This window comes from Pseudomonas sp. ICMP22404 (assembly GCF_006227205.1).
GTDB lineage: Bacteria > Pseudomonadota > Gammaproteobacteria > Pseudomonadales > Pseudomonadaceae > Aquipseudomonas.
In genome coordinates this window covers 285,157-400,499 of sequence record NZ_VCNG01000002.1, presented here as the reverse complement: position 1 = coordinate 400,499, position 115,343 = coordinate 285,157, and the positions used below count along the sequence as shown (strand labels likewise).

General features: G+C 59.8%; 101 protein-coding genes and 6 pseudogenes (1 of these 107 running past the window's edge). 52 read left to right on the top strand and 55 right to left on the bottom strand.

The window, feature by feature from the left end:
• The first annotated feature begins 154 nt into the window (after window positions 1-154).
• Window positions 155-1,423, top strand: a complete 1,269-nt coding sequence (locus tag FGE05_RS05590; RefSeq protein WP_139642253.1) for an MFS transporter — start codon at window positions 155-157, stop codon at window positions 1,421-1,423.
• Here FGE05_RS05590 and FGE05_RS05585 read toward each other — a convergent pair.
• Complete coding sequence (locus FGE05_RS05585; RefSeq protein WP_139642250.1) at window positions 1,392-2,132, bottom strand: SDR family oxidoreductase; 741 nt, start codon at window positions 2,130-2,132, stop codon at window positions 1,392-1,394. The genes FGE05_RS05590 and FGE05_RS05585 overlap by 32 nt on opposite strands.
• 99 nt (window positions 2,133-2,231) lie before the next feature.
• Between FGE05_RS05585 and FGE05_RS05580 the strand changes: the two genes are divergently transcribed.
• A complete protein-coding gene (locus FGE05_RS05580; RefSeq protein ID WP_139642247.1) occupies window positions 2,232-3,191 on the top strand; it encodes a LysR family transcriptional regulator in 960 nt (319 codons plus the stop codon).
• Window positions 3,192-3,252: 61 nt separating this feature from the next.
• Here FGE05_RS05580 and FGE05_RS05575 read toward each other — a convergent pair whose 3' ends face one another.
• On the bottom strand, window positions 3,253-3,909 hold the full coding sequence (locus FGE05_RS05575; protein ID WP_139642246.1) for an O-methyltransferase: 657 nt from the start codon (window positions 3,907-3,909) through the stop codon (window positions 3,253-3,255).
• Window positions 3,910-4,021: 112 nt separating this feature from the next.
• Between FGE05_RS05575 and FGE05_RS05570 the strand changes: the two genes are divergently transcribed.
• From FGE05_RS05570 to FGE05_RS05560, 3 genes are all read left to right on the top strand, one after another.
• On the top strand, window positions 4,022-4,696 hold the full coding sequence (locus FGE05_RS05570) for a TetR family transcriptional regulator (protein WP_139642244.1): 675 nt from the start codon (window positions 4,022-4,024) through the stop codon (window positions 4,694-4,696).
• Window positions 4,697-4,858: 162 nt separating this feature from the next.
• Entirely contained in the window at window positions 4,859-8,959 is a 4,101-nt protein-coding gene (locus tag FGE05_RS05565; RefSeq protein WP_139642242.1) for a CheR family methyltransferase, read from the top strand.
• Window positions 8,960-9,093: 134 nt separating this feature from the next.
• Window positions 9,094-10,374, top strand: a complete 1,281-nt coding sequence (locus tag FGE05_RS05560; protein ID WP_139642240.1) for a chloride channel protein — start codon at window positions 9,094-9,096, stop codon at window positions 10,372-10,374.
• A gap of 54 nt (window positions 10,375-10,428) precedes the next feature.
• On the opposite strand, the gene glcC is transcribed toward FGE05_RS05560, so the two are convergent.
• Window positions 10,429-11,196 (bottom strand): transcriptional regulator GlcC, encoded by a 768-nt coding sequence (gene glcC / locus FGE05_RS05555; protein ID WP_139642238.1) that lies wholly within the window; start codon window positions 11,194-11,196, stop codon window positions 10,429-10,431.
• Between the two features lie 234 nt (window positions 11,197-11,430).
• Here glcC and glcD point away from each other — a divergent pair, with 234 nt between their 5' ends.
• The 4 genes from glcD to FGE05_RS05535 are packed head-to-tail and all read left to right on the top strand — an operon-like array spanning window position 11,431 to window position 15,627.
• Window positions 11,431-12,930, top strand: coding sequence for a glycolate oxidase subunit GlcD (gene glcD / locus FGE05_RS05550; RefSeq protein ID WP_139642236.1), 1,500 nt, complete (start codon window positions 11,431-11,433; stop codon window positions 12,928-12,930).
• The gene (gene glcE, locus FGE05_RS05545) at window positions 12,930-13,991 is read left to right on the top strand and encodes a glycolate oxidase subunit GlcE (protein ID WP_139642234.1); all 1,062 of its coding nucleotides are present in this window, start codon (window positions 12,930-12,932) and stop codon (window positions 13,989-13,991) included. The genes glcD and glcE overlap by 1 nt, the downstream gene beginning before the upstream one ends.
• Window positions 13,992-13,994: 3 nt before the next feature.
• On the top strand, window positions 13,995-15,212 hold the full coding sequence (gene glcF, locus FGE05_RS05540) for a glycolate oxidase subunit GlcF (RefSeq protein WP_139642232.1): 1,218 nt from the start codon (window positions 13,995-13,997) through the stop codon (window positions 15,210-15,212).
• A 13-nt stretch (window positions 15,213-15,225) separates the two neighbouring features.
• Window positions 15,226-15,627, top strand: coding sequence for a heme-binding protein (locus FGE05_RS05535; RefSeq protein ID WP_024776341.1), 402 nt, complete (start codon window positions 15,226-15,228; stop codon window positions 15,625-15,627).
• 79 nt (window positions 15,628-15,706) lie between these two features.
• On the opposite strand, the gene FGE05_RS05530 is transcribed toward FGE05_RS05535, so the two are convergent.
• Window positions 15,707-16,471 carry an SDR family NAD(P)-dependent oxidoreductase gene (locus tag FGE05_RS05530; protein ID WP_139642230.1) on the bottom strand — a complete coding sequence of 255 codons (765 nt, stop codon included), beginning with the start codon at window positions 16,469-16,471 and terminating at the stop codon, window positions 15,707-15,709.
• Between the two features lie 190 nt (window positions 16,472-16,661).
• On the opposite strand from FGE05_RS05530, the gene FGE05_RS05525 reads away from it, so the two are divergent.
• Complete coding sequence (locus FGE05_RS05525) at window positions 16,662-17,567, top strand: LysR family transcriptional regulator (RefSeq protein WP_139642228.1); 906 nt, start codon at window positions 16,662-16,664, stop codon at window positions 17,565-17,567.
• 111 nt (window positions 17,568-17,678) lie between these two features.
• Window positions 17,679-18,560, top strand: a complete 882-nt coding sequence (locus tag FGE05_RS05520) for a helix-turn-helix domain-containing protein (protein ID WP_373682432.1) — start codon at window positions 17,679-17,681, stop codon at window positions 18,558-18,560.
• Window positions 18,561-18,636: 76 nt separating this feature from the next.
• Here the strand turns inward: FGE05_RS05520 and FGE05_RS05515 are convergent, their stop codons facing one another.
• Both FGE05_RS05515 and FGE05_RS05510 read right to left on the bottom strand, forming a co-directional pair.
• Window positions 18,637-19,560 carry an NADP-dependent oxidoreductase gene (locus FGE05_RS05515; RefSeq protein WP_139642226.1) on the bottom strand — a complete coding sequence of 308 codons (924 nt, stop codon included), beginning with the start codon at window positions 19,558-19,560 and terminating at the stop codon, window positions 18,637-18,639.
• Between the two features lie 49 nt (window positions 19,561-19,609).
• A complete protein-coding gene (locus FGE05_RS05510) occupies window positions 19,610-20,053 on the bottom strand; it encodes a DoxX family protein (protein ID WP_139642225.1) in 444 nt (147 codons plus the stop codon).
• A gap of 343 nt (window positions 20,054-20,396) precedes the next feature.
• On the opposite strand from FGE05_RS05510, the gene FGE05_RS05505 reads away from it, so the two are divergent.
• The gene (locus FGE05_RS05505) at window positions 20,397-20,873 is read left to right on the top strand and encodes a DoxX family protein (protein ID WP_139642223.1); all 477 of its coding nucleotides are present in this window, start codon (window positions 20,397-20,399) and stop codon (window positions 20,871-20,873) included.
• A gap of 326 nt (window positions 20,874-21,199) precedes the next feature.
• Window positions 21,200-21,508: a phage minor head protein gene (locus FGE05_RS30045; RefSeq protein ID WP_241802186.1), complete on the top strand. Its 309-nt coding sequence runs from the start codon at window positions 21,200-21,202 to the stop codon at window positions 21,506-21,508.
• Window positions 21,509-21,511: 3 nt separating this feature from the next.
• On the opposite strand, the gene FGE05_RS05495 is transcribed toward FGE05_RS30045, so the two are convergent.
• The 3 genes and pseudogenes from FGE05_RS05495 to FGE05_RS05485 form a co-directional block, all read right to left on the bottom strand.
• Entirely contained in the window at window positions 21,512-22,231 is a 720-nt protein-coding gene (locus tag FGE05_RS05495; protein ID WP_139642221.1) for a hypothetical protein, read from the bottom strand.
• A gap of 296 nt (window positions 22,232-22,527) precedes the next feature.
• Window positions 22,528-23,526 carry an Abi family protein gene (locus FGE05_RS05490; protein ID WP_257225594.1) on the bottom strand — a complete coding sequence of 333 codons (999 nt, stop codon included), beginning with the start codon at window positions 23,524-23,526 and terminating at the stop codon, window positions 22,528-22,530.
• 130 nt (window positions 23,527-23,656) lie between these two features.
• Window positions 23,657-23,807 (bottom strand): annotated as a pseudogene (locus tag FGE05_RS05485) (DUF3077 domain-containing protein); the annotation flags it as partial.
• Between the two features lie 531 nt (window positions 23,808-24,338).
• Here FGE05_RS05485 and FGE05_RS05480 point away from each other — a divergent pair.
• The gene (locus FGE05_RS05480) at window positions 24,339-24,692 is read left to right on the top strand and encodes a DUF6124 family protein (protein ID WP_139642215.1); all 354 of its coding nucleotides are present in this window, start codon (window positions 24,339-24,341) and stop codon (window positions 24,690-24,692) included.
• Window positions 24,693-24,985: 293 nt separating this feature from the next.
• The gene (locus FGE05_RS05475; RefSeq protein ID WP_139642213.1) at window positions 24,986-25,627 is read left to right on the top strand and encodes a LysE family translocator; all 642 of its coding nucleotides are present in this window, start codon (window positions 24,986-24,988) and stop codon (window positions 25,625-25,627) included.
• Between the two features lie 56 nt (window positions 25,628-25,683).
• Here FGE05_RS05475 and FGE05_RS05470 read toward each other — a convergent pair whose 3' ends face one another.
• Complete coding sequence (locus FGE05_RS05470; protein WP_139642212.1) at window positions 25,684-25,887, bottom strand: hypothetical protein; 204 nt, start codon at window positions 25,885-25,887, stop codon at window positions 25,684-25,686.
• 117 nt (window positions 25,888-26,004) lie between these two features.
• Between FGE05_RS05470 and FGE05_RS05465 the strand changes: the two genes are divergently transcribed.
• Window positions 26,005-26,706, top strand: coding sequence for a type 1 glutamine amidotransferase domain-containing protein (locus FGE05_RS05465; protein WP_139642209.1), 702 nt, complete (start codon window positions 26,005-26,007; stop codon window positions 26,704-26,706).
• Between the two features lie 74 nt (window positions 26,707-26,780).
• Entirely contained in the window at window positions 26,781-27,341 is a 561-nt protein-coding gene (locus tag FGE05_RS05460; RefSeq protein WP_139642207.1) for an OsmC family protein, read from the top strand.
• Between the two features lie 77 nt (window positions 27,342-27,418).
• On the opposite strand, the gene FGE05_RS05455 is transcribed toward FGE05_RS05460, so the two are convergent.
• The 6 genes from FGE05_RS05455 to FGE05_RS05430 all read right to left on the bottom strand — a co-directional run bounded on the left by FGE05_RS05455 (window position 27,419) and on the right by FGE05_RS05430 (window position 35,827).
• Window positions 27,419-28,693, bottom strand: coding sequence for an OmpP1/FadL family transporter (locus tag FGE05_RS05455; protein WP_139642205.1), 1,275 nt, complete (start codon window positions 28,691-28,693; stop codon window positions 27,419-27,421).
• Between the two features lie 67 nt (window positions 28,694-28,760).
• The gene (locus tag FGE05_RS05450; RefSeq protein ID WP_139642203.1) at window positions 28,761-29,540 is read right to left on the bottom strand and encodes a thioesterase family protein; all 780 of its coding nucleotides are present in this window, start codon (window positions 29,538-29,540) and stop codon (window positions 28,761-28,763) included.
• A 79-nt stretch (window positions 29,541-29,619) separates the two neighbouring features.
• Complete coding sequence (fabF, locus tag FGE05_RS05445; RefSeq protein WP_217510090.1) at window positions 29,620-30,912, bottom strand: beta-ketoacyl-ACP synthase II; 1,293 nt, start codon at window positions 30,910-30,912, stop codon at window positions 29,620-29,622.
• 27 nt (window positions 30,913-30,939) lie between these two features.
• Window positions 30,940-34,029 (bottom strand): efflux RND transporter permease subunit, encoded by a 3,090-nt coding sequence (locus FGE05_RS05440; RefSeq protein ID WP_139642201.1) that lies wholly within the window; start codon window positions 34,027-34,029, stop codon window positions 30,940-30,942.
• Window positions 34,026-35,129: an efflux RND transporter periplasmic adaptor subunit gene (locus FGE05_RS05435; protein WP_139642199.1), complete on the bottom strand. Its 1,104-nt coding sequence runs from the start codon at window positions 35,127-35,129 to the stop codon at window positions 34,026-34,028. The genes FGE05_RS05440 and FGE05_RS05435 overlap by 4 nt, the downstream gene beginning before the upstream one ends.
• A gap of 74 nt (window positions 35,130-35,203) precedes the next feature.
• Window positions 35,204-35,827: a TetR/AcrR family transcriptional regulator gene (locus FGE05_RS05430; RefSeq protein WP_139642197.1), complete on the bottom strand. Its 624-nt coding sequence runs from the start codon at window positions 35,825-35,827 to the stop codon at window positions 35,204-35,206.
• Window positions 35,828-35,919: 92 nt separating this feature from the next.
• Between FGE05_RS05430 and FGE05_RS05425 the strand changes: the two genes are divergently transcribed.
• Window positions 35,920-37,380, top strand: coding sequence for an efflux transporter outer membrane subunit (locus FGE05_RS05425; RefSeq protein WP_139642195.1), 1,461 nt, complete (start codon window positions 35,920-35,922; stop codon window positions 37,378-37,380).
• A 96-nt stretch (window positions 37,381-37,476) separates the two neighbouring features.
• On the opposite strand, the gene FGE05_RS05420 is transcribed toward FGE05_RS05425, so the two are convergent.
• The 3 genes from FGE05_RS05420 to FGE05_RS05410 form a co-directional block, all read right to left on the bottom strand.
• A complete protein-coding gene (locus FGE05_RS05420) occupies window positions 37,477-38,283 on the bottom strand; it encodes an oxidoreductase (RefSeq protein WP_139642193.1) in 807 nt (268 codons plus the stop codon).
• A 167-nt stretch (window positions 38,284-38,450) separates the two neighbouring features.
• Window positions 38,451-39,071, bottom strand: coding sequence for a TetR/AcrR family transcriptional regulator (locus FGE05_RS05415; protein ID WP_139642191.1), 621 nt, complete (start codon window positions 39,069-39,071; stop codon window positions 38,451-38,453).
• Window positions 39,072-39,217: 146 nt separating this feature from the next.
• A complete protein-coding gene (locus tag FGE05_RS05410) occupies window positions 39,218-39,613 on the bottom strand; it encodes a helix-turn-helix domain-containing protein (protein ID WP_241801903.1) in 396 nt (131 codons plus the stop codon).
• A 289-nt stretch (window positions 39,614-39,902) separates the two neighbouring features.
• Between FGE05_RS05410 and FGE05_RS05405 the strand changes: the two genes are divergently transcribed.
• The 5 genes from FGE05_RS05405 to FGE05_RS05385 all read left to right on the top strand — a co-directional run bounded on the left by FGE05_RS05405 (window position 39,903) and on the right by FGE05_RS05385 (window position 44,176).
• Window positions 39,903-40,631 carry an SDR family oxidoreductase gene (locus FGE05_RS05405; RefSeq protein ID WP_139642188.1) on the top strand — a complete coding sequence of 243 codons (729 nt, stop codon included), beginning with the start codon at window positions 39,903-39,905 and terminating at the stop codon, window positions 40,629-40,631.
• Window positions 40,632-40,765: 134 nt separating this feature from the next.
• On the top strand, window positions 40,766-41,467 hold the full coding sequence (locus FGE05_RS05400) for a hypothetical protein (RefSeq protein ID WP_139642186.1): 702 nt from the start codon (window positions 40,766-40,768) through the stop codon (window positions 41,465-41,467).
• A 102-nt stretch (window positions 41,468-41,569) separates the two neighbouring features.
• Window positions 41,570-42,475: a transcriptional regulator GcvA gene (gene gcvA / locus FGE05_RS05395; protein WP_139642184.1), complete on the top strand. Its 906-nt coding sequence runs from the start codon at window positions 41,570-41,572 to the stop codon at window positions 42,473-42,475.
• 75 nt (window positions 42,476-42,550) lie between these two features.
• Complete coding sequence (locus FGE05_RS05390) at window positions 42,551-43,378, top strand: DMT family transporter (protein WP_139642182.1); 828 nt, start codon at window positions 42,551-42,553, stop codon at window positions 43,376-43,378.
• A gap of 36 nt (window positions 43,379-43,414) precedes the next feature.
• On the top strand, window positions 43,415-44,176 hold the full coding sequence (locus tag FGE05_RS05385; protein WP_139642179.1) for an SDR family oxidoreductase: 762 nt from the start codon (window positions 43,415-43,417) through the stop codon (window positions 44,174-44,176).
• Between the two features lie 76 nt (window positions 44,177-44,252).
• On the opposite strand, the gene FGE05_RS05380 is transcribed toward FGE05_RS05385, so the two are convergent.
• Together FGE05_RS05380 and FGE05_RS05375 are read right to left on the bottom strand one after the other, a co-directional pair.
• The gene (locus tag FGE05_RS05380) at window positions 44,253-45,314 is read right to left on the bottom strand and encodes an HD domain-containing phosphohydrolase (RefSeq protein WP_139642178.1); all 1,062 of its coding nucleotides are present in this window, start codon (window positions 45,312-45,314) and stop codon (window positions 44,253-44,255) included.
• Complete coding sequence (locus FGE05_RS05375; RefSeq protein WP_257225592.1) at window positions 45,299-48,169, bottom strand: ATP-binding protein; 2,871 nt, start codon at window positions 48,167-48,169, stop codon at window positions 45,299-45,301. The genes FGE05_RS05380 and FGE05_RS05375 overlap by 16 nt, the downstream gene beginning before the upstream one ends.
• 267 nt (window positions 48,170-48,436) lie before the next feature.
• On the opposite strand from FGE05_RS05375, the gene FGE05_RS05370 reads away from it, so the two are divergent.
• On the top strand, window positions 48,437-51,433 hold the full coding sequence (locus FGE05_RS05370; protein ID WP_257225591.1) for a PAS domain S-box protein: 2,997 nt from the start codon (window positions 48,437-48,439) through the stop codon (window positions 51,431-51,433).
• Entirely contained in the window at window positions 51,430-52,059 is a 630-nt protein-coding gene (locus FGE05_RS05365) for a response regulator transcription factor (protein WP_139642172.1), read from the top strand. The genes FGE05_RS05370 and FGE05_RS05365 overlap by 4 nt, the downstream gene beginning before the upstream one ends.
• A gap of 19 nt (window positions 52,060-52,078) precedes the next feature.
• Here FGE05_RS05365 and FGE05_RS05360 read toward each other — a convergent pair whose 3' ends face one another.
• The 11 genes and pseudogenes from FGE05_RS05360 to FGE05_RS05315 form a co-directional block, all read right to left on the bottom strand.
• Window positions 52,079-52,588, bottom strand: coding sequence for a chemotaxis protein CheD (locus FGE05_RS05360; RefSeq protein WP_139642170.1), 510 nt, complete (start codon window positions 52,586-52,588; stop codon window positions 52,079-52,081).
• 1 nt (window position 52,589) lies between these two features.
• Complete coding sequence (locus FGE05_RS05355) at window positions 52,590-53,393, bottom strand: protein-glutamate O-methyltransferase CheR (RefSeq protein ID WP_139642168.1); 804 nt, start codon at window positions 53,391-53,393, stop codon at window positions 52,590-52,592.
• Window positions 53,390-53,914, bottom strand: coding sequence for a chemotaxis protein CheW (locus FGE05_RS05350; RefSeq protein ID WP_139642166.1), 525 nt, complete (start codon window positions 53,912-53,914; stop codon window positions 53,390-53,392). The genes FGE05_RS05355 and FGE05_RS05350 overlap by 4 nt, the downstream gene beginning before the upstream one ends.
• A 75-nt stretch (window positions 53,915-53,989) precedes the next feature.
• The gene (locus tag FGE05_RS05345) at window positions 53,990-54,502 is read right to left on the bottom strand and encodes a chemotaxis protein CheW (RefSeq protein WP_139642164.1); all 513 of its coding nucleotides are present in this window, start codon (window positions 54,500-54,502) and stop codon (window positions 53,990-53,992) included.
• A gap of 120 nt (window positions 54,503-54,622) precedes the next feature.
• Window positions 54,623-55,333: pseudogene (locus FGE05_RS30290) on the bottom strand (methyl-accepting chemotaxis protein); the annotation flags it as partial.
• A gap of 12 nt (window positions 55,334-55,345) precedes the next feature.
• Window positions 55,346-56,026 (bottom strand): annotated as a pseudogene (locus tag FGE05_RS30285) (HAMP domain-containing protein); the annotation flags it as partial.
• A gap of 891 nt (window positions 56,027-56,917) precedes the next feature.
• Window positions 56,918-59,047 (bottom strand): chemotaxis protein CheA, encoded by a 2,130-nt coding sequence (locus FGE05_RS05335; RefSeq protein WP_139642159.1) that lies wholly within the window; start codon window positions 59,045-59,047, stop codon window positions 56,918-56,920.
• 16 nt (window positions 59,048-59,063) lie between these two features.
• The gene (locus tag FGE05_RS05330; RefSeq protein WP_139642157.1) at window positions 59,064-59,381 is read right to left on the bottom strand and encodes a lipid asymmetry maintenance protein MlaB; all 318 of its coding nucleotides are present in this window, start codon (window positions 59,379-59,381) and stop codon (window positions 59,064-59,066) included.
• A gap of 31 nt (window positions 59,382-59,412) precedes the next feature.
• The gene (locus FGE05_RS05325) at window positions 59,413-59,781 is read right to left on the bottom strand and encodes a response regulator (RefSeq protein ID WP_139642155.1); all 369 of its coding nucleotides are present in this window, start codon (window positions 59,779-59,781) and stop codon (window positions 59,413-59,415) included.
• An 11-nt stretch (window positions 59,782-59,792) separates the two neighbouring features.
• Window positions 59,793-60,395: pseudogene (locus FGE05_RS30280) on the bottom strand (methyl-accepting chemotaxis protein); the annotation flags it as partial.
• 829 nt (window positions 60,396-61,224) lie between these two features.
• A complete protein-coding gene (locus tag FGE05_RS05315; RefSeq protein ID WP_139642153.1) occupies window positions 61,225-62,478 on the bottom strand; it encodes an HD-GYP domain-containing protein in 1,254 nt (417 codons plus the stop codon).
• A 305-nt stretch (window positions 62,479-62,783) separates the two neighbouring features.
• On the opposite strand from FGE05_RS05315, the pseudogene FGE05_RS30040 reads away from it, so the two are divergent.
• The 8 genes and pseudogenes from FGE05_RS30040 to FGE05_RS05275 form a co-directional block, all read left to right on the top strand.
• A pseudogene (locus FGE05_RS30040) lies at window positions 62,784-62,891 on the top strand (hypothetical protein); the annotation flags it as partial.
• Between the two features lie 244 nt (window positions 62,892-63,135).
• On the top strand, window positions 63,136-64,152 hold the full coding sequence (locus tag FGE05_RS05305) for an HlyD family secretion protein (RefSeq protein ID WP_373682430.1): 1,017 nt from the start codon (window positions 63,136-63,138) through the stop codon (window positions 64,150-64,152).
• Window positions 64,149-66,893 carry a ribosome-associated ATPase/putative transporter RbbA gene (gene rbbA / locus FGE05_RS05300; protein ID WP_139642147.1) on the top strand — a complete coding sequence of 915 codons (2,745 nt, stop codon included), beginning with the start codon at window positions 64,149-64,151 and terminating at the stop codon, window positions 66,891-66,893. Before FGE05_RS05305 ends, rbbA begins: the two co-directional genes overlap by 4 nt.
• A gap of 2 nt (window positions 66,894-66,895) precedes the next feature.
• Window positions 66,896-68,020: an ABC transporter permease gene (locus FGE05_RS05295; RefSeq protein WP_139642145.1), complete on the top strand. Its 1,125-nt coding sequence runs from the start codon at window positions 66,896-66,898 to the stop codon at window positions 68,018-68,020.
• Window positions 68,021-68,168: 148 nt separating this feature from the next.
• The gene (locus tag FGE05_RS05290; RefSeq protein ID WP_139642144.1) at window positions 68,169-68,816 is read left to right on the top strand and encodes a BON domain-containing protein; all 648 of its coding nucleotides are present in this window, start codon (window positions 68,169-68,171) and stop codon (window positions 68,814-68,816) included.
• A 159-nt stretch (window positions 68,817-68,975) separates the two neighbouring features.
• Window positions 68,976-69,728: a fumarate/nitrate reduction transcriptional regulator Fnr gene (gene fnr / locus FGE05_RS05285; protein ID WP_139642142.1), complete on the top strand. Its 753-nt coding sequence runs from the start codon at window positions 68,976-68,978 to the stop codon at window positions 69,726-69,728.
• Between the two features lie 130 nt (window positions 69,729-69,858).
• Window positions 69,859-71,352 carry an arginine-ornithine antiporter gene (arcD, locus tag FGE05_RS05280; RefSeq protein ID WP_139642140.1) on the top strand — a complete coding sequence of 498 codons (1,494 nt, stop codon included), beginning with the start codon at window positions 69,859-69,861 and terminating at the stop codon, window positions 71,350-71,352.
• An 87-nt stretch (window positions 71,353-71,439) separates the two neighbouring features.
• Entirely contained in the window at window positions 71,440-71,976 is a 537-nt protein-coding gene (locus FGE05_RS05275) for an Hsp20/alpha crystallin family protein (protein WP_139642137.1), read from the top strand.
• Between the two features lie 103 nt (window positions 71,977-72,079).
• Here the strand turns inward: FGE05_RS05275 and FGE05_RS05270 are convergent, their stop codons facing one another.
• From FGE05_RS05270 to FGE05_RS05260, 3 genes are all read right to left on the bottom strand, one after another.
• A complete protein-coding gene (locus tag FGE05_RS05270) occupies window positions 72,080-73,435 on the bottom strand; it encodes an MBL fold metallo-hydrolase RNA specificity domain-containing protein (RefSeq protein WP_139642135.1) in 1,356 nt (451 codons plus the stop codon).
• 100 nt (window positions 73,436-73,535) lie between these two features.
• Window positions 73,536-74,426 (bottom strand): universal stress protein, encoded by an 891-nt coding sequence (locus FGE05_RS05265; protein ID WP_139642133.1) that lies wholly within the window; start codon window positions 74,424-74,426, stop codon window positions 73,536-73,538.
• A gap of 67 nt (window positions 74,427-74,493) precedes the next feature.
• The gene (locus tag FGE05_RS05260; RefSeq protein WP_139642131.1) at window positions 74,494-76,866 is read right to left on the bottom strand and encodes a phosphoketolase; all 2,373 of its coding nucleotides are present in this window, start codon (window positions 76,864-76,866) and stop codon (window positions 74,494-74,496) included.
• A 194-nt stretch (window positions 76,867-77,060) separates the two neighbouring features.
• On the opposite strand from FGE05_RS05260, the gene FGE05_RS05255 reads away from it, so the two are divergent.
• Window positions 77,061-78,044: a zinc-dependent alcohol dehydrogenase family protein gene (locus tag FGE05_RS05255; RefSeq protein ID WP_139642130.1), complete on the top strand. Its 984-nt coding sequence runs from the start codon at window positions 77,061-77,063 to the stop codon at window positions 78,042-78,044.
• Here the strand turns inward: FGE05_RS05255 and FGE05_RS05250 are convergent.
• A complete protein-coding gene (locus FGE05_RS05250; RefSeq protein ID WP_139642128.1) occupies window positions 78,034-78,927 on the bottom strand; it encodes a universal stress protein in 894 nt (297 codons plus the stop codon). The genes FGE05_RS05255 and FGE05_RS05250 overlap by 11 nt on opposite strands.
• A 241-nt stretch (window positions 78,928-79,168) precedes the next feature.
• Between FGE05_RS05250 and FGE05_RS05245 the strand changes: the two genes are divergently transcribed.
• Entirely contained in the window at window positions 79,169-79,732 is a 564-nt protein-coding gene (locus FGE05_RS05245; RefSeq protein WP_139642126.1) for a GNAT family N-acetyltransferase, read from the top strand.
• 53 nt (window positions 79,733-79,785) lie between these two features.
• Here FGE05_RS05245 and FGE05_RS05240 read toward each other — a convergent pair whose 3' ends face one another.
• The 3 genes from FGE05_RS05240 to FGE05_RS05230 all read right to left on the bottom strand — a co-directional run bounded on the left by FGE05_RS05240 (window position 79,786) and on the right by FGE05_RS05230 (window position 82,287).
• A complete protein-coding gene (locus FGE05_RS05240) occupies window positions 79,786-80,697 on the bottom strand; it encodes a universal stress protein (RefSeq protein WP_139642124.1) in 912 nt (303 codons plus the stop codon).
• A 105-nt stretch (window positions 80,698-80,802) separates the two neighbouring features.
• A complete protein-coding gene (locus tag FGE05_RS05235) occupies window positions 80,803-82,050 on the bottom strand; it encodes a DUF4010 domain-containing protein (protein WP_139642523.1) in 1,248 nt (415 codons plus the stop codon).
• 33 nt (window positions 82,051-82,083) lie between these two features.
• Window positions 82,084-82,287 carry a hypothetical protein gene (locus FGE05_RS05230; protein ID WP_139642122.1) on the bottom strand — a complete coding sequence of 68 codons (204 nt, stop codon included), beginning with the start codon at window positions 82,285-82,287 and terminating at the stop codon, window positions 82,084-82,086.
• Window positions 82,288-82,531: 244 nt separating this feature from the next.
• Between FGE05_RS05230 and FGE05_RS05225 the strand changes: the two genes are divergently transcribed.
• Window positions 82,532-83,455, top strand: coding sequence for a universal stress protein (locus tag FGE05_RS05225; RefSeq protein ID WP_139642120.1), 924 nt, complete (start codon window positions 82,532-82,534; stop codon window positions 83,453-83,455).
• Between the two features lie 123 nt (window positions 83,456-83,578).
• On the opposite strand, the gene FGE05_RS05220 is transcribed toward FGE05_RS05225, so the two are convergent.
• The 9 genes from FGE05_RS05220 to FGE05_RS05180 all read right to left on the bottom strand — a co-directional run bounded on the left by FGE05_RS05220 (window position 83,579) and on the right by FGE05_RS05180 (window position 91,804).
• The gene (locus FGE05_RS05220; RefSeq protein ID WP_139642118.1) at window positions 83,579-84,988 is read right to left on the bottom strand and encodes an ATP-binding protein; all 1,410 of its coding nucleotides are present in this window, start codon (window positions 84,986-84,988) and stop codon (window positions 83,579-83,581) included.
• Window positions 84,985-85,647, bottom strand: coding sequence for a response regulator (locus FGE05_RS05215; RefSeq protein WP_139642116.1), 663 nt, complete (start codon window positions 85,645-85,647; stop codon window positions 84,985-84,987). The genes FGE05_RS05220 and FGE05_RS05215 overlap by 4 nt, the downstream gene beginning before the upstream one ends.
• A gap of 11 nt (window positions 85,648-85,658) precedes the next feature.
• Window positions 85,659-86,303 carry a tetratricopeptide repeat protein gene (locus FGE05_RS05210; RefSeq protein ID WP_139642114.1) on the bottom strand — a complete coding sequence of 215 codons (645 nt, stop codon included), beginning with the start codon at window positions 86,301-86,303 and terminating at the stop codon, window positions 85,659-85,661.
• A complete protein-coding gene (locus FGE05_RS05205) occupies window positions 86,300-87,109 on the bottom strand; it encodes an SDR family oxidoreductase (RefSeq protein ID WP_139642112.1) in 810 nt (269 codons plus the stop codon). Before FGE05_RS05205 ends, FGE05_RS05210 begins: the two co-directional genes overlap by 4 nt.
• Entirely contained in the window at window positions 87,096-87,770 is a 675-nt protein-coding gene (locus tag FGE05_RS05200) for a TenA family transcriptional regulator (protein WP_139642110.1), read from the bottom strand. The genes FGE05_RS05205 and FGE05_RS05200 overlap by 14 nt, the downstream gene beginning before the upstream one ends.
• Complete coding sequence (locus FGE05_RS05195) at window positions 87,767-89,248, bottom strand: AMP-binding protein (protein WP_139642108.1); 1,482 nt, start codon at window positions 89,246-89,248, stop codon at window positions 87,767-87,769. Before FGE05_RS05195 ends, FGE05_RS05200 begins: the two co-directional genes overlap by 4 nt.
• Window positions 89,238-89,915, bottom strand: a complete 678-nt coding sequence (locus tag FGE05_RS05190; protein ID WP_139642106.1) for a thermostable hemolysin — start codon at window positions 89,913-89,915, stop codon at window positions 89,238-89,240. Before FGE05_RS05190 ends, FGE05_RS05195 begins: the two co-directional genes overlap by 11 nt.
• A gap of 218 nt (window positions 89,916-90,133) precedes the next feature.
• A complete protein-coding gene (locus FGE05_RS05185) occupies window positions 90,134-90,589 on the bottom strand; it encodes a hypothetical protein (RefSeq protein ID WP_139642104.1) in 456 nt (151 codons plus the stop codon).
• Between the two features lie 336 nt (window positions 90,590-90,925).
• Window positions 90,926-91,804: a LysR family transcriptional regulator gene (locus tag FGE05_RS05180; RefSeq protein WP_139642102.1), complete on the bottom strand. Its 879-nt coding sequence runs from the start codon at window positions 91,802-91,804 to the stop codon at window positions 90,926-90,928.
• A gap of 180 nt (window positions 91,805-91,984) precedes the next feature.
• Between FGE05_RS05180 and FGE05_RS05175 the strand changes: the two genes are divergently transcribed.
• From FGE05_RS05175 to FGE05_RS05100, 16 genes are all read left to right on the top strand, one after another.
• On the top strand, window positions 91,985-93,115 hold the full coding sequence (locus tag FGE05_RS05175) for a serine hydrolase domain-containing protein (RefSeq protein WP_373682431.1): 1,131 nt from the start codon (window positions 91,985-91,987) through the stop codon (window positions 93,113-93,115).
• Between the two features lie 179 nt (window positions 93,116-93,294).
• On the top strand, window positions 93,295-94,443 hold the full coding sequence (locus FGE05_RS05170; protein WP_139642098.1) for an acyltransferase: 1,149 nt from the start codon (window positions 93,295-93,297) through the stop codon (window positions 94,441-94,443).
• 28 nt (window positions 94,444-94,471) lie between these two features.
• Window positions 94,472-95,638: an efflux RND transporter periplasmic adaptor subunit gene (locus tag FGE05_RS05165; RefSeq protein ID WP_139642096.1), complete on the top strand. Its 1,167-nt coding sequence runs from the start codon at window positions 94,472-94,474 to the stop codon at window positions 95,636-95,638.
• Window positions 95,638-98,811, top strand: coding sequence for an efflux RND transporter permease subunit (locus FGE05_RS05160; RefSeq protein ID WP_139642092.1), 3,174 nt, complete (start codon window positions 95,638-95,640; stop codon window positions 98,809-98,811). The genes FGE05_RS05165 and FGE05_RS05160 overlap by 1 nt, the downstream gene beginning before the upstream one ends.
• Before the next feature lie 78 nt (window positions 98,812-98,889).
• On the top strand, window positions 98,890-99,891 hold the full coding sequence (locus FGE05_RS05155; protein WP_139642090.1) for a zinc-dependent alcohol dehydrogenase family protein: 1,002 nt from the start codon (window positions 98,890-98,892) through the stop codon (window positions 99,889-99,891).
• Complete coding sequence (locus FGE05_RS05150; protein ID WP_139642088.1) at window positions 99,888-101,078, top strand: MFS transporter; 1,191 nt, start codon at window positions 99,888-99,890, stop codon at window positions 101,076-101,078. Before FGE05_RS05155 ends, FGE05_RS05150 begins: the two co-directional genes overlap by 4 nt.
• Window positions 101,079-101,096: 18 nt before the next feature.
• On the top strand, window positions 101,097-102,089 hold the full coding sequence (locus tag FGE05_RS05145) for a LysR family transcriptional regulator (RefSeq protein WP_257225598.1): 993 nt from the start codon (window positions 101,097-101,099) through the stop codon (window positions 102,087-102,089).
• A gap of 321 nt (window positions 102,090-102,410) precedes the next feature.
• Window positions 102,411-103,433, top strand: coding sequence for an aldolase catalytic domain-containing protein (locus FGE05_RS05140; RefSeq protein ID WP_139642086.1), 1,023 nt, complete (start codon window positions 102,411-102,413; stop codon window positions 103,431-103,433).
• Window positions 103,433-104,623, top strand: a complete 1,191-nt coding sequence (locus FGE05_RS05135) for an isocitrate/isopropylmalate dehydrogenase family protein (protein WP_139642084.1) — start codon at window positions 103,433-103,435, stop codon at window positions 104,621-104,623. The genes FGE05_RS05140 and FGE05_RS05135 overlap by 1 nt, the downstream gene beginning before the upstream one ends.
• Window positions 104,620-105,327 (top strand): RraA family protein, encoded by a 708-nt coding sequence (locus FGE05_RS05130; protein WP_139642082.1) that lies wholly within the window; start codon window positions 104,620-104,622, stop codon window positions 105,325-105,327. The genes FGE05_RS05135 and FGE05_RS05130 overlap by 4 nt, the downstream gene beginning before the upstream one ends.
• Window positions 105,328-105,367: 40 nt before the next feature.
• Window positions 105,368-106,537, top strand: a complete 1,170-nt coding sequence (locus tag FGE05_RS05125; protein ID WP_139642080.1) for an LLM class flavin-dependent oxidoreductase — start codon at window positions 105,368-105,370, stop codon at window positions 106,535-106,537.
• On the top strand, window positions 106,534-107,094 hold the full coding sequence (locus FGE05_RS05120) for a flavin reductase family protein (protein ID WP_139642078.1): 561 nt from the start codon (window positions 106,534-106,536) through the stop codon (window positions 107,092-107,094). The genes FGE05_RS05125 and FGE05_RS05120 overlap by 4 nt, the downstream gene beginning before the upstream one ends.
• A gap of 28 nt (window positions 107,095-107,122) precedes the next feature.
• A complete protein-coding gene (locus FGE05_RS05115) occupies window positions 107,123-107,491 on the top strand; it encodes an antibiotic biosynthesis monooxygenase (RefSeq protein ID WP_139642076.1) in 369 nt (122 codons plus the stop codon).
• A 60-nt stretch (window positions 107,492-107,551) separates the two neighbouring features.
• Window positions 107,552-108,541: a nitronate monooxygenase family protein gene (locus FGE05_RS05110; RefSeq protein WP_139642074.1), complete on the top strand. Its 990-nt coding sequence runs from the start codon at window positions 107,552-107,554 to the stop codon at window positions 108,539-108,541.
• Between the two features lie 18 nt (window positions 108,542-108,559).
• On the top strand, window positions 108,560-109,336 hold the full coding sequence (locus FGE05_RS05105; protein WP_139642072.1) for an alpha/beta hydrolase: 777 nt from the start codon (window positions 108,560-108,562) through the stop codon (window positions 109,334-109,336).
• Window positions 109,333-110,202: a DUF6282 family protein gene (locus tag FGE05_RS05100; protein ID WP_139642071.1), complete on the top strand. Its 870-nt coding sequence runs from the start codon at window positions 109,333-109,335 to the stop codon at window positions 110,200-110,202. Before FGE05_RS05105 ends, FGE05_RS05100 begins: the two co-directional genes overlap by 4 nt.
• Window positions 110,203-110,319: 117 nt before the next feature.
• Here the strand turns inward: FGE05_RS05100 and FGE05_RS05095 are convergent, their stop codons facing one another.
• The 7 genes and pseudogenes from FGE05_RS05095 to FGE05_RS05070 all read right to left on the bottom strand — a co-directional run.
• The gene (locus FGE05_RS05095; RefSeq protein ID WP_139642068.1) at window positions 110,320-111,231 is read right to left on the bottom strand and encodes a pyridoxal-phosphate dependent enzyme; all 912 of its coding nucleotides are present in this window, start codon (window positions 111,229-111,231) and stop codon (window positions 110,320-110,322) included.
• A gap of 283 nt (window positions 111,232-111,514) precedes the next feature.
• Window positions 111,515-111,643 (bottom strand): annotated as a pseudogene (locus tag FGE05_RS30035) (AraC family transcriptional regulator); the annotation flags it as partial.
• A gap of 53 nt (window positions 111,644-111,696) precedes the next feature.
• On the bottom strand, window positions 111,697-112,305 hold the full coding sequence (locus FGE05_RS05090) for an ANTAR domain-containing response regulator (RefSeq protein WP_139642066.1): 609 nt from the start codon (window positions 112,303-112,305) through the stop codon (window positions 111,697-111,699).
• A 4-nt stretch (window positions 112,306-112,309) separates the two neighbouring features.
• Window positions 112,310-113,461, bottom strand: coding sequence for a transporter substrate-binding domain-containing protein (locus FGE05_RS05085; protein ID WP_139642065.1), 1,152 nt, complete (start codon window positions 113,459-113,461; stop codon window positions 112,310-112,312).
• 9 nt (window positions 113,462-113,470) lie between these two features.
• Complete coding sequence (locus FGE05_RS05080) at window positions 113,471-114,472, bottom strand: asparaginase (protein ID WP_139642063.1); 1,002 nt, start codon at window positions 114,470-114,472, stop codon at window positions 113,471-113,473.
• Window positions 114,473-114,477: 5 nt separating this feature from the next.
• A complete protein-coding gene (locus FGE05_RS05075; RefSeq protein WP_139642061.1) occupies window positions 114,478-115,185 on the bottom strand; it encodes an ABC transporter ATP-binding protein in 708 nt (235 codons plus the stop codon).
• Window positions 115,182-115,343, bottom strand: the 3' end of a protein-coding gene (locus FGE05_RS05070; RefSeq protein WP_139642060.1) for an ATP-binding cassette domain-containing protein. 1,650 nt of this gene lie beyond the right edge of the window; only the last 162 of its 1,812 coding nucleotides appear in the window; its start codon lies beyond the right edge, outside the window; it ends in the stop codon at window positions 115,182-115,184. Before FGE05_RS05070 ends, FGE05_RS05075 begins: the two co-directional genes overlap by 4 nt.

The window sequence follows — 115,343 nt, the reverse complement described above, 5'->3', positions numbered from 1 at the left end:
GCACATAATCTGGGCTCCGTACGAAAAGTCTTGAGACGAAGGTCAGACTGTTTTCAACGCAGCATGAACGAGTATCAAAGCTATTCGTACAGAGCGTAGTGGCCTATATCCGATTAGCCACGTAGACCATTGAGGCCAACAAGGAGGAATGGCGATGAAACGCACGCGTTTTTTTGGAGAAACCGTACTGACCTGCACATTCATCCTGGCAATGATCGGTTGGGGAATCGGCTTTTATGGCCCGCCGATCTACATGCAATCGGTCATGGAGCGCACGGGTTGGCCCATCGCCCAGGTATCGACTGCCGTCACCTTGCACTTTCTCAGCGGCACGATCGTCATCGCCAATCTACCCAGGCTCTACGCACGCTTCGGCATTCCAACCATCACTCTGCTGGGCAGCATCGTCCTGGGTATCGGCGTGAACATCTGGGCCCAAGCCGACCAGCTCTGGGTGCTGTATGCCGGTGCCCTGTGCTCGGGTATCGGCTGGGTGACCTTGGGGGCCGCGGCCGTCAATACCCTGGTCGCGCCGTGGTACGTCAAGGAAAGGCCCAAGGCCCTGGGCAAAGCCTACAACGGCGCCAGCCTGGGCGGCGTGGTCTTTTCGCCCCTATGGGTATGGCTGATCGAGGGCTTTGGCTTTGCCACGGCAGCGCTGGTGATCAGCCTCGTGGCCGTGCTGCTCATCGGCATTTTCGCCTTCCTGGTCTTCAACAAAACCCCACAAAGCCTGGGACAGCATCCTGACAACGCCGAGCAGCCGGAACCCTTGATACCCGCCAGCAGTGCCGTTCCATGGACTGTCGTGCAGACCCTCAAGGTGGCCAATTTCCGCACATTGGCCACCGGCATGTCCCTGGGGTTGTTCGCCCAGATCGGTTTGATCGCCCACCTGTACTCGATCCTGGCGGGACGCCTGGGAGCCCATGACGCCTCACTTGCCATGGGCCTGGCCACCGCCAGTGCCATGGGCGGGCGCTACATCGCGGCGCGCCTGATGATCCAAGGCATCGACCGCAGGCTACTGGCGTGCCTGGGCTACGCCATCCAGATGCTGGGCACCTTGATGCTCCTCGGCCTGGACCTCCACCCGTCAGTGGCCTGGATGGCGGTGGTGCTGATCGGCTCAGGCATCGGCAACGCCACCTCCCTGCCGCCGTTGATCGCACAGACCGAGTTCAGCCGAGAACACACCGCCAGGGTCATCGCGCTGATGGTCGCGATCAGCCAGGCCACCTATGCCTTCGCCCCTGCATTCTTCGGCCTGGTGCGCACCGCCTTCAGCCACCCGGATCAAGCCATCATCGCCGTCGTGACAGGCGCCGTCGTCGTGCAGATACTCGCCATCCTGTCGTTCTACCGAGGGGTGTCCGTTCGTTCCTTCAAGATCAGACCAATCGAGCACCGCCATCAACGTTGAGCACGGCACCGTTCATGAACGTGTTGGTCATCAAGAACACCGTTGCAGCACCGGCTTCCTCCGCCGTACCAATGCGACGCAGCGGCAAGGTCTGCTCCAGGGAAGCCACGTAGGCGTCACGGCCTTCGCCCAACGCTTTGCTGAAGATCGGGGTGTCGATCGGGCCGGGCGACAGGGTGTTCACCCGAATCGGCGCCAACTCCAGGGCCAGGCCACGGGCCAGCGACTCCATGGCGGCCGATGCCGCCCCGATGACGGCAGTGCCATGGGCATTGGGTCGATCAGCGAGCGCACCCGAGATGAAGGTGATCGATCCCGCCTTGGACAACCTGTCACCCAGGATACGGATCGCATTGATGGACGCCCAGATACGCTCATCGAACGCCCGGCGCAGATGATCGACGTCGGCGGTCAGGATGCTTCCAGTGACGAACGTACCGGCGAGCAGCACCAGGTGATCGACTACCGGAATGTCCGCCAGCGCGGCCTCGACCGCCTCACGGCGGGTCACGTCGGCTCCGCGCCAGCCGTCCAAGCCGTGTTCCTTCGACGCCTGCTCGGCACGGGCCGCATCCGAGCCGATGACCAAGACCTTGGCCCCGGCGGCCTTCGCTTGTATCGCGGCGGCCAGGCCGATGCCCGATGTACCGCCGAAGATGACGACCGTACGGCCGGTGAGATTGGATGCAAGTGTTGGGGTGATGGTCATGTCGAGGCTCCAGTGAACGCCAGGATGGCGTGCGATGGAGTAAGCGTAAGGCTGTGATCGTAGATTGATAATTGGGGCGCAAGTCGCTTTACTAGTGCCATGAAGGCACAAATTGGTCTCGACCGTCTTACCGGACTCATCGCATTCGCGCGGGCCGCCTCCCTGGGCAGCTATACCGCTGCGGCGCGGGCGCTCTCGGTGTCCCCCTCCGCCGTCAGCAAGAGCGTGCAGCGGCTTGAGGAGCATTTCGGGCTGATGCTGTTCACCCGCACGACGCGCTCCCTGACCCTCACGCCTGAAGGGCGGGATCTTTACGAGCGTGCATTGCGCATTCTGCGAGAGGTCGAAGAAATCGATCAGGCTGCGGTCGCAACCCGCGCCGAGCCCTCAGGTGTCTTGAAAGTCACCGCCCCCCTCCCCATCGGCGTGAACATCCTGGCGCCTGCATTGCCCAGGTTTCGTGAGCAATACCCCAATCTGGCAATCGACTTGCGACTCGGCGATCAGTATTCCGACATCATCGAGCAAGGGATCGACGTGGCCGTTCGCGTGGGGAACCTCACCGATTCACGTCTGGTTTCGCGGCCCTTGGGGCCCCATCGAATCGGCGCGTTTGCGTCGCCCCAGTACCTGCAGCGAAAAGGTATACCGGCGACCATCGAGCATCTTGCGGAGCATGAGTGCGTGAACTTTCGCTACCAGAGCACCGGGCAGAGTCTGCGCTGGTCCTATCAGGCGGACGACAAACAACTTGAGTGGAGCCCCGACGCCGCATTCACCGTGGATGTCAGCGACGCGGTGGCGGCTATCATGGCGGCGGGCGGAGGCATCGGTATCACCCCGCACTACGTGGCTGCGCCCTATGTTCGCCGGGGAGAACTGATTCCAGTCCTCCCCCAGTTCACTGCGGAACGCTTCTCCATCACCGCCTTGTGGCCGGAAAGCCGACGCGGCAGTCCCAACGTAAAAGCCTTCATCGCCTTTCTGCTTGAGCTGTTCCCTGCAACGCCTGCCTGGGACGAGGCGGTGCATGAAGCGGCCGCAGCGAGGCTGGGTTGATCGGCCGTCGGGTTGGACAACCGACAGCCACCGATCCCGGCAGCCCCTCAAGAGGCCCGTATCATCCCAGACGCATCGACACTTCAATGTCATCGGCAAAAGGCACGGAGAGGTAGCCATTCTGCGGTGAACGCACGTAAGCCAGGTATTCAGGGCAGTAATCGGTATTGTCCGCCACCACCAGGGCGCCCGGCCGCAGGTGTTTTTCAACCAGGCTCAGCACGTCGCCATACAGCGACTTGGCGCCATCGAGCAGGAGCAGATCGACCGCTTCCGGGAGATCGCTGGCCAGGGTAACCAGCGCATCACCTTCGCGGATGTCCACCAGATCATCGACGGCGCCTTCAACGAAATGGCGACGCGCCAGGGCGATCTTCGAAGGCTCGAACTCACTGCCAACCAGCACGCCGCCGCCGTTGTCCCGCAACGCCGCAGCCAAGTGCAGGGTAGACAGGCCGAACGACGTGCCGAACTCGACAATGGCCCTGGCCTTTGCGCTGCGTGCGAGCATGTACAGCAGCTTGCCCGTGTCGCGGGAGACCGGCAGCCACAAGTCCTTGAGCATTCCGTACAGGTCGAGGTATTCGGTCTTGCTGCGCATCAGCCGCTCGCGCTCTTCACTCGGCACAGTGCTCAGCACCGGACTGGTGGCCGCGCTGGCCTGGGTGTAGAGGCGTTCGATCAGGGTCGCCAGAGGTTCAGTGGTCAAAGTAGTCATGATTGCTTTCCATCGATAGGGGACTAAGATGCGACTGATTCGTCGCATTTAAATGATGCGAGTGATTCGCCCCATTCGCTATTCGCGTTTCCCCACGACGACCGAGCCGCCCATGACCCAGCGCCAGACCGCCCGTATTTCCTCACGCAAGCAGCCACAGCAGGCACGCTCCACCGAGCTGGTGGCGGCGATTCTAGAGGCCGCTGTTCAGGTTTTGGCCAAGGAAGGCGCCGCTCGCTTCACCACCGCTCGCGTCGCGGAAAAGGCCGGCGTGAGCATCGGCTCGCTGTACCAGTACTTTCCCAACAAGGTCGCGATCCTGTTCCGGCTGCAGAGCGATGAGTGGCAACAGACCACCCAGATGCTGTGCCGGATTCTGGAAAACCTGGAGGAACCGCCCCTGGATCGCCTGCGCAACCTGGTGCATGCGTTCATTCGTTCCGAGTGCGAAGAAGCGCCGATGCGTGGCGCGCTGAACGACGCCGCACCGCTCTATCGCGACGCACCGCAAGCCCACGAAGTGCGCGCGACAGGCAAGCGGATCTTCGCCAATTTCATGCTCGAGTTGCTCCCCGACGTCAGCGAGCCTACTCGTTCGGCGGCCTGCGATCTGATCCTGACCACGCTCAGTTCCGTGGGCAAGGATTTTTCAGGAAGCCCACGGACCGACGCGCAAATCGCGACGTACGCCGATGGCATGGCGGACATGTTCAGCGCGTATGTTGTTACGCTCGATCAGCAAAAGCCTCCTCGGCAATCGGAGTCCGATAGCGCCGTTTTCGGATAACCGTTCGCTCAACGCGAATCGCTTCCAAAGACCTGCTTACCACATAGCGTACAATGGCGTTCTGGTGCAGCATTCCACCGCTTCGCCAATATTCGCCTGCCCCAGGCAAAAGTCCGATGTGTGTGCGCGGCGTCAGGTCGTCGCTTTATCAAGAGAAGCCCCATGACAACGCCATCACCGTTGAGTAAAACCGCCTCCCACCTTGAATTTGGCGTCGTCGGAATTGGCGCGTCTGCGGGCGGTTTGCAGGCGATCAAGCTGTTTTTCGAGAACATGCCCCAGGAAACCGGCATGGCCTTCGTGATCGTCCTGCACCTGTCGCCTGACCATCAAAGCATTGCCGACCAGATCATTCAGCAATCGACCAACATGCCGGTTGTGCAGGTCACCCAGACTGTACCCATTGAAAAGAACCACGTTTATGTCATTTCGCCAGCCCAGCAACTGGCGATGAACGATGGCTATCTGAATATCAGTCCCGTCGCCTCTACCCTCGATCGCCACTCCGCCATTGACCTGTTCTTCCGCGACCTTGCCAATGTTCACCGTGAGCGGGCCTTTTGCGTAGTGTTGTCGGGCAGCGGCTCGGACGGTGCCGTGGGGCTGTCGCGCATCAAGGAACAGGGCGGCGTCACCCTGGCGCAATCGCCGGAAGACGCCGAGTTCGACGGCATGCCCCGCGCCGCCATCGAAACACGCATGGTCGACCTGGTCTTGCCGGTAGTGGACATGCCGCAGAAAATCCTCGAACTGTGGCGTAATTCCCAAGCGATCACCCTTCCCAGCGCCATTGATCCTGGACTGGAAAATCACGCCGAACAGGAAGCTGTCGCCGCCGAGCACTATCTACACGAGATCCTGGCCTACCTGCGCAGCAGCACCGGTCACGACTTCAAGCACTATAAACGCGCCACGGTGCTTCGGCGGATCGAACGGCGGATGCAAGTCACCACCCAGCCCGATCTGGCGACCTATTCCCAGTACCTGCAAGGCAATCCAGAAGAGCCGAAGGCGCTGTTGGGGGACATGCTGATCGGCGTCACCAACTTTTTCCGCGACCGCGAGGCCTTCGAAGCGCTGGAGCGCGATGTGATACCGCAGCTGGTCGCCACCTTGACGCCGCCACGACCGGAACATGAAGAACTGCGTGTCTGGTCGGCGGGTTGCTCTACCGGGGAAGAGGTCTACAGCCTGGCGATGCTGCTCGACGACCAGCTGCAGGTAAAGGGCAGCAAAGCCAAGCTGCAACTGTTTGCCACGGACATCGACGAGCGTGCAATCAGCCTCGGGCGGGCCGGTCGTTACCCCCAGGCCATCGTCACCGATGTGCCGCCGACCCGCCTGCGCCAGTATTTCGTGAAGGAAGACGATCACTATCGAATTCGCAAGGAACTCCGAGAGAAGGTGTTGTTTGCCAAACACAGCCTGCTGGCGGATCCGCCGTTCTCGCAGATCGACCTGATCGTCTGCCGCAACCTGCTGATCTACCTGGATCGGGAAGTACAACGCGAAATCCTGCAGATGTTCCATTTCGCGCTTCGCCCCGGCGGTTTCCTGTTTCTCGGCACCTCCGAGAGCGCCGATGCCTGCCATGAACTGTTCAGCCCGGTGGACAAGCGCAACCGGATCTTCCGGGCCAAGAGCACCAGCCCCAACAGCCGGCGTGTTCCCACCATGCCTCGGGGTGGCTACACCCGCAGCAGCGGCCACTCGCTTCCCGAGCTGAAGAACCACGTGCAGCCCAAGCTGTCGTTCGCCGACATCCACCGGCGCGCCATCGAACGCGCCGCGCCGCCGAGCATGATCGTCGACACCAATGCCGACATCCTGCACATGAGTGAAGGCGCCGGGCGCTACCTGCGGCACGTCGGCGGCGAGTTGTCGCGCAACTTGCTGACGTTGATCCTGCCGGAGCTGCGCCTGGAAATCCGCACCGCACTGTTCCAGGTGCAACAGAGTGGTCTGGCGGTCAAGTCGCGGGACGTATCGATCAAGTATGAAGACCGGCATCTGCGGATCGACATGATCGTCCAACCCTACAGGGACGAGCAGTCGGACAGCGACTACCTGCTGGTGATCTTCGAGGAAAGTGACATCGACTCGGCGGAAGCGGCCATGGCCCAGGTGCAGACCGAAAGCCAGGTCCTGTCCAATCTCGAACGCGAGCTGCAACGCACCAAGCTGCACCTGCAAGACACGATCGAGCAGTCGGAGGTCTCCAACGAGGAGCTGAAAGCGTCCAACGAGGAAATGCAGGCCATCAACGAAGAGCTGCGCTCGGCTACCGAAGAGCTGGAAACCAGCAAGGAAGAGTTGCAGTCGATCAACGAGGAACTGCTGACGGTCAATTTCGAGCTCAAGACCAAAGTTGAAGAAACCGACAAGGTCAACGACTACCTGACCAACCTCATCGCCTCGACCGACATCGCCACGGTGTTTGTCGACCGGAGCATGCGCATCCGCTGGTTCACGCCCCGGGCCACGGAGATTTTCAACATGCTGCCGGTGGACACCGGTCGTTCACTGCTCGACATCACCCATCGCCTGGACTACACCGACCTGGCCGACGATGCGGCGCAAGTATTCGAATCACTGAACATGATCGAACGTGAAGTCAGCAGCATCAGTGACAAGCGTTGGTACATTGCCCGGTTGCTGCCGTATCGCTCCAGCGAAGACCATATCGACGGCACGGTGCTGACCTTCATCGACATCACCACCCGCCGCGCCGCCGAAGAGGAGTTGCGCCTGGGCGAAGAGCGCATGCGCCTGGTGGCGGAAAGCACCCATGACTACGCGATCATCATCCTCGACGAAGACGGCGTGATCACCCACTGGAACAAGGGTGCCGAGCTGATATTCGGCTATACCAAAGCGGAAGCTGAGGGCGCCTCCTACGAGTTCATTTTCTCCGAAGAGGATCGCGCCAAAGGTGCGCCGCAAGCTGAGCTGAAGACTGCCCGTACCCACGGTCGCGCCAAAGATGAACGCTGGCACCTGCGCAAGGACGGCAGCCTTTTCTATTGCAGCGGCGAGGTCACCCTGCTCAGCGGCGATCACCTGCAAGGCTACGTGAAGATCGCCCGCGACTTGACCGGGCACCAGCAGGAACACGAAAAACAGAGCCAGGAACTGAAACAGTCCCGCAATACCATTTCCCTGAAGGACGAGTTCTTTGCGGTCATGTCCCATGAGCTCAAGCATCCGCTGAACCTGATCCAGCTCAATGCCGAAATGCTGCGTCGCTTGCCGATCACTCGTACATCCAGTCCGGCGGCCAAAGCCGTGAACACCATCTGCGATGCGGTCAACAGCCAGGCACGCATCATTGACGACCTGCTGGATGTCGCCCGCGTACGCACCGGAAAACTCAAGCTGCAACCATCGCGAATCGACTTGACCGATGTGCTTCGCGACATCTACACCGTGGTGATCAACGCACAACACCAGACCCAGATCGACCTGCAATTGCCAGATGAACCGCTGGTCGTTTATGCCGATCCGATCCGGGTGGACCAGATCATCTGGAACCTGGTCAATAACGCGCTGAAATTCACCCCATCCATGGGACACATTCAACTGATCGCCCGTCGTCAGGATCAAATGGCGCGGATCGACATCAAGGACAATGGCATCGGTATTGCCGTGGAAAACCTCGAACACGTCTTCGACATGTTCGGCCAGGCGGAAAAACAACACGTTCACCATCAGCGCGAAGGCCTGGGCATTGGCCTGTCCCTGGTACGACAGCTGACCGAGGCTCAGCATGGAACCGTCCAGGTGACCTCGGCAGGACTCGGCGCCGGATGCACCTTCAGCGTCTGCCTGCCCCTGGCCGCCCCGCAGAGCGAAACCGTCCCGGTCGCGGCGATCGAATCGGCGACCGGCAAGCTCGATGGTTTGAACATCCTGCTGGTGGATGACTCGCCGGAAGTGCTGGAAACCATGAAGATGCTGCTGGAAATGGAAGACGCCCAGGTCCTGGCCTTTGACCAACCGCTGGAGGCGCTGAAGGCCGCGGAATCCCAACGTTTCGACCTGATCATTTCCGACCTGGGCATGCCGGTCATGAACGGCCATCAACTGATCAGCGCGCTGCGCCAACTACCGCTGGCGAAAAACGTCCCGGCCATCGCCCTCACCGGTTACGGCACCCATAGCGATGTTCAGAAATCCCATGCGGCAGGGTTCGATCAACACCTCGGCAAGCCGGTGTCCTATGACGCCCTGATCGAAACCATCGAAATGTTGCGGCGCTCGTGAGCGGGATCCGGCTTCCCTCATCGGCATGAGTACTCATTTACGGTTAGGCTTAGCGCAGCTCCCGAACGTTTTCTCAACTGGGGTCCACCTGAGTGATCAGACCATTCATCTTGCTACGTCGTCGATTTGCTTCCATGCGCTGGCGCACCCGCGTCACGTTGTGGGTGGCCGCTACCCTCGCCGGCTTGCTCGTCGTCATGTTCGCTCGCCTGGCCGACCTGGCTCTGGATCAATTCGCGCTGCAAACCGCTGAACGCCCCTGGCTACCGTTTATCTATACGCCTCTGATCGGCATGCTGGTGGTCGGGCTGACCAACCGCTTCTTGCCCGGTTGCCAGGGCAGCGGTATTCCCCAGGTGATCGCCGCTACCCGCTTGGCGCGTCAGGGTAAGCCCGTCAGCCAATTGGTGTCGTTAAAGATCGCCTTCGCCAAAATCGGCCTGGGCACCCTGGCCTTGACAGGTGGTTTCTCGGCCGGACGGGAGGGGCCATCAGTGCAGGTGGCGGCTTCAGTCATGCACTTCTTCCATCGCTACTTGCCCAACGCACGCATCATACGCAGTGAAGATCTGATTCTTGCCGGGGGCGCTGCCGGGATCGCGGCTGCGTTCAATACCCCGCTGGCGGGCATCGCCTTTGCCGTGGAGGAGTTGGGACGGCGCCTGGAGACACGTACCAGCGGGGTTTTGCTCAGCACCATTATTCTGTCCGGGATGGTGGCCATTGCCTTGCAGGGAAACTACAACTATTTCGGCCATTTCGGCGTGCAAGACGCCAGCATGGATATCATCCTGCCAGCGCTGCTGATTGCCGTTGGTTGCGGCCTGCTGGGTGGACTCTTCAGCCGCATGTTGTTATGGCCCCAGCGTTATCGGCACTCCCCGATCTGGCAGTGGCGGCATCAGCATCCGGTATGGTTCGCCGGCATCTGCGGACTGATTGTGGCGGTGCTCGGCATGCTCAGTGGCGGCATGTCATTTGGCAGCGGGTATGGCGTTACCAACCACGTCATTGCATCTGACATCGGCCTGCCGTGGCATGCCGCCCTGACCCGCTTCATTGCCACGGTGGTGACCTACTTTTCTGGTATCCCCGGCGGGATTTTTGCTCCCTGCCTGGCAGTGGGCGCAGCGATCGGCGCCAACATCTCAGATCTGTTCAACCTTGGCGTACAACCGGTCATTGCCCTGTGCATGGTGGGTTTTCTTGCCGCCGTGACCCAGTCGCCCATTACCTCAGCCATCATCGTCATGGAGATGATCGACAGTCATGGAATGGTTATCAGCCTTATGGGCGTTGCCCTTGTCGCCAAAGCCGTCAGCTCCCGGATGGGGCCCGAGCTGTATCAGCAAATGGCACGCGGTTTTGTGCAAACAGCGGAAAGTGCCTCCCCAGCGCAGAAGGCGGATCGGTGAAAACCCGCTCCGTCAGAATGAACAGGCGCAAGGACAAATGATCCAGGTGCCGCATCATGCCCACCCTTCAAGTCGCAACGTGGCACGCACCAGACGCTGCTCTTCGCTTTCGATTTCCTTGAGGTTGTCGCAGATGCTCTGGATATGCGCAACGGCGGCCTTGCGCGCCTGCTCGGGAAGGCGTCCGGTTACGGCGTTATAAAGCCGTGCATGTTGGCGATCGATTTGCCGCTTCTGCGGTGCGCGGTGATAGAGGTTGTTGACCGAGGCGAACACCGTGGTGAGCAGCAGGTCCGTCAGCGAGCGCAAGGTCTGCACCAGCACCGGGTTATGCGACGCCTCGCAGATTGCCAGGTGAAACGCATGATCGAGCCGGGCGTGTTCGGAGGGCTCCAATGCGCGGGTGTGGGCGTCGAGCAGCGCGTCGTAGCTGCGGGTGATCAGGACGAAATCGGCCTCCGTGCCGCGCAAGGCCGCCAACCGTGCGGACTCGCCTTCGAGCAGGCTGCGGACCTCGAACAGATCGTAAAGCGTGCGGGGCTGTGAGCTGAACAGGTGCATCAACGGTGACGCGGCACTGTTGCCCGACAGGTCGGCGACGAACGAGCCCTTGCCCTGCTCCGTCTTGATGATCCCGCGAGCACGCAACAGCTTCAGCCCTTCACGCAGCGCCGTGCGTGAAACACCGAGCTTTTCCGTCAGCCGACGCTCTGACGGCAACAACTGCCCCGTCTTGAGCACACCGTCCACGATCAGACGCTCGATGCGTTCGCACACCACATCGGCCACTTGCAGATTACGACGGGTCTGGGTGTCGTCCATTGCGCCTCCAACTGGTATGACCAGCTTAGCCATGGTGTTCAAGCCGACTTAGCACTTATCACAACTTGTTGTTTTTAAATGGTTTATTAAAAACAACAAGAAAATAGCCGGTCAAAAACTGGTTCGACCACCTCAACAAGGCATAGACAGTAGATCGCCTCGGACCAATGATGCAAGTCAGCTGCATGCGGAACCTGACCTCAAATAAAAACAACCGAGTGTCGCCGGCCGACTATGAACATTCTCTACGATGAACGCGTTGATGGTGCCCTGCCTGCCGTGGATAAAGCCACGCTGCTGCAGGCCTTGCAGGCGCGCTTGCCGGACCTTGAGATCCTGCACCAGCGCGAAGAACTCATGCCCTATGAATGCGACGGACTTTCCGCCTATCGCACCACGCCGCTGCTGGTGGTACTGCCCCGCCATCTCGACGAGGTTCGGGGCGTGCTGGCGCTGTGTCATGAACGGCAGGTTCCTGTCGTCACCCGGGGGGCCGGGACCGGTTTGTCCGGTGGTGCGCTGCCGTTGGAAAAAGGCGTTCTGCTGGTCATGGCACGCTTCAACAACATTTTGCACATCGACCCGGCCGCCCGTACCGCACGGGTCCAGCCCGGGGTGCGCAACCTGGCGATTTCCCAGGCGGCCGCGCCGTTTGGCTTGTACTACGCGCCGGATCCCTCCTCTCAGATTGCCTGTTCCATCGGCGGCAACGTCGCGGAAAATGCCGGTGGCGTGCATTGCCTCAAGTACGGTCTGACCGTACACAACCTGCTCAAGGTCGACATTCTCACCGTCGAGGGCGAACACCTGACCCTGGGCAGCGATGCGCTCGATTCGCCGGGCCTGGACCTGCTGGCGTTGTTCACTGGCTCCGAAGGCATGCTCGGGGTGATTACCGAGGTCACGGTCAAGCTGCTTCCCAAGCCGCAGACCGCGAAGGTGTTGCTGGCGGCGTTCGACTCGGTCGAAAAAGCCGGGCGCGCCGTGGGCGACATCATCGCCGCTGGCATCATTCCCGGTGGACTGGAAATGATGGACAACCTGGCCATCCGTGCCGCCGAAGACTTCATTCACGCCGGTTACCCGGTGGAAGCCGAAGCCATTCTGTTGTGCGAGCTCGATGGCGTTGAGGCCGACGTCCATGATGACTGCAACCGCGTGCGCCAGGTGTTGGAGCGGGCCGGCGCCACCGAAGTGCGCCAGGCCCGCGACGAGGCCGAACGCGTGCGTTTCTGGGCAGGGCGCAAGAATGCGTTTCCTGCCGTGGGCCGCCTTTCGCCGGATTATTACTGCATGGACGGGACCATCCCGCGTCGGGAGCTGCCCGGCGTATTGCACGCCATCGCCGCCTTGTCGGCCGAGTACGGCCTGCGGGTCGCCAACGTGTTTCATGCCGGCGACGGCAACATGCACCCGTTGATCCTGTTCGATGCCAACCAACCGGGCGAGCTCGATCGCGCCGAGGCCCTGGGGGGCAAGATCCTCGAACTGTGCGTGAAAGTCGGCGGCAGCATCACCGGCGAACACGGGGTGGGCCGCGAGAAAATCAACCAGATGTGCGCGCAATTCAACAGCGACGAATTGACCGTATTCCACGCCGTCAAAGCCGCCTTCGATCCGAGCGGCCTGCTCAACCCCGGCAAGAATATTCCGACGTTGCACCGCTGCGCCGAATTTGGCGCCATGCATGTGCACCTGGGGCAGTTGCCCTTCCCTGAGCTGGAGCGTTTCTGATGCACAGCACACACGATAGGGACGCCAGCGACGCGTTGCTGGAACAGGTCAACCAGGCGCTGAAGAACGCCACGCCGCTGTGGATCCACGGTGGCAACAGCAAAGCCTTCCTGGGGCGTTCGGTCACTGGGGAGCGCCTCGACACCCGGGTCCACCGGGGCATCGTCAGCTATGACCCGACGGAACTGGTGGTGACCGTGCGTTGCGGTACGCCCCTACGGGAACTGTCCGAGGTGCTGAGCGCCTCGCAGCAAATGCTGCCCTGCGAACCACCCTCCTTCGGCGACGACACGGTGGGCGGCATGATTGCCAGCGGACTCTCCGGCCCACGCCGCCCGTGGGCGGGTTCGGTGCGGGACTTCGTCCTCGGCACGCGGGTCATCACCGGCCAGGGCGAGCATCTGCGCTTCGGTGGCGAAGTCATGAAGAACGTCGCCGGTTACGACCTGTCGCGCCTGATGGCCGGCAGCTTCGGCACCCTTGGGGTGATCACCGACGTGTCGCTCAAAGTCCTGCCCAAACCTCGGCAAGCCTTGAGCATCAGCCTGGAAATGGACAGCGATCGCGCCTTGCTGCGTCTGGCGGAATGGGGCCAGCAACCGCTGCCGATCAGCGCCGCCTGCCACGATGGCCAACGCCTGCACCTGCGGCTCGAAGGCGGCGAAGGCTCGGTGGCGGCGGCCCATGACCGACTGGGCGGCGAGGTGTTGGACGCGTCGTATTGGGATGATCTGAACGTACATCGCTTGAGCTTCTTCGATGAAAATCTACCGCTGTGGCGCCTGTCCGTGCCACACAACACAGCGTGGCTGCCCTTGCCTGGCAGGCAACTGATCGACTGGGGCGGTGCCCAGCGCTGGCTCAAGTCCGGTGCCGAAGCCGCGTTCATTCGTCAGATCGTCGAAGGCGTTGGCGGTCATGTGACCTGTTACGACCACGGACTGATCGACAGTCCATTCCAACCGCTGCCTGACGCACTGATGCGCTACCACCGGAACCTGAAGCAACGGCTCGACCCACAGGGAATCTTCAACCCCGGTCGCCTCTACGCGGAGCTTTGAATCATGCAGACCACCTTGAGCGAAGAGGCCCGCCAACTGCCCCGCGCCGAAGAGGCCGAAAGCATCCTGCGCACCTGCGTGCATTGCGGCTTCTGCAATGCCACTTGCCCGACCTATCAGTTGCTCGGCGATGAACTGGATGGCCCCCGAGGGCGTATCTACCTGATCAAGCAAGTACTCGAAGGCAACCCGGTCACGGCGAAGACCCAGCAGCACCTGGATCGTTGCCTGTCGTGCCGCAACTGCGAAACCACCTGCCCCTCCGGGGTCGACTACCACAACCTGCTGGACATTGGCCGCGCCGTAGTCGATGCGGCGGTCGAACGGCCTCTCGGCCAGCGCCTGTTGCGCGAAGGGTTGCGAGCGGTCGTGCCCAATCCCGGCGTGTTCAAGGGACTGGTCAGCGGCGGCCGGGTGTTTCGGCCATGGCTGCCCGACACCCTGCGCGGCAAGTTACCTCGCCATGTCCCTGCCGCCAAACCGCGACCGGTGACCCGCCATGTCCGACAGGTGCTCATGCTCGAAGGCTGCGTACAACCGAGCCTGTCGCCCAATACCAACGCGGCCGCCGCCCGGGTCCTGGATCGATTGGGGATCAGTGTGACACCCGTTGCCGAAGCCGGCTGCTGCGGCGCCGTGGACTATCATCTGGACGCCCAGGCCGTGGGCCTGGATCGTGCGCGCCGCAACATCGATGCGTGGTGGCCGAACATCGAGAACGGTGCCGAGGCCATCGTGCAAACCGCCAGCGGTTGTGGCGCGTTCATCAAGGATTACGGGCACTTGCTCGGCAGCGACCCAATTTATGCCGAAAAGGCGAAAAAGGTCAGCGCCCTGGCCAAGGACCTGGTTGAAGTACTGCGCGAAGAGCCACTGGAAAAACTGAGCATCCACAGCGACCAGCGCCTGGCCTTCCACTGCCCCTGCACCTTGCAGCACGCGCAGAAACTGGGCGGCGCCGTTGAAGCGGTGCTGACGAAGCTGGGCTTCAACCTCACGCCGGTGCCCGACAGCCACTTGTGTTGCGGCTCGGCGGGCACCTATTCGATCACCCAGCCCGAACTGTCCCGGCAGCTGCGTGACAACAAACTCAACGCCCTGGAAAGCGGGCGCCCCGACGTGATTGTCACCGCCAATATCGGCTGTCAGACCCATCTCGACGGCGCGGGACGGACCCCGGTCCGGCACTGGATCGAGTGGGTCGAAGCCGCGCTGCCTTAAACCTGGAGCTCCCATGAAAAGCAAAGCCGTACTCGGCCAGAACGAAGTCAGCCGGATTCTCTCGGCCGCCCGCGATGAAGCGAACAGCAACCAGTGGGCCGTCGCCATCGTGATTGTCGATGATGGCGGTCACCCGCTGGCCCTGGAGCGCCTCGATGGCTGCGCGCCCATCGGTGCCTACATCGCCACCGAAAAAGCCCGCACCTCGGCCCTCGGCCGGCGCGAATCCAAAGGTTATGAAGAGATGGTCAACGGTGGACGCCAGGCCTTTTTGTCCGCGCCGCTGTTGACATCCCTGGAGGGTGGCGTCCCGATCATTGTCGACGGTCAGGTGATCGGCGCTGTGGGCGTGTCCGGGGTCAAGGCCGAGCAGGACGCCCAAGTCGCCAGAGCCGGCGCGCAATGCCTGAACTGAAGTGGACGGTAGCGTTCAAGCAAAAGCCCGATGCACTGCATCGGGCTTTTGCTTCACCGCAACGGTACCACCAGATTGATCAACCGGCAGTGACGGTCATGCCGCCGTCGGCCATGACCACCGAACCGACGATAAAGCTGGCGCGGTCCGAAGCGAGAAAAGCCACGACTTCGGCGATTTCCTCCGGTTGCGCGGCGCGACCGATGGGGGCGGCTTCTCCATGCTGGGCCAGGAAAGCCGGACCGTCATCGACCACATCGTTGAGGATGTTGGTCACCACATCGCCGACGCCGACGGCATTGACGCGAATGCCATGCCCGATCACTTCGAGCGCCAGTGTCCGGGTCAGTTGGGCCAACGCACCTTTCGATGCCGTGTAGGCGGCAATGGTCGGGAAGGCAAAATAGGAAGCATAGGATGCGATGTTGACGATGGCTCCGGCCTTGTTGGGCATCATGGCCTTGACCGCTTCGCGACAATGCAGGAAGGCCGCGGTGGCATTGACCGCCTGAATGCGCTCCCAGTCTTCGCGGGTCATGTCGATCACCAGTTTGTTGATGATGATCCCGGCGTTGTTGACCAGGATGTCCAGCCGGCCGAATTGCTCCACGGCCAATCCCACCGCGCGCTCGGCGGCGCCGTCCTCGGTGATGTCGGCCACCAGTGGCACCAGCCCGGGGCGCGCAAGTTCTTCGACGGCGGGGTTGCGGTCTTCGGCGACGACCTTGGCGCCACGGGCATGCAGCAGCAATGCGATCGCCTTGCCGATGCCACTGGCTGCGCCGGTGACCAGCGCGACTTTGCCTTCGACTTCGTTGGGTAGAGCGTGCTTGATAACAGTCATGATGTTCTCCTGCGTTGCGAGCCGAGGAGACATTCGCCGGCTCGGCGCCCCTGGGGCGCGGTCGTTATCGACGGCTTCACTGTCTCGCAACGGGGAACGCCGGGCTTTCGCAGGTTTGCCGAGGCTGTCGGGGTTTTGCGCTTGTGCGAAAAATCCGGATAACATCCATGAAACGTTCGAGCGATTAGCAATGATTTCAGACCCAGGCACGCCCACCCTCGACCAGCTCCGTGTATTCCTGACCGTGGTCGATGTCGGCAGCTTCGCCGGCGCGGCGCGCAAACTGCATCGGGCCACTTCCGTGGTGAGCTACTCGATCGCCAACCTGGAAATGCAGCTCGGCGTCAGCCTGTTCGACCGCAAGACCACCCGCAAACCCCAACTGACCGATGCCGGGCGCACCGTGCTGGCCGAAGCACGCACCATCTACAACGGCATCGACGGCCTGCGGGCCAAGGTTCGCGGGCTGCTGCACGGCCTTGAAGCCGAAGTGCACCTGGTACTCGACGTGATGCTGCCCAGTGAGCGGATGGTCGACGCGCTCAAGGCGTTTCGCGAACAGTTCCCGACCGTGTCGCTGCACTTGCATATCGAGGCCCTGGGCGGCGTGACGCAGCGGGTGTTCGACCGCATGGCCACGCTGGGGGTGAGCGGCCCGCTGACCAATAACCTCGACGGCATCGAGCGTATCGGCGTGGGCAAGGTGGCCTTGATACCGGTCGCTGCACCCGATCACCCATTGGCACAACCGGGGCCACATGCGCCGGGTACCGGGCGCTCCCACGTCCAATTGGTCCTCACTGACCGTTCCCGTCTGACCGAAGATCAAGAGTTCGCGGTGATCGGCACCCGTACCTGGCGATTGGCGGATCTGGGCGCCAAGCACATGTTGCTTCGCGAAGGCATCGGCTGGGGCAACATGCCCATCGACCGGGTGCGCGACGACCTGGCCAGCGGCCGACTGGTGCTTCTCGAACTGCCCGACTGCGCCGGCGGCGATTATGCCTTTGACGCCATCTACCGGACGGACATGCCACCCGGGCCCGCGACGCGCTGGTTGATCGAGCGCTTCAAGGCACAGGTAACCGACTTCTGAATAGTGGATAAGGCCAGACCTTGCGTTCACCCGCGAACAGTTCTGTACAAGGAGCCTCCTGTGCACCCGTCTGAATATGATGACCTGGCAGCCGGCGATACCCAACGCATCATGGCCGAAACCATGCCCCGCCACCTGCCGGGAACACCCCAGGCATTGCCATCACACCCGCACCTGCAGGATGTGGTAGTCCAGTTGTTCAGCCATCACAGCGTCATCGAGCCGATACGGGTACCCGCCGTCGTGGAACCGTTGCTGGTATTGGTCCTGGCAGGCAAGGCCAGGGTCGAGGAGCGCGCCCTCGACGGCGCATGGGCAGCCACCACCGTGGAGGCCGGCGACTTTTTCCTCACCAATACCCACGAACCCTATGAAATGCGTTGGCAAACCCTGGAGAGCGACACCTTCGAGGTGATGCACTTGTATCTCGACCTGTCGCTGATCGACCAGGCTGCCCGCGATCTTTTCGGCGAGCACTGCGCGTCCGTGAGTTTTCTGGACATCTCCGGCGCCCGGGATGAGCGGGTGCGCTTCATCCTCGAGCAGTTGCGCATCGAACTCATCGAAGAACGCCAGCCCAGCCCGCTGTTCGTTCATAGCCTGGCCGTGGCACTGGCCGTGCACTTGATCCGTCGTTACCCCGATCCACACGGCAACCAGAGACGCGGCAGCGCGCTGCAAGCGTATAAGTTGCGCCGTGTCCTGACGGCAATGAACGAGGGCCTGGCCGATGAGTTCAACCTGGCGCAACTGGCCCGGATCGCCGAATTGAGCGAGTACCACTTCAGCCGGGTATTCAAGCGCGCGACCGGATTGTCGCCCTCGCAGTACTTCATCCGCCTGCGGATGAGTCGCGCCCGGCACCTGTTGCTGGAAACCGACCGCAGTATCATCGACATCGGACTGGAGGTCGGTTATTCCAGCCCCAGCCATTTCTCCCAGGTGTTTCGTCGCGAGGTGGGTGTCACGCCCAGCGCTTACCGCCAGACGTGAGATGCCCTGTCCAGGGGAAATCGCCTATGAAAAAAGCCGGGCTTCTGCCCGGCTTGGTTCGCTACCGATTCCCGGCTTACCGACGGGCGTCGAGCACCAGCTTGCCACGGATATGCCTCTCCTGGCTCTTGCGCAGTGCGTCTTGCGCCTGGGACAAAGGCAGCACCTCGACCTCGATTACCAGCTCGCCAGTTTCGAACAGCGCGGCGATCTCCTGAAGCTGCGCGCCATCGGAGCGTGTAGCGAAATGCTTACCGGTCGCCCCAACAGCCTCGGCCCGCCTGGCATCGGGTGGGCTCACCGGGGACACCAGCACTCCGCCGGGTTTCAACACCGACCAGGAGCGTTCCTGGGTATCGCCACCGACCAGGTCCAGCACCACATCCACCGGCTCGATTGCGGCCTCGAATGCCGCCTGGTTGTAATCGATCATCTGCGTGGCGCCCAACTTGAGCAAGTAGTCATGGTTGCGCGCCGAGGCGGTGGCGATAACGGTGGCACCCGCAATACGCGCCATCTGCACCGCCATGCTACCGACGCCACCCGCAGCGCCGTGGATCAGCACCCGTTGGCCGGCCTTGATCTGCCCGTGCTCATGCAGGGCCTGCCATGCGGTCAAGGCGACGGCCGGGACACCGCCGGCGTGCAACGCCGACAGCCGTTTGGGCCGATGGGCGAGACGGTCCGCACTGGCGACCACCTCAGTGGCGTACCCACCCACGATATTGATAAAGCCGAACACCTCATCGCCGATGGCGAAGCCCGTGACCTTTTCTCCTATGGCCGCCACACGACCGGCGACCTCGACGCCAGGGGTGTAGGGCAACTGCAGCGGAATGAAAGCCTTCATGGCACCGGAAAGAACCTTCCAGTCAATCGGATTCACCCCGCTACCGGCCACCTCGATCAGCACCTCCCCCTGGCCTGGCACTGGTGATGGAAGTTCCTCGAACGACAAACCTTCGACCTGCCCGTATTGCGCTACGCGAATCGCTTTCATATCTCACCTCATAAGAAGAATGGCGAGCCGGCGGGGAGCCGGCTTCGAGTTACGCGCGGCGCGCGTCCAGGCTGAAACGACCGGCACCAAAGGCGACAACCTGCAACAGGCCGCCCGCCATGGCAACGTTCTTGAAGAAATGGATGAACTGGTTCTGGTCGCCCAGTTGATTGTGGAACGCCAACGCGGTGGCGACACTGAACAGGGCCAGCCCGGCCGCGACCAGTCGTGTGCGGTAACCCAGGACCAGCGCGATGCCCCCGCCCACTTCCACCAGGATGGCGATGGCCAGCGCCAGGCTCGGGAACGGCAGGCCGACCGATCCGATGTAAGCGATCATGCCGGCTGACGCGCTGATCTTGGAGACGCCGGAGAGCAGGAAGATGGCGCTCAGCAAGATACGACCGGAGAGCGCAACCGATGAAGACGGTGTGCTGGCGGAACCGATGGCAGTGGTGGCAAGAGTGCTGGACGACAGGTTGGAATGAGTCATGGCGATTTCCTCTGGAAGGGCCCACCACCTTGGTGAACCGCAATGAGGGAAATTCTGCGGGCAATTCACTTATCTAAAAAGACGCCTAATTTCGATCGTTAGGTTTCATAAAATAGAAAAGATTGAATCCTACCGAAGGGTTATGGCTTGGCGTTGTACGCAGACCTGGGGCCGGCCGATTGTTGTTCTGCCTTGAATTCACATGGCAACTTCACGGGATTTATCTCTACGCCCCAAACAAGAAGAATGCCCGCAAGCCCGCCCAGGTACACCGCACCGTCTGTCCCGGAGCCCGTACCGACACCCCGGCTCCTAGTCATCCGCCGCTGCGCAAGGACTCCCCATGACACGCGAAACCGCATCGCCATTACGCTCCGTTCTGACCACGCTGAGCACACGAGCCACGGACCTCGAACCTTATCTGTACGCCTTGCTGCGAACCGTCTTCGCTGTCGTGCTGTTGACCCACGGACTCCCCAAGGCGCTGCGAACCTCCCACGGCTCGATGGCCGATCCCATGGCCGCATCGATCAACCTCATCCAGAACGTGATGGGGCTGCCTTTTGCTGCGCAACTCGCTTTTCTGGTCATGCTGCTGGAAACAGCAGGCGCCCTCCTGCTGGCGATGGGCCTCGCCACGAGGCTGGTCGCCCTGCTTATCGCCCTTCAAATGCTTGCCATCAGCTATGCGCTGGGACCGACATGGCCCTGGATAGACCGGGGCATCGAATTTCCGGTGTTGATGGGGTTTCTGGCGCTCTACATCGTGGCGCGCGGCGGTGGAGCGTATTCGGTGGATGCACGCTTGGGACGGTACTGACCTCGTTTCAGGCATGGGTAGGCACGTCCGTGGCCGCGCAGGCACAGTCCGGGATAGGCTGGCACAAATTGGGACAGCCTATGCAATACCCTTGCGGCCGGTGCAACAGGAGTCAGCCGTCACATACTCGGTCAGATCAACTAGCAGTTCTGGCCGCTTGCTTCGGAAGTCACTCGACACTCATCGTCGACAGCCAGGGCAACGCAGATCCCATCCAGCTCGGCAGCCCGCGTCGCCTAAAAACCATCTACCAGACCGACCTGCAGAGCGCCTAAATGGCCGGGCGCAAAGCCAGCCTGGAACAGACCACCGAGCCCCCGTACTGAATGTACATTGCCATCTTCGACGGAAAAACCCGTAGCAGCCACCGCGCCATGCACAGCCAGGTCTTGCGCCACGACGACCCCATCTGGTCAACCATCTTCCCGCCCAACGGCTTCAGCTGCCGCTGCCGCGTCATCGCCCTGAACGAAGCCGCTGTCAAACGCTGCGGGCTTACCGTTATTTCCAGCCAACGGAAAAGCTTCACCGAAACCATCGAGACCGGCACCGACAAACGCACCGGCGAGACCAGAACCGCCACCGTCACGGGCCTGCGAATCACCAACGCCCAAGGCCACGCCATCACATACTGAGTTCTAGTTAGTGTAAAGCTTTGATATGGCCACTTCGTAATTTGTTTTAATTAAAAGCTTACCCGCTATATCGGCACGCCTATAAATTTCTCCTTTAAACCCCATTATCATCTCAGCCAGATCACTCAGGGTTTTATCTTTAGGCTCTAGGCTAAGTCGTGTATAACGCATACCTTGGCAAAACTCCTCATCATCAAAGTAATCGAACGCAGATTCGACATATGAATCTATATAGGACTCAATGTGCATGACATGATCAAGCAGCATATCAAGCCGTTTGTTGTTCGAGCGAGAAGCAGTGTAGCCTAGCCGTTTAAACTCTCCTCTTAAATACCCTATTTTAATTCTTCGATCTATAAGACTCGATCGTATTTGCTGTGCATTTTTCAATGCATTCCTAACTGTGCGCCTCATAACATCATTTTCTTTATATCTGCTTGCTCTCGGCAAATTATGTGTAACATCTAATGCGCCGATATACGCTGGGGAAAGTTGCTTGAGAGCGTTTTCAACAGATTTAAGGGCCTCCCACAGCTCTGTTGCTTTTTTATAAGCATCGCTCATTGCGCTTTCCTTGAACTTGTCCCGCCATTTGGCGGTTTTTCGTAAAGCAACGAGACTGATTGCTGCTGATAAAAAAGCGACAATATTACTGATAGCTGTGGAATTCAAAACAGTCAAAAAGGTTGATAGCCAATCCGTTAATTCAAGAAGCTCTTCCATTAGCACCTCCAACGCCGCACCTAAATAGTTGGGTTCTTCTAAATGTTACAGTTTCTAAATATTGTCTTTGAGTGGTCCCACCATTGAAAAATTCGACGAGCTGGATCCACGGAAATGAGCGCGAGCAAATTTTCAAGGCATTGCTGCCGTACATGCAAGTCTATGATCGCCAGTTGCTCATCGAGCGACATAGTCGCTACCTGTAACCATCCGCGCAGGCAGTGTCAGCCTGCGCTTTCCCCTAAGACCTCAAGCGCAGCCAATACCAAAACGACCGTCCCACAGCGTGGGGACAGTCATATCCCGAACAGTCCCCGAGGGAATCCGGTTTCATCGGGAAAGCCCAGCGCCGCCAATAGGCAGCCAGGTAACACGGGTTTAGCGTCGATGACGTCGGCCACCTGATGTATCCATTTCGAGTTGACGCCGATGTTTTTGACCAGATACCAGAGTACCGCGATCAGACCATAAAGACGACTCGTCGCATTCGAGTCGAGGCCGAGCCTCTGGAAGTAGGGATCGTTTGGCACGGTGGGTACAGGATTGGCTGAAACCTGGTTCCAGATGCGGCTATGGTGCGCACACCGGTTGCGTAGGATGCTGATCTCCTGGAGCCATTCTTTAAGAATTTTTGCATGAGTGAGGCCGAACCGTTTGCAGACTCTGTTCCGATGGCCGTCTTTGAGTATCTCGTAGTACTTCGATGCTATTCCAAAGTCCCATGCCTCGACGATCACCCAAAAGGGCATTGCTTTACGCTGCTGTCGATGCCACTCGATACTGTCCTCGCGGCTACGAGCAATTTGCTCTTCTTGACGCTTTGACCAGTCGTTCCAAATGTTGCGTGGCTTACCCTGTTTGGTCGTGAAGGTCCTGGTTTGCGAAGGATTGATATAGCGGATGTCCTGATAGGCCAGCGGGTCGTGAAAACCCACCTCGTGAGCGATTGCCGAGCGTAGGTGCACCTCAACGCGCTCAATGGCGTCCAGCATCAGTTGGCGCAATTTTTTGTCGAACAGATAGAGTTCAATAACGGAATCGAAATGGGTGCCTGGGGTAAACGCGTTTTGACGTCGTGGTTTTTTACCAGCGGCGCACAGCACCACATCTCCCCTGGCAGTACGAAGGAATTCACGGCACGGATACCAGAATCCGCTCAAGCGGTAGTAGCCAATCTGACTGAGTTTACGTTTGGCGCGGGGCACATCGAGGATCTGCATACCACGACTGGTGAGCAGAGTGCACAGATCGCTATAGGATCGAAACGGCTTTGGCGGAGCTAATGGCTGCGACATCCTTTGTCCAGAAACAAGAAGGCCCGAACATAGTGCTGGACTGAGCCAGCACCAGAGGTTCGGGCGCTATTGGGTTAAGTATCTGCGCTCATCACCGTGGCGTCAATGCGGCGTGTGCCCCTGTGGACCGTCATGGTTTTACCCCGTACAGGTCCAGCCCGGATTTGGGCGTAACGGCCATTACCACGCCATTAATGACCGCCTTTGCCCAACACTGTGAAATGATGCGCAGCCCAGGCGTGTCGGTCGGTATCGCGTATGAACGCTGCGTCTTTGGCAAACTCATCGGGTACCAATCCCGGTCGCTGAATTTGCAGCGACCTGAGGAAAATATCCCGGTGAAGCGCTGGCCATCAAGATCGTTACGATTAAAAAAACACCGTAAAAAACACCTCCTACGCAACTATCGGAGTTTGCCTACGACCCTGAAAAAGCTCATCCATTTTATCCAACGGGTCGAGTACTCCAGCCATACACCCCCGTAACACCGAGCCCTAATCCCGAGGCTACGTCACCTTGCGCCTTTGCCTACAACTAAGCCAGAATCCGCCCGATTGTGTGCCCCGGGCCGTACCGGTAGCTTGGTTTCCGTCACTGCTCATCAGTGATCGGGTTTAGCGACCCGAACCGTAGGCACATAAGCGTCCATGCTTCGTTGCGGGATCTAACTGCAATGACGTTATGGCGGCTGTATGTAGGAGACCTTCGGGTCTACCGGGTGCCTATGTCCGGTTCGCTAACCTGCGTGCAGTCGCCACCATTCTGTTTAGCGACAGGTCTTGGCGGCTCCTATTCCCCATAGGAGCGTCATCATGTTCAAAGTAACTCCCAACCCTCCGCAAACGGACCCCAGCTCCAACGGCCTCGACCCAAAGAAAGTCCAAGAGGCCACCGATCGGGCGTTGGATTTCTATCTGAACCCGAAAGAAACCAACGCCAAAACCGCCCCACCCCCGGGCCAACTCTTCACCGTCATCGACGGCATCGACACTGAAAGTCTGCTCGCCAACCTCAGCGAAAACCTGGCCTCGGCCAACGCCATGATCAACGACCTGGCATTCGACCTTGAGGGGTCGCGGCGGCATGTTGCGCTGGGTATTCAGCAAGTCATCGAGTTGAGTGATCTGTTGGCAAATCGGGCGTTGGATAACGTCGATCCACGCTAGCACCCAGCCTGTAAAGCAAGGCCGAGTCGGACCGGCACGGGAGCGTTGAGCCACTAAGCGCTATAAGCTCCCGTCACCTGCGTGTATCAGCCCAACTCACGTTGCCCGGAGCCGATCCCGGATTCCGGTATCAAGACATTGTAAAACGCGTCAGAAGCCTTGCCCCCTGCGCAAAAATCTAAACTCTATGTACCTCGCCCCCAGAGCCCGAGTTTTTCGCGCTCGGCATCAGGTAGGCTAAGAGAGTCCTGTACTATGCCCCCTCCCCGCCAACCACCTATGAACGTGAAAACATGGAACTGCACTCAGTCTTGGCCTTTACCCTGGTCGCCGCGATTGCTATCGCTAGCCCTGGACCTGCGACGCTGATGGCGATCAACAACAGTCTGGCGTACGGGCCGCGTTACGCGGTGTGGTCATCCTTGGGCAATGCGTGCGGACTGTTCTGCCTGTCGGCTGCCGCGATGTCCGGCCTGGGCGCCTTGCTCGCCAGCTCCGAATGGATGTTCAACGCGGTGAAAGTCCTGGGGGCCGGCTACCTGTTCTACCTGGGTGCGAAGCAGTTGTTCAACAAACGCCCGATCCTCGCCCAGGATGTGCAGCCGGACGGAAAAGCAGCGGCCCCGTCGCGAATGAAGCTCTACAAGTCGGCGTTCCTCACCGCCGCCACCAATCCCAAAGCAACCATGTTCTTTACCGCCCTGTTCCCACAATTCATCGACCAGAGCGCAGCGCTGCTGCCGCAATTCCTGCTACTCACGACAATCTTCATGGGGTTGTCGCTGACATCATTGAGCGTGTACGCCCTCGCGGCAGCTCAGGTCAAAGGCTTGCTGACCCGCCCGGCGTTCTCCGTGTGGATCAGCAGGCTGGTGGGCTCGACGTTCATCGGCTTCGGCGCGGCTATTCTCGCCATGCGCCGGCCTACCGCTTGAGAGCAGCCCAGACTCGGGCGTAAACACGCCCGTCGAAGGCCACGGCGAAATGACTATCAGCCGGTAAGCGCCAGCCTGCCCATCGCCAGCCAACTGCTCTCTTCCTCGAGAAGAACTGCACCTGCCTGAAGCAAACACAAGGCTAGAAGATTTTCTATCGATAAAACACATTTAATCTCGTTTGTTGACCGCCAGAAATGACCGGAAAATCCCAACCAAGCCAGGGAGATTAACCCAAGAAACCAGGGCAGCAGAGTCATTTGACGCTGCCTTTCATAAAATAGATTTTCTTGCGTGTATCACTGACCCTGGCTTGGGTGGCAGAAGCGTCGAGCTATGCCCCGGTTTCATTTCTCAAATCCAACGGGAGAACCACCATGAGCCATGTCAATAAACAGAAACGCATCCTTCTCATCATGTCGTCCCTCGACGAGATGGGCATCAGCGGCAAGCAGAGCGGCACCTGGTTTCACGAGTTGGCTGCGCCTTACTACATCCTGACCGAAGCAGGCCATGAGGTGGTCTTCGCATCTCCGGCTGGCGGCGAGGCCCCCATTGATCTGTTGAGCATGAAGGCGCCCTTCACCACCGAGTACACCGATCGCTTCCTCGCCGATCCGGTCGCCCTGTTTGCCGCCAGAAACACCCGCAAGCTGCGCAACATCGATTACAGCGGTTTCGACGCCGTTTTCTTCCCCGGCGGCTACGGCCTGCTTTGGGACCTGGCGTCCGATTCCCATGCGATCAAGTTGATCCGCGACTTCTACGAATCCAACCGCCCGATTGCCATGGTCTGCCATGCACCGGCCATCCTGCGCGACGTCAAGAAAAGCGACGGCGAGTATCTGGTCAAGGGCCTGAACGTCACTGGTTTCAAAAACGCCGAAGACAGCGAGATCGAACTGCCGCATCACTTGCTGTTCTCGCTGGAAGATGAACTGAAGGTACGCGGCGCCAAGTACAGCAGCGCAGCCAACTGGGAACCGCACGTGGTCGTCGACGGCTTGCTGATGTCTGGCCAAAGCCCGGCGTCGGCCGTCCCCCTTGCCGAAACACTGCGTGAGCGCCTGAAAGGCTAAAGCGACCGAGGGAGCTGTCTTTTTCAAAGAGAGAGCTCCCTCATCGCTCCGTCCCCGACGACTGGAGATATGAGATGAGCAATAACCTGAACGGCATTGATGTCGCTGCCCTGCAGCAGTTTTCGAAAAGCGTGGCCGCATCACCGGCGGCAGGCGAAGTTCGCTTCAGCGTGAAGACAAAATGGCAGCATCAGACGCGCACAGTGGCGACCGTCAATCACTACACCCTGGGTGGCGAAACACACCAGCGCCACTTTGAAATTGCCGCCGACGAACCGCCAGAGTTGCTGGGCACCAATTCCGCTCCCAATCCTCAGGAACTGCTGATGGCCGCTTTGAACGCTTGCCTGTCAGTCGGCTATGTGGCAAACGCCGCCGCCATGGGCATCGAGATCAGGAGCCTGGAGATCGAGACCGATGGCCGCCTTGATCTGCGCGGTTTTCTCGGCCTGGATGAGAACGTCAACCCAGGGTATGACGAAGTTGGCTATGTGGTACGTATCAGTACGGACGCTGAACCCGACAAGGTCGAGGAACTGCACCGGGTGGTCAGCAGGACATCGGTGAACCTGGCGAATTTTTCCAAGGCCATTCGCATGGTACCGACGTTGGAAATCCAGGGCTCGAATACATAAGGAAGACCAAAAGCCGGGATCTGCCTCAAAACACTGAAAAGCGCCTCCGTTCGCAGAGGCGCTTCATCGTTAGCGAATCAGAATTTATAAGTGATGGAAGTGCCGAACCCACTGGCGCTGTTCTTGTATTTGGAGCTGTAGGCGCCCCTGCTGGCTGAAGCGTCGTTGACCTTCACGCTCTCTTCCCACAGATAGGAGTAAGCGAGGTCGACGGTGACATTGTCCACCGGCGTCCACCCGGCGCCCAAGCTGACCACCGTGCGGTCTCCCGTTGGAATCCGTGGCGAACGGTTGGTGTTGTTGGTGGGGGACTGATCCACCGAAAAGCCAGTACGCAGCACCCATTGCTTATTGAGCTGGTACGAAGCGCCAATCGCGTGCGCCCACGTGTCGTGCCAGTTCTCCTCTTCAGTAACACTGCTCAACGTGCCGCTCAGCGCCGCAGGCAATCCGCTGTTCTCGATGGTAATGTCCTTGAAGCGACTCCAACGTGTCCAGGTGCTGCCCAGGTACAGGGTCCAATCGTCATTGAGTTGCTGGGTCACCGAGAAGTCCACGGACTCGGGGGTGTCCACGTCCAGCGAAGCATCGTAGCTTTCACCGCTGAGCCCCAGCAGAGAAAAGACGCCTCCGGTGACTTTGGTCTTGGCATTGTCCAAGTGATAGCTGACCTTGGAATGGTAGGTCATGCCCACCCGGGTGCTGTCCGTGGCTTGCACCAGAATACCGGCGTTGAAACCCAGGGCGGTGTCATCGCCCTTGCTTTTGAGTTTGCCGTCATTGGTGCCGGGGCTGATGGGGGTCAAGACCATTGCCGACAACTCACCGCTGATGCGGTTGATGGTCGGACCGAAACCGATGGAAACCCTGTCATTGAAGGCGTAGCTGACCGTCGGTTGGAAGGTCAGTGTCTTGACCTCGCTTTTGTTCGTGAAATAACGACCGGCGAACCCACTGCCATAATCCGTTATCAGACCGAACGGCGCGTAGAAGCCGACACCGAACGCCCAATGTTCATCGATGGGATTGACGTAGTAACCCATGGGCACCGTGACCACGGGCACCATGTCGCCGTCTTGCTGGCCGCCGAATGTGCTGCGCGTCTGGCTGATGTCTGATTTGGCGAACAGCGTTGCAGCGCCCACACTGACCTGTTCTCGCTTCAAGCGAGACATGCCTGCCGGGTTACCGAAAACGGTGCTCGCGTCATCGGCGGAAGAGGATCGACCGGCAAAACCGGTGCCCATCCCACTGATGCTTTGTTCATTGAGCGCAAAGCCGCTGGCGAACAGTTGCGAAGAGGCCAGTGCTACAGCAAGGCCAAGCGGAGTCTTGAGGATCATTTTTTTCATTATTGGATCTCTAGGGTGATGACAGCTAGGTGTTGCAGGGAAAACAGTGGCCTCGGCTCTTTCGGCTTCAAGCGAAAATCGCCACGGTCTGGCGTGCCCACAGCACCCGCAGACCGCTTTCATCCCAGATCTCCATATCCTGGACGGAATAGCCCTCTTGGGTTTGTTGGCTGAACGAATTGATCAGGAACCATTCGCCGACCACGGCGGGTTGCGGCAGGTCGATGGTCCAGGACACCGAACTGATGGCGGCCGGCTCGGTAAAGCAGGTCATGGCCGCGGGCGGTAAGCTGTCGGCCAGTGCGATCAACGCGACGGCCGGATCGACCCCCTGGGCGTCCAGATGACGCACCCACATCAGCAGCTCAGGATTTTCAGCACCCGACACCGGCAGCGATCCGCCGGCCGGGCGCATCTCGAAGTTGTAAGCGCAGGCGGGCGCAACTCGTCTGTCCAGCTCCAGCGTCCGATGCTCGGAGGGCCCTCCCACGGACGGACATTCCCATGAGTCGTGCCGGATCCGACTGGCACGCGGATGGGCAAACAGCAACGTCGTGCGTAGCGCCAGTTCATCCCCCGACAGGCAGTCAACCGCCACCGAGGTGACCGATCGACCCTCGCGCAAGACGCTGGTATTGAACGTCTGTGCCTGCGTCACCGGGCCGATGAAGGACACTTGGGCGGACTTGAACGGCGGCAGTTGCCCACCATTCACCAAGCGCACCGCCTGCAACGACAGAGCCGCGGAGAGCCCGCCAAATACGGTCCTGCCTTGCAACCAATTGGCGGGGGCCGCGAAAGGCCTGTCAGGGTCGAACTGATTAACCAGCTGGGAAAATGAAGTCACGGTCTTTTCCTCTATGGGAAACAGAACATTCAGAATCGATACTCACGATGAGAACCTACGCAGAACATTCACGTCGTGATCATGGCGCCGGCTCCCAGCGACGGAACAGAACGCTGGCATTGACGCCGCCGAAGCCAAATCCATTCGAGAGCGCATAGGTGATCGAAGCCTTGCGTGCCGTCAGGCCAACCAGGTCGAGCCCACTAGCGGCCTCGTCGGGATTGAGGAGATTCAACGTCGGGGGAATGATCTGGTCCCGCAAAGCCAGCACCGTGAAAAGCGCTTCGATGCCCCCCGCCGCTCCCAGCAAATGCCCCGTGGCCGACTTGGTCGAGCTGATCGCCACGCCTGAGTGGTCGCCGAACACGGACCTGATTGCCGCCAGTTCGCCCTTGTCGCCCACCTGCGTCGAAGTCGCATGGGCGTTGATATGCTGTACCTCGCCAGCACTGACACCCGCCTGGCGCAAGGCTTGTTCCATGGCGCGCCGGGCTCCATTCCCATCTTCCGGCCCTGCGGTCAGGTGATAGGCATCCGCACTGGTGCCGTACCCCACCAGTTCCGCCAGGGGCGTCGCTCCGCGGGCGAGCGCGTGCTCCAGGGATTCGATCACCAACAACCCTGCGCCTTCGGCCATGACAAACCCGTCGCGATCGCGATCGAACGGACGCGATGCTTCCTGTGGCCGCTCAGCAAACCCGGTGGACAGCGCGCGGGCGGCAGCAAAGCAGCCCAGCGTCACCCGGTCGATCGCCGCTTCGGTGCCGCCGCAAATGGCGATATCGGCTTCCCCGCTTCTGATCAGTCGCGCTGCATCGCCAATGGCTTGTACGCCAGCGGCACAAGCCGTCACCGGCGCGCCGAGCGGGCCCTTGAAGCCGTTCTGGATAGAGACATGACCCGCGGCCATGTTGGCGAGGAATGACGGTGCGGTGAACGGCGATAATCTACGCGGCCCACGAGCATCCGTGGTCCGTACGGCTTCAGCAATCGCGCCGAAACCACCAACACCGGAAGCGATAATGGTCGCGGTCCGCTGTTGTTGCGCTTCATCCGTGGGATGCCAGCCTGCCTGCGCCAATGCTTCATGGGCGGCCATGAGCGCGAACTCGATGAAGCGGTCCATCTTCTTGCGCTCCTTGGGCGCAATGATGCGGTCGGGCGCATAACCGGCAACGGGATCCTCTTCCAGTGTCGGCACTTGCCCCGCCACTGCGACGCCGGTGCCCTCACCGATTTCGTCCGGCAGGCTGCGAATACCCGAACGGCCGTCCAGCAACCTGCGCCAGACCTCTTCCGTGCCGCATCCCAGGGGGCCGACAATACCGCCGCCTGTGACTACGATTCGCTTTTGATCATTGGAATTCATCATGAAACCCTCTTGATTCTGAGTCGACGTTCAGTTGGCTGCCAATGCTTCGGTTCTAGTTGTGTTGTCAGGACGGATCTTGAACCAGATGGCATACATCGCCGGCAGGAATACCAGCGTCATCACGGTTCCACCGAATGTCCCACCGATCAGTGTGTAAGCCAGGGTTCCCCAGAACACGGAATGAGTCAGCGGGATAAAGGCCAGGATGGCGGCCATCGCCGTGAGCAGTACCGGTCTGGCGCGTTGCACCGTCGCCTCTACAACCGCATGGAATGGATCGAGCCCTTCTTTCTGGTTGTGATCGATTTGCCCGATCAGGATCAGCGTGTTGCGCATCAGGATGCCCGACAGCGCGATCAGGCCTACCAGGGCGTTGATGCCAAACGGCTGATTGAAGATGAGCAGGGTCGGCACCACACCAATCAATCCCAGCGGCGCAGTGAGGAACACCATCACCATCGCGGACATTGAGCGGACCTGCAAAATGATGATCAGCAGCGTCAGGGCAATCATGATCGGGAACAGCGGCAACATCGCCTTTGAGGCTTTCCCCGACTCTTCGATCGAACCGGCTTGTTCGATGCGGTATCCGGCCGGCAGTGTGCTGATGATCGGCTGCAGCTCGTCCAGGATCTTCGTGGAAACGTCCGGCGGCTGCAGATCCTCGGCAATGTCCCCGCGTACCGTGATGGTGGGCGTACGGTCACGACGGCGCAGGACCGGATCTTCCATGCGCACCTCGACACTGCCGATCTGCGACAACGGAACCCGCTGGCCGGCCGAGCCCACTAAGGTGAAGCCCTGGATTTTTGCCGGATCGAGGCGGATATCGCCCGCTGCACGCCCCACCACTTGCACGGAACGAATGTCTTCGCGCACAAACGTGATCGGGATACCCGACAGCAGGAACTGCAATTGCTGGCCGACCGTACTGGACGTCAGCCCAACCGCCTGCAACCGGTTCTGGTCCAATGAGAAATGCAGTGTCGGTATGCGCGTCCCCCAGTCGGTGTTGACGGTCCTCATCATGGGACTCGCCCGCATGACAGCCTCGACCCGGCCGGCAATCTCACGCAGCCTGGCGAGATCCGGTCCCATCACCCGGTAAGCGACAGGAAAGGGGGAATACGGACCGAACACCAGTTGGGTAACCCGCACACGGGCTTCAGGCGCGAGCCCGTCAGCCACCGCTTGGCGGAGACGGTGCTTGAGGGTTTCCCGCTCCTCCTGGCTACCTGTCAGCACCACCATCTTGGCGAATGAGGGATCGGGTAGCTCCGGCGCCATCGCCAGGTAGAAACGCGGCGAACCTTGTCCGATATAGGACGTGACGATTTTCGCTTCGTCCTGCTTTTGCAGCCAGGCTTCAATGCTGGCCGTCGCCGCGCTGGTCTGCTCGATGGAAGTGCCGTAAGGCATCTGCACTTCAATCAGGACTTCGGGGCGATCAGAGGCGGGGAAAAACTGCTTCTTGACCAGGCCCATGCCAAGGATGGCTACGACAAAACAGCCAATCACCGCCCCGGCCACCAGCCATTTTCGAGCGATGACCCGTGTCAGCAACCGGCGAAAACGATTGTAGCGAGGTGTGTCATAGATGGCCGCGTGGCCACCCTCGACTTTTTTGACGTGCGGCAACAACTTCACACCCAGGTAAGGCGTGAAGGCCACAGCGACCACCCAAGACGCGATCAGGGCAATGCCCACGATCCAGAACATGTTGCTGGTGTACTCGCCCGCGGACGAGTGCGCGAAGCCGTTGGGCATGAAGCCGACAGCCGTCACCAGCGTACCCGCGAGCATGGGGGCGGCGGTATGGCTCCAGGCATAGGCCGAGGCCTTGATCCGGTCGTAGCCCTCCTCCATTTTGACCATCATCATTTCGATGGCGATGATGGCGTCGTCCACCAGCAGGCCCAACGCCAGGATCAGTGACCCCAGGGTAATGCGGTCGAAATTCTTGCCGGTAGCGGCCATCACCATGAACACCACAGCGAGGGTCAACGGCACGGCCGCTGCCACCACCACGCCCACATGCCAGCCCATGCTGAGGAAACAGACCAACATCACCACCAGCAACGCGACGAAGAACTTGATCATGAATTCGTCGACGGCCGAACTGATATTCACCGACTGATCGGTGACCTTGGTGAACGTCATGCCCAGCGGCATGCCTTCGTTGATACTGACCGTCTCGGCATCCAGGGCCTTGCCCAGGTCCAGGCCGTTCCAGCCTTCGCGCATCACGATACCCAGCAACAGGGCGGGCTCGCCTTTGTTGCGGACCAGAAAGGTTGCAGGGTCTTCGTAGCCACGCTCCACCGTCGCAACATCCGAGAGCTTCAGTGCCCGCCCCTGCACCACAATCGGCGTATCACGAACTTTCTCGAGTTTGTCGAACGCGCCATCCAGGCGCACGAATACCTGCGGTCCCTTGGTGTCGATCGAGCCGGCGGGCGTCAGCACGTTCTGATTGTTCAGCGCAGCAAAAATGTCCTGGGGGGAAAGCCCAAGCGTTGCCAATCGATCATGGGAAAACGACACGAAGATACGCTCGGACTGCTCGCCGATGATGTTGACCTTTTTCACCCCCGGCACATGCAGAAGGCGCTGGCGCAGCGACTCGGCATCGCGGGCCAGCAAGCGCTGCGGCTCGCCCTTGGCCTTCAACGCAAAAAGCGCAAAGGTCACGTCCGAAAACTCATCGTTGACCATCGGCCCGATGACACCGGCCGGCAGGGTTTTCGCCTCATCGGCAATTTTCTTGCGGGCCTGATAAAACTCTTCCTGCACTTCCGCTGGCGGCGTGGTGTCCAGCAGCGACACCATGGTGAAGGCCAGCCCCGGGCGCGTGTACGTTTCCGTGCGGTCGTACCACTTCAATTCCTGCAAGCGCTTTTCCAGCGGCTCGGCCACCTGGTCCTGCATTTCCTGCGCAGTAGCACCCGGCCAGGCAGAGATGATCGTCATCTGCTTGACGGTGAAGGGAGGGTCTTCCGCACGCCCCAGGCCGAAGAACGCCAGGACCCCGGCAAGCGTGATCAGAACGATCAGGAAAAGGGTGATCGATCGCTCACGAACGGCAAGGGCCGAGAGATTGAAACGCCCCTCGCTCATGGCTGGTTCCCCTTGGCGACCACCTGTTCCTGTTGCGCCACCCGAACCTCAGCACCCTCGTGCAGCAAATGCGCGCCCAAGGCCACGATCTGTTCGCCCTGCTTGAGGTTACCAACGACCGTGGCCGTGTCATCGCCCAGACCGAGGACCTGGACCGGACGCCACGAGACTTTTGCCGGTTCGCCGGAAAGCGCCCATACACCGGGGCCATCACCCGCGTCAAAAACAGCCGCGACAGGCACTCGCAGTGCTTGCCCTGGCGACTTGTCCTGGGCGATATCAAGCGTGACGGTCGAACCGAGTGGCGCATTAGCCAGCGCACCTTCCAGCACGTACCTGGCCTCGAAGGTGCGCGTTACCGGGTCGGCGGCATCGGAAAGCAGCCGCAGCTTCGCAACAGTGGCTACCTTGCCGTTACCGTACAACGTCGCCTGGGCCACCGAGCCCACGGCCGGGCGCAGCGTTTCGGGCAGATCGACGCTGGCTTCGCGTTGTCCGGCGCGTGCCAGCTTGACGACTGGCTGTCCCGCGCTGACGACTTGGCCGGGTTCGGCCAGGGTATCCATCACAACGCCATCGGCGTCGGCCAGCAAGGTCGCATAGCCCATGGCATTGCTTGCCACATCGGCCTGCGCCTGCGCCGCGCTCAACTGCGCCTTTGCCGTGTCCGCCGCGGCCTTTGCCTGGTCGTATGCAGAGGCCGAGATCGCCCCTGCCGCCACCAGCTCGCGATTACGGGCCTCGTCATCCGCCGTCTGCTTGGCTTGCGCCCGGGCGGCGGCCACTGCCTGCTGCTGCGCACGCGCCTGCAGGCCAAGGTCGACCGGGTCCAGGCGCATCAGTGGTTGGCCACGCTTGACCGTCTGGCCGGCATCCACCAGACGCTCCTGCACTTTCCCCGACACCCGAAAGCCAAGATCGCTCTGGACGCGAGCGACCACAACGCCAGTGAACGAACGCGCGATGTCGACCGATTTCTCGACGCCCGCGACCCTCACCAGAGGGGGCTGGGTGCGTGCGTCGACGGCGGTCGATGAATTACCGCACGCCGCCAGGACGAGAGGCATTAAGCAGACGGCAACAGGTTTTAGCCGAAGCATGGTTCGCTACTCAATAAATAGAACAGGAATGCATCTTCAGTCTAGTGACTAATAATGTCAACAGTCACAAAATATCAGAACGATTGCGCTGAAAGGCTGCGTAACATCAGCGTCGATAGAAGCGCTGCCGCCGACGAGGCCGTATCAAGGTTGTATTGCAGTTGCACGGGATTGGCGTAGGGCTTCATGACCAGGTAGATCGCCAGGACGGCTTCATCCAATGGGGTTTTCCCCTCGAACTCCCCGGACTCACGCCCCTCCAGGACGATTTGCCGGATCAGTTGGCGCAAGCGCTCGTCATGCGCCTGCGCAGGAAGCCACTGCTCGCGAGCGGCAACAGCGGCAATGTCGTAGAGCTTGCGGTCATGAAAGAACAAGTCGCTGCCCGCCTCTGCCAGCGCCCGAAACAGACGCTTCAACTTCTCGGAAGCCGTCGGTGCATCCTCGATCGCTGCATCCACAATCGCCATGATCATGACCAGACGATTGGTACAGATCACCTCTCCGATCGCCTGCTTGGAATCGAAAAATTTATAGATATAGGCCTTGGAGAAGCCAATGGCCTTGGCGATGTCAGACACGGTGGTCTTCTCATATCCATAGTGGCCAAAGCGCAACGTGGCAGCCTCCACGACTTGATCGCGGACACTATGGTCTGACGGCCCACGTATCTGGGGTGCATGCATGTGTTTAGTCATTTTTCCAGCTTAGCCCCATGCACCTCCATTGACAACGAGTGACCAATTGGTAATATCGTCACGAACAGTATCTGGCTAAACCTGGAGTCGTCATGCCTTCCCTCCGTACGCTTGCTCTGCTTGTGAATACCGGCTTAATGGCGGGCTGCGCGGTTGGCCCGGACTATCAGCGTCCGGACGCTCCGCTGTCGGATAGCTACCAGGCTCAATCCGCCGTTCAACAAAGGACGGCAGCCCGCACGGCAAACTTTGCCAACTGGTGGGAAGGCTTCGGTGATCCATTGCTCAGTGACTTCATCGCCAAGGCGCTTGCGCAGAACCTCGATCTGGCCCAGGCCTCCGCACGGGTCGCCCAGGCTCGCGCGGGGCTTGGCGCGGCAACCGCTGCCCTGTTGCCGTCGGGCAACATCAGCGGACAAGCCGCACGCGCCTATCAGTCCGTCGAAACGCCATTGGGCCAGGTGCTCAACTCGACGCCTGGCTATGATCGCTATGGCAATTTGTATGAACTGAACCTCGGCGCAAGCTGGGAGCTGGATGCGTTCGGCGGCTTACGTCGAGGCCGCGAGGCGGAGCTGGCCGAATACCAGGCGTCCGAAGCCGGCTTCAGCGCGACGCGCCTGGCCGTCGCCGCGCAGACCGCGGACATCTATATCACCCTACGTGGCCTGCAGGCCCGGCTGGCCATTGCCAATCGACAGGTCAAGACGCAACAAGACCTGCTGGAGAAAGTACAACTGCTCCACGGCAAAGGGCTTGCCGCCGAATTTCAGGTTCGCCAGACCGAGGGTGCGCTTGCGCAGGTTCAAGCCACAGTGCCGGCCCTCAACACCGGCCTGGATGCTGCAATGAACGCACTGGATGTCATCCTCGGCACCCCACCCGGCACTCACCGGGCTCAATTGACCACGACGGGGACGATTCCTCAGGCACCGCAGATTACCTCAGCCGGCACGCCCGCCGATCTGCTGCGCCGCCGGCCAGACCTCATCGTGGCCGAGCGTAAACTGGCGGCGTCCAATGCCCGCATCGGCGTGGCGATCAGCGAGTACTACCCGAAGTTTTCGCTCAGCGCCTTGATCGGCAGCGCAACAGCCGTCTCCAGCGGTCATCTGTTTTCCAGCGGGGCCAGCCAGGCCTCGGGGGTCCTGGGGTTGCGCTGGAGACTTTTCGATTTCGGCCGAATCAACGCGCAGATCGATCAGGCGAAAGGAGAGGAAGCCGAAGCGCTTGCCGCCTATCGCCAGTCAGTGCTGCGTGCCACCGAAGACGTCGAGAACGCCTTCTCCGCGCTGGTCAACCGCGAGGCACAGGCATCCACGCTGACCGGGGGTGAAAGCGCTTTGACCCATGCTCGACAGTCGTCCTTCATCGCTTACCAGAAAGGCTCGGCCAGCCTGATCGACGTCCTGCACGCCGATGAAACACTGCTGCAGGCATCCGACGCCAGAGCGCAGGCCCAAACCGAGTCGGCACGCGCAGCGGTCGCGGCATTCCGGGCGCTCGGCGGTGGCTGGCAGCCGATTGAAAGCCAACCCGTGGCTACGCGCTGATCGCACGTCCCTGCTCCAGTAGATGAGACCGTCATCGATAAGCACGGTCTCACCAAGCACGCCTTCCCTGAGGTCGTCACAGCTCGAAGGCATGCCTCAGCTCAGGCCAAAGGTTTTTCTCAGACTGGAGTCGACCGGACTTGCCGGCATGAAACGGCGCAGCTTGCGCAAGAGAGAGGCCTCGCCTTTGGGCGTGCGACGCATTTTCCACACGCCCAAAGCCGCCTCGACAATCGTCGCCGCCACGCCGTCGGGGCTCGGTGCGCCCTGGACACTTTTAACAATCGCACGGGTCACCGCATCGCGGTCTTTGGCATAGGCCGGAATGCTGCCAGCCGTTTGCGGCGCATTGAGATCCAGGTTGGTCTTGGTGAATGACGGCTCGACCAGCACCACGCGGACACCGAATTTGCGCACTTCATGATCCAGAGACTCGGACATTCCCTCGACAGCGTGCTTGGAGGCCGAGTAAAGGCCCATGTACGGCGCAGGAAGAAAACCCAATACCGAGCTGACGTTGACGATTCTTCCCGAACGCTGTTCACGCATATGCGGCAGTACCGCGTGTGTCGTACGCAGGACACCCCACACGTTGGTATCGAATAGCGATTGGGCTTCGGCAATCGACGTTTCTTCTACCGAGCCTACCAACGATCCGCCCGCGTTATTGATCAGCACATCAACGCGTTTGGCCTGAGCGATCACGGTTTCGATGGCGCGTTGAACGGAAGCGTCGTCGCGAACATCCATCTCGACAAGTTCGACACCCGGCAGTGGGTCCGATTGGGTAACACTGCGTACGGTGCCAAACACCTGGCAACCTTGCCTGACAAACAATTGGGCAGTGGCACGGCCAATGCCCGATGAAACACCGGTGACAAGGACAACTTTAGCGTTCGACATAGCAGTTCCTCTGGTAAGGGGTCATCGAGATACTCACTCTCTACCGAGTAACCATTTTAGTCAATGGTCACAATCCGGGTGTGGCGATTCCTCGCAGGGAAATACGGCTTCCTGCTTTTATGAATTGAGGGAAACGCAGCTGACCGCTGTACCTGTACCGTCGGGACTCAAGGCATGAGGCTACGCAGCACCAGATTGGCGATGCTGGTGGATGCCTCTTCAACGCCATCGAGGCTGTATTGCAACAGCAATGGATTGATGTACGGACGCAACGCCAGATAGATGGCATTGACCGTTTCATCCAGGGGCGTCTTGCGTTCGAACTCACCCAGCTCACGCCCATCAGAGACGATCTGCCGCACGAATGCCCGAATGCTGGCCTCGTAGAACTGGGCGCTAGGCCAACTCTCTGACGCCGCGGATGCCGCAATATCGTAGAGCTTGCGGTCGTTGAAGAACAGGCTGACACCGGTGACGACCGCGGTTTTGACCAAGCGGCGAAAGCGCTCGGTGGCACTGAGGGACTCCACGCTGACCGCCTCGTCCACGGCCGTGACAATCGTCTCCAGGCAATTGCTGCAAATGGCTTCGCCGATGGCCTGTTTCGAATCGAAGAACTTGTAGATGTAGGCCTTGGAAAAACCAATGGCCTTGGCCAGGTCCGATACCGTGGTTTTGCCATAGCCATAGCGGCTGAAATGCTCATTTGCCGCTGCGACAATCTGGGCTCGGATTTCATGGTCGACAGGACCACGGACGTTGCGCGAAGGGAAGGATGATGGATTCATGGCGCCAGCTTACCTGTCACCCCATGGGGTGACAAGCAATGACCAAAATACAATTTAGTCACAAATTTACGTCTTCCAGGTTCAAGTTTTCATCAACGATGCTAGAAAACATTCTCATGACTTGCCCCAGGCCATGGCCTGATTCGTTATCGACGCTCATAAACGACACCTTGAACCAACACATGATCAGCTCGTGGCTCCTTGTCGAAGCTCTCTCGTGCTTCGGCAATGGCGGACAAGTTGTCGTTTGCCCAATTGACCAGGCCCAAAACCGGCTCCAATAGCGATCTGCCCAATACGGTCAGTTCGTAATCGACACGCGGTGGAATGGATGGATACATCGTCCGCGTAATCAGACCATCGCGCTCCAACCCACGCAACGTCAGCGTCAGCATGCGCTGGGAGATACCCGTGACATCGCGCTTCAGTTGGTTGAAGCGTTTTGCTCCGTTAGCCAGCATGGCAATGATGTACAGACTCCACTTGTCCCCTATGCGATCCAGGAGCTGGCGGGTCGCTACACATCCGCCTTCTTCAGGCATGTGGGAGATCAAATCAATGTGCCTAGGTGACATAAATGTGCCTTCTTGTGGAGCCGTCGGTGGAACGATAGATTCCTGGGTACGGATCAGGAAGTAAGGAAATAATTCTTTCTAGGTTCTTATTTTATACCTTGGAACCTGCCAATGAGCCAGGCGTTACTTATCGCGTTCTGACCGATGTCGAGCGACTTCGGATCGAAGGCGCGGCTTTTGGTTCAGACACGGCCTAGTCCGTCATCACCGCAGCCGCGACGGCTGTAAAAACCCCGCTTAACAAAGAGATCCAGTTATGACTACTCGGAAAAAAACTATCGCCCTGTTTGGTGCTGGTAGCGGCCTCGGTGCATCCCTCGCAAAACGTTTCGCACGTGAGGGTTACCAGATTGCAATGGTTGCTCGACGCGCAGAAAAACTTCAGGAGCATGTCGCGGAACTGGTCAATGAGGGCCTGGAGGCTGCAGCATTTCCTGCAGACTTGAACGATCTCTCGGGTATTCCCGCACTCGTTCAGTCAATAGAAGACCGATTCGGCGGCATCGATGTAGCGGTGTATGCGCCAGTCGCCCCCAATATCGCGTTTGTGCCCGCTGCGAATCTTGACGCACAGACACTCCGGCCTTTCATGGACCTGTACACCTACGCGCCGATCCAAGTCGCGAACGCGGTTCTCCAAGGCCAACTTTCCAGAGGCGATGGCGCCATCGTCGTGGTCGGAGGGCTGACGGCTGTGCAGCCCATCGCAGGAATGTGCGGATTCGGACCCGCCATGGCCGCGGCACGCAACTACGTTCATACGCTTAATGCTGAGTTGGGCACAGCAGGAATCTACGCGGGCACCGTCATTATCGGAGCGTTGATTCAGCGCTCCGCCAGCTTCGCTTCATTGACAGCGGCAGGCGACCCCATTGTGACCGGATTCCCGGTGATCGACCCTGACGACATCGCAGAGGAGATCTGGACGATGGTTACCAAACGCGACCGTGTCGAGTCGCTCCTTCCAGCCATGTCCACCCTCTGACAGCGTCATAGGCAGGCAGGGGTAGACCTTGAGTGTCCCTCTGCCAAATGCGACTGACAGGTAGGCACTCATTCCCTTCCGGATTTTCGGGTACCCTACCCGCCAGTCGAATAGTTGATGCAAGGACGCCAATCGTGCGCTTGAACCGCTGGCGCTACACCCTGTTAGCGTGCCTGCTACCTCAGTGGAGCATGGCCAACACGCTACACATCGATCCTCGTGGCGAGCGCCTTTACCAGGAGGCGATTGCCCACCTGGCACAAGCGGATCGCAAGCTTGAAGCGGTCACTGCCGATACCCCTGCGACAAGCGCAGAGGAGAGAGAACGCTCCCTGACCCTGGCGCAAGAAGGCGGCGCACTGCTCAAGCCCGCCTTTACGCTGCTTGAACAAGCCGCGGCCCTTGATCATCCCGTAGCCCAGTATCGACTGGGACTTATCTACGTGATGCTGTCTCCAAGCGACGTGATCAAAGACAAAGCCTGCCCCTTGTTTGAACGGAGCCTCGCCCAAGGCTTCGCTCCGCCTGCACTTGAAATTGCATATTGGTGTTTGGCGTTCACCGATACGCCTCAGTACGAAACAGCCTTGCAGGCGCTGGAAACCAGCATGCCCCTCTACGAACACTATTTCCCGCAGCCAGTTGTCAGGCTTGAGTGCAGGCAAGAAGAACCGGTGGGCTTCGCCATGCAGTGGGGCGGCAGTCGAGACTACCAGGCCGAAATCTACCGACTGTTGGGCGACAACAATCGTGCACAGCGATTGACGTACTACCAGAAGGCGCTCGATATCAATGATTGCTACAAAGTCAAAAGACGCATGGCATACCTTAAGTAGTCCATTGCGGCACGATGCTGATCGACGCATCCCGACGATGCACTATCATGAACCGGCATTCATGACGCGCCCGTTCTGACGACTCGCCGGGAAACCCTATCCATGAGAGATCTGCCGCCCACCGCTACATTGCGTGCCTTTGAAGTCGCCACCCGACACGCGACCTTTACCTCTGCCGCACACGAATTGCATGTCACTCAAAGTGCGGTCAGTCACCAGCTCAAGCACCTCGAAGCGCTTTGGGGATTGCAGCTGTTCGAGCGCGGCAAGTCATTAAGCCTTACCCCAGCGGGGGCTACACTGGCGCCCATCGTGAGGGAGTTCTTCATGAGCCTGGAGGCGACCCTGGCCGACCTGCGCGAGCAGAAAGGCAGGGTCCGGCTCGAGGTCAGCACCACGTATTCCTTTGCGCTGAAATGGCTACTGCCACGCTTGCCAAGTCTCTCTCGCCAGCATCCCGAGCTGTTGGTCTCGCTGGACACCACGGACAAGATCATCCACTTCTCCGACGCCCAGGCCGATGTCGCGATCCGGCTCGGCAAAGGCATCTACCCGGGCTTGTATTCAGAGTTCCTGTTCGGCGAACAGGTGTTTCCAGTGGCAAGCCCCGATCTGCTGCAGCGATACGGAACACCGCGCAACCCTGCCGAGCTGTTGCACTACCCGCTGCTGACCCGGGATGGCGCCGACCTGGTGCCAAAATGGGAGGCCTGGTTTCAAAAGGTCGGGCTGGAGTTTTTGCCGCTCAAGGAAAGCGTCAGGTTTGGCGATAGCAACATGACGGTCGAGGCCGCTTTACTCGGCCAGGGCGTCGCCCTGGTGCGCAGCGGGCATGTTGAAACCGAGATCAGCGATGGTCGCCTGGTGCGGCTGTTCGATGTGCCGTTCCCCTCCCCCCTTGCCTACTATTTTGTCTGTCCGAAAGGCACCGAATCGCAGCCACACATAGTCAACTTCCGCCAATGGCTGAACGGCGAGGCGCTGAAAGTCCAACGCGCCTATGCATGATGCATGAGCGTTTGCTCATGAAACGATGAGGAGACTTCGCTGTAGTTCGAGCCATCGGGCTGCATAAGATGGCGCATGCCAATCCATATCACCTTGCTGGTTCTTTTCGCCGCGCTCCTGCATGCCAGCTGGAATGCGTTGCTGCGTGGCGGCTCCGATCGGCTATGGTCGATGACGATCATGTGCATCGCCATCGCTATCGCCAGTGTCATCGCCGCGACGTTGATGGTGCCGCCGGCGGCGGCCAGCTGGGGCTACATGGTGCTCTCGGCACTGCTGCACGTCGGCTACAACCTGTTTCTCGTGCGCAGCTACCGGGTCGGCGACCTGGGACAGACCTATCCGATTTCCCGAGGATCGTCACCGGCGCTGATCACCCTCGGCGGCGCCGTCTTTGCCGGAGAACGCATCGCCCCCGGCACATTGCTGGGTATTGCGTTGGTATCAGTCGGGATCATTTCACTGGCCTTCAGGGGGCGCAAACTGTCTGTCCCGAGCCTGCCCTATGCCCTGGGAACCGGCTGCTTCATCGCCGCCTACAGCGTCACCGACGGCATCGGTACCCGGCTCTCCGGCGCCCCGCTCGCCTACACCGTATGGATGTGCGCCTTGTGGGGCTTGATGATGCCTGGGGTGTACATCGGCTTGCGCGACGCCCGCAGCTTATTCTGCGTCCGGCCCGGAATGCTGACCGCCGTGGTCGGCGGGCTGGTCTCTTTGCTGGCCTATGGAATTGTCATCTACGCCATGAACGAAGCGCCCTTGGGCGCGGTATCGGCATTGCGCGAAACCAGCGTGCTGTTTGCGGCGCTGATCGGCTCCGTGTTCCTCGGCGAAACACTTACCGCCCGCCGCGTCCTGGCGTGCGCGGTGATCGTCAGCGGCACCCTCATGATCGGTTGATACGCCATTTTCTCACCGCTACAAGAGGTACTCTCGATGGATAACGTCTCGCAGACCCCGTTGATGCTGATCACCGGTGGTGGTCGCGGAGTGGGTGCCGCTACCGCGCGGCTAGCTGCCGCACGAGGTTACGACGTCGCGATCAGCTACGTAGCCAACGAGACCTCGGCGCTGGCCGTGGCGGCGGATGTGCAGGCAACGGGACGCCGGGCGTTGGCCATGCGGGCCGACAGTGCCGATCCCGAGCAAGTCGCCGAGTTGTTCGCAGCCATCGACCGCTCGTTCGGACGCATCGACGTACTGGTCAATAACGCCGGAGTGTTGTCCATTCAGTCGCGCCTGGAGGACCTTGGCTTCGAGCGCATGCAGCGCATCTTTGCGGTCAACGCCATCGGCCCGATGCTCTGTGCCCAACAGGCGGTGAAACGCATGTCCCACCGGCACAACGGCTCGGGCGGCGTCGTGATCAATGTTTCCTCGGCGTCGGCGCGCCTCGGCAGCCCGAATGAATATGTCGACTACGCGGCATCGAAGGGGGCCCTGGAGACCTTCACCATCGGGCTGGCCAAGGAGGTGGCCCGGGAAGGGATACGCGTCAACGGTATTCGCCCCGGCCACATCTACACCGACATGCACGCCAGCGGCGGCGAGCCGGGGCGGGTCGATCGCGTCAAGGATACGATCCCCATGGGCCGAGGCGGTCAGCCGGAGGAAGTGGCGCGGGCCATCCTGTGGCTGGCCAGCGCGGAGGCGTCATTCGTTACCGGTACATTCCTCGACGTGACCGGGGGCAAGTAAGCGGTTGGCCAGGATTCGGCCAGCCGCTACACCAGTCGTTCACCCATTCAGCGAGGAATACATTCGTCGATACGCTTCAGTCATTCCGTGTATCGGACAGGCGCAAGCGATCTATTTCATCAAAGAGATTACAGAAAACGTCCACCAGGAAAGGGTCGAAATGAGTACCGGATTGCTCGATGACATAACGTCTCGAGCGTTCGGTGTCCCAAGCCTGTTTATAGGCGCGGGGCATCCTTATGGCGTCATACACATCACAGATGGCCACGATCCTTGCGGACAATGGGATCTCCTTGCCACGCAATCCCTGGGGATAGCCAGCGCCATCCCAACGCTCATGATGTGCCAAGGCAATTTCCGCGGCCAGATCCGTCAAGGGAGAGCCCTCGGGGTCATGCAGGATTTCGTAACCTATGCGGGCGTGGTCCTGCATGATGATCCGCTCTTGTGGTGTCAGCGCGCCAGGCTTTTGCAGAATGGCATCTTCAATACCGATTTTTCCAATATCGTGCATCGGCGCAGCCATCCTCATGAGCTCGCACCATTGCGCAGGCATGCCGATTGCCTTGGCCAACAAGGCAGCGGACTCGCCAATCCGAACGATATGGTGTCCCGTCTCATCGTCACGATAGCTGGCTGCCCGACTCAAGCTGCTACTGATCGCCCGGTAGCTGGACGCCAGCTGGAGCGTGCGCAACTCCACCTTGCGCTCCAGTTCACTATTGACGTCGCGCAGTAGCTTCGCGGCCTGCGCCAGTTCCAGGCAATTACGGACCCTGAGCAGCACTTCGGGCAGATCGATAGGTTTTGAAATGAAATCGTTGGCGCCCTTTTCCAGTCCTTTTCGCCTATTCTGCTGGTCGCTCAAGGCCGTTACGATGATGATCGGGGATTCGGTGCGGTCACGGGAACCAAGTCGGTCAAGGATCTCAAAGCCATCGGGTGCGGGCATGTCCAGGTCCAGCAACACCAGGTCCCAGGCATTCGAAAGCAGCCAGTCAAGTCCCTGTGCAGAGTCGTTGAATGTCGTGATGTTTGACAGGCCTACGGCCCGCAGACATGAATCCAGTAGCCGAAGATTGGTGGCCACATCATCGATGATCACGATCCTGCAGTGCGCATTTATTTTGGCAAACATGCGTCTGCCCTCCCCGTGGTGAGCGTCAAGACCAGACGACGAATACTCTGCGCCTCCAATGGAGCAGACACGATGGCCTGGCACCCAAGGTGATCAACTGACACGTGATCGACGGCCCCACGAACCACGACGATCGATATGACAGACTTGGAGGCATCCATGCGCAGGCCGCTGAAAAAAGTGTCCAGCACGGACGCAGGGTCCGCCGTGGCGACGATCAATACGCTGACAGGTGTGGTGCCAAGCACGAGGCTGGCGTCGAGCAACGTATCGACCCGCTCCAACTGAAAGTCGCCGTTCAATGCTTCTCGGACCACTTGACCGTCCTTGGGGTTGTCACTCACCAACAGGACGCTCGGCAAGGCAATCGTCGAGACCATGGACGCGTTCCCGGGGGCAGGAAAGGCCGACGAGCACAGCTCGACCCAGAAGGTACTCCCCACTCCCATCTCACTTAAGAAGCCCATGGTGCCATGCATCAGAAGCGCCAGGTCTCGACACAGCACCAAGCCAATGCCGGTTCCCTGGATGGAAGAGTTCTCTTTACCCAGCCGCTGGAAGGGCTTGAAGAGCTCGCCCTGCAGAGCCGGGGAAATGCCCGCTCCGGTATCCGTTACATAGAGTCGAAGCCTGGCTCCGTCGTCGACAACCACAGCCCCCAGCGTGATGTGCCCACCGGGCCGGTTGTACTTGATTGCATTGGATAACAGATTGATCAGGACCTGCTTGAGCCGACGCTTGTCCGCCCAGACATACCATGCATCCGGAGGCGGATTGATGTGCAAGGTCTGACCCTGCGCGCAGACTTGCTGCTGGACCATGTCAGCGCAATTGGATAACAGGCTTGCCACATGCACGGGTATGAGGTCCAGCAGGGGCTTCTCAGCCTGCAGGCTGGAGAGATCAAGCAGATCGTCGACCAACTGCATGAGGTGTTCACTGGCCTTGATGATTTCCTGCAGGTAGACCGTCTGTTCCGATTCCTGGGCAGGCAACTGCATGAGCCCCAGCTGGGCAAACCCGTAGATCGCATTCAATGGCGTACGCAGTTCATGGCTCATGCTGGAGATGAATTTGGACTTGGCAGTACTGGCGGCCTCCGCCTCCAGGGTCTTCTCTCGAAGATCCAACTGAGTCTGCTTGAGCGTCGTGATGTCGACACACGCCACGACCACGACACTGGAATCATCAAGCCGAGAGGGTTCCAGGGTGCGGCCCCGGCAAAGTATCCAGATCAACTCTCCATGCATGTCCTTGATCCGAAACTCGGCTTCCGGCGCCACGCTGGCACTGCCCCTGGCCTGTTCCAGGAACTGCGTGAAGCTCTGCCGGTCTTCAGCGGGGATGTTCTTCAGCAATGTCGCCATCGGCACCTCATTGGTGGCAAAGCCAAAGCGCTGACACAGGGCCCCCTTGAGAATGAAGCGACGCTGTTGCGGGTGGTATTCCCAGAGCCCTTCGGCAAAACTCTCCATGACCAACTCAAGGCGCTGCTGTGTGGAGCTGCGAATGAACTCGGCCTGGGCCAACTGCCTGCCCATGCCCAATGCATGGTTGGACATTGACCACAGTTCGGTGATGTCGGAAGGGCTTGCGGTCGGTTGCCAGTGGCCTCGACCGATCTCGCGCATCATGCGCGAAACCCCTTGCACCGGCTTGCTCAGTTGGCGGCTGAGGTCGCGTGTACGCCACCACATGAAGGCGAAGAACGCGGTGTAGAACAGCACCAACCCCGCGACCAATAGATACCCCACCTCGCGGTAACGACTGGCAAGCAGATTGGTTTCCTGCATGACCGCCGCTTCGTCCACCACTGCCAGCAAGAGCCAGCCGGTAGAAGGAATACTGCTCCAGGCAACCAGATGAGGGCGTCCATTCAACGTCAGCGCAACGACACCCTCGGGATGGCCGGGTAGATTCTGGTTGAGGCTGGCGAGGTCCGGATGACGCGTAAGGTTCAAATCCGACGATTGCAAGCGCTCGCGATCAACCGGCTCGCCAGCAGGTTGGTTCTCGGCGGTTAGCAGGGAAAAATCACGTTGCCCCGCCTTGGGTACGGCCATGACATCGAGCTTGCTGTTGAGCAGCATCAGGTAGCCATTCCAAGGCATCTTCAACTGTTCTATTCGCTTCAAGATGCCATCCACGGTGACATCGACGCCGGCGACGCCCTCGAGGAAATCCCCGCTGTAAACCGGTGCAATGGCAGACATCATCCATCCCTGACCGGCGGGATCCAGATAGACATCCGTCCAGACTATTTTTTTGTCAGGATTATGTTTTGCATCGGCCAGGTAGTAGAAGTTGTATTGGGTGATGTCCATATCATGCGGGTATTGCTCGAGCGTATTGAACCAGGGATAAATCCGGTTATAGCTGTCCCAACTATTGAAATAGATGCTGGCAATCAAAGGATCTCCGTCCTTCAACTGCTTCATCATGAAATCCTGATTCGCCAGCAGGGATATCTTGTAGAGGTCCTGCTTTTGCGGCGGAGTGACATTGGAATAGAACGAGGCGGACGTCCCGTCGTTTACTGCGCTGTAACGGACGCCGTCGGCACTCATTGACAAAGATGCCGCTATCCGAGGCTGGTCCTCGGTGAGTTCATGTTCCGTGGACTTGGCATAGAGACTGATCGCTTTGTGAATCTGCTCCAACTGCCCCTGCACCAACAGGGCATTTTGTTGAACCGATACGTGTATGTCTCGTGTCGCACTTTGGTGCAGGTATTCGATCTGGGAGCGTCGAATGGACTGGTTGGTCATGAAATAGGTGGTGATCAGCACACCTTCCACCAAGACGAGCGGCAACAGACTGGTACTGGCAAACGCCCGCCAGATCCATCTGCGCAAACTGACCCTTTTCCTTGGCGCTGCTTGCATAGGCACACTCGTTGCTTAGGCTGCACACTTGATGTCACAATAATATCATTGTGGTCTCATCCTTGATTTCTGTCCAAGAGAATTCCTGCCCACGTCGCCGCCGGCGGGTCCCATTTTGCAGGTATACACCAAGCGCTCATCAGAAACAGCAGGTAATCCAGAGACCATAGTCGAACACTGGATTTCAGCTCAAAAACTTAAGCTATGCTCAGGAACGTGTTACCAGAGGATGGGCGAATGGACTCAGCCATTGCGGTAGCGACACGATTTACGCAGGACGCGGTTGACGTGGGAGTCTTGTTGCTCGACGCCCAGGGGGCGCTACTCATCATGGATGATTGCGCCAGCGGGCTGCTTGGGCTCAGCGAAAGCGCCGCCTCCCTCGTTCCCTCCTGCGTCTTGTTCTCTCTCAAGCCGCTGACCTTTGAACAGCACCTCACCCATGCCCGACTCAAGGGAAACTGGCATTTCGAAAGTCTGTCGACCGGTGGCGACACGCTGAGTGTAAAGCTGGACTACAACGCCCAGAAATCCACGTACCTGGTAAAAATCCGCCGCACCGAACACATCCCCATTGCTGAACAGGATTATCGCCTGGCGTTCGACTCCGCCGGTACGGGCTTGGCCTTACTGCGCATGAACGGTGAATGGATCGCTGCCAATCGGATGCTGTGCCAGATGCTTGGCTACACCGAAGAAGAGCTTCGCGCCACGTCGTTCCAGCGCTTGACTCATCCGGACGATGCCGATGTCAGCAAGGACGACCTGCACAGGCTCATCCAGGGACAACGCACGAGCCTGACCCTGGAAAAACGCTACATCCGTAAAGACGGCAGCATCCTCTGGGCACGATTGACAGTCGGCGTCGCCCGTAACCACGATGCCGAGGCGCTTTACTTTGTGTCGCAGCTCGAAGACATCAGCGAGCATCTCGCCTTGCGCCAGGCATTGCTCAATAACGAAAAGAAATACCTGTTACTGGCCAAGAATTCACAGAACATCATCCTTCGCTATAACCGGCTTGGACAGCAGATCTATGCCAATCCCGAGCTTGAACGCGCCCGAAGCTTTCCCAACACTCACATCACGGAACGTACCTCGACAGCCGATCCGCTTGATGAATACTTTGGCACGCAGGTAAAACTCACCTTATCGACGGGCGTGGCAAACACCTTCCTGCTGGAAAGCAGAGATTCGTATTCCGGTCGCTCCGTGGACTACCTGTGCAATCTGACGCCGGAGCACGACGAAACGGGCGAGCTGTGCGGGGTGCTGGTCACAGCCCAGGATGTCAGCGCGCTGCGCCGGCAGGAGCGCGCCGAAAATGCGCGCTCGGCCATTTTCCAGAAGATGGTCACCAACGACACGTTGATCGAGGTGCTACCGCTGCTCAGCACCTACCTGAAGATCCTGACACCCGACTTTGGTAACGCCATGGCTTTCAAGGCAGTGCCTGGCGACGACCCGCTTCGGGCGCCTCCCGTAGACGCCTCCTGGATCGAGACCTGCCTGGCCGAGGACCTCGATCGCCATCCCGAGTTGTTCGAGCACCCGCGCTTCATAGCAGACTTGAAAAGCGACGCCCCTGCCCTCGCGTTCTGCCAGCCCGCCGTGCAGGCAGGTTATCGAGGTTGTTGGGTAGAACCGGTGATCGATAAGAATGGCATCGCGATGGGAGCCATCCTGTTGCTCGTCAGCGGTGAAGCCCAACTGAGCGAGCAGGACCGCAAGCATGCTCGAATGGCCAGCCATATCGGTGCCATTGCGTGGGAACGCCGTTCAGCTCACAGCCACCTGGCCCAGAGCGAACGTCGTTATCGCGAAGTCTTCGACCACTCGCAAGACATGCTTTGCCTGCTCGCCGTGGATGCCGAGCAACAGTTGAGTTGCCTGGAGGCCAATCCCAAGCTGTGCGAGATGCTCGCCAAGCGTCATTCGGACATGATCGGTCAACCGTTGGGCCAGTGTCTGGAAAAAGATGCCGCCAATATCGTCGAGGCTATCTGCCTGCACTGCATTGCCGTGGGTGCCCCCATCGAGCTGGATGCACACCTGCCCTGCGGTCAGCGCTCACTCGTTGTGCACTTCAACCTGGTGCCCGTGGCTGATCCCAATGGACGCCTGCATCGCCTGGTTTGCATTGCTCGCAACATCACCGATATCCGGGAAGCCCAGCGCAACGAACTGGCCCGGCAACAGGAAATCGGCACGTTGGTTGAAAACTCTCCGGACGGCATTGCGCGACTGAGTCCGACGGGAGAACTGTTGTTCGTCAATCCGGCCCTGGAAGCCTGGTTGGATCGCCCGCTCAGCGACTTGCTGCACAGGGATCTACTCGAAATCCTGCCGAAGAACCTGCAAAGCCAATTGTTCCGTGAAGCGGTTATCGAGGCCGTCGAAAAGGGCCAGCCCCTGGAGCACGAATACGCGCTCACCGCGCAACATCGACTGCAACGCGTTTATCACATCAGTCTCGTTCCAGAGCAGAACATCCAGGGGAAAATTGCCACTGTGTTGGCTGTCGTTCGGGATATTTCGCAGCTGCGCCTGGCGGAAATGCGCCTGGCATCGCTCAACAAGCAACTGCGCCAGTTGATGTCCAGTCGTGAGAGTGCGCGGGAAGAGGAACGCAAGCTGATTGCACAGGAAATCCACGATGAGCTTGGACAACATCTGACCGCCATACGCATGGGCACTTCGCTGCTGCGCTTCCAATACGCGGAGCAATTGCCCCAGCTCACCGAACAAGTTGCACGCCTGCTGCAACTGATCGACCAAACGGTGCAGGTGGTCAGGAACATCTCCACCAGCCTGCGTCCTTCCATCCTCAACATGGGCATCGTCGCGTCATTGGAGTGGCTGACCGACACGTTCAGACAGCAATGGGGCATCGACTGCAACCTGGAGATCCATCCGCAGAAAATCTGCCTGGACGATGCCAGTGCCACAGCGGCATTTCGAATCGCCCAGGAGTCGCTGACCAACATTGCCCGGCACGCCGAAGCGACGCGGGTCAATATCGCGTTCGAGCAAAGCGATAATGGTTGGTCGCTGGAGATCGCCGACAACGGCAAAGGGTTTGAACAACGTGACCAATCCTCCAAGACCCTCGGCTTGCTGGGAATGCGCGAACGAGGCCTGACCTTGGGAGGCACCACCACCATATCCAGCAGCATTGGCAGCGGCACGACCGTTCAACTGCGTGTACCTGCTCCAAGGAGTCAAGACTCATGATCCGTTTAATGGTGGCCGACGATCACACGATCATGCGCGAAGGCCTCAAGCAATTGTTCGCGCTGGTAAAGGATTTTTCCGTGGTGGCGGAAGCGGAGAATGGTGCCCAGGTTCTGGAGTTGTTGCGCCATACCGATGTCGACGTACTACTGCTGGACATGACCATGCCCGGCGCCAGTGGCGAGGACTTGATCGGTCGCATCCACGCCCATTACCCCAAGCTGCCGATGCTCATCCTGAGCATGCACAACGAAGCTCACATCGCCCAACGCGCGCTGCGCGCCGGAGCCTCGGGCTACATGACCAAGGACCGCGAGCCGGAAGCGCTACTGGCGGCCATTCGCAAGGTGAGCACCGGCGCACGCTACCTCGATCCGCAACTGGCCGAACAGATCGCACTCCAGAGCAGCGGTGTGACGCCCGACAACGCCTCGCAAAGCCTGACTTCACGGGAATTCCAAATCCTGCGCATGCTGGCTCAAGGGCTGAGCGTCAACCAGATCGCCGAGCAACTGGTGATCAGCAACAAAACCGTCAGCACTCACAAGACTCGGTTGATGGAAAAGATGTGCTTCGCCACCAGCACCGACCTGGTGCGCTACGCCTTGAATGAAGGGCTGGTCTGAAACGATGGACTCGATTGCCTCAGGCATGACGCTTGGGTGATTCGAATACCTTGAGCGCAGAATCGCCATGATGGAGTTGCAGACGTCCGGTGCCTACATCGAACACCAGGTGGCGATGCCCGCGGCCGCCTACGTGATAGACCCGGCATTGCAACCCATGGGCCTGGATCAGGCTCCTGGCGGCATCGATGTTCTGCTGGCCAATCCCGATGTCGTTGCAGCGTTTCACCCCGGGAAACATGTCAGCCCCGCCAAAAAGGCTCACCTCGAACTGATCGGGCCGAGCCCCCGTCCGCTGAATGCATTCGAACAACAGCGCCAACGCATCCGCAGCATAACGACCGTTAAGGCTTCCCACGTCGCGCCGCCCTCGCCGAGGCAACATGTAATGACACATGCCGCCCAACAAGCGTTGCGGATGCCAGAACACCAGTGCCACGCAAGACCCCAGCACAGTGCACAAACGCATCTGGCGCCCTCCAAACGCCACGTCACCAGGCTGCAGGAAGTATTCGATCACCCGAGCCATCTCAAGCACCCGGTTTGCGGTAGATGGAAGGTTTGACCAATTGCAATTCTTCGGTGATGCCATTCAGGCTTTCTGAGTGGCTCACGATGAAGTAGCCGCCTGGCCTCAGGTGCTTGCTCAGGCGTTTCACCACCTCGGACTTGGTGTGGTTATCGAAATAGATCATCACATTGCGCAAGAAAATCACGTCGAACTGCCCCACCGAGGGCAGCGAATTGTTCAAGTTGATCGACGTGAAGGTAATACGTGACGCCAGCGCTCGATCAACCATGAAAATGCCATTGTTGCTGCCCACGCCCCTCAGGCAGTACTTGTTCAACAGCGCCTCGGGAATGCCACGGATACCGTCCAGTGGGTAACGGCCGCACTGGGCTTTCTCCAGCACCCGGGTGCTGATGTCGGACGCGAGGATCTCCCATGGCCGGGTGCCCAAGCTGTCGGCCAAGACCATGGCCAGGGTGTAGGGCTCCTCTCCCGTGGAGCAGGCACCACTCCAGACGCGCACCGGACCATTGCCGCGAAGCTCGGGGAGCACTGCGTCACGCAGGAACTCGAAATGCTTGGGTTCGCGGAAAAAGTAGGTTTCGTTGGTGGTCAGCAGGTCCACCGCCATTTGCAACTCGGTCCGGTCTTTCATCAGCAAGCGGTAATAGCTGCCGTAGGTGGTCAAGTTGAAAAACTGCAAGCGCTTGGCCAGGCGGCCGCTGACCAGTTGCTTCTTGGCAGCGGACAAGCTGATCCCGGCAATTTCGTGAATCATTGCCCGGAACTGCTGGAACTCGTTGTCGGAGAGAACGACATTCATGGTTTCAGCTCGCCTGCATCAATGTCCGAATGGCCTAGCGCCGTCCAGTCATCGCTATTGAGCAGGTGCTCGATGTCCAGCAACAGAACGAAATGGTCGCTGAGTTTGCCAATCCCCACTACAAACGCGGGGCTAAGGCGTCCCTGGAGCGCCGGTGCCGGCTCGATCTGCTCGGCCGGTATCTCCAGCACTTCGCTGACCGCGTCCACAATGATGCCCACCAGACCTGCGACGCCGCTGCCACGGACCTCCAGCATGACGATACAGGTGCGTGGGTTTTCCAGGGTCGGCGCACCGCCAAAACACAGGCCAAGGTCCAGCACGGGAATGGCCGCCCCGCGCAGATTGGTGATGCCTCGCACCATCGGCGGCGCCATTGGCAACGGGGTTATCAGACCGTATTCGACAATCTCCCTTACGCACAGGGTGCCTACCGCAAACATCTCCCGGCCCACGCTAAAGGTCAGGTACTGTGGCGCTGCCGTCCCTGGGGTCGGCAGGCGCGAGGCGGATATGGACATGGTTCACTCCTCGGGATCCGCCGTAGAGGGCAGCATCCATCTCAAGACAACGTGGGCACGCCTGATCGCTACCGATTAGTGCAACTGGTTGGCGATCTCGTTGACACACAGCACCTGGTCGATCTGAAGCACGGTCAGGAAGGTTCCTCGCACCTTGACCATCCCTCGAATGAAGTCTTCACGGATCCGGTTGCCGATCGCTGGAGCGGCCTTGATGTCGGCCAGGTCGATCTCCATCACCTCCCCGACCGAGTCGACGACGATGCCCAACACTTGCGGCTCGTCCTCCTGCACCAGCTCCAGGATAACGATGCAGGTCCTGATACCTTGCTGCGTGGCGCCCTTGCTAAAGCGCGCCTGCAGATCGATCACCGGTACCACCGAACCGCGCAGGTTGATCACCCCCCGGATAAAATCCGGCATCATCGGCACGCTTGTGACCTGGCCGTACTCGATGATCTCCCGCACGCATAAGGTGTCGATCGCATAGACATCTCTGGCGGACACGAACGTCAGGAACTGCAGGAACTCACTGTCGCTCGGACTCTGCGGCACTTGCTCGAAATGGCTCAAGACTGCAGGTTCCATGGCTCAACTCCCGAAGCGAATGAAACCGCCTTCCTGGGCATGCTCACTGCTTTGCATGCTACCCAGGCTGGAAGAAGCGGCCCGCGGTACGGCAGACACCGCAGCCCGACCGTGCAGGGTGAAGAACCCCATCAATTCCTGCAGTTGCTCGGCCTGGCTGCTCATTTCTTCGGCGGTGGCGGCCAGTTCCTCGGAGGCCGAGGCGTTTTGCTGGGTGATCTGGCTCATCTGCGACATGGCGGTATTGATCTGCTCCGAGCCGATGGATTGTTCTTCAGAAGCCGCGGAAATCTCTTGGACCAAATCGGAGGTCTTGGTAATCGAGGGTACGATTTCATCCAGCAGATTGCCGGCCCGCTCAGCCAGGGCGACACTGCTCTTGGCCACCTGGCCTATTTCCTGTGCCGCGACCTGGCTGCGTTCGGCGAGTTTGCGCACCTCGGCGGCAACCACCGCAAAGCCCTTGCCGTGCTCGCCGGCACGGGCCGCTTCGATGGCGGCGTTGAGCGCCAACAGATTCGTCTGGTAGGCAATCGAATCGACGATCCCGATCTTCTCGGCGATGGTTTTCATGGCCGAAACGGTGTCCTTGACCGCCTGCCCGCCCTCACTCGCTTCCCTGCTCGCCTTGCCGGCCATGCCATCGGTCACTTTGGCATTCTCGGTGTTCTGGGAGATCGACGCTGACATCTGCTCCATCGACGCCGACGTCTCTTCAACCGATGCAGCCTGTATCGAAGCCGCCTGGCTGATGCTTTGGGCCGTGGCGGAAATTTCTTCCGAGGCGCTGGACAGCGAGTCAGCGGAGCTGCGCACCTCACCAATGATCTGCGAGAGCTTGCTCACCGTTTCGTTGACCGCGTGCTTCAGGTCTTGCAGGCTGCCCTGGTAATCACCCTTGACGCTGCGAGTCAGATCGCCATTGGACAGCGCCACCATGACCTCCATCGCCTCGCTGAGCGGGGCAACGATCGAGTCCAGCGTGCTGTTGATCCCAGCCACTATCCGGCGGAAATCCCCTTGATGGCGGGTACTGTCCGCCCGGGTGTCGAGCTTGCCGATCATGGCGTTCTCACTCAGCATCTGGGTGTCTTCGATCAGCGCCTGGATGTTGCTGCGCAGTTGTTCGATGTTGTCGTTGATAAAGGCTTTCTTGCCGGGGAAGCGGGCCAATGGTGCCGACAGATCCCCTTCGCCGAAGGAGCGTATGCACGCCATGGCTTGTTTTTTCACGCTGATATGGCCATTGACCATGTCGTTGATACCCTGGGCGATCTGACGGTACGAGCCCTGGAATCGCTGGACGTCGATCTGCACATCAATGTCGCCTTTCTCATGTTCGTCCGACATGTGACGCATCTCTTCGATCAACGCCATGATGGTGCTGCGAAGATGCTCGATGGTGACGTTGATGAAGGCTTTCTTGCCGGGGAACGCTTGCAGCGGGGCCTGCAGATCGCCTTCGCTGATCGACTTGATACAGGCCATGGCTTGCTTCTTGACGCTGATATGCCCGCTGACCATATCGTTGATGCCTTGGGCCATCAGCCCATAGCTGCCAGCAAAGCGTGCCGCATCGATCTGCACATCGATGTCGCCTTTGTCGTGTTCCGCGGACATGTGATTCATTTCGCCGATCAACTGATTCAAGGTCCCGCTCAGACGGTCCATGGTCCCCATCAGTCCGGTACGCTCAAGACCATGGTTGCCGCCCTGCACGTCCAACTGACCGGCCACGAATCGCTCGGCCAGCAGCCGTACATCGTCGGGTTCGCCTCCCAACGTGCTGAGCAACCGGCGTACCAGGAAGAAGCCGATCAGGCCGATCACCAGCAAGGTGGCGCCGCCGACCAAGGTTATGCTGTAGATCGCCGTCCGTTCGGTCGAGGCCGCGATCGCCGCGCCTTTACTTCCCAGGTCCAGGTTGTACTGACGGATATCAGCCAAGGCGGAAGTCACCTTTTCACGCGTCACTTCCAAGTCGACCAACAGACTGCGGGCTTCCGGGGCTGCATTCCTGAGGGCGTTGTCGAAACGCTCCACGCCCCGATTGTATTCATTGACCGTGCTGCGCAAGGCGCTGAGCAGCGCTGCATCACGATCGTCGGAGATGAACGCTTTCTGATAGCGATCCAGTGCCTGGAGCACCGATTCCTTATCGCTCTGCCGAGGACTGCCGGCAGGTCCGGACAGGTTCTGCCATTGCCGGCTGTGGTCGTCCGCCAGGGACAAGGCCACTTCATCCAGCAACTGCAGGCTGGGCACCGTATTGACTTGCGCATAGCTGGCAGTGGTCCTGACCCCGCCCATCAGATAAAGACAGAGGCCGACCAGGATCAGGATGCCCAACAGAGCTGAGGCGACCAGCAGCGAGATATTTTTCTTGACGGTCATGATGCTGTACTCCAGGGAGAACTATTGAGTCAATTCAGGGCTGAGGAGCGTGCCGTGCGACTGCTGGCTGGCGACTTGCCCTAGTAGTTTGGGAATATCCAGGATCAACGCTACTGCTCCGTTCCCCAGGATGGTGAAGCCGCCCAGTCCATGAGCTGTACCGAAAATCTTGCCCAACGGCTTGATCACCGTCTGGAATTCCCCCAGTAATTGATCGACCACCAGGCCTACCCGCATCCCGGCGTAATGCACGACCACAATGTTTTCACGGCCATGATTAGGCTCATCGATGGCAAACATCTCGCGCAGGCGCAGGACTGGAAGTACCGAGCCTCGCAAGTCCAGGAAATCCTGGTGGCTGCAGTCGTCCGTCGAAAGCTCGATGCACTCCTCGACCAGGTCCAGCGGCACGACATAAGAGGCACTGCCCACACCGATCAGGAAGCCATCGATGATGGCCAGGGTCAGCGGCAGGCGGATACGCACCGTGGTCCCCACCCCCTCCTCGCTTTCCAGATTGACCGAGCCTCGCAGGGCGACGATGTTCCGCTTGACCACGTCCATCCCCACCCCGCGCCCGGACAGGTTGCTGACCTGATCGGCGGTGGAAAAACCGGGTTCGAAAATCAGATTGAGAATGTCGCCGTCAGCCAACTGTTGCCCTTCGACAATCAGTCCACGCTCCATTGCCTTGGCAAGGATGCGTTGCTTGTTCAGGCCACCGCCGTCGTCACTGACTTCAATGACGATACTGTTTGCCTCGTGATAGGCGTTGAGGCGAACCGTACCCTGCTCCGGCTTGCCGCGGGCGCGGCGCAGTTGCGAAGGTTCGATGCCGTGGTCCATGGCATTGCGCACCAGGTGGGTCAGGGGATCGCCTATGCGTTCGACCACGGTCTTGTCCAGCTCGGTCTCCGCCCCAAGCACCTGCAAGGCGATGTCCTTGCCCAACTCCTTGGATACATCGCGCACCACCCGCTGGAAGCGGTTGAAGGTGCCGCCGATCTGCACCATTCGCAGGGTCAGGGCACAGTCGCGCACCTCCTCGACAAGACGCGAGAGCGAGCTGGTCGATTCGATCAGCTCGCCAATTCCGCTCTGGATGGCCCCCAGATGGGCACCGGCACCGGCGATGATCAGCTCGCCCACCAGGTTGATCAATTGATCCAGCTTGCCCGCGTCGACGCGAATCAGATTACCTTCGGCTGGACGCGCCTCCTTCGCCCCCCGGCTCTTGCCCGCATCGTCGCGAGCCACCTGGTCTGGCGCCGCGGGAGGTATCGCGACGGTCGCCGAATCAGTCGAGGCCGGACTCGCCAGCCAACCTTCACGAGTCACGGAGCCACAGGCGATAAAGGCCTCGATCATGGCATCGGGTTCAGCGTCGAGGCGGCCAATCAGGGCCCGGAAACCGGTCAGGTCGCCATTGCACGGCAGCACGCAGATCTGGCTACCCTCGCGGACGAAGTCGAAGGCACCTTCGATGATGGCCTGGTCGGCGTCACTGACAAACCCAAGCTCAAACCCCAGGTAACAGGTTTCCGGCTCCATGGTCGAGATATCCGGCATGCCATCGGTGATGCACACGACCGCGCTGACTTGACCGAAGGTGTTGAGGTAGCGCAGCAACGACAGCGGGTCCATACCGTTGCGCAGGACGTCGGGGGAAAGGCGCAGAGACAAGTGCCAACGCGCGGAACACGCCGGTTGCGCCGACTCAGCCGTTGCCAGGGGCTGCACCGCCTCGTGACGGTGCTCCAGGTAGCCGTTCAGACGCTCCACCAACGCCGCCCCCTGCCGTTCATGCTCGGCGGTCATGCCTTGCAGGTCGCCGTGGCAGTCCAGCAAGTCAATCAGCGTGCACAGGTGGTCTCGCACTTCCAGGAACAAGGCACTCAGCGACTCGTCCACCCGCAGTTCATGGCCACGGACCCGATCCAGCACGCTTTCGGCCACATGGGTAAAGGCAACGATCGGCGTGAAGCCGAACAGGCCGGCAGAACCTTTGATGGTATGGGCGACGCGAAACAGCGCATTGATTGTGTCGGCATCATCCGGCGTCTGTTCGACCTGCAACAGGGCATCTTCCATCAGGAGCAGCAGCTCCTGGCTTTCGGCGATGAACGTCCGTAGCACGTCGTCCAGATTCATGGGCGAACTCATGGTTTCAACCTCTCTGCTGACGAGTCGGAGCCGACTCGTCGAAAAAGCTGTGCAATCCACTCATGTCCAGTGCATCCAGCACCGCTGTGCTGGGATTGCTCAGCAGCAGGCTGGAGCCATGGCGCAGTGACTCCTGTTTGATCAGCACCAGTAGCTGGAGTCCGGCGGTATCCATTTCGTCCACGCCGCCCAGATCCATCTCGACCTCCTGAGCCAGGGGAAACAGCTCCAGCAACAGGTCTTTGCGTTCGGTGGCGGTGTAAATGGTCAGGGGTCCTTCGAGAACCAGGATTCGACGCAGACTTGCGGTGGTATTCGTCATGACAATCTCCTTTCCAGGGACTCTGGCGGCGCTACGGCATGATCAGTTTGGAGACGGCCGCAAGCATCTGAGCCGGTTGGAAGGGCTTGACCATCCAGGCCTTGGCGCCGACGGCCTGGCCCTGTTGCTTCATGCCATCTCCGGTCTCGGTGGTCAGCATGATCACCGGCGTGAACTTGTAGGCCGGCAGTTGTTTGGCGGCCTTGACGAAGCTCAGGCCGTCCATGTTCGGCATGTTCACGTCGCTCACAATCAAATGGATCTTGCGTCCGTCGAGCTTGGTCAGCGCGTCGCGACCGTCGACACCTTCGATGACTTCGTATCCAGCGCCTTTCAAGGTGATGCTCACCACTTGGCGAATGGAGGCAGAGTCATCGACAATCAGGATGGTTTTGCCCATGGGGGAAACTCCTAGAAAAAAGTGATCTCGGATGAAGTGCTGCTCACCACAGGCTTACCGTGATGGATCGCGTGCTGTTCAGGCATGGTGTAGGTGCTTGCCAATTCCTCGAGCCAGGTGTTCGCGATGATCGGCGCTGGCGTGCCACCGGCGAGTGCGAGTTGCTGGCGCTCGACGAGATGCCCGTGCAGCTTGAGCAGGTCGTTGTTGACCAGCGAAAGCATCTGGCCCACTCGATCCTGGAATTGCAAAGCGACCAGCACCCCCGATATTTCGGTGGCAACGTTCTCGCTCTGCTGCTGAAGATTGCTGCTGGTATCGACAATGGCCTGGGCGTTGTGCCGGAAGTGCTCGATCACCTGGGACACCAGTTGTTCTGAGTGAGCCAGGGTTTGTGAGTCCTGCTGTGCCTGGTGCCGAGAAAGCTCGACGGTGCGGGAGATGGCGGCATTGACGGTGTTGACCGTTTCGCTGATTTTCTGCCCCGTCTGCCCGGAGAGGCTGGACAGCTTGCGCACTTCATCCGCCACGACCGCGAAGCCGCGACCGGCATCGCCTGCCCGAGCCGCTTCAATGGCGGCATTGAGCGCCAGCAGATTGGTTTGCCGGGCAATGTCACCGACGAACTGGGCCATCTCCTGCAGTTGGGAAGTGAAGTCGGAAAGGAGCAATACCTCTTTGAGCTCCGACTCCTTGCGCAACAGCGCATCGCGCAGGGCAACCATGATCGAATCCAGGTCCCGCTGGCCCACTTCAAGTATGTCCAGCAGCCGTGCTCCCGAACGCTGGCCGGCGCCCTGGGAGGCAGAAGCACTGATGTCCCCCGACAACGTCGCGAATCGGCTACTCAGCTTGAAAATCGATTCTTCACTGAGGATCCGTGCGGCATCGATCTGGTGGCTCCAGATCGGCAGTACCTGCGCGCACACTTCGCCCAACCCATCATCAGGTGAGACGGTAGAAGAAAACCGAGATGGCTGATCGTCGCCTTGTCCGGCGCATTGCCGGGCGCTCAATAAACGTTGGGTCCACACGCCCATCAGCAACGAGCCAACCAAGACCGGTACGCAACTGGCCGCACTGCGCAAGCTGAAGTCCGCGTTGAACAGCATCACGACGCAACCGAGCACGCCCGTCAAACCCGCGGGTAGCATCAAGATCAGGGGGGAGGAAATTACCTGTCCTTTCACCTTCATCTCTCCAGTTCAGTGCGGATCCGACCGGACCCCGCGCAAGACACCCACCACCGGGTGCTCGGTTTTGTTGGCCTGGAGAAACAATGGCTAAATAATGGCAATCAAGCTATCGGAGCATCCTTATTTCCATCTAAGGATTGCGGCTTTGCGGTAGGAAAATTCCTAGCTGACCGCTACAAGCACGCTGAACAACGGCCCAAAAAAAACCAGCGACAAGCGCTGGTTGAAAACTACAGACTCGCACAGGTCAGCCAAATCGAGACGCCTCACCCGGTCCTTGGCCCATCCAGAGTGCTTCGAGGTTCTTGAACCCCCAGGCTTTCTCTGATTCGAAGTTGACAATGCTGTCTTGCCCACAGGCCAGATCAATACATTCGGGAGGCAACGGCGTACGACTCGACACCGAATAGAACACCTTCACCCGGGGCGTGAGCAAACACCCGGCATGCTGCTCCATCACCACCGCCAACCGGTTGCTTTGAAGCCGCACCAACGCACCCACCGGGTAGATACCAATGCATTTGACGAAGGCATGAAGCACTTTCTCATCAAAATGCCCGGCCCATCCCGCCATCTTTCGAATCGATTCGGCGGGCCCCCAGCGATCCCGATAAGGACGGTCAGAGGTCACGGCGTCATACACATCACAGACAGCAGCCATACGTGCAAACAGACTGATCTGGGTGCCACATAACTTATGGGGATAGCCGCTGCCGTCGACCTTCTCGTGGTGATGCAGACAAACGTCCAGCACCCGGGGAGTGAAATGCGTACTGTCCGCCAGCATCCTGGCCCCCGCCTCCGGGTGCGTGCGCATTGTCGTATGTTCGCTGTCATTCAGTGGCAAGGGTTTCGCCAGGATCGCCGTGGGTATGGCCATCTTGCCCACGTCATGCAGCAAGCCCGCCAGCCCGGCCTCTTGAACCAGGAGCGGCGGCAAGTCCAACTGACGTGCCAGACCAATCATCAACCCACAGACCGCCACGGAATGCATGTAGGTATATTCATCTGCGACCTTGAGGCGCACGAGGCTGAGTAATGCGTCTGGATGACGTAGCAGTGAGTCGGAGATTTCACCCACCATGTCCGTGACTCGATCCAACTGAACGATCCGGCCCATCCGTAAGTCGCCGAACATCTCCATGACCGCAGTCTTGGATCTGGCGCACAGCTTCACCGCCTGCACTAGCTCTTCACTCATTGCCACCCGCGGACGCGGACCGGACGCTTCCGAGCACGATCGGCTCGAGGAGCAAGGGGACTGCGGGGCATCTTGCCCAGACTGAACAACGGCTTCATCAGGCACAGGGGCGGGTTCGGCCCCCCCTTTGGACGGGTCAATCCACGCACCGACAGCGCCTGATGCAAGGACTCTGTCCAGTACCACCTCATTTTGGATCAGAAAGCTTTCATTCCAGAACGCACGTTCTTCAGAGGATCTGGCCAGCTTCTGGATATACATGCCTACGCAAAGATCAGCCACATCGATATATGTCAGCACGATGCAAATCTCGCTCTGTACGCGACCACCTTCCCTGAATTGCCGGATGCAATAACCAAGCGTGGTGGGCTTGGGGACGCATCAGGATGCCATCCTGGCCCTCAAATAATAGCCAGGAGCCACTACCCCCTAGAATCAGAGCAATCTTATTTAGGACTAGGAATTACAGATGGGCGAGTAGGAATTATCCTACCCGGCGCCCCGCTCAAAGGTTCGCTTCGCGTCACGCACCCGAGCAGGGGCCGTATGCGGTAGTGCCGCACGTACGGACCTGTGCGGGGGTGGCAGGTCACGGCTACCTCTACTGCGGAAACTTCCGACAGTTCTCTGCGTCCATCACCCGCATGGCCACACTGGCTGACAGCGGCCGCATTGATATGGCACTGGTGGAGAAAGAGCTGGAACGACTGCGCACGGATTCGGCAGATACCGACCGCCTAGGACGTCGCGCACAAAAACACCACTCACTCACGGAGCACCATGCGCTACTTCAATTTCTGCATTTAAGAAACAGATCCTTAACGCAGATCAACATAGCGACTCTCACTCCGGCCCTATCCTCCCTCAGCACCAATCTTCGCTGAGACCTGAGAGGCAGGGATGAATGACCTAACCGGCAAGTGGCTTAAACGAGGGGCTCTGGGGAGCTTGGCTCTCATGGCCGTCCTGGGTGCCTGGTATTTGTTCAAACCCGCCCCTGTAGACCCCGATTTCGCCACCGGCAACGGGCGGATTGAAGCCACCGAAGTCGATGTAGCGAGCAAACTGGCCGGGCGTATCAGCACCATTCTGGTGGCCGAGGGCGAGCAGGTCGTCGCCGGTCAGGTGCTGGCGCGCATGGATACCCAGGCGTTGCGAGCCGAACTGCTCCAGGCCCAGGCCCAGTTACAGCGGGCCCGTACCGCCAAACTCACCGCAGCCGCGCTCGTCGCGCAACGGGAAAGCGAAAAGGTTACCGCGCGGGCGGTGGTTGCCCAGCGCCAAGCTGAATTGATTGCCACACAGAAGCGCTTTGCCCGCACGGAAATCCTCGTGAGCCGCAACGCCCTCGCCCGCCAGCAGCTGGATGACGACCGCGCGCTGCTCGACAGCGGTCAGGCCGCGCTGGCGGCAGCCAACTCACAAGTATTGACGGCCCAGGCCGGGATCGAAGCCGCCAAATCTCAAGTCGAGGAGGCCCAGGCCAGCATCGAGGCGGCAGCCGCGACCGAGCAACGCTTGCAGGCGGACCTGGCCGATACCGAGCTCAAGGCGCCTCGCGATGGACGGGTGCAATACCGCATCGCCGAAGAAGGCGAAGTAATTCCCGCTGGAGGCAAGGTCCTGAACCTGGTGGACCTGAGCGACGTGTACCTGACGTTCTTTTTGCCGACTCAGCAGGCCGGTCGGGTGGCTATCGGCAGCGAAGTGCACGTGATCATTGATGCCGTGCCGCAATACGTGATCCCTGCCACTGCCAGCTACGTGGACAGTGTTGCGCAATTCACGCCGAAGACGGTGGAAACCACCAGTGAACGGGAAAAGCTGATGTTCCGTATCAAGGCGCGGATAGACCCCGAACTGCTGCGCAAGCACCTCAGCCAGGTGAAAACCGGCGTACCTGGCGTGGCCCATGTTCGGCTGAACCCTCAAGCCCAATGGCCAGCAGCACTGAAAATCAAGGTGCCAGAATGACCGACGGGTTCGCTTGGGCAGCACGCCTGCAGGACGTGGGGTTGCGGTACGGCAAGACCATCGCCCTGGACAGCGTCACAGTGGATATTCCCGCCACCGCCACCGTCGGCCTGATCGGCCCGGACGGTGTCGGCAAGTCCAGCCTGTTGGGGTTGATCGCAGGGGCCCGGACCGTACAGCAAGGACGCCTGACTGTGTTGAACGGCGATATAGCCAACGCCCGTCATCGTGAAGCCCTGTGTCCCCGCATTGCCTACATGCCACAGGGTTTGGGCAAGAATCTCTACCCGACCCTGTCCGTACTTGAGAACCTGGATTTTTTTGCCCGCCTGTTCGGGCAGGGCCGGCATGAACGTCGGCAACGCATCGATGCCTTGTTGGCGAGCACCGGGCTGACCCCTTTTGCGGATCGCCCGGCAGGTAAGTTGTCGGGAGGCATGAAGCAGAAGCTGGGGCTGTGTTGTGCGCTGATTCACGACCCCGACCTGCTGATTCTTGATGAGCCCACGACCGGCGTCGATCCCTTGGCGCGTAATCAGTTCTGGGCGTTGATTGCCGACCTGCGAACCCGCAGGCCCCATATGAGCGTGCTGGTGGCCACGGCCTACATGGAAGAGGCTGAGCGCTTCGATCACTTGCTGATGATGGACGCCGGCAAGGTATTGACCTGTGGTTCACCTGCGCAAATCCTCCAGCGAACCGAATGTCAGGACCTGGAAGCAGCGTTCATCGCCCTGCTGCCACCCGACCGTCGACGGGGCCACACACCGCTGGTGATCACGCCGCGCGTCGAACACTCTGGACAGCCGGTGATCGCCATCGAGGCCCGGAAACTGACCTGTCGCTTCGGCGCATTCACAGCAGTGGACAGCGCCAGTTTTCGCATCGAGCGCGGAGAGATCTTCGGTTTCCTGGGCTCCAATGGCTGCGGCAAGTCCACCACCATGAAAATGCTGACCGGCTTGTTACCGGCCACCTCCGGGCAGGCCTGGCTGTTCGGCAAGCAAGTCGACCCGAACGACCTCAAGACCCGACAGCGGGTGGGGTACATGTCTCAAGGCTTCTCCCTCTATAACGAGCTGACGGTACGGCAGAACCTGGTGCTGCATGCGCAGTTGTTCCATGTACCCAGGGATGAAATTGACAGCCGCGTCCACGAGGCCGCCGAACGTTTCGGCCTGAAACAGAACCTTGACGACCTTCCCGACCGGTTGCCGTTGGGTATCCGCCAACGCCTGTCGCTGGCCGTGGCGCTGATCCATAAACCCGACGTGCTGATCCTCGACGAGCCCACCTCTGGGGTAGACCCCATCGCTCGTGACACTTTCTGGCAGCACTTGCTCGACCTGTCGCGCAATGACGGTGTGACTATATTCATCTCCACCCATTTCATGAACGAGGCGCAGCGCTGCGACCGAATATCATTCATGCATGCCGGACGGGTACTGGTCAGCGGCGCGCCCGAGCAACTGATCATTGAGCGGGGGTTGGCCAGCTTGGAGCAAACCTTCGTTTCATACCTGGAGCAAGCCGCCGGCAGCGAGGCAACCCCAGCGCAGTCCGAGAACCCGAGCAAGCAATCACCCGGTATCGAAACGCCGCCCGAGGCACCCTCCAAGTCGCGCCGCAACAGCTTCAGCGGCCTGCGAATGCTCAGTTACGCCCAACGCGAAACCATGGAAATCCGCCGCGACCCGATCCGCCTGACATTGGCGGCGCTGGGCACGGTATTGCTGATGTTCATCATGGGTTACGGCATCAGCCTGGACGTCGAAGACCTGTCGTTTGCGGTCCTGGACCGAGACCAGACCACCACCAGCCTGGCCTATGTCCGCAGTTTTTCCGGGTCGCGCTATTTTATCGAACAACCCGAGCTGCTTGACTACGCCGACCTGGAGACCCGCTTGCAAAGCGGTTCAATCACCCTGGCGCTGGAAATCCCGCCCAATTTCGGCCGCGACCTCAAGCGCGGCCGCCAGCCCACGGTAGCCGCTTGGGTGGACGGTGCGATGCCCATGCGCGCACGCACGATAGAGGGTTATGTCAACGGCTTGCACAGCGGCTACCTGGCAGAGCTCGGCTATAACGGAGCGGCGCTGGCCAACGTGGAAGTGCGTTACCGCTACAACCCGGATGTGGAAAGCCTGCAAGCCATGGTGCCGGCAATTATTCCGCTGTTGTTGATGATGATCCCGGCCATGCTCACTGCATTGGGGGTGGTACGGGAAAAGGAGATGGGCTCGATCATCAACCTGTATGTCACGCCCGTGACCCGGCTGGAGTTCCTACTGGGAAAACAGCTGCCCTACGTCGCCATGGGCATGCTCAACTTTTTACTGATGTGTGCCTTGGCCGTCTGGGTGTTCGGCGTGCCGCTCAAAGGCAGTCTCTGGGTGCTGAGCCTGGGGGCGTTGCTGTATGTCGGCACCTCCACGGGGTTGGGGCTGTGGTTGTCGACGTTCATGAACAGCCAGATTGCGGCCGTCTTCGGCACCGCCATTGCCACCCTGCTGCCGGCCATTCAGTTTTCCGGATTGATCAACCCCGTTTCCTCACTGGAGGGTTTCGGCGCCCTGGTCGGCAAGGTGTATCCCACCGCGCAGTTTCTGACGATCAGCCGAGGGGTGTTCTCAAAGGCGCTGGAGTTGCAGGCGCTGGCGCCTTATTTCCTGCAACTGCTGGTGACGGTGCCGATCCTGATTGGCCTGAGTGTGCTCTGCCTGCACAAACAGGAGCGCTAGCCATGCACAGTCTCTTGAACATCCTGCGCCTGGGCATCAAGGAGTTCCGCAGCCTGTACCACGACCGGGCGATGCTGATCCTGATCGTCTGGGCCTTCTCGTTCGGCATCTACACTGCCGCCTCGGGCATACCCGAGGCGTTGCACCACGCGCCGCTGGCTATCGTCGATGAAGATCACTCGCAACTCTCCGAACGATTGAACGCGGCTTTTCAACTGCCCTACTTCTTGCCTCCAGCGAAAATCAACAGCCAGCAGGTCGATGCGGGCATGGACAGCGGTCGTTATACGTTCGCCCTTGATATTGCGCCTGACTTTCAGCAGGACGTCCTCGCTGGACGCCGTCCAAGCCTGCAGCTCAACGTCGATGCCACCCAGATCGGCCAAGCCTTCACAGGCGCAGGCTATATCCAGACCATCGTTGCCACTGAAGTCGGCAAATTCGTCCAAAGCTTGCGCGATGCTCCACGCCCCCCGATGGGCTTGGCCATGCGCATGCAGTTCAATCCCAACCTGACCCAGGCCTGGTTCACCTCGGTGATGCAACTGATTGATTACATCACCATGGTGTCGATCATCCTCACGGGTGCAGCACTGATTCGAGAACGTGAGCACGGTACCCTGGAACATTTGCTGGTTATGCCCCTACGGGCGTTCGAGATCATGTTGGCCAAGGTCTGGTCCATGGGTCTGGTGGTGCTGCTGGCCACCGCTTTTGCCATATGGGTGATCGTCCAGGGCTGGTTGGCCGTGCCCATCAGCGGCTCCATCGGCTTGTTCCTGCTCGGCACCGCGCTGCACTTGTTTGCAACCACCTCCATCGGTATCTACCTGGGCACCGTGGCGCGCTCCATGCCTCAATTAGGGCTGCTGAGCATTTTGATCCTGCTGCCGCTCCAGTTGCTTTCCGGCGGGGCCACTCCACGCGAAAGCATGCCGCAGCTCGTGCAGAACCTGATGCTGGCCGCCCCCACCACACACTTCGTCAGCTTCGCCCAAGGCATTTTGTACCGGGGTGCGGGACTGGCGATTGTCTGGCCGCAATTCCTGGCGATTGCTTCGATCGGCACGCTGTTTTTCATAGCGGCATTACTGCGATTTCGCCGTGCAATCTCGCAGATGGCTTGAGGCTCCGTGGAAAAGCCGATTACCGCGTTGTGTGCTCGCTTGAGCCTTATTGATTTAGCTCAATGTCACTGCGTCGCTCAGGCGTAAAAAAAGCAGGCCGGGTATTTAACGGCTCCGCGTTTTCCACCGTTGCATGGAGGATCCTGAAATGAGCGACTTGAGCCTGCGAAACACTCTTCTCGAAGCACTCGAGTTCCAACCTGATATCAACGCCGCAAATATAGGCGTGGCCGTGGACAACGGCGTCGTCACCCTTTCTGGACACGTCAGTAGCTTCGCCCAGAAAATCAGCGCGGAACGTGCCGTCAAGGGCGTCAAAGGGGTGCGCGCCGTGGCTGAGGAAATACAGGTCAGACCGAACCAGAACTCCGGTACGACAGATGACGTCATTGCCAATCGCGCGCTGAACATTCTCAACTGGAGCTCCGATGTCCCTGAAGGCGACATCAAGCTGGTCGTGCACAATGGCTGGGTCGCTCTGGAAGGTGAAGTGGATTGGCAGTACCAGAGGGAGGCTGCTGAGCGAGCAGTGTTCAAACTATCCGGCGTGGTGGGTGTGAAAAACCGACTCACCCTACGACCACAGGCGGATGCAGGCGATATCCAGCGTCGTATCGAGGATGCCCTCAAGCGCAGTGCCGAACTCGATGCCAAACAGATTCACGTCAAGGTCGACGGCGATGTGGTAAGACTCGACGGCAAGGTCCATTTATGGAGTCAACGCCGATCAGCGGAGCGGGCAGCCTGGTCTGTGCCTGGAGTCAGAGAGGTGGACGATCATTTATTGCTGGTCTGACCGGGGCTGCGAAGCGCCGCGTGCCTCCCATCTTTGTGACTGGCTTGAAGGATCGCAACCCATCGCTGAATCGACAGCCGGTAGGATTTAGGCGACAAAAAACAGGCACGGTTCTGAGTCGGTCTTCTATGCTTGCTCCAATTAAAGGAATTTTTCCCTATGGTCGAGCTGGAATCGCGCCTTTTGAAGGTACATGCCCTCCGAACCGCTTGCTCAAACTGCAGCGTGCTGGAACTGTGCCTGCCAATCGGCCTTACGGGCGATGAGGTCGAGCGCCTCGACACCCTGATCACCCAGCGGCTCAAGGTCAAGAAAGGCGCGGCGCTGTATCGCACCGGCGACCCATTGCGCTCGTTGTATGCGGTGAGAGTGGGCTTCTTCAAGACCAGCGTTCTTTCGGTAGACGGTCGCGAGCAAGTCACCGGTTTCCAGATGCAAGGCGAAATGCTCGGCCTGGACGCTATCAGCAGCGATCACTACGCCTGTAATGCCATTGCCCTGGAAGACAGCGAAGTCTGCCCGCTGCCTTTCAACCTCCTGGAAAAACTGGCCCACGACCTACCCTCGCTACAACACAACCTGAACAAGCTCCTGAGCCAGGAAATCGTGCGCGACCACAGTATGCTGTTGATGCTCGGCAACATGAGCGCCGACGAACGCCTGGCGGCGTTCCTGTTGAACCTGTCGCAACGGCTCAGTATGCGCGGCTATTCCTCGCGGGAGTTTGTCCTGCGCATGAGCCGAGAGGCGATCGGCTCCTACCTGGGCCTGCGCCTGGAAACGATTTGCCGGGGCATCGCCCACCTGCGCCAGGAGGAACTGGTGGACATGCGTGGACGCAATGTCACGATCCTGGACCTGCCCGGGCTCAAGCAGAAGGTCGCCGGTTGCCACCGTCATGCCGAGCTGTAATGCCTGCCTTGCATCACATCTGATCTACATCAATACCCCCTTGCGCCTCCAGGCCGACATTAAGACGTAGCGTTCGAACCTTTGTATCGACGAAGGTTACCGAACCTCCCGTCTCATGGAGGCTTAGATCATGGCAACACAACTGCACGGTACAGAACCGCTCGTCCCGACCGTCAAACCTCATCCTCTGGCTGGCAGTTTGCGCAAGGTCGAGCCCCGACGCCTGTCGCTGAGCCTGTTGGTCGCCCTGGTTGTCGGCTCGATGATTGGCAGCGGCATCTTCAGCCTGCCCCAGAACATGGCGGCCAGCGCCGGCGCCGGCGCGATCCTGATCGGCTGGCTCATCACTGGCGTGGGCATGCTCTCGCTGGCCCTGGTTTACCAGACGCTCTCCAACCGCCAGCCGGAACTGGACAATGGTGTATTCGCCTATGCTCGTGCGCTGGGCGGCGAATTCCTGGGGTTCAATTCAGCATGGGGCTATTGGATCAGCGCCTGGATCGGCAACGTCAGTTACCTGGTGATCCTGTTCGCTGCCCTCAGTTACTTCTTTCCGGTATTCGGCGAAGGCAACAACAAAGCCGCGATTGCTGGCGCGTCCGTCGTGTTGTGGGCGCTGCATTGGATGATCCTGCGCGGAATGCGCACCGCCGCCAAAGCCAACGCCATGACCACAATCGCCAAAGTGGTGCCGTTGCTGCTGTTCATCGGCCTGGTCATTGCCGGCTTCTCCAAGGACACCTTTCTGACGGATTTCTGGGGCGCACCGGCACTGGGCAGTACGCTGGACCAGGTCAAGAGCACCATGTTGGTGACGGTCTGGGTGTTCATTGGTATCGAAGGCGCCAACGTATTTTCTGCCCGGGCAGCCGAGCGGGCTGATGTCGGCCGAGCCACCGTGATTGGCTTCATCCTGACATTGCTGTTGCTGATCGCTGTTTCCCTGTTGTCGCTGGGCATTCTCAGGCAACCCGAACTGGCCGCCCTGAAGAACCCTTCCATGGCAGGAGTGCTGGAAGTGGTTGCCGGGCCCTGGGGTGCTGTGCTGATCAGCATCGGCCTGATTGTGTCGGTGGGTGGTGCGTTGCTGGCCTGGACGCTGCTCGCGGCCGAATCGGTGTTCACCCCAGCCAAGGAAAAGGTCATGCCCCGACTGCTGGCCAGCGAAAATCAACAGGGCGCACCTGCCAACGCGCTGTGGATCACCAACGGCTGCATTCAACTGTTCCTGTTGCTGACCTTGTATTCGAGCGCCAGCTACCTGGCCCTGATTTCACTCGCCACCTCGATGATCCTGCTGCCTTACCTGTTCAGTGGCCTGTATGCACTGAAAATGACCTGGCAAGGCCAGACCTACGCCGGTCATCGTGGGCTGCAACTGCGCGACATGGCCATCGCCGTGGTCGCGACGGGCTATTGCGTCTGGCTGCTCTACGCCGCCGGCCCCCGGTACATGCTGCTCAGCGCCCTGCTCTATGCCCCCGGTTCGCTGATTTACCTGAGCGCTCAACGGGCCAGAACCGACCGAGCCCTTAATGGCTTCGGCTGGAGCCTGCTGCTGGTGATCTGGGTGGCAGCCATCTTTGCCGGTTGGATGCTCTGGTCCGGCCAGCTGTCTTTGTAGGTTCACAGGCGTGCATTGACCCGTTCGGCAACGGTGCCTGGCGATGGAGCCTGGCGCCCCCCGGACATCACCAAAGAGGAATATCCAATGTCCAATTCAGTGAAAAAGATGCCGGTCCACACCGACCAGAAAGTCCAGCATTCCGCCAGGACAGATACCTGGCATCCGCTGGAAAAACTTCGTCAGCAGGTGGATCACCTGTTTGAAGATTTCAACCGGGGCACAGCGCTCTCAACCTTCAGCCGCGGACTGTTCGATGTAGAGCCCTTCTGGCGCCGTGAGTTCTCCGCCAGCCTGCCGGCAGTGGACATCAGCGAAAAGGAAAAAAACTTTGAAATTACCGCCGAGCTGCCTGGCATGGATCAGAAAGACATAGAGATCCGCCTGGCCAACGGCAACCTGATCATCAAGGGGGAAAAGAAGGAAGCCAAGGAAGAAAAGAAAAAGGGTTATCACCTGTCCGAACGCCACTACGGTTCCTTCGAACGCGTGTTCAGCCTGCCAAAAGGCATCGATAGCGACAAGATCGAAGCCCAGTTCAGCAAGGGCGTGCTGACGCTGACACTGCCGAAAAAACCAGAAGCAATCAAAGCGGAAAAGATCGTACCGATCAAGTCTGACTGACTGCTTTGAAGCCTGCCCCTCGCCGGCCAACGACGAGGGGCTTTTTCATGCCTGCGCCGATTGACCGAACAAGTTTGTGTCATGCCCGCTCGAAGGCGATCGTTCAGAGTTCCACGCTATCGCGGTACGCCGGCACCGACACCGACCAACCCAGCTCGTCACAGATCCGGTGGCGCAAGACATCGGACGCATTGGGCTCCCCATGCACCACATAGGTTTGCCGTGGCGGCGTCTTGAAGCTTCGCAGCCATTGCATGATTTCGTCGGCATCGGCATGGGCCGACAGTGTTTGCATAGGCACGACTTCAGCATTGATCGGTACATCCTTACCGTGGATGCGCACCGCAGGCTCGCCCGCCACAATCCTCGCGCCTCGCGTACCGCCGGCCTGGAAGCCGGGCATCAGCAGGGTGTTGATGGGATTGGGCGCCAGGCTCTTGAGGTGATGCAGCACCCGTCCCCCGGTGGCCATGCCACTGGCGGCGATGATCACCGCCGGGGTGCGCTGCAGGTCCAGGGCCATGGAATCCTTGACCGAGCGCACCGGGTGGGCGATGTGGCACATGCCTTCGCACTCCTCCCGGGATAAACGGTGTTCATCAGCGAAGCGCTGATACAGCCGGGTCACGTCGATGGCCATGGGACTGTTGAGGTAGATCGGGATATCAGGGATCGCCCGGCGTTGTTTCAGGCGATACAGGTGATACATCAACAGTTGAGCGCGACCGACCGTGAACGAGGGCACCAGGGTGATGCCCCGGCGCAGCGCGGTGCGGGTAATGACCTCGGCCAATTGATCTTCCGGCGATTCATGCGGATGCCGACGGTCGCCGTAGGTGGACTCCACCAGCAGGACATCTGCCTGCTCGATGGCTTTCGGCGCGAACATCACCGGATCCTCGGGCCGGCCCAGGTCACCTGAACAGACCAGCGTCACGCCACCGGCCTGAACCTGAACGGTGGCGGCGCCCAGGATGTGCCCGGCGCGGCGCAGCAGGATCGCGATGCCCCGGGCGATCTCCAGCGAATGTTCGAACGCGACCGGACGCAATAGTTTGAGCGCCCGTTCGGCATGTTCACGGGTGTACAGCGGAAAGGCCGGCGTGTGTTTGGAGAACCCCTTGCGATTGGCGTATTCGGCCTCTTCTTCTTGCAAGCGGGCACTGTCGCGCAACAGGATTTTCACCAGCTCACAGGTCGCGGGTGTGGCGTAGATGGGGCCGCGATAGCCATTGCGCACCATGACCGGCAAGTATCCACTGTGGTCCAGATGGGCATGGGTCAATACGATCGCATCCAGGTCCTGCATCGGCAGTTCGAAGGGATCCCAGTTACGCAGGCGTAACTGCTTGTAGCCCTGAAACAGACCGCAGTCGATCAGGATGCGCTGTTCGTCATGTTCCAGCAGGTACTTGCTGCCGGTCACAGTGCCTGCGGCCCCGAGAAAAGTCATGCGCATAGCGGTGCTCCTGGACAAACGATGGAAAGCTATTGATCGCATTGTTCACCCAGGCGGCCGGTGACTTGCGTCCACCACTCGGTCGCCAGGGCTGACTTCGTCAGACCGCCAGGACACTGCACTGCACCTGATACAGGATGTGCTCTGTCGTGCTGCCCAGCAGTCCAAACGGATCATTGTGCTGGGAGCGGCCCATGACGATCACATCCACGTCATGCTCCAGAGCAAACTCACTGAGCGCCGAAACCGGATGACCCAGCAGAAACTGCCTGCGTTCGGCAGGCACACCGAACAGGTTGGCCAGTTCCAGAAAGGATTTCTCCAGGCTTCTGCGCAATTCCTTGCTGAGCTGCGACAGCGACACGCCGCCGCCCCCTACATCTCCCAGATAGACCGACGACCCGTCGTAGGCATGAGCCAGGTGCAACTGGGCGTCACATTGCAGTGCCAGGCCAAGTGCCTGGCGGATAATCCGGTCGTTAAGCCCGCTGTTCTGTGCAAAGGCGCTGGAAGGGTCCACAGCCGCGACTATTTTGCGCGGCAAGGCGTGACCGGCCGCGCCCACCATGTACAACGGAACGGAGCATTTGCGCAGCAGTTGCCAATCCAGTGGGGTGAAGAATGCGCGCTTGAGCAGGGACTCATGCTGGACCTGCTTGATCAGCAAGTCAGGCTGGAACTGCGAGACGTGCTGCAGGATCTGTTCACCCATGGTCTCGGCCCAGGCTATTTCGGTGGTGACACGCAAGCCCCGGTGCCGCATTTTGTCGGCCTCTTCCTCCAGCCAATTGCGCTGGTCCTGAAGATAGTTCTGCCGCGCCTCTTCACGAGGTTCCTGTTCGAGCAGCGACAAGATATCCAGCGAAGGAATCAATGCGGTGACATGCAGATGCGCTTCGCTGGCTGCCGCCAGGGCCGCGGCGTGATGAAGGACCGGTGAATATCTTTGCGCCGGGTTGAGGATCAGCAGCAGGCGTTGATACTGGCTCATGATGGTTCTCCGGAGACAGGCTCTAACGCCACGATGCAGCGCTTGATGCCATGATAAATAGCGGCCGTCATGGCGATGTGGGCGTCCAGCGCCACTCCAGTACCTCGGGCAGGTCCTGCCCATGCTCGATGACGTAGAGCTGATGCCTTTCCATGGTTTCCCAATATCGATCACGGGCGCTGTCGACCAGCGGACTCAGCCGTGGCACTCGCTGGATAACGTCAAGGGCCAATCGATAACGATCGAGCTGGTTGATCACCACCATATCGAATGGCGTGGTGGTCGCGCCTTGCTCCATGAAGCCGTGGACATGGAAGTTGTCGTGGTTATGACGTTTATAGATCAGCCGATGGATCAGCGACGGATAGCCATGGAAGGCGAAGATCACCGGCTTGTCCACGGTGAACAGCTCGTCGAACTCAGCATCCGACAGGCCATGGTCATGTTGTTGCGGCGGTTGCAACACCAGCAGGTCCACCACATTGATGACCCGTACACGCAGGTCCGGCACGTACTGGCGCAGCAACGTGATGGCGGCCAGGGTTTCCAGAGTCGGTACATCACCGGCACAGGCCATTACCACATCCGGATCTTCATCGTCCTTGCAGGCAAAAGCCCAACGGCCAATGCCTGCCATGCAGTGGCGAATCGCAGAGTCGATATCCAGCCATTGCCACTGCGGATGTTTGCCGGCCACGATCACGTTGATGTGGTTGCGACTCTTGAGACAATGATCGGTCACAGACAACAGGCAATTTGCATCGGGGGGCAAGTAAATGCGCACCACGTTGGCACTTTTGTTCGCCACCAGATCAATGAACCCTGGATCCTGATGGGAAAAACCATTGTGATCCTGTCGCCAGACATGGGAGGTGAGCAGGTAATTGAGCGATGCGATCGGCGTGCGCCACGGTACCTGAGCTGCGGTCTTGAGCCACTTGGCGTACTGATTGAACATCGAATCGACGATATGGATGAAGGCTTCATAGCAGGAAAACAACCCATGGCGTCCGGTCAGCAGATACCCCTCCAGCCAGCCCTCACACACCTGCTCACTGAGGATTTCCATTACACGTCCCGCACTGTCCAGGTTGGTATCCCCTGCTTCCAGCGCGGCCAACCAGGTCTTGCCAGTGACCTCATATACCGCATCGAGCCGATTGGAGGCAGTTTCGTCGGGCCCGAACAGACGGAAATTGGCAGCCTTGAGGTTGTGCTTCATCACATCGCGCAGGTATCCGCCCAATACACGGGTGCCCTCGGCCTCGATGGCACCCGGCGCGGAAAACTGCACGGCATATTCGTTGAACCTGGGCATTTCCAAGGGTTTGAGAAGCAAACCACCATTGGCATGGGGGTTGGCGCCCAGACGCCGATGGCCTGTCGGCGCTAACGCGGCGATGTCAGGCCGCAACGCGCCGTTGGCGTCAAACAACTCCTGGGGTCGATAGCTCTCGAGCCACTGTTGCAGCTGTGTCAAATGCCGAGGCTGTTCGAGGTGACTCAGCGGGACCTGGTGGGCGCGCCAGCTACCTTCAACCTGCTGACCATCGACGAATTTGGGGCCGGTCCAGCCCTTGGGCGTGCGCAAGATCAGCAGTGGCCAGAGCTGGCGCTCCACAGTGCGTCCCGATGAGTCCGTACGGGCCTTGCGCTGGATGTCACGAATCTTGAGCAGCATCTCATCCAAGGTCTTGGCCAACTGCTGATGAACGACGAGCGGGTCGTCGCCTTCGACAAAAAACGGGTCGTAGCCGTAGCCATACATCAGGGCCGACAGTTCGTCCTCGCTGATGCGCGAAAGCAGCGTGGGGTTGGCGATCTTGAAACCGTTGAGATGAAGAATCGGCAGGACGGCGCCGTCACGCGCGGGGTTGAGAAACTTGTTGGAGTGCCAGCTCGCCGCCAGCGTACCGGTCTCGGCCTCCCCGTCGCCAATGACACACGTCACGATCAACCCTGGATTATCGAACGCCGCCCCATAGGCATGCGCCAGGGAATAACCCAATTCTCCCCCTTCGTGGATGGAACCTGGAATCTGCGCAGAAACATGGCTGGACAACCCATACGGCCAGGAAAACTGCCGGAACAGGCGCAGCATGCCGTTCTCGTTTTGTTCAATCGCGGGGTAATACTGGGTGAGGCTCCCCTCCAGGTAGCTTTGGGCGACAATGGCCGGACCGCCATGCCCAGGCCCCGTGACAAGGATCATGTCCAGGTCGTGGGTCTTGATCAGATGGTTGAGATGCACATAAATCAGGTTCAACCCGGGCGTTGTGCCCCAGTGGCCGAGCAGGCGCGGCTTGACCTGGTCAACTTGCAAAGGCCTGCGCAGCAAGGGGTTGTCCTTGAGGTAAATCTGTCCCACCGCCAGGTAATTGGAAGCACGCCAATAGGCATCGATACCTTCCAGTTGATCGGGACTGAGAAAATCACTCATCGCGTCCTCCAGACAAGATGGGTTGGCAGCGCTTCCTGCCGGTCGTCGGAGCCGCCGTCGAACAGCGTGCCATGGGTGGATTCTGGAACGCAGGAATGATCCCGACTTGATTTACATCAGAACCAGGGAGGCTAGGGTGTTAGAAGGTTCGGGCTCATCGGCATGGAACCGTCTGCTCAGACAGGAGAATCCTCATGCGTGCCATGGTCCTGCACTCGTCTGGCCAACCCTTGAAGCTGGAAGAACGCGCCTTGCCGATACCGGCACGCGGGCAACTGTTGATCAAAGTCCTGGCCTGCGGCGTATGTCGCACCGACCTGCATCTGTTTGACGGTGAGTTGCCCCAGGCCCGGCTGCCTCGGGTGCCGGGTCATGAAATCGTCGGGCAAGTCACCGCTGTCGGCACGGACACAGCCACCGACTGGATCGGTCGACGAGTGGGTGTCCCCTGGCTGGGCTGGACCTGCGGGATCTGTGAGTTCTGCCGCTCGGGAAGGGAGAACCTCTGCGATCAGGCGTTGTTCACCGGCTGCCAGCTGGACGGCGGTTACGCCGACTACACCGTCGCCGACGCGCGTTTCTGTTTCCCTCTCCCTGACGCCCTGGATGCGGCCGAAGCGGCGCCCTTGTTGTGTGCGGGGCTGATCGGTTTCCGAGCCTTGCAAATGGCCCAAGACGCCCCTCATCTGGGACTCTATGGCTTCGGCGCCGCTGCTCACCTGGCGATTCAGGTCGCCGTGGGCCGAGGCCAGCAGGTCTACGCCTTTACCCGGCCCGACGATGACGCTGGCCAGGCTTACGCCCGATCACTCGGCGCAACCTGGGCCGGCCCATCGGATCGACTCCCGCCACATTTGCTCGACGCCAGCCTGATCTTCGCACCCGTGGGCGAGCTGGTGCCGCTGGCCTTGAAGGCCACCGCCAAAGGTGGCTGCGTGGTGTGCGCCGGCATCCACATGAGCGACATTCCGAGTTTTCCTTATCGCTTGCTATGGGAGGAGCGCAGCGTGCGTTCAGTGGCCAACCTGACTCGTGCCGATGGCGTGGCATTTTTCCAGCAGCTGCAACACACCCCCGTGCATTGCAGCGTGACCTGCTTGCCCTTGATCGAAGCCAATCAAGCCTTGGAAGTCTTACGCAGCGGACAGGTCAATGGCGCCATCGTGCTCATCCCCTGACCGCCAACAGGCTGCCCGGTATCGAATACAAGGCCCGCTCCGTCGTGCTGCCGATCAAGCGCTCCAGGCCGACCCGGTGTGCGGTCCCCATCACCACCACATCAACCTCTAGCTCATCGACGAGTTCATGAATGACCGGTATCGGCAGGCCAACGACGAAATGCCTTCGCTGCGCCGGCACACCGCAGCGCTCGGCCAGGTTGACGAACGCCGTATGCAACGACTCACGCAGGGCCTCGACATAATCGTCGTCCCAGGCCCCTGCCAGTAGCGACGCCTCTCCGTTGAACGCCGCCGACAGGTCGCAGGCATACAACAGGTGTAACGGAGCGTCGCATTGCCGGGCCAACGCCCCGGCGGCCTGGACAATCTGCTCATTCAAGGCATCGGCCTGGGGATCGGAGGGATCCACTGCTGCCAGCACCTGGCGCGGCATGCCGTGAACGGCCTGGTTGACCAGGTGCACCGGCACCGGGCAATCGCGTAACAGATGACAATCGAGGGGCGTGGCAAAGACCCGCTTGAGCAAGGGTTCGAGGGTGACATCCTTGATCAGCAGATCGGGTTGCAACTGTTCGACGTAACGAAGGATGTCCAGCAGAGGATGAGTGCTCCAGACCACACGCGTCGACACATTCAACCCCTCTTCCTTGAGCAGCGCAGCCTCCTCTGCCATCCAGCGGCGATAGCGATGCAAATGCCGCTGCACGTTCGCTTCGTCTGTTTTCTCACCCCATAGGTGGGTATGTGCCGGCGGCTGGACGAATACATATAAATGCAACTCGGCACCGCTGGCCCGGGCCAGGGCGCAGGCCCTGCGCATCGCAGCAGAGGGGTGCAAGTCGGGTTCGACGATCAACAGCAGACGCTGGTATTGCTCCATCGCACACCTCCACCCGGTTGTTCAATGGGAGCCGGCACCTCGCACCGGACACTGTCCGACATGACCTGCAGCGTGCACCCATCGACGCCCCAAGCGGTTTGATCTGAATCAACCTCAGTGCAATCGACGATTGGGTACGCCGAGGCTGATCCAGATCAGAATCGACTGCCGCCACCGGCGTAGAACTGCACGAATGCGAAACTTTTTTCGCACTGCACGCTTATCCGACGGAGGATCGATCATGCTCACAGTCAAAGCTCATAACGAACGCGCCGCCGCGCTGTATGCCAGCATCAGCGGCAAGCACTGGATTCAGGCGCTCAAAGACGGCCGGCATGTGCTGATCAGGCCGCTGCGGGAAGAGGATCGCCAGCGCGAATATGACTTCATCAAGCGCCTGTCTCCAGAATCGCGGCACATGCGCTTTCTATCGCAAATCAATGAGCCCGGGACGGCGATGCTCGATCAGTTAATGGAAGTCGACTATAAGACTCGCCTGGCCTACATCGCCCTGGTCCATGACGATGGCAAGTTGATCGAAATCGGCGTCAGCCGTTACTGCGCGACCTCTGATCACGAATGCGAGTGCGCCGTGACCGTCGCCGACCAATGGCAACACCTGGGACTGGGAACGCTGTTGATGGAACACCTGATAGAAACGGCGCGTAAAAACGGTTACCGCCAGATGTACTCCGTCGACTCCGCCAGCAATGCCGCCATGCGCGACCTGGCCCATAGCCTGGGGTTCGAAACTCGCACCGACCCCGAGGACACCCGGCAAGTCATTCATCGCCTCTACCTTTAGCGACGAGGCTGCGCGGGTACCCTGTAGAAAGGGGCCCGCGCAGGTGACTCCGGTCAAGCCTGCGGCTTGATCGCCCATACGCTGCAAGGGGCTCGTTGCAGCAAGAGCTCGGCGGTAGTGCCCAGGCGCCTGTCCAGGCCATGGTGTGCCGTGGTCCCCATCACGATCACGTCGACCTGGTGGTCGTGAGCGAACTTACAAATACCCGGCAGCGGTGCCCCTTCGACGAAATGACGCTTGTGCGGCGCGACCCCATGCCGCTCCGCCAGGGATTCGAACACCTCGTGCTGCGCCTCACCCAATGCCTCATAGATTCCAGTCGCCAGGGGGAGCGCGCCGACGCCCATGTCCGTCGCATAGATGGCGGTCCAGTCAAAGGCGTGCAGCAACTCGACGTCGGCGTTGCATTGCTCGGCCAACTTGACGGCGGCGTTGACGATCTGGTCGTTGAACACCAGGTCCTGTTCCTCGCTACGCAGCACGTCGACGATCGCCAGGACTCGCCGAGGCCGGGGGTTGCGCGAATCGGTGACCAGATGCACCGGTACAGGACAGTCGCGCAGCAAGCGCCAGTCCAACGGCGTGAAGAAGATCCGTTTCAGCGCCGGCTCCGGCTGTGCATCCTTGATGATCAACGCCAGCGGCAATTCCTTGATGTATTGCTGCAAACCTTGATAGGCATCCTTGCTCCAGACCACTTCACAGGTCACCTCGACCCCATGCCGCCGTGCCAGCTCGGCCTGTTGCCACAGCCAATGTCGATGTGTTTCCAAATAACCGTCGCGGGCGCTCTTGACCTGGTCGGGCGCGAACAGACCGGCCACCGACAGCACCTCCAGATAATCGATGGCGACGATATGCAGCGGCAGGTCCATCGCCAGCGCCAGCTCGGTGGCACGGTCGAACGCAGGCGTACGGGTCATGGCGTCAGGCGCCAACAGCAATAAACGTTGAGTCTGGGACATGGAACACCTCGACATAGGGCGACAGCCCGTTGAAGGATCGAGGCTCCAGAATGAACCTGTGGCGCAAGCCAGACTTGATCTTCCTCAACTGGCCATCATTGAGGATCAAAAATTCGGTAGCAGCAATCCCGCCCACACCGCCAGCGTTACCAACGCCTGGCCAGTAATCACCTGCACGGCGAACTTTCGCCCGCCACTGAGCCAGGCCACCGCGCACTTGCTCAGGGAGTTGCTGCTCATCGCTAACAACACCGGTACGGCACTCGCCTCGAAGGGCAGCAGACCGGCCTTGACCAACGACGCAATGGAGGCCATCGAGGCATGGGCGTCTACCAGGCCACTGAAAATCGCGGTGACGGCCACCCCGGCCTGCCCGAACGCGTTCAGCATCGCTGACGACACAACCGTGATGACGGTCATTGCCACGACTACCATCAACGTCAGTTTCAGACTGAAGGCCCCGCCGCCGTGCTTGATCCTCTCCTCGGTTGGCGCCCTGGGCCGGGTAAACATCAATGCGCTGGCGTAGAGCAGTATGGTCACCGCCCCGCATAGAAGCGGCCATCCCAGCCAACGCAGCAGCGCCGGCTCCACCGCCCCGAGAATCAGTGCTATCTGTGCCAGGGTCGCCAGGTTGGCCAGCACTGCGGCCGCGCTCAGCACATTCATATTGAGCGGTTCCTTCGCGGCGATGTGTCCCATGGTCGCGACCGTCATCGTAGCGGAGGCAAACCCCGATGCAATGGCGCCGAGGGCGTAGCCATAGCGATTGCCAAGGGTGCGAACCGCGACGTGCCCCAGTGCCGCTACCGCCATCAACATGACAGTCAGGGCGCAAATGGTGCGAAGGTTGATGACGTTGTAAGGCCCCAGGTAACGGTCCGGGGTGAGGGGCAGTATGACCAGCGCGGCGATCAACAGCGTCAGGCCATCGCGCAACTCGGCAGCGGTCAACTGGCTGCGGGCAAAATGGTGCAGCACCTGACGGTTGGCCAGCAGCCCCGCCATCACCGCGCCTATCGCAGTAGCCAAGGCCGGTGCACTGACGCAGAGCGCGCCCAACACCAACACCGCGAACAATGCGACTTCGCTGGTGATGCCAGGGTCTTCGGCCAGGTTTTTCCAATACGCCATGGTGACCAATGCGCCCAGTGCCAGCGCAACAAACCCTAGCAATAAAGGTCCGCCGGTCCAGGCCGTGACATACCCCAACATCGAAGTAACGGCAAAGGTACGCAGGCCGGCAAAATCGCGCCGGCCCTCCTCACCCTTGCGCCGCTCACGCTCAAGCCCCACGAGCAGGCCGATTCCCAGCGCCGCGCCCGCGTTGACAAAGCCCAGGACCTCGATCACGGCCATGGCTCTACGGCGCCATTTGACGCACGTTCATCGGGACGCCGCATGAACGATCTGCGACGCTTGTGCGCGCGCAATCACGTCTTGCGGCCAGACATGGGGCGCGTCGATCCGCGCCTGCAATGTCCTGGTAAACGACAGCGCTTCACCAGCGCTCCTGAAACCTATGCAAAAGGCATCCAGGTGCACCATCCAGCGCATTTCTGCCTGCCGCTCCTCAAGCCGAATAATCATGACCAACCTCCCATGGCGGGTGAGCCTGGATTTCAAGATCAGGCACCAGCCTGCGCCCGATTACGCTGGGCGGGTTGATCATGATCAATCATTGCGCTGTTGCTCGGTCGGCACCGATGCGACGCTTTCAAACGTGTTTGATGCAAATCAAGTTACCCAGGCTCACCGCGCTCATGATCGATAGCGGAAACAGCCCGCGCGAAAGTCGCCCGGCGCCAACAGGTCTTTGCCCAGGAGGTTTGTCATGTCTACGCAACCACGCTTGATGCTGGTCGTTTCGCCACTGATGGAACACAACCCGGCGTTCGACCGGGCAGCCGCCCTGGCCAAGGCCGAGGGCGCCGCCTTGCACATTGTCGCTTTTGATTACCTGGAAGGCCTGGCCACGGCCGGCCTGGTCAACGAACAGGCACTGGAGCAGATGCGCCTGGGCTACATCGAACGCCACCGCCAGTGGCTGGAAGAGAAAGCCAGACCCCTGCGCAAGCTCGGCCTCGAGGTCACGACAGAAGTGCAGTGGGTGGAGCGCCCCTTGCAGGAAATCCTGGTCCACCTCAAAGAAGCATCGATGGAGGCACTGATCAAGACGGTGGACCCTGAGTCCTGGATCTCGCGCATGATGTTCACGCCTTTGGACGTGCACCTGCTGCATGAATGCAAGGTGCCATTGCATTTCGTCAACAAAGTGGTTCATGCACGTCCGCGTAAAATCCTGGCTGCCGTCGATCCGTTCCACCACGATGGCCGCTACCAAGGGCTCAACGACCGGATCCTGAGCGAAGCCAACAAACTGGCTGCCAGCTGCGATGCGGAACTGGAAGTCATCTACGCCTATGACCTGTCCTCCATCACTGCCGCCGAATACGGTTTTGGCAATGGCTCGCCATTCTTTTCCTCGACGCTGGCCCGACAGCTTTATGAATCCCAGGGTGCGACATTCGACGCCTTGGCCGAACGCAACGGCATCGCCCCGGAACAACGCCGCATGATCATGGGTGATCCGGCCAAGGTGTTGGCCAGCTACGCCGGGGCCCACGACATCGATGTCATCGTCATGGGTCGCGTGGGCTATGGCGGCCTGGACAAGCTGATCGGAAGTACTGTGGAAAGTCTGCTATACAAGATGCCGTGCAGCTTGTGGGTGATTGCGCCGCAGCAGTTGGATTGAGGCAGATGCCCATCGCCGATGACCTGTAAAGCAACCGCTTCAGGCCTGGCTTCTGCCACGTTGATTGGCGTCACATGCACGGCGCGCAGCGCGGCCAGCGAAATCGCAGGGGTTCACAGCCATTCATTTTTGACCTGAAAACAGCTTGGCAGAGGTCTGGAGTGCCTGAGCGTCGCGCATTTGCAAGGTGGCGCACAGCCCTCCTCCAGGGAGGTTCTCCAAATGGATCTGCCCGCCCAGGCGCTCGGCTATGGTGCGCACGATGGTCAGGCCCAACCCCGCGCCCTGATCATTGCCACGGCTATAGAACCGCTCGAAGAGCCGCTCACGCTCGGCCTCGTCGATACCCGGCCCCTGGTCTTCAACCGACAGTTCATAACAATCATCCTTCCTGGCCAGCCGTACCGTAATGACGCCATTGGCTGGCGAAAACCTGGCAGCGTTGGTCACCAGATTGTTCAAGGCGATATCAATGGCCACCGGATCGATTCGAACCAGGCCGATGTCGTCGCTGACATCCAGCACTGGCTCGAGTCCCTTGCTCAATAACCAAGGCGTCATCGGCACCAGGGCTGCACGCACCGTGGCAGCCAGATCGATCGGGGCAGGCGCCTCGGCAATCACCCGCGGTTCAAGCCGCGCCATGGTCAGCAGCTGGTTGACCAGGCGCGTGGTGCGATCGACCCCGGCGAGCAAATGCTCCAGGGACTCGCGACGACTTTGTTCATCCCCCGCCTCCATCAGGTTCTGTGCGTGCACCCGGAGTACCGCCAGGGGCGTGCGCATCTCATGGGCCGCATCGGCGATAAAACGCCGCTCACGGCCCATGACTTCCTGGATCTGCGCCAATACACGGTTGAGCGCCGCCTGCATGGGCTCAAGTTCTGTCGGCAACGGCATCATCTGCAGGGGTTCGAGTGAGCCCGGATGCCTGGCACGCAATGTCGCCGCCATGTCCACCAAGGGCTTGAGCCCCCAGCCGATGGCCAACCAGATCACCGTGGCAAGAAGCACGCTGCCGATCAGGTTGGGCAGCACGGTATGCCGAACGATGCGATCCACCAGATCGGCGCGCACGTCGTCGCGCTCCCCCACCCAGATCTTGAGGCCGTACTGCGGGTCGTCCAGCACGAACGCCCGCCAAGTGTGGTTCTTCTGGTCCATCACCTCACTGAAACCGGCAGCGATCGGTGGCGAGGTGAAGGACGGCGCGCTGGAGGTGTGGACCAGCACGGAACCGTGTGCGTTCCAGACCTGGAAGGCAATCTTGCTTTCGTAGGGATGACCATCGACCTTGGGCTCCGCCTGCCCCAAGGCCGAGTTGAACGCCTGGTACAGCTCGGCATGCTCCTTGCTCGCCATGGGCATCCGCATGACGCCCTGCAGCAAACGGGCATTCTGGGCCAGTTGCGCGTCATAGACTTCGGCGATTTCGTGGTTGCTGTCGTGCAGATTGAAGACCGTGATGATCAACAGGCCAAGGAACAGCAGGCCCAGGATCAACGTCAGGGTACGGCGGCGGATCGAACTCATCGGTGCTCCTCCACCAGGTAGCCGACACCGCGAACGGTTCGGATCAGGTCGGTGGAGAACTTCTTGCGTAGATGATGGATATGGACTTCAAGCGTGTTGCTCTCGGCTTCCTCGCTCCAGCCGTACAGCAGTTGCATCAGATGGTCGCGCGTCATGACCCGTCCCGGCGGTGAGAGCAATTCGTGGAGCAGTTGATACTCTTTGGGCGTCAGTGCCACCGGCTTGCCCTGGTAACTGACTTGCTGCGTACCGGGGTTCAAGCTGATGCCGGCGTGCTCGATCAGCGCCTGGGCACGGCCCGCGCTGCGCCGCAGCAGGGCCCGTAGCCGGGCCTTGAGCTCTGCCAGGTCGAAGGGCTTGACCAGGTAATCGTCGGCCCCGGCATCCAGCCCTGCGATGCGGTCTTCGGTCGCATCGCGGGCAGTGAGAATCAGTACCGGCAGGTTACTACCACTCTCGCGCAAGCGACGCAGCACTTGCAAACCGTCCATTCGGGGCAGGCCCAGATCAAGTACCGCCAGGTCAAAGGCTTCACTGAGCAACGAATGCAGGGCACTGCTACCGTCCTGCAGCCAGTCGACGGTATAGCCCTCGCGAATCAGTGCCTGACGGATGCCTTCACCCAGCGCCACATCGTCCTCGATCAGTAATAAACGCACGCACACTCCTGTCAGTCGAGTTTCCTGTTCACATCTGCCAGCAACGCTTCGATTTCCTTGCGACGCCCGGCATCGGCGCTTTCCCGCCCTGACCGGGGCGCTGCCAACAAGGCTTTTTGCAAGGCAACCCTGGCTTCACCATAGCGCTTCTGACGGTAGAGGTGATCGCCCCAGAAGTACAGACTATCGATACCATTGGGATTAAGTTGCAACGCCTGCTTGAGCAACGGCTCGGCCTTGTCCGGGTCCCCGAATCCCAGAGGCCAGCCCGGCACCCGGTCATACAATGCGCCGAGACTGGTATAGGCCGAGCCTTGCAGGGCTTGGGGATCGAGGGTCAGGGCCTTTTCCAGATCAGCCTTGGCGTCCTTGACCTTGCTCAGCGCCCCTATGCCGCCCTTGGCACCGGCCCAACTGCTGTTGACGATGCCGGACCAGATCCACGCCTCGGCCACCGATTGGCGCTCTTGCTTGAAGGCCGACGTCTGGACGGCGAGTTTTTCGAAGGCCTCGGCACGTTGTCCCTCAGGCAGATCATATTGTATATGTGCCCAGCTTTGCTGGATGTCATGCAGGCGTTGCTGATCAGCGGCATCCAGGGCCCAGGCGCCTTGAACCAAGGTGCCCAGCAGTAAACCGACAAGGATTCTCTTCATGGCTTGGGTTGCTCGTTTTCGGGTTTATGACTCAGACGACGGATCAGCGGCAATTGCTTGCGCAGACCACGGTCGACCAGATTGGGCAGCAGGCTGTTGAGCCTTACGAAAAACCGCTCGGGCCAGCCCAGGTAGAGCTCGCGACGATCACCGATGATGGCGTGGATCACCGCCGACGCGACCGTTTGCGGGTCATCGACATTGGCTTTGAGCGCCTGGTTCAGGGCGTCGGCCGCCGGCGTGTTCATCGCGGTGCGGGTAGCCCGTGGCGCCACGTAGAGCACGCCGACACGGGTATCGGCCAGTTCCCGGCGCAAGGCCTCGGAAAATCCGCGCAAGGCAAACTTGCTGGCGCAGTAACTGGCATAGCCGGGGTAGCCGATGGATCCGTAGGTCGAACCGACGTTGACCACCATCGCGCTGTCGGCTCGCTTGAGCAACGGCAGAAGCAGTTTGGTCAGACAGATCGGCGCCGTGATGTTCAGCGCAAGCATGGCAGCGATTTCACTGTCATCGAGCTGCTCGAGCATGGCGAAGTGATTCACACCGGCGGCATTGATCAGCAAGTTGATGCCACCCAACGCCTCGGCGGAGGCCAGGACCTTGCGCCGGTCAGCCAGGAAAGTCAGGTCGGCACCGACCCAGTACAAATGTTGCGGGTAGCGTTCGATCAGCGGCTGCAAGGTTTCGCCATGCCTGGCCACGGCCAGTACCCGTGCACCACTGGCACACAGGGCGGAAGCAATCGCCAGGCCGATCCCGCCGCTGGCCCCGGTCAACACCACCCGCGCATCACACAGGCGCATGTTCATGCTCCCCGTCACGGGGCAAGCCCCGGAACATATCGGTGTAAAGCCGGTACACCACCTGGGAGGCATGAATCACCGCAGCCTGGTCCGCCGGATCGTCCAGCCTGTTCATCAAGCCGCGGTAGGTCTGCATGTGCTCGATATCCAGCGATCCGTGCGAGCTGAGGTAGCTGAATGCCGCGGGCGGTAGCTCCAGGTGTTGGCGGATGCTGTCGGCGGCGTGGGTCGCCAGGGCGATGCTGGTGCCTTCGAGCACATTGACCATGCCGAACAATCCGACTGGATTGCCCCGGGCGATCAGGTCGTAGAGATAACTGACCATCAGCTCGATCGGCAACGACGGCTGCCCGTCGCGCACGGCGTCCCTGTCGCCACCACAGGCGGCTATGTCATCCAGCACCCATTGTTCGTGGCCATATTCTTCCTCGATGTACTCGCACACGGCTTTGCGCAACCATTCCAGGCGCGCGGGCAGGCGCGCGCCACACGCCATCATCAACGGCACGGTGTGGCGCACGTGGTAATAGGCCTGGATCAGAAACGCCCGGTAAGCGCCCAGGCTGACCTGACCGTCGAGCGCATCACGAATGATCGGCAGGTTGAACAGCGTATGGCGCTCTTGCTGCGTGGCTTCTTGCAGGGTGTCGAAAAAACTCATGAAGGGGACTCCTCGGACAGAACGGATTCGGTGAGCAAGGTTCGGTAGCGCTCGACAATGGCTTCCCGGCGCGGGCGCCCATTGGCAGTGAGCAAGCCATTGGCCGCAGTGAAAGGCTCGTCCAGTCGCGTCCAGCGATGGACCTGCGCGTAATCGGGCAAGTTGGCGTTCGCCCGGCTCACTGCCAGCTCCAGCATCTGTGGGGTGCAGTCGACGCGGGTGGGCCAGAGCAAGGCATGGTTGTGCGGCAAGGCTTCGCCATAGACAAAGGCCTGGGCGATATCGCCGCCCTGGGTCAGCTCGGCCTCGACCCACTCGGGGTTGACGTTGCGGCCAAAGCTGGTGACGAACTGATGCTTCTTGCGACCCCGCAAGTAGAGGAAACCGTCATCGTCGAATTCCCCCAGGTCACCGCTGGGCCACCACGGGTCCGAGTGCGGGGCTTCCCCCAGGTACCCGAGCAGGGTCGCGCCCTTGATCATGACTTCGCCGTCATCGGCCAGGCGAAGCTGCACATGGGGCAACGGCCGGCCGACACTGCCACAGCGATGAGCCTGTGGCCGGTTGAGGCACACCACCGACGCGCACTCCGACAGTCCATAGCCTTCAAACACCGGCAAGCCTACCGCTTCGGCCCGTCTGAGCAGATCGTGGGACACCCGAGCGCCACCCACGGCGGCGAACCGCACGAGGTGGGGGTTGAACGCCTTTTGTTCGGCGGCCATGACCAGCATCAGCAGCAATTGTGGAACCAGGATCAGGCTCTGCGCCCGCCGCTCGGCCAGGCAGCCCAGCAGGCGTGTCGGATCGACCCCGCTGGCGCCCTGGATCCCGAGTGTTCGCTGGCTGGGCACGCTGAGCAAGGCACCGGCATACAGGGCCGCATAGCAGCCAAGGTTCTCCAGCAGAATCGCCAGGGGTAACAAGGCCAGGTGATGCCTTGCCTCGACCGGTTGACTGGCCTGCTCCAGCTCGCGCGCAACCCGCAGCAGACTGTCGGCGCTCAGGCAGACGCCCTTGGGCGTACCCGTGGTGCCGGAGGTAAAGGTCAGCTTGGCGGTGCCCGCCGGCAGACGGTTCGGCCCGGCGAAGTGTCGCTGCCAGAATTCGCCACTGTGCCGGTAGCCGGCGGCTTGAAGTTCTGCGGCGTAGGCTGGCTCTGCAATCACCCGCTCGGCCTGGCTCTGCTCCAGGCAGTGGCGACGTTGGGCCGGGCTGAAGAATCCGGGCAGGATGACGCAGGCCAGTCCTTCGAATAGCGCGGCAAGATCCCAGAGCATCATATCAATGCCGTTGTCCAAGGCCAGCGCAACCACGCTGATCTGCTCATCCCGCAGCCGTTGCTGGCGCTGCTGGACTTCGGCAAACAGAGTGGCGTAATCCATCTGCGCGTCATCCCCCCAAAGAGCAATGGCATGCCCCTGGCGCTCGGAATGCCCACGCAGGGCTTGCTGAAATCGTTGCACCTCAGGCGACATGGCTGCTCTCCCCAGGCGCGGTGGACAGCTCCAGTCGATTGAACAAGCCGGTGTTGCGCAGATGAATGAAACCCGCGCGGATGTTTCCGACATGGACCCACGGCTGAGTGTCGTAGTAACGCCCCCAGAGATGACGATCCTCGCCCAGGCGCAGTGGATCAGCCGGGCACAGGGTCACGGGCTTGAGGCCCAGGCGATGGAAGCTGTTGACCAGGCCGGCATTGCCGGTGAACGCCACCCACTCCAGGCCGGCGACGGCCAACAAGTAAGTGATGGAGATGATGCTCAGCCGGGCGCTACCGGTGTCGCAGGCGGCCAGGTTGCCCACTTCGACGATGCCGGCACGGTCAACCGGACGACCGGCCGCAGCGCTGATCAAGGGCTCGATGGGCTCATCCAGGTAACGTTCGAGAAACAGTGGTTCTTGCGCAGCGCGGCGTACCCCAGCTACGGCACAGAGCGTGCCGCCGGCATCATCGAGTCCGAACAGCTCTGGCATGAAGTGACGAATATCGGCGCCATGGACCTGGCGGAAACGCTGCTGGATAAACGCTTCGAACTCAGCACGCCGAGGGTGAGCCGGCAGACCGTGGTGCAATTGGCGCAGAGGCTGTCCGTCGCCCCCGAAAGCCAGGGGCAAGTGGATATTCCAATCGAAATCAGGCATGGGCCGATGCTCTCCATAAACGTGTTGCTGGGGAGTATCGAGGCCTTGTCTTAACGAAGTCTGAAGATGGCATGCCAAGGCAGGCGGCCAATCAGAACGCAGTTCCAGTCGGACTGAAGTCCGAACGACGAGGCAGTGAATGCGTAACCGAACGGCCACCTGGACATGACCAAGCGGACGAGTTGATCAACACACCAGGTCAGGGCAACCGCGCCTATTCAACGGGCCAGCCCGCCGAGTTCGATATCGGGAAGCCATAAGGCATCTATGCACTGCTGCGAATCCTCCTCAGTCACGGGTTCAAGGTTGATCGGATCAAGACCCAGACCATCGACCAATGCCAGGGAAACGAGGCTGTTTTTTTCCAAGAGCGCCTGGGCCACGCATTGACATAGGGCTCGCGGCGACGCCCTTCGCGGATAATCTATTTCGGCTATTTCAAATTCAATTTCCAGCTGCGCGGTGCAGGTGCTTATCAAAGACTGTACGGCACGCGAGGCGAAGTGAAGCGTGACGAAATAACCCATCGCCAGCATCACCAGGGTGGCCAACAAGATAATTGCCTCCCTCCTCCAGACGCTTGCGCCAGATCGAAAACCGGGGAACCGCTCCGCCATTCCCCGCCAGCGGGCGCGGAAGGTATGAACCACATCAACGAATCCTTTGACTGTCATGACCGGGCCCTGCCCCAACGTATGGCTCAGAGCATGACGCCCGACGAGCGTCGTTGTTTGACTTGAATCAAACTGTGTTGAGTCCTTCTTGTTGAGTCGTGTGGTGACGGTGGGACGCGAGCGACGCGCAGACTTATTGCACCCCATAACCCAGGAATACCGAGCGTGGCTACATGACCGCTCACGGGCTGGCACCGGCGCAGGCCGAGAAAAAATTAACGTCGTGTCCGGGATTAGTTGGCCACTCCACTTACTGGTTCTGCACGAACTGTTCCCCTCAGGCATGAGAATGTGTTGGTCCTGTCCTGCACCCACCATCGCTCCACGCCGCGCCCCTTACATATGCACGGAAATAAAATCCACGAAACAGCGCAGCTTGGGCGTGATGAAGCGGTTTGGCGGCCACAGCACGCTGAAGTGGATGGTGCGGGTTACCTCTTGGGTGAGCACGGCCTTCAACGCTCCGGACTCAAGGGCCTCCTTGACGGCGAACTCCGGCAGGCAGGCGATGCCCCGACCCTCGATCGCAGCGTTGAAAAGCATGTCGATATTGTTGCAGACCAGCACGGCCCGCAGGTCCTGCGCGCCGTTGCGGGCTTTATCCGGTAGCGGCCAGCGCTCAAGCTTGCCGGTGGATGGCACCCGGTATAACAGGCAGTCATGGTTGCTCAAGTCGTCGGCGTCCGCGGGCGTACCCTGAGCCTGAAAATAGGCCGGGGCGCCCACCAGCAGGAAACGGAAAGCGCCCAATCGCCGCGCCACCAGGCGGGAGTCATTCAACTCACCGGTCCTGACCACCGCATCAAAGCCCTCCTCCACGACATCCACCAAGCGATCGCTGAAGTCGAGTTCCAGATGGATGTCCGGGTATCGCTTGGCAAAGCGGGACAACAACGTGAACAGGAACTGCCCGGCCAAAGGCAGGCTCACGCGCAGCTTGCCGCGCGGTTCGCTACTGGTGCTCGACAACTCCAGCTCCGCCGCTTCCAGTTCATTGAGCACCCGCTGGCAGCGGTTCAGGAAAAGCATGCCCTCCGCCGTCAGGTTGATGCTGCGGGTACTGCGATGAAACAGCCTGACGCCCAGGCGCTGTTCCAGGCGTGCGACGCTTTTGCCAATTGCCGATGACGACACGCCCAGTTGTCGTCCCGCCGCGACGAAGCTGCGGGTTTCGGCGACCTGGACGAAAACCGAGATTCCGCTGAGGTTGTCCACGCTCTCTCCTTGAGTTTGCGTTATGCATTGCGGAACGAAACGTCCGATGTGTCCGGAATTCTAGCCTCTGTTTCCCCTGCCGTCTGCGACCTAGCATGGCGACGTCCATTACAGCAGGGAATCGCGATCATGACCGCCAAAGAAACCATTCAACACTCCAGCGCTATCGCCACTGACCCCATGCAGGCGCGAATCGACGCCGCACTGAACAGCGCCATCGAAGAAAAACGCCTGGTGGGAGCCGTGGTGCTGGTCGCCCGTCGTGGCGAGATCACCTATCGCAACGCCGCGGGGCTGGCTGACCGAGAGGCTGGCCTGCCGATGCGCACCGACGCCTTGTTCCGGCTCTCTTCGGTGACAAAACCTATCACGTCGGCGGCCGCCCTGGCCTTGGTTGCCCAGGGCCGCATCGGCCTGGATGATCCTATCGCTCGGTGGTTACCGGAGTTCCAGCCAACCCTGGCGGACGGCACCCGCGTGTCCATCAGCCTACGACAATTGCTCAGTCATACGGCCGGCCTTAATTACGGTTTTCTCGAAGCCCAGGGTGGCGGCGCTTATGCGCAGGCGGGTGTGTGTGACGGGCTGGAAAGCGCGCCGCTGACGCTGGAGGAAAACATCCGGCGGCTGGCTACCGCGCCGCTGCTGTATCGCCCTGGCACCCATTGGGGGTATTCCATCGCGACCGATGTGTTGGGCGCGCTGATCGCACGGGTGTGTGAAACCAGCCTGGCCGACGCGATCTCGCAACTGGTGTGCGAGCCCCTAGGCCTGTCCGACACCCGTTTCAATGTCGTCGACACTTCCCGGCTGACGGCTGCCTATCTGAACGACGATCCCGCGCCACGTCGCATGAAGGGCGTCGAAGTGATCGAGGTTTTCGAGAACACCGCTGGCATCCGCATGGAGGCGGATCGGGCCCTCGACAGCAGCGCCTACCCTTCAGGAGGTTCCGGGATGGTCGGCTCCGCCGAAGAGTTCCTGACCCTGTTGGAAACCTTGCGCCAGGGCGGCGGCGCGCTCATGCCAGCGAGTCTGGCCAAGGAAATGGGAACCGTCCAGACCGGCGACCTGGAACTCGCCAACTGGCCAGGCCGTGGGTTCGGTCTGGGGTTCACCGTGCTGACCGATCCACAGGCGGCGCAGGTGCCGGAGTCGGTCGGTACCTGGCGCCTGGGCGGGGCTTTTGGTCATTCCTGGTTTGTCGATCCGGCACAAGAGATCTCCGTCGTGGCATTCACCAACACCGCCTTCGAAGGGATGTTCGGGCAGTTCACCGTCGATCTGTGCAACGCCGTATACGGCGCTTGAATCACGCCTGCCTGGCGTTGCGATAAGGAGTCCATCATGAAAAGACCGGCTTGAGAGCCGGCCTTCATGCGAATGCAATTTGAGTTGTCCAGCTTTGTTTTGGCTACCTGCCCCATGGAATTGACCAGGCACCAAGGCCTTCGCCAGTGCCGCGGATCTTTATTGAAAGGTATCGACTCATGACGCATTCACGCCTGTACCACAACCATGCCAACGTGCGACTGGATTCCCTGACGGGGTTTCGATTTGTCGCAGCAGCCTTGGTGTTCTTCTTTCACGCCTCACTGACGAAGATCATCGGATTCAATCCGTTTGCCGACCAGCACATCGTCGCCGGCTTCCAGCGCTTGTTCAGCGTGGGTGGGTGGGTTGGGGTGTCGTTTTTTTTCATGCTCAGTGGTTTCGTCATTACCTGGTCCGCCCGCAGGAACGATACGCTCGGGGCGTTCTGGCGCCGACGCCTGGTAAAGATCTACCCTAACCACCTGATCACCTTCGTCCTGGCGATGATCCTGTTTGCCGTACCGCTGACCGCCGTCAGCGCCTGGTTGCCCAACCTGCTGTTGGTTCATGCCTGGGTGCCGGATATGTCGGTGTTCCTGAGTGTCAACGGCCCGTCCTGGTCGCTGTGTTGCGAATTGGTTTTCTACCTGGCGTTCCCGTTCCTCCTGCGCGCGTTGTGGAAGGTCCCTGAGAACCGACTTTGGCTAACCGCCGGCATGACGGTCTGCGCCATGGCCGCAACTCACTGGCTCATTGCCGAAGCTGTCAACGACCAACCGCAGATCGCCGAATACCCGATCTCCCTGAATCAGTGGTGGTTGGCTTACTTCTTTCCGCCACTGCGGCTGTTCGAGTTCGTTCTCGGCATGTTGATGGCGCGTATTCTGACGACGGGGCGCTGGATTTCCATCCCGCTGGCACCGGCCCTGGCGTTGGCGGCGGTGGCTTACTTCCTCGCAGGAGAAGTGCCCTTTATCTACAGGCTGTCACTCACCACTGTCATCCCGATTGCCTTACTGATCACCAGCCTGGCTGCCGCCGACGTTGCGCAACGCAAGTCCTGGTTTCGGCATCCGTTGATGGTTTGGCTGGGAGAGATTTCGTTCGGGTTCTACATGATCCACCTGCTGATCATGACGTGTGTGACCTCACTGTTGGACGGACAACGTTTTGCCGTTGTACCGGCGTTTTTCATTCTTGCCGCCACGTTCTGCCTGTCGCTCCTGGGTGGCTGGTTGCTATTCAAATTCGTTGAGCAGCCCGCCATGCGGCGCTGGGGCAAGGCCAAGCCGATCGAGCGGCCATTGAGTGTCCCTCAAATCTGATTTTCTCCATTTAGAAAGGATGCTTGCCATGTCATCGTTTACTCGCAGGTTGAGCGGCGTGCCCGCCTGGGCACTGGGCGCATTGGTGCTGGCGGCGCTTGCCGGCTTCGCAATCAGCATGAAGTCGCCGGTTGCCCAGGCTAACCCCGCCCCCGCACCGCTGCCCCAAGTGCAAGTGATGGCCGCCGTCACCCGTGATGTCGTCGACTGGCAAAGCTATACCGGTCGCCTGGTCGCCACCGACACCGCAGTCATCAAGCCTCTAGTGGCCGGCACGCTCATCAGCGTGCACTTCAAGGACGGCGCGATGCTGCGTAAAGGCGACCTGATGTTCGAAATCGACCCGCGGCCTTATGCAGCGGCGCTGCAACAAGCTCAAGCCGCGCTTGTGGCAGCCAGATCGATGAGTGTGTTTGCCCAGAAAGAGCTGGAGCGCTACGAGCATCTGATTACCAGCAATGCCATCGCAAAAACCGACCTGGACAAGCGCATACAGAGCGCCAACGAAGCCCAGGCCAGGGTCAATGAGGCCCAGGCCAGGGTCGAGCTGGCAAGGCTCGATCTTGAACACACCCGCATTCTCGCGCCGTTTGACGGTCGGGCGTCACGGGTAGAAGTGACGCCGGGCAATATCGTCGATGTGGGCGAACGATCCACGGCCCTGACTAATCTGGTGTCGATCTCGCCGATCTACGCTGACTTCGACGTGGATGAGCAAACCTTTCTGCGTTACCTGGGCAGCCGCCCGGCGGGCGATGCGGTACCGGTCATGCTCGGGTTGGCCCACGAAGAAGGTTATCCGCGCAAAGGCAAGCTGAGCTCCCTGGACAACCGGCTGGACACCCGGTCGGCCACTATCCGGGTCAGGGCCAGTTTCGACAACAGCAACGGGGAACTGCGCCCGGGCCTGTTTGCCAGGGTGCTGCTGCCGGGCAGTGCCAGCCGCCCCGCTACCTTGGTTGACGACAGCGCCATCGGCACCGACCAGGACAAAAAGTACGTGCTGGTAGTCGATGCCGAAGACCGCGTCCAGTACCGGCAGGTCAAGCCTGGGATACGCCAGGGTGCGCTACGTGTCATCGATCAAGGTATCGAACCCGAGGAACAGGTTGTCGTGAGTTCCTTGCACCTGGCGACGCCGGGCACCCAGGTTGCGCCGGTACGCGCACCGTCACAGCCACAGGCGCAACAGTGATGAATATTTCCGGATTTTTCATCGACCGCCCGATTTTTTCCGGCGTACTCAGCGCCCTTGTATTGTTGGCCGGCATCCTCTCATTGGCGCGTTTGCCAGTGTCGGAATACCCAGATGTCGTGCCGCCGCTGATCGTGGTGAACGCTCAATATCCAGGCGCCAACCCCAAGGTGGTGGCTGAAAGCGTTGCCGCGCCCCTTGAAGAGCGCATCAACGGCGTGGAAGGCATGTTGTATATGCAATCCCAGGCCAACAGCGATGGGACGTTGGCGATCAACGTGACGTTCGCCTTGGGTACCGATCCCGACAAGGCTCAGCAACTGGTGCAGAACCGCGTCTCCGAGGCCTTGCCGCGCCTTCCGGCCGACGTGTTGAACCTGGGCGTCACCACCAGCAAATCGTCATCGACCCAGACCCTGGCGATCCATCTGGTGTCGCCCAACAATGAATACGACGCCAACTACCTGCGCAACTACGGCATCCTGAACATCAAGAGCCAGCTTGAGCGCATACCTGGCGTCGGCGAAGTACGTATCTGGGGCGGCGGCGATTACGCCATGCGGATCTGGATCGACCCCGACAGCGTGGCGCAGCGAGGCCTCACCGCCGGTGAGGTGGTCCAGGCCATCCGGGAGCAGAACATCCAGGTCGCGGCCGGCGTCATAGGCGCTTCGCCCATGCGCGCCGGCGTCCCGCTGCAGCTCTCGGTCAATGCCCAGGGTCGCCTGAAAACCGAAGAGGAATTCGGCAACATCGTCATCAAGACGGTGCCGGACGGGGGCGTGACGTATTTGCGCGATGTGGCCCGGATCGAGTTGGCGGCTTCCACCTACGCGCTTCGCTCGCTGGTAGACGGACAGCCAGCGGTGGGCTTCGGGGTGTTCCAGATGGCGGGCGGCAACGCCCTGGATATCTCTGCCCGTGCCCGGGAGATCATGGCTCAAGCCAAGACCGATATGCCGGCGGGCGTCGATTACAAAATCGTCTTCGACCCGACCCAGTTCGTTCGTTCCAGCATCGACGCGGTCATCAGTACCCTGTTCGAAGCCATCGTGCTGGTCGTGCTGGTCGTCATCGTGTTCCTGCAGACTTGGCGTGCATCCGTCATCCCGCTGCTGGCCGTGCCGATATCAGTCGTCGGCACACTGGCGTTCTTGCTGGCGTTCGGATTTTCCATCAATGCCTTGTCGTTGTTTGGCCTGGTATTGGCGATCGGCATCGTTGTCGATGACGCAATCGTGGTGGTGGAAAACGTCGAACGCAATATCAGCCAAGGCTTGTCCCCTCACCAGGCGACTCATCGAGCAATGGCAGAAGTCAGCAAACCGATCATAGCCATCACCCTGACGCTGGTTTGCGTATTCATTCCGTTGGCGTTCATGCCCGGTCTTTCCGGCGGCTTCTACCGCCAGTTCGCCTTGACCATTGCGATTTCCACGGTGATCTCGGCGTTCAATTCGCTGACGCTTTCCCCAGCCCTCTGCGCCCTGCTGCTCAAGCCCCATGGCGCACCGAAGGATCCACTGGAGCGTGGGATCGACAAAGTCATGGGGCGATTTTTCCAGGGTTTCAATCGTCGATTCAAGCAAGCCGAGGACCGCTATGGCGCCGGCGTGCGCGGGGTCCTGGCACACAAAGGCAGGACGTTCGCCTTATTCAGCGTTCTGCTGTGTGCCTGCGCATGGCTCAGCCACACCCTGCCGACGGGATTCGTTCCGGCCCAGGACAAGGAGTTCCTGGTGGGCTTCGCCCAACTGCCCGCCGGCGCCTCGCTGGATCGCACCGAGCATGTCATACAGCAAATGAATGACATCGCGCTCAAACACCCTGGCGTTGCCCATACCCTCGAATTTCCCGGCATGTCCGTCAACGGCCTGATGAACTCTTCAAGCTCCGGAATCATTTTCGTGATTCTCAAGCCATTTGCCGAACGCTCCGGCGACGCGCTGGGAGCGAACCGGATAGCGGCAGACCTCAATGGCGAATTCAAAAGGATTGCGCAGTCCTTCACCGCGGTCTTCCCACCTCCACCCGTCCTGGGCCTGGGAACGCTCGGCGGATTCAAATTGCAGATCGAGGACCGGGCGAGCCTGGGGTATGTCGCTCTCGACAGCGCGGTCAAAGCGTTCATGACCGAGGCTGCCAAAGCACCGGAACTGGGACCACTGTTCTCCAGTTACCAGATAAACGTGCCTCAACTGGATGTCGATCTCGACCGGGTCAAAGCCAAGCAGCTCGGCGTCTCGGTGACAGACGTATTCGAAACCCTGCAGATTTACCTGGGTTCTCTGTACGTCAACGACTTCAACCTTTTCGGGCGCGTGTACCAGGTTCGGGCGCAGGCAGACGCACCCTTCAGGGCCAATCCCGAAGACATCTCGCGCTTGAAGGTACGCAATGCATACGGCGACATGGTGCCCCTATCGACGTTGTTGTCGGTCAACCCCGGTTACGGGCCCGAAATGGTCGTGCATTACAACGCGTTTACAGCGGCGGACGTTAATGGCGCGCCTGCTCCTGGCTATTCCTCGGGCCAGGCGGAAGCGGCCATCGAGCGCATCGCCCGGCAGACCCTGCCCCAGGGCATACGCATGGAGTGGACCGATCTGACCTACCAGCAGCGGTTGGCCGGTAACGCGACCGGCTGGGTGCTGGCGGTCAGCACGCTACTGGTTTTCCTGGTATTGGCGGCACTGTACGAAAGCCTTTTGTTGCCGCTGGCGGTGATTCTGATCGTGCCAATGGGTGTGCTCTCTGCCTTGGCGGGCGTCTGGCTGACTGGAGGCGATAACAACATCTTCACCCAGATCGGCCTGATGGTGCTGGTGGGCCTGGCGTCCAAGAACGCGATCCTGATCGTTGAGTTTGCAAGGGATCTGGAGCGCCAGGGGCATACCCCTCTGAGCGCCGCCTGGGAGGCCAGCAAGCTGAGGCTTCGACCAATCCTGATGACCTCGATTGCCTTCGTGATGGGCGTTGTTCCCCTGGTGATTTCTACCGGTGCGGGGTCGGAGATGCGCCAGGCCATGGGCGTCGCGGTGTTCTTCGGCATGCTGGGCGTGACTGCATTCGGGCTGCTCTTTACCCCGCTCTTCTACGTGCTGGTTCGCAGCGTCGGCCGCCGGCTACCACAGCGAAAACCGATTGCCATTGCGGACACATATATCCGTTAACACCGGAACTCCAGCGCGTTTTTCTGCATTGGACGCGCCCCTAGACTGAAAACGTTCCCAACCCTTGCGAGAAATACCATGACACGTGTCGTTCGGTTTTATGAGTACGGTGATCCAGAGGTTCTGCGGATCGAGGATTTACCGGTCGCCCAGCCCGGACCCAATGAGGTTCGCATCCAAGTCAGGGCCATCGGTCTCAACCGCGCCGAGTCGATGTTCAGGCGCGGTCAATACCTTGAACAGGCTGAGTTCCCCAGCCGACTCGGGTACGAGGCTGCTGGTTTCGTCGAAGCCGTGGGCGACGCCGTACACGACTTTGAAATAGGTGATCCGGTCAGCCTGGTCCCCCCTTCGAGCATCGCTCAATGGGGAACCTATGCCGAGCAAGCGGTCGTCCCGGCGGCGATGCTGGTCCGGCATCCCGACTCGCTCAGCATGGAGCAGGCCGCTGGAGTCTGGATGCAATATCTCACGGCCTGGGGCGCCTTGTTACCCGTGGCAAAGCTGGATGCGGGAGATTTCGTGCTGATAACCGCGGCGTCGAGCAGCGTAGGCCTGGCCGCCATCCAGATTGCGAACCGGGTAGGAGCGATTCCTATCGCAGTGACCCGTGGCGAGGAGAAGGTGCGCAAACTGCTGGCAGCCGGTGCCGTCCATGTGATCGTCAGCGACGTGGAAGACCTGACAGCACGTGTCGAGCACATCACCGCCGGTAATGGCGTACGGGTTGTCTTCGATCCTGTGGGCGGTCCGGCTATCGAGCAACTGGCGGACGCCACCTGTCGCGGCGGCATCATCATCGAATACGGCGCCCTGAGCAGCGAACCTTCGCCCTTTCCGCTGTTCACCGTGCTGGGAAAAAGCCTGACGTTGCGGGGATACCTTCTGCATGAAATCGTCAACGATCCCGTCCTGTTTGCCCAAGGCAAGAGGTTCGTATCCAGCGGCCTGGTTGATGGCAGCCTGTCCCCGGTGATCGCCAAGACCTTTGCCTTCGAAGAAATCGTCGAGGCCCATCGTTACCTGGAAGCCGGAGAGCAGTTCGGTAAAGTCATCGTGACCCTGGAGGACCGGCCATGAAAATGTTCAACCCGTTGTTCTTCATTGCCCTGGGTCTGTTCGGGGTCTACACCATCGAGTTCGGCGTGGTCGGTATCTTGCCCGTGATCATCGAACGCTACAGCGTAAGCGCCTCGGAGGCAGGTTATCTGGTAGGCCTGTTCGCCCTGATCATCGCGGTGTTCGGTCCCTTCATGGTGCTGTTGCTCTCGCGTTACAACCGCAAGCGGATCCTGACCTTGTCACTGTTCATTTTCGCCGGCGCCAGCGCCTTGTCGGCTTATGCGCCCAATTACGGATCACTGGCGGTCCTGCGGATCATTCCGGCGTTCTTCCATCCGGTGTATTTCTCGCTGGCGTTCGTCGCGGTGGCCTCTCTCTATCCCAAGGAACAGGCTACGCAGGCGACGGCCAAGGCATTTGTCGGCACCAGCATGGGCATGGTTCTCGGCGTGCCTATCACCACCTGGATCGCCGCTCGCTTCTCCTACGAAGCGGCCTTTCTGTTCTGCACCGTGGTCAATGTGATTGCCGGGCTGGGCATCATCGCCCGGCTACCCGATACCTTTGCCGGACAGCGGACGCCTTACGGGGAACAGTTGGCTATCCTGCGCAAACCGACGCTGTGGCTCAATATTCTGGCCTCCACCCTGATCTTCGGTGCGATGTTTTCGGTGTATTCCTACAGCGCCGAGTACCTGTCTCGTGAAGCCGGCATGAGCGGTGAGGTGATCAGTGCCCTGTTGATCCTGTTCGGCGTGGGCGGTGTGGCCGGTAATCTGCTGGCGGGCCGTTTATTGTCCAGGAATAAGGTAGGTACCACGCTGATGCATCCGATCATGCTGGGCGTGTCGTACCTGATCCTGCATTTCTTTGCCAGCCCGGCCATCTTGCCGATGGTCTTGATCATCGTCCTATGGGGTGCCACCCATACCAGTGGCCTGATCGTGACCCAGGTCTGGCTGACCTCCGAAGCCCCGGAGGCTCCTGAATTTGTTACCGGTCTGTATATCTCGTTCATCAATCTTGGCGTGACGCTCGGCGCAACTGCCGGTGGCTGGTTCCTGGCACGCATGGGCATGGAAGGAACCATCATCAGCGGCCTTGTTTTCTGCGCGTTGGCAGCCGCGACAATCGCGACCAAGGTGCTCGTGTACGGGGCGCGACAGCCAGGTCTTACGCCGGAAACCCAAGCGGTTTTGCACTAAAGTCATTCATTGAAGACCGTGGCAAGCCACGGTCTTTTTCAAACTCAGCGGAGTTTCTATCGGTCAGAACCACTCGGACGGAGTCACGATATGGATGTTAGCAGCACCTCACTCACAGCCACGCAAACCGTCGATTTTCCTGTGGACAGCACCCAGTTCGACTGGGAAAACCTTCGATACTTCATTGCCTTTGCGAGGATACGGTCCCTGGCGGCTGCGGCACGATCATTGAACGTTGAGCACGCCACCGTCTCACGACGGATAGCCGCCCTCGAAACGGCCCTGAAGATACGCTTGGTGGACCGACGCAGCCACCGATACGAGTTGACCGAAAACGGCGAACGAATCGCCCAATTGGGTAACCGCATGCAGGAAACGGCTTGTGCCTTGAGTCGCGCGGTCTGCGCGATTCGCACCGATAAAGTCGCGGACATTACCCTTAGCGCGCCTCCCCACCTGACGACACACTTCATTGCGCCACATCTGGGTCGGTTAAGGGAACAATGCCCTGACGTCAACGTGCGGATCCTGTCCAACCCACGCATGGCTTCCATGGCCAGGCGCGAAGCGGATATCGCAATCAGCGTCGGGCGCCCGACCGAGACGGATCTGGTCGTGCGCAAGATCGGCACCTTGGACTTCGGCTTCTTCGCCGCACCTTCCTATCTCCAGGACCGAGCGGCTTCAGCCTATGAATTCATTGCCCATGACGATGAGCAGGAACCCTCCCCTCAGCGCATCTGGCTGGAGAATGCGGCAGGCCAACGGCCCGTGGTTTTAAGGGTAAAATCCTTCGATGTACAGGCCGAAGCGGCCAGGGCGGGGGCTGGTATCGCGTTGCTGCCTGTATTCATGAGCGATGCCTCAGGTGGATTGCAAAGGGTCCCGGTCGAAGAGCAGCCATTACATGCTGAATTATGGCTGGTGGTCCATCGCGACATGCGAAATGCCCCCGGAATACGGGCAATGATGGACTTCGTCATTCATTGTTTTGCCCAGCAACATCGCTAATGAATGGTTCGACTCGACTGGGAAATTTTTAACAGCCGCTGTTAAAAACAACCTGTTTACAACCTGTGGGATATTGTCCAGTATCGAACCAGGTCAGGCAAATTAGCTGCCGCTTAAAGCGTGACCTCAAACAAAGCTGTATCGCTGCATTCCTACAATAATAAATCTCCCTGCCCGTACGATGAATAATGCTGCCGCTACCGGCAGACTGTTATACGTATTCGGCTGCGCAAGACATTGTTACTCCTGGTTGCCTCTGTTTATTCGAAGTAAAAACGGCACACTTGCGTGCCTTCGAAACATGATAAAGGGACTGTATTCATGAACCAGATAAAGATTATCGATGTCACGCTGCGAGATGGTGGGTACCGTAATGATTTCAACTTTACTGTTGATTACGCCCAATCTGCAATTTCTCAAATGATCGAAGCCGGCATTCCTTATTGCGAGATCGGTTACCGCAACGGTTCGTTTGTGCGCAAGCATGAGCATGGTCTCACCAGTGCTGTCGACGCTCGCTACCTGAGCGCGGTCCATGCGGCCGCAGCGGGTAGGATCGACCTGTGCGTCATGGTGCACCCGCACAACGTCGATGCCAGCGATTTCCAGTTGCTTCAAGAGTATGGCGTATCAATGATCAGGGTTTGCCTGCGCCGCGACCGCCTGGAAGATGGGCTGGCCACCGTGCGGCTAGCCAAGTCCTACGGTTTCCAGGTAAGCGCGAATATCACGCACGTCACGACGCTGGGGCCCGCGGAAATATCCGATATGAGCCTGCGCGCGGAAAACGCCGGGGCAGACTTGCTGGTGTTTGCGGACTCAAACGGCAACATGATTCCGACCGATGTCGACCGGCTGATCACGCGAATATCCAGCCGGGTCCTGATTCCCCTGGGCTTTCATGCCCATAACAATCTCTCCCTGGCGCTTTCCAACTCAATCGCCGCCATGGATGCCGGGGCCGAATACATCGATGCATCCATTTGCGGCATGGGAAAGGGAGCCGGCAACCTGCACTTGGGTGTGTTTGTCGCGTACCTGCAGCGTGCCGGTATTCGCAATGACTATGATCTGGTAAGCGCCCTGCATTTATCCCAGCTCACCGCCGACACTGTGCCGGCCAGCAGCCTTCCGTTGTCGCTGACGGATGTCATGATGGGCACTTACAACATGCCCTTCGATGTTCAGCAACGCCTGGATGAAGTGATAAAGGCGCACCGCCCCGCTTCAACTTTCCATGCCTTGCAAATATTGCATGAACAAGGCAACCGCAAATCGGAAAAACCTATAAAGCCGTTACCGACAACTCTGTCGCCCTCACTTGCAAGTGGAGGTATTCGCTAATGAGCCAGCGCCAACAAGTATGTGTTCTGGCAGGCGACGGCATAGGCGTCGAAGTCACCGAGGCGGTACTGCCGCTATTTGAAGCCCTTGAGTTGCCCATCGATCTGAAGTTTGGAGATATCGGTTGGAGCTGCTGGCAGAAAGAGGGAAATTGCATTCCGGATAGAACCTGGGACCTGATCAACGAAAGTAACGCAACGCTGTTGGGAGCCATTACCAGCAAGCCTCTTCGTGAAGCAGAAGCAGAACTTTCGTCAACACTCAGGGGGACCGGGCGGGTTTATGTTTCGCCAGTAATCCAGCTTCGCCAGAAACTCGGGCTGTTTGCCAACGTGCGGCCTGTTACCGATGTGCTGGGCAATAACCGCTATCGCTTTTCGGTGATTCGAGAGAACACCGAAGGCCTGTACGCCGGGCTGGATTTCGCCAGCATTCCGCAAGCCTTCGAGCCGATACTGGCTGAGCGCGAACGCAACGGAGCGCCGTGGACGCGCGAGAGCTGCACCGACGCCACGATGACGGTGCGTCTGCAAACCCGCGCAGGGCTTTTGCGGCTGTTCCGCTTTGCGTTCGAGCACGCGCGCCAGCAAGGCTACGACCGCGTCACGCTGGCGGACAAGCCCAACGTCCTGCGGTACAGCGGCGCGTTTGCCCGAGAGATCCTGGAATCGGTTGCCGCGGATTTCCCCGACATCCAATGCAACATCGATAACGTTGACGCCGTTGCGTTGTGGATGGTTCGACGGCCAGAACGCTTCGGGGTGATCGTGGCGGAAAACATGTTCGGAGACATTCTTTCCGACCTCGGGGCTGGCGTCATGGGTGGCCTGGGCCTGGCTCCCAGCGCGAACATCGGGGCCCAGGGAGCCTACTTCGAACCCGTGCACGGCAGCGCGCCCGCCTATGCGGGCCAGCACCGGGCCAACCCGAGCGCGATGTTTCTGTCCGTCGCGCTGATGCTCGAACACCTTGGACATGCCCACGCCGCCCAAGCGACTCGAAACGCGGTTGCCCAGGTGGCACGCAGTGATTGCCGCACCTACGACCTGGGCGGAACGGCCAGCACCTTCGAAGTCGCGACGGCCATCGTCAAGCACACCCTCGAAGGGGCGGCACTGCTTGACGGGGTGACATCCCGGCAGTCCGTAAACCAGGACAAGCACGCCTTGAAAAAAGGAGCCCACGCATGAACGCGATCATTTCTCCCGTCGTGAAAGACAACGATGCACTGCTCAAAGCCTGCGAGGCACTCGACACCGCCAGTCTGTCGGACGCACTCGACAGCCTGGGACTGGCCGGGGGCCTGGCAGGTCTCAATCAGCAGGTCCCGGGAACCCGCTGCGTGGGTTTCGCCTACACGGTGTTGTATGAGCCCGTGCATCAACGAAGCGGCTTCAGGACCGCTGCCAACTACATCGATGAGGTGCCGTCCGACGCGGTAATTGTGTCCAGCAACCCTGGGCGCACCGACTGCACGACATGGGGCGACATCCTGACCCACGTCGCGAAAAGCCGGGGCATTCGCGGCACGCTGATCGACGGGGCCGCGCGGGATATCGATACGGTCCAACGCCTGAACTACCCACTGTTCAGTCGCGCCCGCTTCATGCAATCGGCGAAGAACCGAGTGCAGCTCAAGGCAACCCAGGTTCCCGTGCAGATATCCGGCGTCACGGTCAATCCAGGCGACCTGGTGATCTGCGACAGCAGCGGCTGCCTCGCCATACCTGCCGACAAGGCCGAACAGGTCATCCAACGCGCCCAGGCCGTCGAGCAGACCGAGAAAGACATCATCCAGAGCGTGAGCGATGGCGCCACCCTGGAACAGGCCCGCGCCCTGCACCGCTACGACCAGCCCTGGCTGTCACCCAAGGAAAAGCAAGCCAACGTTTGAGTTACGACTTATTCCATTCATTTGAAAGAGTACTCATGACATGACCACTGCAAACGTTTCCATTCGCAAACCGAATCCGGTGCGCGACAGCCAGAACAAAATCAAACTCGGCGTGTTCGGCTTCAATATTGAAGGCGGCTGCACGCTGACCACCGCTCCGGAGCGCCACCGAGCGGCTGACTGGCAAAGCAACCTGGCAATCGCCACCCTGGCCGATCGAGCAGGCCTTGAGCTTTTGCTGCCCGTGGGTCGTTGGCGCGGCTGGGAAGGCGCCAGCAATCCGATGGGCGTCTCCTACGAAACCTACACCTGGGCCGCTGGCCTCGCATCGGTCACCGAGCAGATCGCACTGTTCACCACGTCGCACTTGTCCACGGTCCACCCATTGTTTGCCGCCAAACAGGCGGCGACCATCGACCACATCAGTGGCGGCCGCTTCGGGTTGAACATGATCTGCGGTTGGTTCGGCCAGGAAATGGGCATGTTCAATGGTCACCAGCGTGACCACGACAAACGCTACGACCATGCCGATGAATGGATAGAGATCGCCAGAAAAGCATGGGAGGCCAACGGATACTTCGACTATGAGGGCGAGTTTTTCAACGTCAAGCAAGGCTACGCCGAACCCAAGCCGATCAACCGGCCGTTCCTGATGAACGCTGGCGGCTCTCCAAGGGGTCGCCAATTCTGTGCCAAGCACTGCGACGCCGCGTTCCTGATCCTCAAGCACGAAGATGACGACGACACCATCCGCGAACAGATCAAGGCCTACCGCGACCTTGCGCGCCTGGAACATGGCCGGGAACTGCAGATATGGGTGTATGCCTACGTCGTTCACGAAGACACCCTGAGCCAGGCGCACCAGAAGCTCGACTACTACGTGACCCAGCATGGAGACGACGCCGCGCTGGATAACGTGACCCGCGAGATCGGTGTGCAGAGCGGTATGTTCAAGGACGCCGCCGATGCCGAGCGTTTCCGTTTCCATTTCAAGGCGGGTTTTGCTGGCGTGCCGTTGGTGGGTACCTCGCAAATGATCGTCGACCAGATGCAGCGCTGGTCCGACCTGGGTGTGGACGGCATCAACCTGACCTGGCTGGACTACCAGAGCGGGCTTGAGCGCTTCGTCAAGGAAGTGTTGCCGTTGATGGAGCAAGCCGGCCAGCGCGCGCCGCACAAGCCTGTCAGGATCATGGAGGCCGTGGCATGAGCAGATATTCTCGAGCCCGCAGTGTTTCGGGCAACGTCGCGATCCTGCCGATTCCTACCGACGTTGATCCGGGCGAATTGACGGATCAGTTCAAGAACGCCATGCGCAGGTTGACGTCCAGCGTAGCGATCATCGCCAGCCGCGACGGCGATGACCCCGTGGGCATGGTCGCGACTGCCGTGATCTCGGTGAGCACCTCGCCCCCTGCGCTGCTGATTTGCGTCAACCGCTCCGCCAGCCTCCACAGCCCGCTCACGCTGTCCGGGCGCTTTAGCGTCAATCTACTGAGCGCGGCCCATAGCGCTCTGGTGCCGGTGTTCGCCGGGCAGGTCAAAGGCCCCGAACGTTTCGCCCACGGGCAATGGGAAGATGTCCAGGGTCTGCCCTGCCTGGCGGATGCGCAATCGAGCCTTATCTGCACCTTGGACAAACGCCTCAGCTATGGCTCCCACGATGTGATCATCGGCCGCGTCGACGCAGTCCAGTTCGCCGAGCCTATCAATCCACTGCTTTGGGAAAACGGCAGCCCGGCGATATCCGCCCGGCTGACGCAATGACCCACCCCCATCTCCAGGAGAATGACTCATGACTCAGATCGAACAATTCCAGGCGCCACAATCGGGCGAAGACCAAGCCATTTTTCTGGTGAACGTCGTCCATGTGAATCCAGGCCAGCAAGATGCCGCCCTGGCCGTCCTGCGCGATACCGTCCAGTACGTGGCGCAAACCTACCCGGCCTTCCAGTGGAGCCGACTGTACAAAAGCCTCGACGGGAAGACCGTCATCAACCAGGCGCAATGGACCAGCAAAGAAGCCTTCGACTCGTTGTTTCAGGACGAGTCATTCATGTCACGTTATTCGGGCCTCAAGGACACCGGGACCTGGGAGTTTCACCTTTACCAGGTGAGCGATTTCATTCCCCAGGCGCTGACCGCGGCCCTCATCACTGAGTGAAAAAAAAGCCGAAACGGGCAGGCCCCGCTGGCCTGTCCGTACGACAACAGGAGTATCGATATGGCTGATCTCAACACGCGCCTTACACAACGCTTCAATATTTCCCACCCCATCGTCCTCGCGCCCATGGGGGGTGCCTCGGGGGCGAAACTGGCTACCGCGGTATCCAAGGCCGGTGGATTGGGGCTGGTCGGCGCCAGCTACGGCGACGAACAGTGGATGCGCACCGAGCTGGCGCCCATGCGAGAGCTGAAACAGCCATGGGGCGTCGGCCTGGTGATGTTCACCGTGGCACGGAACATGGCGCTGCTGGATCTGGCACTGGAATACGGACCCAACGCCATAGCCTTGTCATTTGGCGATCCTGCGGCATTCGTACCGATCATTCATCGGGCCGGCGCAAAAGTTATCGTGCAGATCCATGAGCTGGACCAGGCCAGTGCGGCCCTGGACGCCGGGGCCGATGCCCTGATCGTCCAAGGCGCCGAGGCTGGCGGGCATAGCTTGCGCCGCGGCCTGATGCCACTGTTGCCTGCCGTGCAGGATCAAGTCGGCGACAAGGTCCCGCTGATTGCGGCCGGAGGTATCGCAGATGGGCGTGGCGTGGCGGCAGCGTTGATGCTGGGGGCTGACGGGGTCATGTTGGGCACACGCTTCCTCGCGTCCGAGGAGGCCCTGCCTTCTGCCGCGTTCAAAAAGCGCCTGATCGAATCCAGTACGTCGGACACGGTGCGCACGCGAATTTTCGATCTGGTGCGCGGCATCGAATGGCCTGAACACTACAGCGGCCGGGCCATCGCCAACCGGTTTTCGCAAGCGTGGCTGGGCCGCGACGAGGCACTGCGAGAGGCGCCGGATTCGATCCGACAGGACTATGCCCGGGCGGTTCTCGCCGACGATCTCGACAACCGCGCGATATGGGCAGGTGAGGTTCTGGATCTGGTCGGCGACATCAAGCCGGCACGCCAGATCGTCCACGACTTGTTGAGCGAAACCACGCGAATCCTGCGCAACAGTCAACAACTGTTGGCTCTCGACAAAATCGCTTGAGCACCCGGGAGAAAGATTATGCAAACGTCCAATGCAGTAAGCTGCCAATGGGGCAACGGCAATCAACTGGCGGTGGTCATGTCACCGGTCATGCCCGTTTGGGATGAAGGTCTGTTCTTCCAGCCCATGATCGCGCCTCTGGTAAAAGCGGGTTACAGGGTGGTCGTATTCGACACGCTATCGCTGCTGGCTGACGAGAGCGAATCCCTTGAAGATTTTTCGCAGCGTTGGCAACACGTGTTGTCGGCGCTGGGCCATATCGATCTACTGGTAGGCTCGGCCCTGGGTGGCGCGGTCGTCCAGGCGTTACTCGGCACCCGCCTCGCGACCCGGGTCAGCAATGTGCTGTTGCTGTCCTCCCCTGCGTTGGCGGATGGAATTCTCGATGGTCGACTGGGGAAAATGGCCGATCTGGCCCTGCTTGGCGATCTTGAACAAGCGCTTCAACTGCTCGATCAATTCGTACAACCGGCGACCCGGACACGCCCCAGCGGGCCAATCGACATCGACCAAGCCAGTGCCGCACTCCAGGCCAAGCGCCTGCACCTGGGTTTCCGGCTGCTCAATCGCCTCGATCTGCGGCAGGCCAGCCACAGTTTTCCCGGTGCATTACTGACGGTCTATGGTGAACAGTCACAGCTGGTGCGCGGTATCAACGTGCATGTCAACGAGCAGGCCCGCCATTACCGGTTACCCATTCCCGATGGCGGCATGCGCCCATTGCTCGACGCGCCGGCATTGGTCATGCGCACCGTGCGCGAGCACTTGGGCATCAACCTGGAGGTGGCCGCATGAGCCACCCACGGCGTTTACTCGAAGCTGACTTTATCGATGTGCATTATCACGCAGGTCCCGACGCCTACCTGCGACGCCATGGTGTGATGGAGACAGGTCGGCGCTACAGCTCGCTGAACGGCTGGGTGGTGCTGAAGAACCACCTGGGCTGCAGCGCTTCACAAGCCTGGGAGGCCCGACAGGAAGGACTTCCCGTCTCCGGCTCGGTGGTTCTCAATGAAATCGTCGGCGGTATCGATTTCCGAGTGGTACAGCGTTCGCTGTGCCAACACGGAGACAGCGAAGCCCGGCTGATCGTGCACCTTCCCACCGTCACGGGTCGCACCCACCAGTCCCGCCTCAAGCGCAACAGTGCCCATTGGATCCTGGATAAATACCCGATCCGGCCGCTGACCGTCAGCCATGAAGGGAAACTGAACGAACAGACATTGGATGTGCTGCGGATGGCCCGGGACTACCCGATCGTCATCTCTACCGGCCATGCCGACGCCCAGGAAGTGCGTCTGTTGATCGACGCGGCGGTTCGGTTGGATGTGCCCCGATTGATGCTCAACCAACCGGCGAATCCTTTAACCGGTTTGGACGCCGGTGCCCTGCTGGAGTTGGCTCAAGCGCCCATGGTCTACACCGAACAAACCGCACTGACCTATCTGCTCGGCTACCAGTCATGGGAAGACTTCACCCAGGTCCTGCGCGACGTGCCCAGGGCGCTCTATAGTTCCGACCTGGGCCAGACCTCTCAACCTGATATCGAACAATGGCAGGTAGACAGTTTGCTTTGGTTCGAACGGATGCGATTGGGCAGTCAGCGAGCGCAGCAGATCACCCGAGGCAATGCGCGAGAACTGCTGCGACTGGAGCCGTAGCGCGGACGGACCGGTGCTTGTTTGGCGCGTCTTGCACGAACGCCGCGAGCACCGGCGTATTCCCCGTCGACGCCGCCTGCATCTGGCTAACCACCACGTACCCAAGAACTCTTTTTGTTAGCCTCGGAAGCTGGACAGTGACTCGATGGTTGCAGTGGAGCCACCGCACACAATGACCAACACGTTGCTGAAATCACTCAGGGCCACTTTGTTTCCGTAGAGCAGCGCCAGGGCCGCCCCGCAGGCTGGCTCGACCAGCGTACGGTGGTCATTCAGGTAAACCAGGCACGCGCCAACAGCCTCTTGATCAGTAACCTGCACCGGTACCACTCGACGCTCTTTCGAAATGTCGAATGCGCGTTGACAAACCTGCCTGGCACCGAGCGAGGTTGCCACTCCGGACAACACCGTTACTTCCGTTAGCTGCCCCGCTTTGATAGACGCATTGAACGATGCCATTCCCTCCGTCTCGACGGCGTAGATCGGGATGCTACCAAGGCCATTACGGCACAAGCCCCTATCGACACCGGCCAGAAGGCCACCACCGCCGACAGAGAGCACGACGGCATCGGGGCGGACACCTTCGGCAACAACCTCATCAATCATTGAGGCGTGCCCTTCCCACAGGAGCGGATCGTCGAACGGGTGGATGAAGGCGTCATCAGATGTCAGCAACGAACGGGCAAGCTCATTCGCCTCGAACCAAGACTTGCCATGAACGATTACTTCAGCCCCCTCCAAGCCCAACAGGTTTCGCGCCCGCTCAGTAGTGGTTTCTGGAACAACGACGATGACAGGAACGCCAAGTCGACGCCCGGCATAGGCAACCGCCAGTCCGGCATTGCCGCCTGACGAAGAGATAAAGCGCTTGGCACCCCGGGCATGATGTTGCTCGCAGGCGTACCCCACTCCACGAATCTTGAACGAGCCAGAAGGTTGTGCTGCCTCCATTTTCATCCATACCTTGGTGCCAGCCAGTTGACTAAAAGGCAGGGATTCCAGAAGAGGGGTCTTGATGCTCAGGGACATATTTTCAGCTCCGTATCACGAGGTACTCATCAGGCCAGCGCCTGTATTTCAATCTCGACATCCAGGTCGAACGCTGGAATGCGACGTGCTCCCAAGACAAACCCCAAGACCCTTCGCACAGGCCGGATGCCTGCAAAAACAACAGAATTGGTTGTTTGCCGGGTCGCTACGCAGTGGAAAAAAAGCGGTGCCAATCATGAGTTTGATCCCGTCGGCGCGCATGAATGCCAATAAGTGGCAACCTGTTTGATCAAGCAGTCCTAGTTGGCTTCATTCATGGTTGTCAAACCTTGAAGTCGTATTGAAAAGCCTCGGCGGTGATTACCTGACGTATTTCGCGCGCGTCGCGGACAGGAGACGCACCGAATTGCCTAATGTATTCGCGACTGAACTGAGATGCGCTTTCAAAGCGCAGGGCAAGGCTACGAACCGACAAATCGGCGACCACAAGCAGCACCCTACAGGCTAAAGCTTCAAACCAAGCTTTTCCATGGCTTCATGGGCCTCGATGATCATTCCGGATACCTCGGCGACTGTTACATGCAACTTGGTTGCCCGCGATCGCATGTGCTCGTATGCCTGCGTCTCAGTCAGGTTCTGGCGCTCGACCAGTACACGAATGGCTTTTTCGATCTGGCGCCGGGATTTTATAGTGAGCTCCAGCTTGTCTATCTTTCCCTGCAACCGTTCCTGATAGCTATACGAGGCTCTCGCAAGTACCAGCGTGCTGAGGATTCCAGAGGAGCGAAACGGTTTGGAGATCACACCGTGAGCACGGGTATCGAGTAACAGCTTCAATACGGTCGGGCTTTCATAGTCGGAAAGCGCAATGAGTGCCGCGGACACCGAGGCGCCCGACCAGATCTTGTTTCCTTCCAGTTCCTGGGTGATCTGGAAGAGAATCACATCGACGTCCGCAGGAGGCTCTGAAGGGAATGGCCATATGATCTTTACGCGGCATCCGATTCTTTTCAGCTGCTGCATGACAATCTCGCGGTCGTCACCAGGTGGATAAACGAGGGCTACGCAGATACTGCGCAAGTCTTCATAGAGACGGCGAAGACTGGAACTCATGGCGTCACCTCAACCAGAACTCAGAGAAGCCGAAGGTAGAAAGGTAAGGATCGGATTTGACCGGACCTGAACTTTCCCATACGACATCGAACTGCCCATCACCGCGACAGACGCCGATCCGGGGAGTCAGAGCGCAGTGATTGTTTTCGGCATCAATAGCAATGGGCCCTTCCGGAGAATCGAACGTTACCTTGTGTACGGCGTTGACCAATTTGCGCGTATCCAGACTGCCAGTTCTCTCCAAGGCACGTGCAAACAGGTGAACCTGGGAATACGCCATTTCCGACCAGGTACTGGTGGGGCGATCGCCAAATCGTTTGCGCCAAAGCTCAATGAATCGTTGATTGCTGTCGTTGCGCAGCGAACCGAAATAGGTGGCAGCGGTGATGTGGCCTTCACATAGCGGTGGTCCGATCAAACGGATCTCTTCTTCGGCCATGGAGAGACTGGCAATGGGGATTTTTTTGGGATCAAGCCCATGCTCGCCATAGAGCTGATAGAAGGATCGCGCCGACTGTCCAACCAGGGTCGAGAAGACGACATCCGGCTGAGCGTCGCGGATGTCACTCAAGACTTCCTTGAGCTGATCTACTTCTGCTTCGATGGGCAGGTAGACTTCATCCACGATTTCGCCACCGTACTGCTCAACGACGTCCCTCATGATGCGATTGGACTCACGGGGGTAGATGTAATCCGCGCCCACCAGAAAGAACCGGGTGCCCTTGTTTTGCAACAGGTAGGCCGCGAGCTGGATGCTGCTCTGATTGGGAACGGCACCGGTATAAATGATGTTCGGTGAATATTCGAATCCTTCATAAAACGAGCAATACCAGAGCAACGCGTTATGGCGTTCGACAAGGGGTAGCACGGCCTTGCGACTGGAAGATCGCGAGCAACCAAAAATGACGTTGATCTCGTCTTCAATAAGCAGCTTGCTGGTCAAACGCCGATATTCTTCCGTAGACCCCTTGGGGTCATAGGCGGTTGGGATGAGCGGCATGCCCAGCACACCGCCCAGCGCGTTTATTTCCTCAATGGCAAGCGCAGTACCAAAAAAATGCTCGGACTCGGTGACGCCGGTGGCACCCGAGCGCGAGTACAAGATACCAACTGGCCATCCCTGGTCTTTAGCGACTGCTGTCCTGGTGCTTGGCATGACGCTCACCTATCGGTCAAAAATGTCTTGTAGTTCGGTTGCCGATCTAGGGACCTGGATAGCCAGCATCAACAATATCCTGGCTTTCTGTGGACTTAGATCATTGGCGAAAATGACGCCGGCAGCTTTCAACGTCATACCGCCTCCAGTGAAGCCATACAAGGGGCTTACCCGTCCACGCGGTACCCGGGTGGCAACGACCACGGTGATACCCGACTCGATTGCATCCGAAATGGCTGCGTACATATCGCCATTCACATTGCCCGCCCCTAGCGCCTGGATGACAACGCCTTTGGCGCCCGCCTGTACAGCTGCCTTTAACGATGTCCCGTCCGCTCCGGCATACATTGGCACGATGTCAACGCGAGCCAGACTGTCATGCTCCAATGGCAGGTGTCGTCGACGGCAAGATGAACGAAAGAAGGTGACGGTATCGCCGTCCACTCTTCCGAGCAAGCCGGCGTCTCCCGAGTTGAATGACTCCACGTCCGAGGTATGTGTTTTGCTGACTTCCCGAGCGGCATTGATCTGGTCGTTCAGCACGACCATCACTCCCTTGCCAAACGAATCAGGGTCAACGCATACCCTTGCGCCGCTCCTCAAGTTACGCGGCCCATCGAAATCCGGTTCGGATGCGTTCCGTTGGGCACCGATGAGGACGACGGGTTTGCGGGACGTCAGCGTCAGGTCGAGAAACCATGCGGTCTCTTCAAGCGTATCGGTACCATGGGAAATCAGCACTCCGCTAATGTCCTCGCGAGCTAATGCAGCTTCAATCTGATGATGAAGCTGCATCCAGCGCAGCGGCCCCATTTCGACTGACGGAACATTGGACAGGTTGTTGACTTGCAGCCGCGCAATCTTCGCAATCTCAGGTACAGCCTCGATCAAGTCGCTGCCCGACAACGCAGGTACCGGGGCCAGCGTAGAAGAATCCACTTGCATGGCAATTGTTCCGCCTGTTGCGATGAACAGGCACACAGGCAGGTCGTCAGAACTGGACAGGGCCATGGGATTCATACCTTCAGATGATTGAAAATGGCCTCGGTAGCACCCGGTGCGTTGGCGTCGCCCTCCTCTTCGATTTCACCTTGTTTGAGAACCAGGTATCGATCCGCCACCTTCAGGGCGAACGGCACATTTTGCTCGATCAGCAGCATTGTCGTACCGTGGAGTTGCCGTTCGTGCATCAGTGCTCCAGCTATTCGGTCAATCACCGAGGGTTGTAAGCCTTCGGTGATTTCGTCGAGCAAAATGATGGAGGGGCGCATCATCAACGCACGTGCCACCAACAGCATCTTCTGCTCGCCTCCCGATAAGGTCCCGGCATATTGCTTCAGACGATCCTTGAACACTGGGAACACCGATTCGATTGCCGCAAAACGCTCATCGAACAGCGAGTCTTTTTCAAGCCCCATGCGGAGGTTGTCCCGGATACTCAATTCGGTGAAAAGCGCTTTCTCCTGAGCGGCATAGGCGATGCCCACATGCGCTACTCGATGAGGCGGCAGTCGCGTAATGTCGCTGTCGTTTACTTGCACGGAACCCTGTTTCTTGGGTAGATACCCCATAATCGTCTTGAGCAACGTCGTCTTACCCATGCCGTTCTTGCCCAGCAAAGCTATCGCTTCGCCGGCCGAAACCTTGAACGACATGTCCCGTATGACGACTGAGCCCCTGTAACCGCTTGTGACTGCATTCAATGCCAAGGTAGCACCGTTCATACAACCTCCCCGGGAGCGAGCGCGGATCCGGCATAAATCGTCTTGACCAGGTCCGAATTGACGACCTCCTCGAAAGTCCCCTGCATGACTATCTTTCCTTGGTGCAATACCACGATTCGCGTAGCGATCTGCTGCACAAAATCCAGATCGTGCTCAAC

What these genes read in the sequence shown, in the direction of transcription:
- FGE05_RS05230 (WP_139642122.1), bottom strand. Translation starts at nt 82,287, where the DNA reads ATGATTATTCGGCTTGAGGAGCGGCAGGCAGAAATGCGCTGGATGGTG.
- FGE05_RS05295 (WP_139642145.1), top strand. Translation starts at nt 66,896, where the DNA reads ATGCACAGTCTCTTGAACATCCTGCGCCTGGGCATCAAGGAGTTCCGC.
- FGE05_RS05225 (WP_139642120.1), top strand. Translation starts at nt 82,532, where the DNA reads ATGTCTACGCAACCACGCTTGATGCTGGTCGTTTCGCCACTGATGGAA.
- FGE05_RS05245 (WP_139642126.1), top strand. Translation starts at nt 79,169, where the DNA reads ATGCTCACAGTCAAAGCTCATAACGAACGCGCCGCCGCGCTGTATGCC.
- FGE05_RS05175 (WP_373682431.1), top strand. Translation starts at nt 91,985, where the DNA reads ATGCAGGCGCGAATCGACGCCGCACTGAACAGCGCCATCGAAGAAAAA.
- FGE05_RS05410 (WP_241801903.1), bottom strand. Translation starts at nt 39,613, where the DNA reads ATGCCTGAAGAAGGCGGATGTGTAGCGACCCGCCAGCTCCTGGATCGC.
- glcE (WP_139642234.1), top strand. Translation starts at nt 12,930, where the DNA reads ATGCACAGCACACACGATAGGGACGCCAGCGACGCGTTGCTGGAACAG.
- FGE05_RS05115 (WP_139642076.1), top strand. Translation starts at nt 107,123, where the DNA reads ATGACTCAGATCGAACAATTCCAGGCGCCACAATCGGGCGAAGACCAA.
- FGE05_RS05095 (WP_139642068.1), bottom strand. Translation starts at nt 111,231, where the DNA reads ATGTCCCTGAGCATCAAGACCCCTCTTCTGGAATCCCTGCCTTTTAGT.
- FGE05_RS05530 (WP_139642230.1), bottom strand. Translation starts at nt 16,471, where the DNA reads ATGACTGTTATCAAGCACGCTCTACCCAACGAAGTCGAAGGCAAAGTC.
- FGE05_RS05440 (WP_139642201.1), bottom strand. Translation starts at nt 34,029, where the DNA reads ATGAGCGAGGGGCGTTTCAATCTCTCGGCCCTTGCCGTTCGTGAGCGA.
- FGE05_RS05520 (WP_373682432.1), top strand. Translation starts at nt 17,679, where the DNA reads ATGGCCGAAACCATGCCCCGCCACCTGCCGGGAACACCCCAGGCATTG.
- FGE05_RS05270 (WP_139642135.1), bottom strand. Translation starts at nt 73,435, where the DNA reads ATGCGCATGACTTTTCTCGGGGCCGCAGGCACTGTGACCGGCAGCAAG.
- FGE05_RS05370 (WP_257225591.1), top strand. Translation starts at nt 48,437, where the DNA reads ATGGACTCAGCCATTGCGGTAGCGACACGATTTACGCAGGACGCGGTT.
- FGE05_RS05260 (WP_139642131.1), bottom strand. Translation starts at nt 76,866, where the DNA reads ATGAGTGATTTTCTCAGTCCCGATCAACTGGAAGGTATCGATGCCTAT.
- FGE05_RS05075 (WP_139642061.1), bottom strand. Translation starts at nt 115,185, where the DNA reads ATGAACGGTGCTACCTTGGCATTGAATGCAGTCACAAGCGGTTACAGG.
- FGE05_RS05160 (WP_139642092.1), top strand. Translation starts at nt 95,638, where the DNA reads ATGAATATTTCCGGATTTTTCATCGACCGCCCGATTTTTTCCGGCGTA.
- FGE05_RS05155 (WP_139642090.1), top strand. Translation starts at nt 98,890, where the DNA reads ATGACACGTGTCGTTCGGTTTTATGAGTACGGTGATCCAGAGGTTCTG.
- FGE05_RS05190 (WP_139642106.1), bottom strand. Translation starts at nt 89,915, where the DNA reads ATGCCTGATTTCGATTGGAATATCCACTTGCCCCTGGCTTTCGGGGGC.
- FGE05_RS05560 (WP_139642240.1), top strand. Translation starts at nt 9,094, where the DNA reads ATGCGCTGGCGCACCCGCGTCACGTTGTGGGTGGCCGCTACCCTCGCC.
- FGE05_RS05205 (WP_139642112.1), bottom strand. Translation starts at nt 87,109, where the DNA reads ATGCGCCTGTGTGATGCGCGGGTGGTGTTGACCGGGGCCAGCGGCGGG.
- FGE05_RS05525 (WP_139642228.1), top strand. Translation starts at nt 16,662, where the DNA reads ATGATTTCAGACCCAGGCACGCCCACCCTCGACCAGCTCCGTGTATTC.
- FGE05_RS05110 (WP_139642074.1), top strand. Translation starts at nt 107,552, where the DNA reads ATGGCTGATCTCAACACGCGCCTTACACAACGCTTCAATATTTCCCAC.
- FGE05_RS05380 (WP_139642178.1), bottom strand. Translation starts at nt 45,314, where the DNA reads ATGTTTGCCAAAATAAATGCGCACTGCAGGATCGTGATCATCGATGAT.
- FGE05_RS05135 (WP_139642084.1), top strand. Translation starts at nt 103,433, where the DNA reads ATGAGCCAGCGCCAACAAGTATGTGTTCTGGCAGGCGACGGCATAGGC.
- FGE05_RS05240 (WP_139642124.1), bottom strand. Translation starts at nt 80,697, where the DNA reads ATGTCCCAGACTCAACGTTTATTGCTGTTGGCGCCTGACGCCATGACC.
- FGE05_RS05220 (WP_139642118.1), bottom strand. Translation starts at nt 84,988, where the DNA reads ATGAGTTCGATCCGCCGCCGTACCCTGACGTTGATCCTGGGCCTGCTG.
- FGE05_RS05105 (WP_139642072.1), top strand. Translation starts at nt 108,560, where the DNA reads ATGCAAACGTCCAATGCAGTAAGCTGCCAATGGGGCAACGGCAATCAA.
- FGE05_RS05305 (WP_373682430.1), top strand. Translation starts at nt 63,136, where the DNA reads ATGGCCGTCCTGGGTGCCTGGTATTTGTTCAAACCCGCCCCTGTAGAC.
- FGE05_RS05195 (WP_139642108.1), bottom strand. Translation starts at nt 89,248, where the DNA reads ATGTCGCCTGAGGTGCAACGATTTCAGCAAGCCCTGCGTGGGCATTCC.
- FGE05_RS05355 (WP_139642168.1), bottom strand. Translation starts at nt 53,393, where the DNA reads ATGAATGTCGTTCTCTCCGACAACGAGTTCCAGCAGTTCCGGGCAATG.
- FGE05_RS05575 (WP_139642246.1), bottom strand. Translation starts at nt 3,909, where the DNA reads ATGACTACTTTGACCACTGAACCTCTGGCGACCCTGATCGAACGCCTC.
- gcvA (WP_139642184.1), top strand. Translation starts at nt 41,570, where the DNA reads ATGAGAGATCTGCCGCCCACCGCTACATTGCGTGCCTTTGAAGTCGCC.
- FGE05_RS05495 (WP_139642221.1), bottom strand. Translation starts at nt 22,231, where the DNA reads ATGGAAGAGCTTCTTGAATTAACGGATTGGCTATCAACCTTTTTGACT.
- FGE05_RS05090 (WP_139642066.1), bottom strand. Translation starts at nt 112,305, where the DNA reads ATGAGTTCCAGTCTTCGCCGTCTCTATGAAGACTTGCGCAGTATCTGC.
- FGE05_RS05585 (WP_139642250.1), bottom strand. Translation starts at nt 2,132, where the DNA reads ATGACCATCACCCCAACACTTGCATCCAATCTCACCGGCCGTACGGTC.
- FGE05_RS05200 (WP_139642110.1), bottom strand. Translation starts at nt 87,770, where the DNA reads ATGAGTTTTTTCGACACCCTGCAAGAAGCCACGCAGCAAGAGCGCCAT.
- FGE05_RS05535 (WP_024776341.1), top strand. Translation starts at nt 15,226, where the DNA reads ATGAAAAGCAAAGCCGTACTCGGCCAGAACGAAGTCAGCCGGATTCTC.
- FGE05_RS05170 (WP_139642098.1), top strand. Translation starts at nt 93,295, where the DNA reads ATGACGCATTCACGCCTGTACCACAACCATGCCAACGTGCGACTGGAT.
- FGE05_RS30045 (WP_241802186.1), top strand. Translation starts at nt 21,200, where the DNA reads ATGTACATTGCCATCTTCGACGGAAAAACCCGTAGCAGCCACCGCGCC.
- FGE05_RS05130 (WP_139642082.1), top strand. Translation starts at nt 104,620, where the DNA reads ATGAACGCGATCATTTCTCCCGTCGTGAAAGACAACGATGCACTGCTC.
- FGE05_RS05360 (WP_139642170.1), bottom strand. Translation starts at nt 52,588, where the DNA reads ATGGCTCGGGTGATCGAATACTTCCTGCAGCCTGGTGACGTGGCGTTT.
- FGE05_RS05290 (WP_139642144.1), top strand. Translation starts at nt 68,169, where the DNA reads ATGAGCGACTTGAGCCTGCGAAACACTCTTCTCGAAGCACTCGAGTTC.
- glcC (WP_139642238.1), bottom strand. Translation starts at nt 11,196, where the DNA reads ATGGACGACACCCAGACCCGTCGTAATCTGCAAGTGGCCGATGTGGTG.
- FGE05_RS05505 (WP_139642223.1), top strand. Translation starts at nt 20,397, where the DNA reads ATGACACGCGAAACCGCATCGCCATTACGCTCCGTTCTGACCACGCTG.
- FGE05_RS05420 (WP_139642193.1), bottom strand. Translation starts at nt 38,283, where the DNA reads ATGTCGAACGCTAAAGTTGTCCTTGTCACCGGTGTTTCATCGGGCATT.
- FGE05_RS05430 (WP_139642197.1), bottom strand. Translation starts at nt 35,827, where the DNA reads ATGACTAAACACATGCATGCACCCCAGATACGTGGGCCGTCAGACCAT.
- FGE05_RS05085 (WP_139642065.1), bottom strand. Translation starts at nt 113,461, where the DNA reads ATGCCAAGCACCAGGACAGCAGTCGCTAAAGACCAGGGATGGCCAGTT.
- FGE05_RS05345 (WP_139642164.1), bottom strand. Translation starts at nt 54,502, where the DNA reads ATGGAACCTGCAGTCTTGAGCCATTTCGAGCAAGTGCCGCAGAGTCCG.
- FGE05_RS05385 (WP_139642179.1), top strand. Translation starts at nt 43,415, where the DNA reads ATGGATAACGTCTCGCAGACCCCGTTGATGCTGATCACCGGTGGTGGT.
- fnr (WP_139642142.1), top strand. Translation starts at nt 68,976, where the DNA reads ATGGTCGAGCTGGAATCGCGCCTTTTGAAGGTACATGCCCTCCGAACC.
- FGE05_RS05475 (WP_139642213.1), top strand. Translation starts at nt 24,986, where the DNA reads ATGGAACTGCACTCAGTCTTGGCCTTTACCCTGGTCGCCGCGATTGCT.
- glcD (WP_139642236.1), top strand. Translation starts at nt 11,431, where the DNA reads ATGAACATTCTCTACGATGAACGCGTTGATGGTGCCCTGCCTGCCGTG.
- FGE05_RS05510 (WP_139642225.1), bottom strand. Translation starts at nt 20,053, where the DNA reads ATGACTCATTCCAACCTGTCGTCCAGCACTCTTGCCACCACTGCCATC.
- FGE05_RS05080 (WP_139642063.1), bottom strand. Translation starts at nt 114,472, where the DNA reads ATGGCCCTGTCCAGTTCTGACGACCTGCCTGTGTGCCTGTTCATCGCA.
- FGE05_RS05350 (WP_139642166.1), bottom strand. Translation starts at nt 53,914, where the DNA reads ATGTCCATATCCGCCTCGCGCCTGCCGACCCCAGGGACGGCAGCGCCA.
- FGE05_RS05100 (WP_139642071.1), top strand. Translation starts at nt 109,333, where the DNA reads ATGAGCCACCCACGGCGTTTACTCGAAGCTGACTTTATCGATGTGCAT.
- rbbA (WP_139642147.1), top strand. Translation starts at nt 64,149, where the DNA reads ATGACCGACGGGTTCGCTTGGGCAGCACGCCTGCAGGACGTGGGGTTG.
- FGE05_RS05425 (WP_139642195.1), top strand. Translation starts at nt 35,920, where the DNA reads ATGCCTTCCCTCCGTACGCTTGCTCTGCTTGTGAATACCGGCTTAATG.
- FGE05_RS05590 (WP_139642253.1), top strand. Translation starts at nt 155, where the DNA reads ATGAAACGCACGCGTTTTTTTGGAGAAACCGTACTGACCTGCACATTC.
- FGE05_RS05165 (WP_139642096.1), top strand. Translation starts at nt 94,472, where the DNA reads ATGTCATCGTTTACTCGCAGGTTGAGCGGCGTGCCCGCCTGGGCACTG.
- FGE05_RS05250 (WP_139642128.1), bottom strand. Translation starts at nt 78,927, where the DNA reads ATGGAGCAATACCAGCGTCTGCTGTTGATCGTCGAACCCGACTTGCAC.
- FGE05_RS05435 (WP_139642199.1), bottom strand. Translation starts at nt 35,129, where the DNA reads ATGCTTCGGCTAAAACCTGTTGCCGTCTGCTTAATGCCTCTCGTCCTG.
- FGE05_RS05570 (WP_139642244.1), top strand. Translation starts at nt 4,022, where the DNA reads ATGACCCAGCGCCAGACCGCCCGTATTTCCTCACGCAAGCAGCCACAG.
- FGE05_RS05580 (WP_139642247.1), top strand. Translation starts at nt 2,232, where the DNA reads ATGAAGGCACAAATTGGTCTCGACCGTCTTACCGGACTCATCGCATTC.
- FGE05_RS05265 (WP_139642133.1), bottom strand. Translation starts at nt 74,426, where the DNA reads ATGAGCCAGTATCAACGCCTGCTGCTGATCCTCAACCCGGCGCAAAGA.
- FGE05_RS05150 (WP_139642088.1), top strand. Translation starts at nt 99,888, where the DNA reads ATGAAAATGTTCAACCCGTTGTTCTTCATTGCCCTGGGTCTGTTCGGG.
- glcF (WP_139642232.1), top strand. Translation starts at nt 13,995, where the DNA reads ATGCAGACCACCTTGAGCGAAGAGGCCCGCCAACTGCCCCGCGCCGAA.
- FGE05_RS05140 (WP_139642086.1), top strand. Translation starts at nt 102,411, where the DNA reads ATGAACCAGATAAAGATTATCGATGTCACGCTGCGAGATGGTGGGTAC.
- FGE05_RS05415 (WP_139642191.1), bottom strand. Translation starts at nt 39,071, where the DNA reads ATGAATCCATCATCCTTCCCTTCGCGCAACGTCCGTGGTCCTGTCGAC.
- FGE05_RS05405 (WP_139642188.1), top strand. Translation starts at nt 39,903, where the DNA reads ATGACTACTCGGAAAAAAACTATCGCCCTGTTTGGTGCTGGTAGCGGC.
- FGE05_RS05210 (WP_139642114.1), bottom strand. Translation starts at nt 86,303, where the DNA reads ATGAAGAGAATCCTTGTCGGTTTACTGCTGGGCACCTTGGTTCAAGGC.
- FGE05_RS05460 (WP_139642207.1), top strand. Translation starts at nt 26,781, where the DNA reads ATGAGCAATAACCTGAACGGCATTGATGTCGCTGCCCTGCAGCAGTTT.
- FGE05_RS05470 (WP_139642212.1), bottom strand. Translation starts at nt 25,887, where the DNA reads ATGACTCTGCTGCCCTGGTTTCTTGGGTTAATCTCCCTGGCTTGGTTG.
- fabF (WP_217510090.1), bottom strand. Translation starts at nt 30,912, where the DNA reads ATGATGAATTCCAATGATCAAAAGCGAATCGTAGTCACAGGCGGCGGT.
- FGE05_RS05390 (WP_139642182.1), top strand. Translation starts at nt 42,551, where the DNA reads ATGCCAATCCATATCACCTTGCTGGTTCTTTTCGCCGCGCTCCTGCAT.
- FGE05_RS05465 (WP_139642209.1), top strand. Translation starts at nt 26,005, where the DNA reads ATGAGCCATGTCAATAAACAGAAACGCATCCTTCTCATCATGTCGTCC.
- FGE05_RS05565 (WP_139642242.1), top strand. Translation starts at nt 4,859, where the DNA reads ATGACAACGCCATCACCGTTGAGTAAAACCGCCTCCCACCTTGAATTT.
- FGE05_RS05125 (WP_139642080.1), top strand. Translation starts at nt 105,368, where the DNA reads ATGACCACTGCAAACGTTTCCATTCGCAAACCGAATCCGGTGCGCGAC.
- FGE05_RS05480 (WP_139642215.1), top strand. Translation starts at nt 24,339, where the DNA reads ATGTTCAAAGTAACTCCCAACCCTCCGCAAACGGACCCCAGCTCCAAC.
- FGE05_RS05490 (WP_257225594.1), bottom strand. Translation starts at nt 23,526, where the DNA reads ATGTCGCAGCCATTAGCTCCGCCAAAGCCGTTTCGATCCTATAGCGAT.
- FGE05_RS05330 (WP_139642157.1), bottom strand. Translation starts at nt 59,381, where the DNA reads ATGACGAATACCACCGCAAGTCTGCGTCGAATCCTGGTTCTCGAAGGA.
- FGE05_RS05325 (WP_139642155.1), bottom strand. Translation starts at nt 59,781, where the DNA reads ATGGGCAAAACCATCCTGATTGTCGATGACTCTGCCTCCATTCGCCAA.
- FGE05_RS05275 (WP_139642137.1), top strand. Translation starts at nt 71,440, where the DNA reads ATGTCCAATTCAGTGAAAAAGATGCCGGTCCACACCGACCAGAAAGTC.
- FGE05_RS05185 (WP_139642104.1), bottom strand. Translation starts at nt 90,589, where the DNA reads ATGACAGTCAAAGGATTCGTTGATGTGGTTCATACCTTCCGCGCCCGC.
- FGE05_RS05120 (WP_139642078.1), top strand. Translation starts at nt 106,534, where the DNA reads ATGAGCAGATATTCTCGAGCCCGCAGTGTTTCGGGCAACGTCGCGATC.
- FGE05_RS05515 (WP_139642226.1), bottom strand. Translation starts at nt 19,560, where the DNA reads ATGAAAGCGATTCGCGTAGCGCAATACGGGCAGGTCGAAGGTTTGTCG.
- arcD (WP_139642140.1), top strand. Translation starts at nt 69,859, where the DNA reads ATGGCAACACAACTGCACGGTACAGAACCGCTCGTCCCGACCGTCAAA.
- FGE05_RS05335 (WP_139642159.1), bottom strand. Translation starts at nt 59,047, where the DNA reads ATGAATCTGGACGACGTGCTACGGACGTTCATCGCCGAAAGCCAGGAG.
- FGE05_RS05365 (WP_139642172.1), top strand. Translation starts at nt 51,430, where the DNA reads ATGATCCGTTTAATGGTGGCCGACGATCACACGATCATGCGCGAAGGC.
- FGE05_RS05455 (WP_139642205.1), bottom strand. Translation starts at nt 28,693, where the DNA reads ATGAAAAAAATGATCCTCAAGACTCCGCTTGGCCTTGCTGTAGCACTG.
- FGE05_RS05255 (WP_139642130.1), top strand. Translation starts at nt 77,061, where the DNA reads ATGCGTGCCATGGTCCTGCACTCGTCTGGCCAACCCTTGAAGCTGGAA.